This is a genomic window from Enterobacter sp. RHBSTW-01064 (genome assembly GCF_014103035.1).
GTDB classification, from domain to species: Bacteria; Pseudomonadota; Gammaproteobacteria; order Enterobacterales; family Enterobacteriaceae; genus Enterobacter; species Enterobacter mori.
The window spans coordinates 57,672-173,014 of the sequence record NZ_JABXOU010000001.1; the positions used below are offsets into that span (position 1 = coordinate 57,672).

Genomic DNA, 115,343 nt, shown 5'->3' on the forward strand with positions numbered 1-115,343 from the left:
GCTGGAATTAGATGCACTGTGATAGGCGTAATAATAGGCCATACGCTCAACCTCCTTTTGGTTTCATAATGAAGGGTATCGGCATAATGACAAAATTCTTAACGTGCAATCGTGTGACATTCGATTATACTTTCGACACACATTAACCCACTGAATATATAAGGAGGCTAATTATGCTGTATCGTGAAATTTTCAATGTTTCACATACATTTGGTGATCGCACCAGCTCAAGCGTTATCGGTATCGTGCTGCGATAACTTCTGCTTGAGCGAAGACACCAACCCCTGAAATCCCTTCTCTCGGGCTTACTGAGTTATCGTCAGCGATGTTTGACGAGGCATAAACATGCCTGTAACTCTTGGGTAAGCAACAATGAGCACTTTACTCACTGCACAATCTTTACGCGTTGATACGGCGTTTGGCACGCTCTTCGACTCACTCTCCTTTACGCTGAAAAAAGGCGACCGCATTGGCCTGCTGGGCGACAACGGCTGCGGAAAAAGTACGCTGCTGAAGGTGCTGGACGGCACAGATTCCCCTGCTGCCGGAACGGTAGCGCTGGCCGGGCACTGCCTGATGGCACGCGTGGAGCAACATCTCCCGGACGCCATTTTCCCGCTGACCATGCTGGATGCCGTACTCGCACAGCTGCCTTTAGCGGAACGCGACAGCCTGCGCTGGAAATCCGAAACGCTGCTGGCAAGCATGGGCTTCACGCCGCAGGATATGATGCTGCAATCCGCAACGCTCAGCGGCGGGCAGCATACGCGTCTGCTGCTGGCACGAGCGTTGATCCACGATCCGGATCTGCTCCTGCTGGACGAACCGAGCAACCACCTCGATTTACCGACCCTGCTGTGGCTGGAACAATTCCTGCAGAACTGGCCTGGGAGCTTCGTGCTGGTCTCGCACGACAGACAGCTGCTGGATGCCGTCACCAACGGCAGCTGGATCCTGCGCGATAAGATGCTGCACTACTTTGCCCTTCCCTGCACGGCGGCACGCAAGGCGCTTGAAGCAAAAGATGAAAGCGACGCGCAGCGCCACAAGGCGGAGCAAAAGGAGATCGACCGCGTCACCGCCAGCGCGAAGCGGCTGGCGACCTGGGGAAAGGTCTACGACAACGAAGACCTTGCCCGCAAAGCCAAACAGATGGAAAAACAGGTCGAGCGGCTCAGGGAGAGCCAGACGGCGCTTACGGCGGGCAGTCAGTGGACGTTAACCCTGCGCGGCGACGCGCTGCGGGCAGACCGGTTACTGGAGCTGGAAAACCTCAGTGTCCCGCCTGCGCCCGGGCTACCGCCGCTGTTTAACATCGACATGGCGCGGCTGAAAAGCGGCGATCGCGTGGCGATTGTCGGTCGTAACGGCTGCGGCAAATCGTCGCTGATGAGGCTTATCTGGCAACAGTTTGCCGATAAGCCCGCAGACAGCGGGTTGAAAATCCATCCGCGCGTGTCGCCAGGCTATTACGACCAGACGCTTAATCAACTGTCGGACTCTGCCACGCTGCTTGACGCGCTGGAGCCGTTCGCACCGGATCCGCAGAACCGCAAAATGGCGCTGATAAGCGCGGGTTTCCCGTGGGCGCGTCACGGACAAACCGTCAGCACGCTCAGCGGCGGCGAGCGCTCTCGCCTGCTGTTCGTTGGCCTGACGCTTGCCCGCTATAGCCTGCTGATGCTGGATGAGCCGACCAACCACCTTGATATGGAAGGCAAAGCGGCGCTGGCAGAAACCCTTCAGCAGTTCGAAGGCGGCGTGCTGCTGGTCAGCCATGACCGTCAGTTAATCAGCCAAAGCTGCAACCGTTTCTGGCTGATTGAAGAGGGAACGCTGAGCGAATGGCACGATGCCGAAGCGGTGTTTGAGCGGATGCGTGAAAGCGCGGGTCTGGTGACACCCACCGCGCCCGTCATCACCACTGAGAAAGTTCAACCCTCGCCGTATGACGATCTGCTCGAACGGCTGGTCGCGCTGGAAACGCTGCTGGAAGACGATCTGGCGCGCAAGCCGAAGCATCAAAAGCCGCAGCTGCAGGCGCAATGGCGTAAAGAGATTGAGGAGATAGAAGCACAGCTGTAAGTCTGCGCCCGGCGAGCACCTCGCCGGGCCAGCATTTTCCCCCCTTAATTATTAGAGGAACGCCGTATTCTTAATCTGAAATCGGCTTAAATGATGACATTATGTTGCCATTGCCTTGCATTACAGCGCCAAACCACTAATCCTTAAGGAGTATTACACCTGCTATGCAGATACTCATCATGAACAAGGAGATACACATGAAGGCTGCTGTTGTCACACAGGACCACCAGGTCAACGTTACCGAAAAAACCTTACGCCCGCTAAAGCACGGGGAAGCCCTGCTGACGATGGAGTGCTGTGGCGTATGCCATACCGACCTCCACGTGAAGAACGGCGATTTCGGCGATAAAACCGGGGTTATCCTGGGCCATGAAGGGATTGGCATCGTGAAGGAAATCGGCCTCGGTGTGAAATCACTGAAAGTTGGCGATCGTGCCAGCGTGGCGTGGTTTTTCGAAGGCTGCGGCCACTGCGAATATTGTAATACCGGCAACGAAACCCTGTGCCGCGACGTGAAAAACGCCGGTTACTCCGTTGACGGCGGCATGGCGGAAGAGTGCATCGTCACCGCTGACTACGCCGTAAAAGTGCCGGATGGTCTGGGATCCGCTGAAGCCAGCAGCATCACCTGTGCAGGTGTCACCACCTACAAAGCGGTGAAAGTGTCTGGAATCAAACCGGGCCAGTGGATTGCAATTTATGGTCTGGGCGGGCTGGGCAACCTCGCGCTGCAGTACGCCAAAAACGTCTTTAACGCCAAAGTCATCGCCCTTGACGTTAACGACGAACAACTGAAGCTGGCGGCCAGCATGGGTGCAGATTTGACCATCAACTCCCGCAGCGAAGATGCCGCGAAAATTGTGCAAGAGAAAACGGGCGGCGCACATGCCGCAGTCGTCACTGCCGTCGCAAAAGCCGCATTCAACTCAGCCGTTGATGCCGTGCGTGCCGGTGGCCGCGTGGTTGCGGTTGGCCTGCCGCCGGAAGCGATGAGCCTCGACATTCCGCGTCTGGTGCTGGACGGCATTCAGGTGGTCGGTTCGCTGGTCGGCACCCGTCAGGATCTGCAGGAAGCTTTCCAGTTCGCCGCTGAGGGTAAGGTTGTGCCGAAAGTGACGATGCGTCCGCTTGAGGACATCAACGCCATCTTTAAAGAGATGGAACAGGGCCAGATCCGCGGCCGTATGGTGATCGACCTGCGTTCATAACCGATCATCTTTCATCACCGCTCCTCTCCGGGGCGGTTTTTTTATAGCCATTTTCCGGCAATCCTTATCTTAATTCCTTTGTTCCCTTGTTTTCCCCCGCGCCCGATGATGAATCCGACGCTAACAAGAAGATAACAAAGGAATTCACCATGCAAACCCCATTTCGTCTGCCGCTGCTGACGGCGCTGATTCTGGCGACAACAACAGCCTGGGCAGCAGAAGCGCCCGTCAAAGGCGGCACGCTGATCTATCTGGAGCAACAGGCGCACACTAACCTCTACCCGCCCGCCGGCGGCTTCTACCCGAACGGCGGCATCCTGAACCAAATCACCGACAAGCTGACGTGGCAGAACCCGAAAACGCTGCAGGTGGAACCTTGGGTGGCAGAAAGCTGGACCACCAACGCCGATAAAACCGAATACACCTTTAAACTTCGTCCCGGCATCACCTTCTCCGACGGCACGCCGCTGGACGCCAGCGCCGTGGCGAAAAATTTTGATACCTACGGTTTAGGCAATAAGGCGCAGCGCCTGCCGGTGTCTGAAGTTATCAATAACTACGATCGTAGCGAAGTCATCGACCCGCTGACCGTGAAGTTCTACTTCAAAAAACCATCGCCGGGGTTCCTGCAGGGCACTGCCACCATTGGCTCTGGGCTGGTCTCACTCAGCACGCTGAAGCGCAACTTCGAAGAGCTGGGGGATGCCCGCCATATCGTTGGCTCCGGGCCGTTTGTGGTTAAAGACGAAAAGCTCGGACGCGAAGTGACGCTGGAAGTCCGCAAAGACTACCAGTGGGGACCGAAAAGTCTGGCGCAACAGGGGCCTGCGAATCTCGACGGCATCAAGTTTATCGTCACCCAGGAGGACAGCGTGCGCGTCGGCGCTCTGCTGGCGGGTCAGGCCGACTTTATTCGCCAGGTACAAGCGTATGACGAAAAGCAGGCGACCGATCAGGGCTATAAAATCTACGCAGCGCCTACGCGCGGGGTGAACGACAGCATCAGCTTCCGCCCGGATAACCCGCTGGTTTCCGATATCCGCGTGCGCCAGGCGCTGCTGCATGCCACCAACGCCAAACAGGTGGTTGAGACCCTCTTTTCGCCTAACTATCCACAGGCCAAATCGGTCATTGCCGATTCCGCCGCTGGCTTTGTCGATCTCAGCGAAAAATTGACCTTTGACCCGGCTAAAGCCAACCGGCTGCTGGACGAGGCGGGCTGGAAAGCGGGAAGCGACGGGATCCGCACCAAAGACGGTCAACGTCTGGCATTGACGGTATATGAATCCCTGCCTCAGCCGCAAAACAAAGAGGTGCTGCAGCTGGTTGCCCAGCAGTGGCGACAGGTGGGCGTGGCGCTGAGCGTCAAAGCCGGTGATGCAGGCAGCCGCACGCTGGATAACCTCGACCCGCTGAAAACCCCGCTGACCGTCTCCGAAGTGGGCCGCGCCGATCCGGACGTGGTGAAAAGCATGTTCTACCCTGCTAACCGCGACGCGCTGCTGCAAAAAGGCGGCTCCAGCGACAAGGTCAAAAACTTCCGTGACGACAAGCTGAATGAACTGCTGGTGAACATTTCGGCTGAGGTCGATCCGCAAAAACGCCTGCAGCTGACGGGAGACGCCCAGCGCTATCTGCTGGACAACGCCTACGTCATTCCGATTTTCGAGGAGCCGCAGGTCTTTGCCGGTGCGCCGTGGTTAAAAGGTGTGAATTTTGAAGCGGTTGGTCGCCCGTCGTTCTACGGCGCGTGGATTGAGAAACACTGAGGAGATGACGATGCGCCACGCACTTCTTCAACGTCTTGGGCACGGCCTGCTGGTATTGTGGGCTGCCTTTACCCTCGCGTTCGTGTTGCTCCAGGTGCTGCCGGGTGACGCGGTGCTGATCAAATTTCAGAACCCGGATCTGGGACTAAGCCCGGCACAAATCGAGGAAATGCGCGTGGCGTACGGCGCGGACAGCCCGCTGTGGCAGCAATATTTTCATACGCTGCTTGCAATGCTGCACGGTGATTTCGGCTACTCCTTGCAGGCTGGCGTACCGGTTAGCGAGCTGATTGCCAGCAACCTGCCGGACACCCTGAGCCTCGCTCTGCCCGCGTTTGTGCTCGCGGTCCTGCTGGCGTTTGCGCTGGCCTTTGCCTCCCGCCTGCCGGGTCTGCGCTGGCTGAGTAATGCCCTTCAGTCTCTGCCGGTCCTGTTTATCTCCTTACCCACGTTCTGGCTGGGGATTGCCCTCATCCAGCTCTTTTCTTTTCAGCTGCGGCTGATCCCGGTGATTAACCCGACGCCGCTGCAGGGGCTGATCCTGCCGATCGTCACCGTCGCTATCCCGATCTCCGCCCCGCTGGCGCAGATTCTGATGCGCAGTCTCGACCAGGTGGCGGCGCAGCCGTTTGTCGCCGTCGCCCGGGCCAAAGGGCTGAGCGAAACCGCCGTCCTGTGGCGTCACGTCACCGGTAACGCCCTGCTGCCGGTCCTGAACATTGCCGGGCTGCTGCTGGGCGAGCTGATTGCCGGGGCGCTGATCACCGAAACGGTTTTTGGCCGCAGCGGGCTGGGACAGCTGACCCAGCAGGCGGTGAATAACCAGGATATCGCCGTGCTTCAGGCCGTGGTGATGATTTCTGCGCTCGGTTTTGTGCTGATTAACCTGCTGGTGGATCTGCTGATGCCGCTCTTCGATCCACGCCTGCAAACCGTTACCGGAGGTGCCTCATGAGTCTGGTCGATTACGCTGCCGCCGCGCGCAAACGCGTCCCGACGTGGCAAGGGCTGCAGTGGCAGCCGGGACTCTGGCTGGCCTGGGCGGTCATTATCGCCGCCGCGCTCGCCGCCGTTGCGCCGGGTCTGTTTACCCACTACAGCCCGATTGAAGGGATTGCCGGGGCGCAGCGTCTGGCTCCGCAGGCCGATCACTGGCTGGGTACCGATCAGCTTGGCCGCGACGTGTACGCTCGCATTGTTTACGGCGCGTCGCATTCGCTGAGCGCCGCGCTGGCCGCCGTCACCATGGGGCTGCTGGTCGGCACCGGGCTGGGCGTGGTAGCCGGGGCGTTCGCCGGGCGCGTCGAATCTCTGCTGATGCGTTTTGTTGACGTATTGCTGTCAATTCCGTCCCTGCTGCTTTCCCTGACCGTGATCATCCTGCTCGGTTTTGGCACCGTCAACGCCGCCATCGCCGTGGGCGTCGCCTCGATTGCCAGCTTTGCCCGCCTGGCGCGCGGTGAAGTCGTGCGCATCCGTCACACGGATTACGTCGAAGCGGCGTACGGCAGCGGCGGAACGTTCTTCGCCGTGCTGTGGCGACACATTCTGCCCAACTCGTTAACCGCCGTCCTCGCCTTCGCCACGCTGCAGTTTGGTCAGGCTATCCTGGCGCTGTCCACGCTGAGCTTCCTCGGTTATGGCACTCCGCCCCCCATTCCGGAATGGGGTTTACTGATTGCCGAAGGCCGTAACTATCTCTCAACCGCCTGGTGGTTAACCACTTTCCCCGGTGTGGTGGTCATCGCCGTGGAGCTGGCCACCAACCGTATCAGCCAGCAGTTTAGCCGAGGTCGCTCATGACCGTTCTCTCAGTGGAAAATTTGACGATTAGCTACCGCACCGCTCGCCGGTGGCAAGAGGTGGTGCATAACGTCAGCTTTACCCTCAAACGGGGGGAAATGCTGGCGTTTGTGGGCGAGTCAGGATCCGGTAAAACGAGCACTGTACAGGCCATAATGGGGTTGCTGGCCGACAACGCCCGGCGTGATGCGGGCAAAATCATCCTCAACGGCGAGGAGATAAGCCAGTGGTCAGCTAAACGTCTCGATACCCTTCGTGGTGCGCGGATTAGCCTCGTCCCGCAGGATCCGGGTAATTCCCTCAACCCGGTGAAAACCATCGGTGCGCAGGTGGGTGAAATAATTGAACTACACCAAAAAGTGACCCACGCCCAGCGTGATGAACAGGTACTCGCCCTGCTGACTAAAGTGGGGTTGAGCCACCCCGAACAGCGCATGAAACAGTATCCTCATCAGCTCTCCGGCGGTATGAAACAGCGCGTGTTGATTGCCATCGCCATTGCCCTGCGACCGGACGTGATCGTTGCCGACGAGCCGACCAGCGCGCTGGATGTGACGGTGCAAAAGCGCATTCTGGATCTGCTGGACGCCCTTCGCCGGGAGTCCGGTACCGCCGTACTGTTTGTAACGCATGACCTGGCGCTGGCCGCACAGCGCGCCGACAGGCTGCTGGTGTTCCGCCACGGTGAAGTGCAGGAGCACGGCGCGACCGTTGATATCGTCCGCGCCCCGCAGCATGCCTATACCCGCCAGCTGTTAAGCGATTTACAGGGGCAGCGCCTGACTATCGCGCCGGTCTCGGGACGTCCGCTGGCCTCGCCTGCCATTCGCGCGCTGTCCATCAGCAAGCAGTTCTCGTTGGGTAAAGGGCATCAGCTGCAGGCGCTGGACGACGTCAGTTTTGACGTCACGCGCGGCAGCACGCACGCGTTAGTCGGCGAATCGGGATCGGGAAAAACCACCCTTGCCCGCATTTTGCTCGGGTTTGAGCAGGCGGACAGCGGGCGGGTGATTATCGATGATATTGATGCCACTACGCTCAGCAGGGAGGCACGTCGACAGCTGCGTCAGAAGATCCAGTTCGTCTACCAGAACCCGTTTGCCTCGCTCGACCCGCATCAGACGCTGTTTGAGATTATTGAAGAGCCGTTGAAAAATTTCGCCCGTCTCAGTAAAGCGGAGCGTAGGACCCGCGTGGAGACGGTTGCGCAGCGGGTGGCTCTGCCGCTTGACGTGCTGGGGCGTACGGCGCGGGAACTCTCCGGTGGCCAGCGCCAGCGCGTGGCCATTGCCCGGGCGCTGATCCTGGAGCCGACCCTTATCGTTCTGGATGAAGCTACTTCCGCGCTGGACGTTACCGTGCAGGCGCAAATTCTGGCGCTTCTCCAGCAGCTGCAGCAACAGCTTGGGCTGACCTATCTCTTTATCACACACGATCTGGCAACGGTTCGCCGCATAGCCCACACCGTCACCGTGCTGCAGGGCGGTAAAGTCATCGAGCATGGCGCCGTTGAGACGTTGTTCAACGCCCCGCAGAACGACTATACCCGCGAACTGATCGACGCTATTCCCCATTTTTCACCCGCTACGGAGGAGTTCGCATGACGCGAAAACGCCTGGGCTTTTTCACTCGCCTGCTTGACGACGCCACGCCAAAGGAGCGATATCGACTGGCAACCGAACAGATCCGCCACGCCGAACGCCACGGTTTTGACAGCGCCTGGATTGCGCAGCATCACTTTCATGAAAACGAAGGCGGGCTGCCGTCGCCGCTGCTGTTTTTGGCACACGTTGCCGCGCATACCGAAATCATCCGCCTGGGTACGGCCATCATTACCCTGCCGATGGAAAACCCGCTCCGCGTCGCAGAAGATGCCGCCGTGCTCGATTTACTCGCCAATGGACGTCTTGAAGTCGGTTTTGGTTCCGGCGGCACGCCGACCTCTTTTCTGCCCTTTGGCCTGATGTTTGAAGAACGCGGCGCGGTCTTCGCTGACCATTTGCACGCGATCCAAAGCGCGTGGCGCGGGGATTCACTGACCCATCCGGATAACCACCTTTATCCGCCTGCGCCACAGCTGGCCGACCGTATCTGGATTGCCACGTTCTCCGTCGACGGTGCCGTGCGCGCCGCGCGGGCCGGTCATGGGCTGATGCTGTCTCGTACCCAGCCTCGCCCCGCTGAACAGTTAGATTTGACGCTCGACCAAATCCAAAACCCAATTGTTGACGCCTATCTTGACGCGCTACCCGCCGGAATCGCGCCACGGATCCTGGCCTCACGTACGGCGTTCGTTGCCGACAGCGATGACTATGCGCTGAAGGTGGCGACACCGGGCTTAACCCGACAGGCGCAACAGCATCGCGCGGCGGGGCATAGGGTAATAGGTGACACTGTCACGGATTATCGCAGACAGTTCGATGCGCATATCGGGTCGCCGGAAACGGTACTGAACTCGCTTAAAGCGGACGGCATCCTGGCGCGCGCCACGGATATCTCATTCCAGGTGCATTCGGTAGAACCTTCGCACCGGGACACCCTACGATCGATTGAATTGATTGCAGAACACATCGCCCCCCACATTGTTTGAGGAGACACGTATGGCTTTAAGTCAGGATATTCTCGCCGAACTGGCGGAAATCGTGCCCGGTTCGCCGCTGTCAGAGGCGCGGGCCACGCGGGACGCCGCCACGCGCCACGCTCAGGGCAGTTATGAGATTTTATTCAGCCAGCAGGATGCAGCATTTGCGCTGGATGAACGCTTTGCCGTGGCGGCAAAGGTCGCAAAATGGCACAACGCAGAGGCGCTGGCGGCGCACTATGCCGGATTTGGGCTGGCCGATCCGACCTCCGGGCGCCTGACCGCTGCGCTGAACTTTGCCCGTCTGCTCACCTTCTCTCCTGTCGACGCCACACCCGGCGCATTACAGGCGCTTGTAAAGGCGGGATGGAGCAAAGACGGCATTGTCACCCTTGCTCAGCTGATTGCCTTCGTCAGTTTCCAGAGCCGACTCATTGCCGGGCTGCGTTTACTGAATGATAAACCCATTGCGGCCAGCGATACGCCCGTCGTTGCGGGGGCATGGCACACCAACGCAGCCACTGCCACGGGTAAAGCGGCCCCCGTCGCGTTCACCCAGCAAGAGCTGGGCTGGGAGCCATGGATTGCCGCTAAACCTCTGGCAGAATTTAACGATGATGAAGTGACCATTCTCGCCAAATTTGGCCATACGGAATCTGACTATTTCCGCCTGCTGGGTCGCAACCTGCCGGTTCTGGAACAGCGCACGTTAACGGATAAAGGGATTTTTTACACGCCGGGAGGATTACCGCGTGCTGAACGCGAACTGGCCGCGACGGTAGCCAGTAAAATCAACGGCTGCATTTACTGCGCATCTGTCCATGCGCGCAAAGCGAGCCAGCTGTCAAAGGACGACGGCGCGGTGGAAACCCTTCTGGCCGTCAGGCCGGGACGCGCCCTGAGCGAGGGGCAGTCTGCGCGCTGGCAGGTGGAAATCAACTATGCGGCGGCGCTGTCGGTCACGCCACCGGCCGCCACGCCGGGCCATCTGGCTGAGCTGGAAAAACAGAAACTGGATACGCTTGAACAGCTCGATCTGCTGCAATCCGCCGCGTTCTTTGCCTGGGCCAACCGTCTGATGTTGACCCTGGGCGAGCCCTGGCTTCCCTGAAAAAATCAGGCCAGCGCCCGCGCGTTGGCCTGACGCTTTTTGGCGCAGAGATGGCCATACATCAACAGCGAGGTCATCGCAGCGAAGGACAACAACGCCGCCGGTAACGTGACATAGCTCCAGCTAAAGCCGAGCGTAATCATCATCCCACCAAAGTATGCCCCTACAGCGCTACCCAGATTAAAGGCCATCTGTCCGCCCGCCGCCCCGAGCATTTCCCCCCCTTTCGCATTCTGCAGCAGAAGAATTTGCAGCGGTGCGGAAAGTGCAAACAGGCCTGCACAGCAGACGAAGCCCATCAACAGCGAGGCCGTTTTCAGTTCGCCAAAGGCGAAAAGCAGCAACAGTGAGGCGACAATGACCATGTCGGTGGTGGCCGCAATGCGCAACGGGCTAAACCGCCCCGAGAGTTTACCGCTCAGCAGATTGCCCAACACCATGCCGAGCCCCATCAGCATCATTATGACGGTCATCATGCCTTCGGAGAAACCCGATACATTGACCATAAACGGCTTAACGAAGCTGAACCACGCGAAGACGCCGGCGTTGCCAAACATGGTGGCGGCGAAAATCAGCCAGGGCTCCGGTTTCTTCAGAAAGTGGAACTGCGCGGTCAATTTGATCTCTGATTTATCGTGCAGAGTTGGCACCCACAGCAACACGGAGAGGATCACCAGCACATCAAAGGCAGCAATCAGGAAAAAGGTATAGCGCCAGCTGTACTCATGCCCAAGCCACGTCCCGAGCGGTACGCCGACAAGATTGGCTACGGTCATTCCGGCGATCATACCGGCCACCGCGACCGTGACTTTTCCCGGCGGCGCAATTTTGGAGAGGATTATCGCCCCTACGCCGAAAATCGCGCCGTGAGGGAATCCGGAAATTAAGCGGCCTGTCGCCAGCCCGACGTAAGAATGTGAAAGGCTGAATAGGGCATTCCCAATGACGCACATCGCCACTAAGAACAGTAATGTTGATTTCAGAGAGAACCGGCTGGAAAACAGCGCCACAATCGGTGCGCCTATCACCACGCCGAAGGCGTAAAAGGAGATCATGTTCCCGGCAGAGGGAATCGAAATCCCGGTGTCCTTCGCCAGTTCCGTCAACACGCCCATCACGCCGAATTCGGCCATTCCCAGACCAAACGTACCAAGCGCCAACGAAAAAATTGTTTTTTTCATACCACGACCACGGGTTAACTATTCGCGACGAGCATTATCAAACAATCTGGTATGGTGAGCCAGTTCAAATCAGTTGGCTGACAGGTTAATCCATTCATTCAGGTGAGACTGTGAATACCGTTAGCCTAAAACAACGATGCCAAGTCGCTCCATCAACTGGGAAACCTGATAGCTGTCCAGTTTGACGCCCTGCAAATCAATACCCCGCACGTCCAGATCACCCAGTTCTGAATTGGTCAGATCGCAGTGGGTAAAATTGGCCGCTCGCCAGTCAAAGGATGAGAACTCGCCCCCAGACAGATCCGAGCCGCTAAAGGTGGCGCCAAGTATCTGCGCGCCGTTCCAGCGGTTTTCCCACAGCTCGCATTTTTCCAGAACCACCTTCGAAAAATTGGCATAGCTCAGGTTGCTTTTTGTGATGTAAGCACAGCAAAACCAGGTACGGGTGGTGATCATGTTCATAAAACTGGCCCCGCGGAAATCGGCCCCTTGCGCCCTGCATTCACGGATTTCGATGCCTAATGCATTTGAATGCCTGAAATCCGCCATCGATAAATCGCAGCTTTTGAAAATAGCATCTTTAAGTTGCGCCCGATTAAAGTTACCGCCCTGCTGGCTTTCCCGGTCATAGAACTGACAGCCGATAAACTCCGAGCTGGTTAAATCCGTACCGGAAAAGTCGCAGTTACGAAAGATTGCATTCTCTATTTTCTCGCCGGTAAAACGGTTACGACATATTTTTTCGCCTTCAAAAATCAATGCCATGGCACCACCCTGTTTATTTATACAGTCCTTCTCACCATTCTAACCCGTTACCTGATGAAGGGAAACACGCTTATCAGACACGTATGTCAAAAATTCCCGCGAAGGTTGCCGGCCAGCATTACACTTCAAAGTGTTAGTTCCTTCCAGGCACATCACCCGATTCGGAGATGAGGATTATCATGGGAAACGCAAAACAGAATAAAACGAAAGCAGTGACCGTGACCAAAGCCAGCGTAGACAGGGAGGTTAAACCCGCGCTGAAGACCAAAGAGTATGAACAAGAGCTTCGTCGCCTTCACGTGGAACTGGTTAAACTCCAGCAGTGGGTCGTCGCCAAAGGATTAAAGGTCTGTATTGTGTTTGAAGGACGCGACGGCGCCGGTAAAGGCGGCACCATCAAAGCCATCACCGAGCGCGTCAGCCCGCGCGTCTTCCGCGTTGTCGCGTTGCCCGCCCCCACCGATAAAGAGAAAAGCCAGCTCTACTTCCAGCGTTACGTGCCGCATCTGCCCTCTGCCGGTGAAATCGTCATCTTTGACCGCAGCTGGTATAACCGCGCGGGCGTCGAGCGCGTGATGGGGTTCTGTACCGAGGAGCAGGTGGAGAAATTTTTGGACGGCACGCCGGTGATGGAAAAAGCGATGGTGGATGCCGGAATTATCCTGCTGAAATACTGGCTGGAAGTCACACCAAAAGAGCAGGAGCGCCGTCTGCGCGATCGCATTAACGATGGTCGTAAGATCTGGAAGCTGTCCCCGATGGACATTAAATCTTTCAACCTTTGGGACGAATACACTCTCGCCCGCGACGCGATGTTTAAAGCCACCGACACCGCCTGGGCACCGTGGTTTGTGGCGCGTTCAGAAGATAAAAAGCGCGTGCGGCTAAATATTATTTCGCACCTGCTTAAACAGATCCCCTATAAAGACATTCACGTCGAAAAGGTCGACTTGCCGAAGCGTAAAATTGGCAAGATAAAACCCACGAAATACCCGTTCCGGTATGTTGAAGAGCGGTTCTGATATTACTGGAAGACGGCTCGCAGAATGGAGATTACCAGGTTAAACAGTATTGTTTTTTGTTGGCTGCGGTTGATAATGACCGCACCAACAAAGGAGATACCGATGAAATCAAAGCGAGTGGAAAATCGTACTGTAAAAGAACATCTTACGGATGTCTTACCGTGTCCGCCGTTGTCAGCTGAAGATCGCGTGCTTGAGAGCCAGCAGGACAAGGGGTTCATAAAAGCCATGAATGAATTGACCGCAAAAGCTGGGTTACTATCTGATGACCCTTATTTTGGAGGGCTTTGATGTGCTTCCAGTTTGATGTTTATCGAAATCCCTCAGAAAGGACACGTGAATATCAGCCTTATTTTATGATTATTCAGCATGATTTTTATGAGGATTTATCACCGAGGCTTATTATGCCATTGAGCTATCATAATCACCTGAAAGGCTATTTTAATGCTGTGACCCCGCTGGTAAATATTGATTTTCAGACATTTTTTCTGAATACAGCAGCAATAACATATGTGGATAAGAAAAAACTAAGTAATAAAAATTATGTATGTAATTTGAGCAGTGCAAGAAGCAATGTAATTGCAGGGATTGATGCACTGATTATCAATACATAACCCCTGCGCAAGCGCCGCCGGGCAAAGCCGACGGCGCAGGTCTTACTTCATCCCTTCCGTACTCTCTTTTTTCGCTTCCAGACGTTCCACATCACGATACCAGCGCGGGTGGTGCTTCTGCGCCCAGCGGCGGCTCACCTTCCCTTCAATCATCCCTTTAATCGATCCTTTCACCCAGAACGCCATATACATATGGATCAGGATGGCATGGATCAGAATGATGGCCGACGTGGCGTGGATGAGCAGCGCATAGCGAATCACCTGAATCGGGAAATACTGCGCAAAATAAGGACGCCAGATAATCACCCCGGTCACCAGCAGCACAAAAATCATGCTCATGATGGTCCAGAACATCATCTTCTGCCCGGCGTTGTATTTGCCCACCTTTGCGACTTTATGCTCGTTGCCTTTCAGGACTTCAACAATCCCTTTCACCCATGGGATGTCCTGCTTATCCGGGATGTTGTGATGAACAAAACGCACGAACATAAACATCAGCACCACGAAGATCAGCACGCCAAAGAATGGGTGCAGAATTCGCCCCATCTGCGGCGTACCGAAGGTTTCGGTCAGCCACTGCAGTGTCGGGAAGAAGAACGAGATCCCGGATACCGCCACCAGGAAGAAGCAGATCACCACCGTCCAGTGACAGGCGCGGTCGATAAACTTCGTGCGCACAATCATTTTCGACTTACTCATGGTGTTCCTCCTCTTCGTCATCATCCACCTCTTTGTTTGGCCCGATCCCAATGTAGTGATAAATCAGCCCGGCAAAAGTGGCGATAAAGCCCGCCGCCGAGAGCGGTTTGAGAGCCCCTTTCCACAGGTTGATCGAGGTATCGATCGCCGGATCTTTCGGCAGATTGTGGTACAGCTCCGGCTGGTCGTTATGGTGCAGCACATACATCACGTGCGTACCGCCCACGCCCTGCGGGTTATAAACGCCTGCATTCTCGTACCCGCGCGCTTTCAACTTGTCCACCCGCTCCTGCGCCACGTCCAGCATCTCTTTCTTGGTGCCGAAGTGGATAGCGCCGGTGGGACAGGTCTTGACGCAGGCAGGCTCCTGCCCGACGCTGACGCGATCCACGCACAGGGTGCATTTGTATACCCGGTTATCCTCTTTATTGAGGCGCGGGATATTAAACGGACAGCCCGCAATGCAATACCCGCAGCCGATGCAGTTGTCCTGCTGGAAGTCGACGATCCCGTTGGCGTACTGAATAATCGCACCGGCAGACGGGCACGCCTTCAGGCAGCCCGGATCTTCACAGTGCATACAGCCGTCTTTGCGGATTAGCCATTCAAGCCTGCCGTTATGGTCGGTTTCGCTAAAACGCATCACCGTCCATGATTTGGCGCTCAGATCCGCCGGATTGTCGTAGACGCCAACGCAGTGCCCAACCTCATCGCGGATATCGTTCCACTCCGAACAGGCCACCTGGCAGGCTTTACAGCCCACGCAGGAGGAGACATCGATAAGCTTTGCGACCTCTGCCTTATAATCCCGCGCACGAGGCGCGGGCGTTATCGGGTTGGTCGCGGAGCGTTTGATAATGTCTTGTGTTTCCATCGCCATTGAATCGCTCCTTACGCTTTCTCGATGTTGACCAGAAACGCCTTGTACTCCGGCGTTTGCGAGTTGGAATCGCCGACGTTAGGCGTCAGGGTGTTGGCGATGTAGCCTTTCTGCGCCACGCCCTCAAAGCCCCAGTGCAGCGGAATACCCACGGTTTCAACCTGCTGACCGTGCACGTTCAGCGACTGCAGGCGGCGAGTAACCACGGCAACGGCACGAATAAAGCCGCGCTTGCTGCTGACCGTGACGCGATCGCCGTTGGCTATGCCTTTCGCCTTCGCCAGCGTTTCGCTGATCTCCACAAACTGTTCCGGCTGCGCGATAGCGTTAAGCCGCGCGTGCTTGGTCCAGGTGTGGAAATGCTCGGTCAGGCGGTAGGTCGTTCCTACGTATGGGAATTTGTCCTTTTTGCCCAGGCGCAGCACGTCCTCTTCGTAAATACGCACCACCGGGCTGGAGATCACGTTCGGGTGCAGCGGGTTCGTGCCCAGCGGCGTCTCCATCGGCTCGTAGTGTTCCGGGAACGGCCCTTCTGCCAGCTTGTTGAGGGCAAACAGGCGTCCCAGCCCTTCCGGCTGCATGATAAACGGCCCGGTGTTGCTGCCCGGCGCGGCGGTGTTGTAGTCCGGGATATCGTTCCCCGCCCACTTCGCCCCGTTCCACTGGATCAGCATACGTTTCGGATCCCACGGCTTGCCGTTTACGTCCGCAGACGCGCGGTTGTACAGCACGCGACGGTTCAGTGGCCACGCCCATGCCCAGCCCAGCGTATTGCCCAGCCCGGACGGGTCGGCGTTATCGCGGTTGGCCATCTGGTTACCCTGCTCCGTCCAGCTGCCGGTGTAGATCCAGCAGGACGACGCCGTCGTGCCGTCATCGCGCAGCAGCGCGAAGCTGTTCAGCAGTTGACCTTTCTTCGCCACCAGGTTGCCGCTCGCGTCATAGAGATCCGCCAGCGCCACGCCGTTGTTCTCTTTGGCGACTTCCTCTGACTCAGGATGGTCAGGCTGCTTGTAGTCCCAGCCCATCTTCAGCAGCGGCTCCGCGCCTTTGCCACCTTCAGTGCGGTACATTTCGCGCAGGCGATGGTAAATCCCGGCGAGGATCTCACCGTCATTACGCGCTTCTCCCGGCGCATCCTGACCTTTCCAGTGCCACTGCAGCCAGCGGCCGGAGTTGGCAATAGAACCATCCTCTTCTGCAAAGCAGGTAGACGGCAGGCGGAACACTTCGGTCTGAATCGACGCCGGATCGACATCGTTTGATTCCCCGTGGTTCTGCCAGAAGGTGGAGGTCTCGGTCACCAGCGGATCGATAACCACCATGTACTTCAGCTTGCTCAGGCTGCGAACGACTTTGTTTTTGTCCGGGAAGGAGGCCACCGGGTTGAAGCCCTGGCAGATATAACCCGTGACGTTGCCCTTATCCATCATGTTGAAATACTTGATGACGTCGTAGGCCTGGTCCCACTTCGGCAGCCACTCAAAGCCCCAGTCGTTCTCCTTCTGCGCCGCTTCACCGTAGAAGGATTTCATCAGGCTGACGTAGAACTTCGGATAGTTGCTCCAGTAGTTCACCTGATCCGGCAGCGTCGCCTTAGGCGTATTCGCCGCCAGATAGGTCTGCAGATCGGCCTGCTTCTCAGACGGTAGCGTCAGGTAGCCTGGCAGGCTGGTCGACAGCAGGCCGAGGTCGGTCAGGCCCTGGATGTTGGAGTGACCGCGCAGCGCGTTCACGCCGCCACCGGCCATACCCATGTTGCCGAGCAGGAGCTGGATCATCGCCATGGTGCGGATGTTCTGCGCGCCGACCGTGTGCTGCGTCCAGCCCAGCGCGTACAGGAACGTGGTCGTTCTGTTTGCGGCACTGGTTGAGGCCAGCACTTCACACACTTTCAGGAAGTCGGCTTTCGGCGTGCCGCAGATGTTCTCCACGACGTCAGGCGTATAGCGGGATACATGCTCTTTCAGCAGGTTCCACACGCAGCGCGGGTGCGTCAGCGTTTCATCACGCATCGCGTAGCCGTTTTCATCGAACTGATAGTTCCAGGACGATTTATCGTACTGGCGTTTTTCGGCGTCATAGCCGCTAAACAGCCCGTCATCAAAGGCAAAATCATCCCGCACCAGCAGGTTCGCGTTGGTGTAGTGCTTAACGTATTCCGCGTTAATTTTGTTATTTTCGATCAGGTACAACAGCACGCCGGACAGGAACGTGATGTCCGTACCGGAGCGGATCGGCGCATAGATATCGGCCACCGATGCCGTACGCGTAAAGCGCGGATCGACGACGATCAGCGTCGCATCGTTGTTGTTTTTTGCTTCCATCGCCCAGCGGAAACCCACAGGGTGTGCTTCAGCGGCGTTACCGCCCATCACCACCACGACGTTAGCGTTTTTGATATCAACCCAGTGGTTGGTCATCGCACCGCGACCAAATGTTGGAGCAAGACTTGCTACCGTTGGTCCGTGTCAGACGCGCGCCTGGTTGTCTACCGCCAGCATGCCGAGAGAACGCACAAATTTTTGCGTCAGCATGCCGGTTTCATTACTCGCCGCAGATGCGCACAGCATCCCGGTGGAAAGCCAGCGATTAACCGTTACGCCCTGCTCGTTCTTTTCAATAAAGTTGGCATCGCGGTCGGCTTTCATTAATTTGGCGATTCGGGAGAAGGCCTCATCCCAGGAGATTCGCTGCCACTTGTCCGAACCCGGCGCGCGGTATTCCGGGTAGCGCAGGCGGTTTTCACTGTGAACGTAGTCCAGCAGCCCCGCCCCTTTCGGGCAAAGTGCGCCGCGGCTCACCGGATGATCCGGATCCCCTTCAATATGATAAATCGCTTCTCTGGCGTTCTTCGCGCCATCGCCCAGGCTATACATTAAAAGCCCACAACCTACGGAGCAGTATGTGCAGGTGTTACGGATCTCTTTCGCGCGCAGCAGCTTATAGTTGCGTGCCTGAGCCAGCGCCATTTTGGGAGCAAATCCCAGCATCGCGGCTGTTGTTCCGGCCATACCGCCCGCGCAGATTTTGAAAAATTGTCTGCGGCTGACGTCCATTGTTGTCCTCGTTATCTGATAAGACTTCGTGGCGCAAACTAACAGCTATGCCCCTGTTTTTTTTGCGTCAAATCAAGGTCATCTCCCTTCACCCCCTAAATAGTCACCTTCGGTACGGTCAAATACCCCTTTTTGATTAACGGCTTAAGATAATAATTCGCGACAGCGTCAGGATGAATGCGCTACATTTTCCCTCTGATTTTTATTGCAATGGCAACGACATGGACAGAAAAAGAGCAACGCTGATTGGGCTGGCGGCGATACTGTTATGGAGCACCATGGTCGGCCTTATTCGCAGCGTGAGCGAAGGGCTGGGGCCGGTAGGCGGCGCGGCGATGATATACACCCTCAGCGGATTACTGTGTCTGTTAACAGTAGGATTTCCTGATATCAGACGGTTTTCGCCCCGGTATCTTATTGCTGGCAGCGTTTTATTTGTCAGCTACGAAATATGCCTGGCGCTGTCGTTAGGCTATGCCGCCACGCGATCTCAGGCTATAGAAGTAGGCATGGTCAATTATCTCTGGCCAAGCCTGACGATTGTATTTGCGATTGTGTTCAACGGGCAGAAATCAAACGTGTGGGTGATCCCCGGGCTCGCGATCTCATTGCTCGGCGTCTGCTGGGTATTGGGCGGTGAACAGGGGTTACACGTTGATGAAATCATCCGCAATATCGTCTCCAGCCCGCTGAGTTATGCTCTGGCATTTGCCGGTGCCTTTATCTGGGCGGCCTACTGCACCGTCACCGCCAAATTTGCAAGAGGACAAAACGGGATCACCCTTTTCGTTTTGCTAACGGCGCTGAGTCTGTGGGTGAAATATGCGCTTAGCGATCAGCCGGAAATGGTGTTCAGCATCCCGGTGGTAGTGAAGCTCGTCATGTGCGGCATCGCGCTGGGATTTGGCTATGCCGCATGGAATATTGGCATTCTCCACGGCAACGTCACCGTCCTGGCGGCGGTCTCCTATTTCACCCCGGTATTATCCGCCGCCCTGGCGGCCGTGCTGTTAAGCTCCCCGCTGTCGTTCTCTTTCTGGCAAGGTGCGCTGATGGTCTGCGCCGGTTCGCTCCTTTGCTGGTATGCGACACGCAAATAATTCCCCCGTGCCGGGAATATTTTCATCCCGGCAACATAATTAACATTAATTTAAAATGTGAGCCTGCTCAGAATATTTATCAGAATGAGAGTGAGCGGTTTAAATTCTGTTTATATTAGGCTCGTGGCGTAACCTCACCTCTTCTCATATTGACATAAACTGACAACGCAATGTGATTAGTTCGCTGCGTATATTAACGAACTATATAGCACAGAATGCAATAATACATTTTTGGATATGTCAGGCACCCCTTTATAAATTCGATGCAATAAAACCTTCATGTAACTGTTTTCATTGAACTTAACATTATCACCTCACACTTAAAAGATCGTTAATCACGAATATTACCCTCCTGTACTACAACATATATAAACTATTTACTGCGCAATATTCATGGCGCGTAAATAGTCATTTTATGTGTGAATAGTAATCAAATTCGCGGGTTTCACGGCAATTATTCCGATCAGGATCACACTAATTGAAATTATCTTTAATATTTTGAAACTTATTATTGAAAGCAGGCTACAAGATTTTTAAAAATAGTCTGCCATTGACGAACCGCCTCGTTTAGAAATCGTTCAAATTGGCTCAGGAAATACCTAAGAAAATTATAAGGAATGTTTAAGATGAAACTTAAATTAGTTGCAGTGGCAGTCACTTCTATGCTGGCAGCAGGCGTTGTAAACGCGGCTGAAGTTTTTAACAAAGACGGTAACAAACTGGATCTGTACGGCAAAGTAACAGGTCTGCACTATTTCTCTGATGACGCTGACAACGACGGCGACAAAACTTACGTTCGTCTGGGTTTTAAAGGCGAAACGCAGATTAACGACCAGCTGGCCGGTTACGGTCAGTGGGAATATGAGTTCAAGGGCAACCGCTCTGAAGCACAGGGCTCTGACGGTAACAAAACCCGTCTGGCATTTGCCGGTCTGAAATTCAACGAATTCGGCTCTTTCGACTATGGTCGTAACTACGGTGTTGCTTACGACATCGGCGCGTGGACTGACGTTCTGCCAGAATTCGGTGGCGATACCTGGACCCAGACCGACGGCTTCATGACTGGCCGTACCACTGGTGTTGCAACCTACCGTAACACCGACTTCTTCGGTCTGGTTGATGGCCTGAACTTTGCGGCACAGTACCAGGGTAAAAACGACCGTGACGATATCACCGAATCCAACGGTGACGGCTGGGGTCTGTCTTCCAGCTATGAGTTCGACGGCTTCGCGGCAGGTGCGACCTATGCGAAATCCGACCGTACTGACCGTCAGGTTCGCGCAGCAAGCAATCTGAACGCCGGTGGCGAAAACGCAGAAGTCTGGGCAGCGGGCCTGAAGTACGATGCGAACAACATCTACCTGGCAACCACCTACTCTGAAACCCGTAACATGACCGCGTTCGGTAACGGTCACGTGGCGAACAAAGCGCAGAACTTCGAAGTGGTTGCACAGTACCAGTTCGACTTCGGCCTGCGTCCATCCATCGCTTACCTGAAATCCAAAGGTAAGGACATCGGTTCTTATGGCGATCAGGATCTGGTTGAATACATTGATGTTGGCGCGAGCTACTACTTCAACAAAAACATGTCTACCTACGTTGATTACAAAATCAACCTGCTGGACGACAACACGTTCACCAAAGATGCCAAAGTGTCTACCGACAACATCGTGGCTGTGGGTCTGACCTACCAGTTCTAAGATGTGTCAGTACGAAAAGGCCAGCCATTGTCGCTGGCCTTTTTTATTCCAGGCTCTGTTCACTGCCCGCCGCCCGGCGTAGCCAGTTTTGCAGCAGTTTCCCGTCTTCGGTCATGTCCGAGTCAGTGCGTACGCAGAGGTAGTAATCCCGCCCGTCGTCGATCGGCAAATCAAAGATCTTTACAAGTTCCCCGCTCTCAAGATACGGAGCAATGAGCGGCTCGCGCATCAGGGCACATCCCAGCCCGGCCTGTACGCCAGCCAGCGTCAGCAAGCCATCCTCAAACATCGGTCCACTGCGGCGCACGGGACGCTTCACCCCCTGCTGCATGAACCATTGCGGCCAGGTCGAGCGCTCCTCGTCATGCAGCAGCGGCATTTGCAGCAGCTGTTCGGGCGTATCGATATGGCCGTGAATACGCAAAAACGCGCGGCTGCACACCGGCACCATCTGGCCGGAGATCAGTTTTTCGCTCTGATAGCCAGCCCACAGACCGTTACCAAAGCGAATCGACATATCGGATGCGTCGCTCAGGTAGTTACGGTGGTTGGCGTAGACGACGTTGATCTCCGTCTGCGGGTTGGCGCGCATAAAGGTCGGCAGACGTGGAATAAACCACCCCATACCAAACAGCGGGATCAGGCTGATGGTCACCTGACGCGTTTGCGCCTGTTCCACCAGGTGCTCCGTCGCCTGCCGAAGCACGTTGAACGCGGCGCGAATCGAGCGGTAGTAATCCCGCCCCTGCTGGCTCAGGATCAGCCTTCGTCCCTGTCGCTCCGTGAGTGGCATCTGCAGATAGGCCTCCAGCACCTTAAGCTGATGGCTCACGGCGGAGGGGGAGATATCCAGCTCCTGCGCGGCCAGGGTCACGCTTCCCAGCCTGGCAATGGCCTCAAATGCCCTCACGGCCCGAAGCGGCGGATCGTTTGCCAGACGGCTTTCGGCATAGGCTGACACGGCGGTCAACTGTTCTGTTTTATTCATATATTGATTTCTTTAGGCTTTTCACCCTGCTAATGGGTTTTGATATTTTCATTTAAATCATAAAGATAAAACAATACCGGTTTATCATAAGAAATAATATATGTGTATTTTACAATTTTATTCATTTATTGGATGGTAGCCGCTGAAAGAGCCACTTGTCGGGTACGCACGTTGGATACACTGATACAACAACTGATCAACGGCGTGATGCTGGGAAGCATCTACGCGCTGATCGCGCTGGGCTATACCATGGTGTATGGCATTTTGCGCATTATTAACTTCGCCCACGGCGATATTCTGATGGTCGGCGCGCTAACCACGCTTTCCGCCATTAACGTTCTGAACAACACCTTCCCGCATCTGCCGCTGCTGCTGCAGTTGGGCTTTGCGCTGCTGGTTGCCATGGCGGTCTGTGCTCTGCTGGCGATGGCTGTGGAACGCTTTGCCTACCGACGCCTGCGCAACGCGCCGCGTCTGGCACCGCTGATCTCCGGGATTGGCGTCTCGGTGCTGCTGCAAACCGTGGCGATGATTATCTGGACGCGCAATCCGCTGATGTTCCCGCAGATCCTGCCGATGGAGCCGATCGCCGTCACGTCCGGCAGCGAAGCCCATCCCCCTGCGATTGTTACCGTCACCGGCATCGTAACCGTGGCGCTGGCGCTGACCGTCATGGTCGGACTCTGGCTGTTGGTCGAATACAGCCGCCTGGGGCGCGGCATGCGCGCCGTGGCGGAAAATCCGCGCGTCGCCATGCTGATGGGCGTGAACCCGAACGCGATAATTACCCTCACGTTTGCCATCGGTGGCATCTTTGCCGCGCTGGCAGGCGTGATGATGGCGAGCAACTATGGTAACGCCAGCTTCTCCATGGGCTTTCTGCCCGGGATTAAAGCGTTCACCGCCGCCGTGCTGGGCGGGATCGGCAATATTCGCGGCGCAATGATTGGCGGGATCCTGCTCGGCATCATTGAAGCACTCGGCGCGGGCTACCTGGGTGAACTGACCCACGGCGTGTTCGGCAGCAATTATCAGGATGTCTTTGCCTTCATCGTGCTGATTCTGGTGCTGGTCTTCCGTCCGGCAGGCCTGCTCGGCGAACGCGTGGCAAACAGAGCGTAAGGAACACTATGACAACCGTACAACTCCAAACGCCGACGGCGACGCGCACGTTCTGGTCCGGCATAACGCTGTTCTGCCTCGCGCTGCTGATTGCGCCCGTGGTCGCCAGCCAGATTGGCGGCAACTACTGGGTGCGGGTTATCGACTTTGCCCTGCTTTACATCATGCTGGCGCTGGGGCTTAACATCGTGGTCGGCTACACGGGCCTGCTGGACATGGGCTTTATCGCTTTTTACGCGGTCGGTGCCTATCTGGCCGCGCTGCTTGCCTCCCCGCACCTGTCAGAGGTATTCCCGATCCTCACCGTCTGGTTCCCGGAGGGGCTGCACACCTCCTGGCTGCTGATTATTCCCATAGCGGCTCTGGTTGCCGCGGTGTGCGGCATTATGCTTGGCGCACCAACGCTGAAGCTGCGCGGGGATTACCTGGCGATAGTGACCCTCGGCTTTGGCGAAATCATCCGCATCCTGATGCGTAACCTCGACCGTCCGGTGAACATCACCAACGGCGCAAAGGGCATTACCGGCGTCGATACCCTGAACCTGTTCGGCCTGAAGTTCAGCGGCGTATATCACTGGTTTGGCTTCAAAGTGCCCGCCCTGTGGCTGTGGTACTACCTGCTGATGCTGGTGATTGTGGCGATTGTGTTTGTCTGCCTGCGCCTGCAGCATTCGCGCATTGGTCGCGCCTGGCACGCCATTCGTGAAGATGAAGACGTGGCCCGCGCGATGGGCATCAACGTGCGCAACTACAAGCTGCTGGCCTTTGCCATGGGCGCCTCGTTTGGCGGCGTGGCGGGTGCCCTGTTCGGCGCGTTTCAGGGCTTTGTCTCACCGGAGTCGTTTACCTTGCAGGAATCCATTGCCGTGCTGGCGATGGTCGTGCTGGGCGGTATGGGGCATATACCCGGCGTTATCCTCGGCGCGGTGCTCCTGACGGCCCTGCCGGAGCTGCTGCGCAGCCAGGCCGCGCCCGTTCAGCAGGCGCTGTTTGGCACGGTGCTGGTCGACCCGGAAATTTTACGCCAGCTGTTCTACGGTCTGGCGCTGGTGCTGGTGATGCTGGTTCGTCCTTCAGGCATCTGGCCGGTGCGCCACAAGGAGGTGAAAGCATGAGCCTGTTAACTGTACGCAATATGTCCAAGCGCTTCGGCGGGCTGACCGCCGTGGATGACGTTTCGCTCACCGTGAATAAAGGCGAAATCTACGGCCTGATTGGCCCTAACGGCGCGGGCAAAACCACCTGCTTCAACCTGATTACCGGGCTGTATCCGGCGGACAGCGGTGAGTTCACCATTGCCGATAAGCCCTATTACCCGAAACAGATTGAAAAAGTCACCGCCGCCGGGATCGCCCGCACGTTTCAGAACGTCAGGCTGTTTAACGAGATGTCGGTACTGGAAAACGTCATGGTGGGTCGCCACGTGCGCACCCGCAACGGTTTATGGGCGGCGCTGAGCCGCAACGGGCGCGCCCGTAAAGAAGAAGCCGAAACGCGCGAGCAGGCGTGGCACTGGCTGGAATACACCGGCATTGCAAAGTTTGCCCACTATCGCGCCTGCGACCTGGCCTACGGGCATCAGCGACGTCTCGAAATTGCCCGGGCGCTGGCAACGGATCCGCTCCTGCTGGCGCTGGACGAACCCGCCGCCGGGATGAACGCGGCGGAAAAAGTGGCGCTCGGTGAACTGCTGACGCGTATTCGTGACGACGGCAGAACCCTGCTGATGATCGAACACGACGTCAAGCTGGTGATGGGCATCTGCGATCGCCTGACGGTGCTTGATTACGGCAAAACGCTCGCCAGCGGCACGCCGGAGAGCGTGCGGCGCGACCCGGCAGTGATTGCCGCCTGGCTTGGAGGCAACGCCCATGTCTGAATTACTGAAGGTTGAACGTCTGGACGTGCATTACGGCGGTATTCAGGCCGTACGCGATGTCTCTTTTACTCTGCGCGAGGGCGAACAGGCTACGCTCATCGGCGCGAACGGCGCAGGAAAAAGCTCCACCGTCCGCGCCATCACCGGGCTGGAAAACTTTAGCGGCAGTATTGAATTCAACGGTAAAACGGTACGTAAGCACAGGCCCGAATCCCTGCTCCGGGACGGGTTAGTCATGGTCCCGGAAGGACGTGGGATCTTCGCCCGAATGACGGTACTGGAAAACCTGCAGATGGGTGCCTGGCTCAGGCGTGACACTGTCACCGTCAGGCAAGAGATGAATGACATTTTCGAGCGCTTCCCGCGACTTGGGGAGCGCCAGCATCAGCTTGCTGGCCTGCTTTCCGGCGGTGAGCAACAGCTTCTGGCGCTTAACCGCGCCCTGCTCAGCCGCCCGCGCCTGCTGATCCTCGACGAACCCTCAATGGGCCTTGCCCCGAAGATGGTTGAGAACATTTTTGCCGTTATCGGCGGCCTGCGCGAACGCGGCGTCGCCCTCCTTCTGATCGAGCAAAACGCCAGGCTCGCGCTTGAAGTGACCGACAGCGCGTGGGTGATGGACAGCGGCAGCATCGTCCATCATGGCGAGTCGAAAGCGCTGCTCAATGACGACCAGATTGCACAGATTTACCTGGGCGAAATGCCCGTTTAACCACACCAGCCAACATCAGGGAAATATAATGAAAACAGTAAAAATCAGTGCGCTCAGCGCCGCTATTCTCCTCAGCGGTTTTGCCTCGACGGCCGCGTGGGCCGCTGGCAGCGAAACCGTGACCATCGGCCTGGCGGGCCCGCTCACCGGCCCGTCTGCCCGTATCGGTAAAGATCTCGAAAACGGTGCGCAGCTGGCCATTGACGACATCAACAAGCAGCACCCGACCATCGGCGGCAAAGCGGTGACCTTCAAGCTGCAGTCCGAAGACGATCAGTCTGACCCGCGCACCGCCGTTGCCGTGGCGCAACGTCTGGTGGACAGCGGCGTGGCGGGCGTAGTTGGCCACTGGAATACCGGCACCAGCATTCCGGCCGCGCGCGTTTATCACGATGCGGGCATCGCACAGGTGGCCCCGGTAGCGACCGGGCACGCCTATACCAAACAGGGCTTTGACACCAGCTTCCGCGTAATGGGCCATGACGATGACGGCGGACAGTTTGCCGGTCAGTACGCGGTCAATACGCTGAAAGCCAAACGCATTGCGGTGATCGACGACCGTACCGCCTTTGGTCAGGGTCTGGCGGACGAATTTATCAAATCGCTGGACGCTCAGGGCGTGAAGATTGTCGACCGTCAGTACGTCGATGATAAAACCGTGGACTTCAGCGCCGTGCTGACCGCCATTCGCAGCAAAAACGCCGATCTGATCTTCTTTGGCGGCGTCGACAGCCAGGCTGCACCGCTGGCGCGCCGTATCAAACAGCTGGGCATGAACGCCACGCTGATGGGCGCTGGCGGCTTTGTCAGCCAGACGTTCCTCCAGCTGGCGCAGAAGGAAGGCGAAGGCGTTGTCGCCCTCGAACCGGGCCTGCCGGTTGAGCAAATGCCAGGCGGTAAGGCGTTTGAGCAGGCCTACCAGGCGCGCTACCACACGCATATTGAACTGCACGCCCCGTTCGCCTATGACGCCACCCGCGTGCTGGTTGCGTCCATGGAAAAAGCCGACTCCGTCGATCCGACCGAGTATCTGCCTGCCCTGCGCGCCATCAGCTATTCGGGCGTGACCGGACAGATCGCGTTTGATAAAGAAGGCAACCTGAAATCACCGTCGTTCACGGTCTACAAAGTCGTTGACGGCAAGTGGCAGCCGCAGACCGTGCTGGGCGGCGCGAAAGACAAGTAACCGCAGTGAGGCAATGTGATGAGTGATAATAATGAGCTGGGCATTCTCGCCCGCCGCAAAATTGAAGCAGAAATTATTAAGCCAATCTATGAAATCCTGGTGCGGGAGATAGGGAAAACCCGCGCGCAGGCGGTCATTGGCGAGGCCATTGAGCAGGCCGCGATTGACGCAGGCAAAGCGTTTGCCAGCAAAGAGCCCGACGGTGCGGACGTAAAGAGCTTTATCGCCCTGCAGTACCTGTGGGAGAAAGATAATGCCCTTGAGGTTAAGGTGATCGACGCCGACGACCAGCAGTACAACTACAACGTGACCCGCTGCCGCTACGCCGAGATGTACCACGAGATGGGGCTGGGTGAAATCGGTCACCTGCTTTCCTGTGCGCGCGATGAGAAATTTATTGTGGGCTACGCGCCGGACGTGGAGCTGACGCGCACCACCACCATCATGCAGGGCGGCTCATGCTGTGACTTCCGCTACCGCAGTAAAAAGGACACGGCATGATTCGGGTCAACGCTGAGCGTCTGTGGACAACGCTGGAGATGATGGCGCAGATCGGCGGCACGCCCGCCGGTGGCGTTACCCGTCTGGCCCTGAGCGAGGAGGATCGCATCGCGCGTAACCTGCTGCGCGACTGGGCGCTGGAGGCGGGCCTCACCTGCGACGTCGACAGCATGGGCAATATGTTTATTCGCCGCGCGGGTACAAACCCAGCGCTTGCGCCGGTGATGACCGGCTCGCACGTCGATTCGCAACCCCTCGGCGGCAACTACGATGGTATCTACGGCGTGCTGGCCGGGCTTGAGCTGCTGCGGACGCTGAACGATAACAACGTACAAACCGAGCGCGACATTGTGCTGGTGAACTGGACCAACGAGGAAGGCGCGCGCTTTGCCCCGGCGATGCTCGCATCAGGCGTTTGGGCAGGCCAGCTTTCCGAAGATTTTGCCTACGCCCGGATGGACAGCAAGCGGGTAACGGTACGCGAGGCGCTTGAGGCGATCGGTTATCGCGGCGAAATCCCGGCCCGCGCTTTTCCGGTTCACGCCTGCTATGAACTGCACATTGAGCAGGGACCGATTCTGGAAGATGAATCCATCGATATCGGTCTGGTGCGTGCGGCCATGGGACAGCGCTGGTTTACGATCGCACTGGAGGGTTTCGCCGCGCATGCGGGCACCACGCCCATGCACAGCCGACGCGATGCGTTAACCGCGTTTGCCGAGCTGGCGCTGAAGGTGGAAGAGATTGGCTATCGGCATGCGCCGGACGGTCGCGCAACGATCGGCATGGCCGAGATCACGCCGAACTCGCGCAACGTGGTGCCGTCTCGCGTCGTGTGTAGCGTGGAGTTCCGCCATCCGGAGCAGGATGCGCTGGAAGCGATGGAGGTGGCGCTGCATCAGGCTGCGGAAAGCCTGGCCGCCCGCGGCGTGACGGCTAACGTCGAGCGCATTTTTGACTACGCGCCGATTGCGTTTAACGCGGCGTGTCTGGCCCGCACGGAACGCGCCGTGGCGGCGCTGGGCTACTCGTCTAAACCGATGGTTTCGGGTGCCGGGCATGACACCTGTTATGTCAGCAAAATCGCCCCGGCCAGCATGATCTTTATCCCCTGCGAGAAAGGCATCAGCCATAACGAAGCGGAAAGGATCCTGCCGGAGTGGTCAGAGAAAGGGGCAAATGTGCTGTTGCACAGCGTGTTGGCCGCTGCGCAGGAAACCTAAGCCATTACCGTGGCCTGATGCCCTCGAACCCCCAGTAATTTTAAACAGAAGCAATAACGTTGTTTCAGAACGACTGAGGCTTTCAGCGATGCCCTGGTCCGGCTGTAAATCGCTGAGGCGTTTCCTGCAGGCCGGGGCGAGGCGCAGGGATGCGCCGAGAGGGCGGGCTTTACAGGGACGTTGCCTCCGCCCGTCCCCGATAAGCCGGAAGGAATAAGCCGAGGGCACCGCGAAGCGGCGATTTACCGCCGGGAGCCCGGGTCGCCAGGTTGGTGGCGATTGAGCCACCCTGGCACGTTCACCGGTCATGCCGTTGCAGAGTAGCAAGGAACATAAAGTGAACGGAATGACCACCAGAGCCGTATGTCCCCCTCACCCCAGCCCTCTCCCTCAAGGGAGAGGGGGGCGTCCGTGCAGGAATTATTTTGTGGGGAACCTTCAGCCCACAGGGAGAGGGGACAAACCTGGCGGGTTTTACGGCTTCGGCACCTTCGCCAGGCTAAACCAAATCCCTGTCGCCAGCATCAGCAGCATCGCTCCCGCGCTGCCGAGCGCTACGCTGTGGGAGGTGATAAACGCCGTTTTCGCCGCCTCAATCACCGACTCCGCCAGTGACGGTGCCAGATCCTGCGCCACCTTCACCGCTTCACCGATAGATGACGAGGCTTTATCTGCAAGCGACGGGTTCAGCCCCTGCGGCAGCTCAATCGACGCCGAGAAGCTGCGGGTCAACAGCAGGCCGAAAATCGCGATCCCCAGCCCCGCGCCCAGCTCGTAGGACATGGTTTCAATCGCCCCTGCGGCAGCCGCTTTCTCTTTTGGCGCAGCGGCCATAATCGCAGAGGTCGAGGCCAGCAGCGCGCTGGCCGCGCTAAAGCCGAGCAGAACCATCAGGGCAGACGCCAGAAGCTGCTGAGTGCTGAAATCCAGCATCGACAGGCCGATAAAACTGACCGCGCTCAGCCCCATCCCCCCTGCAGCCATAAGACGCAGACCGAGACGTCCCACCAGTACACCCGCTATCGGGCCGCTAAACCCGCTGGCCACCATCAGCGGCAGCATAAACATGCCCGCTTCAAACGGCGTAAAGCCATGAACAAACTGCAGCTCCTGGGCCATCAGCAGTTCAAACCCCACCAGCGCGATCATCGCCGTCATCGCCATCACCACGCCGCTTAAAATGATGCGGTGGCAAAACAGGCGCATGTCGATCATCGGCACGCGGGCGCGCAGTTGAATGCGCACGAAAATAAACAGCATCACCGCGCCAGTCAGCAGCGTACAGGCCACCAGCCACGGCGACAGCACGCCTTTCAACGCGGTTTTAGCGCTGTAGACCAGCAGTAAAATCGCCACGATCAGCATGATCGCATGGCTAATGTTCAACGGCTGCTCAGGCCGCCCCTGCTGCCGGGGAACAAAGCGCGCCGCAAGCGTGACAACAATAAGCACGATTGGCACGTTGATCAAAAACACTGAACCCCAGTAGAAGTGTTCCAGCAACATACCGCCAATCAGCGGACCAAACGCCGCCCCGCCGGATCCCACGGCCGCCCAGACGCCGAGCGCGATGTTGCGATCCTTCGCGTCGACAAACAGCGTGCGGATCCCGGCAAGCGTGGCCGGAATTATCATCGCTGCGCCTATTGCCAGCGAGGCGCGCGCCGCAATCAGCCAGCCCGCAGAAGGCGCAAACGCCGCCGCCAGCGACGACAGGCCAAACAGCGTGCTGCCAATCATGAGCAATCGTTTAAAACCAATGCGGTCACCCAGCGCCCCCATCGGCAGTACCATTCCCGCCATCACCAGCGAGTAAATGTCGATGATCCACAGCAATTCATTGCCGCTCGCGCCCAGCGTCATGCTCAATGTTGGCGCCGCCACGTGCAGCACCGTCGCGTCGATCGCCACCGGGATATACACCAGCACGATAATCACTAACGCTAACCACTGACGAAACATAAATTTCCTTTTCTTTTAAAACATGGACACATGTCCAGGATGCGATCCTACGTAAAGTTGAACGCATGTCCAGCTTTTTGTTACACTCGTTTCGCCCCCATTGAGAGTGAGAAAAACATGCGTTATCTGAGCAAGGACGAGCGGCGTGAAGCCATCCTACAGGCCGCCATGCGCGTGGCCCTCGCCGAAGGACTGGCGGCCATGACTGTGCGCCGTATTGCCGCTGAAGCCAGCGTGGCGACAGGACAGGTTCACCACCACTTTACCTCCGGGGGAGAGCTAAAGTCGCTGGCCTTTGTTCGCCTGATCCGCGAGCTGCTGGATGCCGACGCGTTGGACGAAAACGCCAGCTGGCGCGAGCGGCTGCATGCCATGCTCGGCAGCGATGACGGCAGGTTTGAACCCTACATTCGTCTGTGGCGTGAAGCCCAAATTCTGGCCATTCGGGATGCCGAAATAAAAGGCGCTTACGTACTGACAATGGAGATGTGGCACCAGGAGACCGTTGCCATTATTCGTGCCGGGGCGAACGCCAGCGAATTTACGCTGACTGATCGTGCAGAAAATATTGCCTGGCGTTTGATAGGGCTGGTGTGCGGGCTGGACGGCATTTACATATTAAATATGCCGGAGATGGACGACGCGGCCTTTAATAAGCATCTCGATAAACTCATTACGCTGGAATTGTTTTAATACCCCTTACGGAGTATTAATTCTCGTGCATTTTACAATTAGTAACACATTAAGCGACCCCTTAATCCCATTCTAATCTCAGGGGTTCGCTTTTTTATCTATCCTTTCAGATGTATCCCAAAACATCCAATAAACCCTAGTCCCCACTCTCATTTATCTTTTTGTTTTCACTTCGTTTTTCTCTCCATTATGGCAAGCAAGAGGGCGATATGTCACCACAAAGTGAAAAGAGTAACCCGCATCTTTTAAGTAACTGGAAACCTGAAAACGCGCAATTTTGGGAGAATAAAGGCAAACATATCGCGCAAAGAAATCTGTGGATCTCGGTGGCATGTTTACTGCTGGCCTTTTGCGTATGGATGCTGTTTAGCGCTATCGCGGTCAATCTCAATAAAGTCGGATTTAATTTCACCACCGATCAACTTTTTATGCTAACGGCATTACCTTCTCTCTCCGGCGCGATATTGCGCGTCCCCTATTCGTTTATGGTACCCATATTTGGCGGACGATACTGGACGGTATTGAGTACCGTCATCCTGATTATTCCCTGCGTCTGGCTGGGAATTGCCATTCAGACCACCGCGACGCCTTACTGGGTCTTTATCGTGATTGCCCTGCTCTGCGGCTTTGCTGGTGCCAACTTTGCCTCCAGCATGGGCAACATCAGCTTCTTCTTCCCCAAGGCAAAACAGGGCAGCGCGCTCGGCATTAACGGCGGGCTCGGCAACCTGGGCGTCAGCGTGATGCAGCTGGTCGCACCCTTGGTGATATTTCTGCCGATGTTCACTTTCCTCGGCGTGCACGGCGTGCCGCAGGAAGATGGCTCGACGATATGGCTGGCCAATGCAGCATGGATCTGGGCGCCGCTGCTGCTGCTGGCAACCCTTGCGGCTTTTTTTGGCATGAACGATATTGCCAGCTCTAAGGCTTCTATTGCCAGCCAGCTCCCGGTGCTGAAGCGCTTTCACCTCTGGCTGCTGAGCCTGCTCTATCTGGCGACCTTCGGCTCGTTTATCGGCTTCTCGGCGGGTTTTGCCATGCTGTCAAAAACTCAGTTTCCGGACGTCAACATCCTGCACCTCGCCTTCTTTGGCCCACTTATCGGTGCGCTGGCCCGTTCAGCGGGCGGGATGATCTCTGACAAACTGGGCGGCGTGCGGGTCACGCTGATTAACTTCGTCTTTATGGCCGTCTTTAGCGCCCTGATCTTCCTGACGCTGCCCGGCTCCGGCTCCGGCAGCTTTGTCGCGTTCTATCTGGTCTTTATGGGACTGTTCCTCACCGCCGGACTGGGCAGCGGATCCACCTTCCAGATGATCGCGATTATTTTCCGCCAAATCACTCTCGACCGCGTCAAAAAGCAGGGCGGCACGGACGAGCAGGCGCAGCACGAAGCGGTGACGGAGACCGCCGCCGCGCTGGGCTTTATCTCCGCTATCGGCGCCGTTGGCGGGTTCTTCATTCCCAAAGCCTTTGGCACCTCGCTGGCGATGACCGGATCGCCGGTCGGCGCCATGAAGGTGTTCCTCGTGTTTTACATCGTCTGCGTGCTTGTTACCTGGCTGGTGTATGGCCGCAAATCCGCAAAAAAAGAATAACTACACGTCCGAAGCAGGAGAAATGTCATGAGCAAACTGTTGGATCGCTTTCGTTATTTCAAAACAAAGGGGGACAGCTTCGCCAACGGGCACGGGCAGGTATACCACACCAACCGCGACTGGGAGGACAGCTACCGTCAGCGCTGGCAGTTCGACAAGATTGTGCGCTCCACCCACGGCGTAAACTGTACCGGCTCCTGCAGCTGGAAGATTTACGTCAAAAACGGCCTGGTGACCTGGGAAACCCAGCAGACCGACTATCCGCGCACCCACCCTGACCTGCCCAACCACGAGCCGCGCGGCTGTCCGCGCGGGGCGAGCTACTCCTGGTATCTCTACAGCGCCAACCGCCTCAAATACCCGCTGGTGCGCCGCAAGTTAATTGAGCTCTGGCGCGAGGCGCTGGCGCAGCATGCCGATCCGGTGCTGGCCTGGGACGCCATCCAGAGCGATCCGCAAAAGGCGCAGAGCTACCGGCAGGCGCGCGGACACGGCGGATTTATCCGCTCGAACTGGAAAGAGCTAAACCAGCTGATCGCCGCCGCCAACGTCTGGACCATCAAAAACTACGGCCCGGACCGCGTGGCGGGTTTCTCCCCTATCCCGGCGATGTCGATGGTCTCCTACGCCGCCGGCACGCGCTATCTTTCCCTGCTGGGCGGCACCTGCCTGAGCTTCTATGACTGGTACTGCGATCTTCCCCCCGCCTCTCCCATGACCTGGGGCGAACAGACCGACGTGCCGGAGTCCGCCGACTGGTATAACTCCAGCTATATCATCGCCTGGGGGTCGAACGTGCCGCAGACCCGCACGCCAGATGCCCACTTCTTCACCGAGGTGCGCTACAAAGGCACCAAAACCGTCGCCATCACGCCGGACTTCTCGGAGGTCGCGAAGCTGAGCGACCAGTGGCTGGCCCCCAAACAGGGCACCGACAGCGCCCTCGCCATGGCGATGGGCCACGTGATCCTCAAAGAGTTCCACCTCGATAACCCCAGCGACTACTTCCTCAACTATTGTCGCCGCTATACCGACATGCCGATGCTGGTGCTGCTCGACGAGCAGGAAGACGGTCGCGTGGTGCCGGGACGCATGCTGCGCGCCTCGGACCTTGTCGACGGGCTGGGTGAAGCCAATAACCCTGAATGGAAGACCGTCGCCTTTGACATTGCCGGGAACCTGGTGGTGCCTAACGGATCGATTGGTTTCCGCTGGGGAGAAAAAGGCAAATGGAACCTGGAGCCGCAGGCTGCGGGCCACGAAACCGAACTGACGCTTTCTTTGCTCGTTACCCACGACAGCGTTGCCGACGTCGCCTTCCCCTACTTTGGCGGCAACGAAAACCCGCATTTCCGCAGCGTGAAGCAGGAGCCGGTGCTGACGCGCCGCGTGCCGAGCAAAACCCTGACGCTCGCCGACGGCAGCGAGAAACGGGTGGTCAGCGTTTACGATCTGGTGCTGGCTAACTACGGTCTCGATCGCGGTCTGGAAGACAACAACGCAGCAGCACACTACGGTGAAATCAAAGCCTACACCCCGGCCTGGGGCGAGCAGATTACCGGCGTACCCGCTTATCTGATAGAAAAAATCGCCCGCGAGTTTGCCGATACGGCGCACAAAACGCACGGTCGCTCAATGATCATTCTGGGTGCCGGGGTGAACCACTGGTACCACATGGACATGAACTACCGGGGGATGATCAACATGCTGGTCTTCTGCGGCTGCGTCGGGCAGAGCGGCGGCGGCTGGTCACACTATGTCGGCCAGGAGAAGCTGCGCCCACAAACCGGCTGGCTGCCGCTGGCCTTCGCGCTGGACTGGAACCGTCCGCCGCGCCAGATGAACAGCACGTCATTCTTTTACAACCACGCCAGCCAGTGGCGCTACGAGAAGCTGACCGCGCAGGAGCTGCTCTCTCCGCTGGCGGACGCCTCGAAATTCACCGGCCACCTGATCGACTTCAACGTCCGCGCGGAGCGTATGGGCTGGCTGCCGTCGGCCCCGCAGCTCAACCTTAACCCGCTGCACATTAAAGCCCGCGCGGAGGCGGCGGGCATGACGCCGCAGGAGTACACCGTACAGGGGCTCAAATCCGGTGACGTGCGTTTCGCCTGTGAGCAGCCCGACAACGGTAAGAACCATCCCCGCAACCTGTTCGTCTGGCGCTCTAACCTGCTCGGCTCGTCCGGGAAAGGCCACGAGTACATGCTGAAATACCTGCTCGGCACCGAGAGCGGCATTCAGGGCGAGGATCTCGGCTCTACCGATGACGTGAAGCCCGAAGAGGTGGAGTGGCAGACCGCCGCCATCGAGGGCAAGCTCGACCTGCTGGTCACGCTTGACTTCCGCATGTCCAGCACCTGTCTGTTCTCGGACATCGTTCTACCCACCGCCACCTGGTATGAAAAAGACGACATGAATACTTCGGATATGCATCCGTTTATTCATCCGCTCTCGGCCGCCGTCGACCCGGCGTGGGAGTCCCGCAGCGACTGGGAGATCTACAAAGGCATCGCCAAAGTCTTCTCCGAGGTCTGCGTCGGGCATCTGGGCACCGAAACCGACGTGGTGCTGCAGCCGTTACAGCACGACTCCCCGGCGGAGCTGTCGCAGCCGTTTGATATTCAGGACTGGCGCAAAGGCGAATGCGATCTGATCCCAGGCAAAACCGCGCCGAACATTGCGGTCGTCGAGCGTAACTACCCGGAAACCTACGAACGCTTCACCTCTCTCGGTCCGCTAATGGATAAGCTCGGCAACGGCGGAAAAGGCATATCGTGGAACACGCAGAACGAGGTCGATTTCCTCGGCAAACTGAACTACGTCAAGCTCGACGGCCCGGCGAAAGGCCGCCCGCGCATTGAAACCGCTATTGACGCCTCCGAGGTGATCCTCGCTCTGGCACCGGAAACCAACGGTCAGGTGGCGGTGAAAGCCTGGGAAGCGCTCGGCGAACTGACCGGGCGCGATCACACCCATCTGGCGCTGAACAAAGAAGACGAGAAGATCCGCTTCCGCGATATCCAGGCGCAGCCGCGCAAAATCATCTCCAGCCCGACCTGGTCCGGACTTGAGAGCGAGCATGTCTCCTACAATGCGGGCTACACCAATGTGCACGAGCTGATCCCGTGGCGTACCCTTTCCGGTCGTCAGCAGCTTTATCAGGACCACGCGTGGATGCGCGCCTTCGGAGAGAGTCTGGTGGCCTACCGTCCGCCGATTGATACCCGAAGCGTTACCCATATGCGCGAGATCCCGCCGAACGGCTTCCCGGAAAAAGCGCTGAACTTCCTGACGCCGCACCAGAAATGGGGAATCCACTCCACCTACAGCGAAAACCTGCTGATGCAAACCCTGTCGCGCGGCGGGCCGATTGTCTGGATCAGCGAAACCGACGCCCGCGAACTGGGCATTGAGGACAACGACTGGATCGAAGCCTTCAACGCCAACGGCGCCCTCACCGCCCGCGCGGTGGTCAGTCAGCGCGTGCCGCCGGGCATGACCATGATGTATCACGCCCAGGAGCGCATCCTGAACATTCCGGGTTCAGAGGTGACCGGACGGCGCGGCGGGATCCACAACTCGGTGACCCGCGTTTGCCCTAAACCGACGCACATGATCGGCGGTTACGCGCAGCTGGCGTACAGCTTCAACTATTACGGCACCGTCGGCTCCAACCGCGACGAGTTCATCATGATCCGCAAAATGAAAAACATTAACTGGCTGGATGGCGAAGGTCGGGATCAGGTACAGGAGGCGAAAAAATGAAAATACGCTCACAGGTTGGCATGGTTCTGAACCTCGATAAATGCATTGGCTGCCACACCTGCTCGGTCACCTGTAAGAACGTCTGGACCGGGCGTGAAGGCATGGAATATGCGTGGTTCAACAACGTCGAAACCAAACCGGGGATCGGCTACCCGAAAAACTGGGAAGATCAGGAGGAGTGGCAAGGCGGCTGGATCCGCGGCATTACCGGCAAGCTAACGCCGCGCCTCGGCGGCAAAATGGGCGTGTTGTCGAAGATTTTCGCTAACCCCGTCCTGCCGCAGATTGACGATTATTACGAGCCCTTTACCTTTGACTATCAGGATCTCCACCGCGCCCCGGAGGGCGATCACCTCCCTACCGCCCGTCCGCGCTCGCTGATTGACGGCAAGCGGATGGACAAAATCGTCTGGGGGCCCAACTGGGAAGAGCTGCTGGGCGGCGAGTTCGAAAAACGCGCCCGCGACCGCAACTTCCAGAAGATCCAGAAAGAGATGTACGGCCAGTTTGAAAACACCTTCATGATGTACCTGCCGCGCCTGTGCGAGCACTGCCTGAACCCCAGCTGTGCCGCGACCTGCCCGAGCGGCGCGATTTACAAGCGTGAAGAGGACGGCATCGTGCTGATCGACCAGGACAAATGCCGCGGCTGGCGTCTGTGCATCAGCGGCTGTCCGTACAAGAAAATCTACTTCAACTGGAAAAGCGGCAAATCAGAAAAATGCATCTTCTGCTATCCGCGCATTGAATCCGGCCAGCCGACCGTCTGCTCGGAAACCTGCGTCGGGCGCATCCGCTACCTCGGCGTGCTGCTGTATGACGCGGACCGCATTGAAGAGGCGGCCAGCACCGAGCATGAAACCGATCTGTACGAGCGCCAGTGCGACGTGTTCTTGAACCCGAACGACCCGGCGGTGATTGAAGAAGCGCTGAAACAGGGTATTCCGCAGAACGTGATTGACGCAGCCCAGCGTTCACCGGTCTACAAAATGGCGATGGACTGGAAGCTGGCCCTGCCGCTACATCCGGAGTACCGCACCCTGCCGATGGTCTGGTACGTGCCGCCGCTGTCGCCGATTCAGTCCTACGCGGACGCCGGTGGCCTGCCGCAGAGCGACGGCGTCCTGCCTGCCGTAGAGAGCCTGCGCATTCCGGTGCAGTATCTGGCAAACATGCTCAGCGCGGGCGATACCGGGCCGGTGCTGCGCGCCCTGAAACGCATGATGGCGATGCGCCACTACAAGCGTTCCCAGACCGTGGAAGGCGTGACCGATACCCGCGCCATTGAAGAAGTGGGCCTGACCGAAGCGCAGGTTGAAGAGATGTATCGTTATCTGGCCATTGCCAATTACGAAGATCGCTTCGTGATCCCGACCAGCCACCGCGAAATGGCGCGCGACGCTTTCCCGGAGAAAAACGGCTGCGGCTTCACCTTTGGCGACGGCTGCCACGGCTCCGACACCAAATTCAACCTCTTCAACAGCAGCCGCATTGACGCGATTAACATCACCGAGGTGCGCGAACATGGGGAGGGAGAATAATGCAGATCCTCAAGATCATCGCGCTGCTGATCGAATATCCCGATGAAACCCTGTGGGATAGCCGTGATGAAGCGTTTTCGTTGATTGAGCAGGACGCGCCCGCGCTGCTGCCGTTTACCCGGCAGCATCTGAACGCCCCGCTGCTGGATAAACAGGCCGAGTGGTGCGAGGTTTTTGAGCGCGGTCGCGCAACTTCGCTGCTCCTGTTCGAGCACGTTCACGCGGAGTCCCGCGATCGCGGTCAGGCGATGGTCGACCTGATGAGCCAGTACGAGAAAGCCGGGCTACAGCTCGACTGTCGTGAGCTGCCGGACTATCTGCCGCTCTACCTGGAATACCTCAGCATCGTCACCGACGATGAAGCGCGCGAAGGATTACAAAACGTCGCGCCGATCCTGGCGCTGATTGGTGGACGTCTGAAGCAGCGCGGCGTGGCGCATTACCAGCTGTTTGATGCCCTGCTGGCGCTGGCGGAAACGCGGCTTTCCAGCGACAGCGTGGCGACACAGGTGTCCAGTGAAAAACGGGATGATTCCCGCCAGGCGCTGGACGCCGTCTGGGAAGAGGAACAGGTCAAGTTTATCGAAGACAACGCCACATCGTGCGACAGCTCGCCGATGCAGCAATATCAACGACGCTTTAGCCAGGACGTCGCGCCGCAGTACGTGGACGTCAGCGCCGGAGGCCCAAAATGACACATTACCTGAACGTGTTTTTCTATGACATTTACCCCTACATCTGCGCCACCGTCTTTTTCCTCGGCAGTTGGTTGCGCTACGACTACGGGCAGTACACCTGGCGCGCCTCGTCGAGCCAGATGCTCAGCAAACGCGGCATGAACTGGGGCTCGAACCTGTTTCATATCGGGATCCTGGGAATTTTCTTCGGACACCTGTTCGGCATGTTAACCCCGCACTGGATGTACGCCTGGTTTTTACCCGTCGCGGTTAAACAGCAGCTGGCCATGATGGCGGGTGGGGTTTGTGGCGTATTGACGCTGATTGGCGGTTCTATGCTGCTTTACCGCCGCCTGTTCAATCAGCGCGTGCGCGCCACGTCCACCACGCCGGATATCATCATCATGAGTATTTTGCTGATCCAGTGCATTCTGGGCCTGACCACCATCCCCTTCTCCGCACAGTATCCTGACGGGAGTGAGATGATGAAGCTGGTCGGCTGGGCGCAGGGGATCGTGACCTTTAAGGGAGGCTCATCAGAAATGCTGAGCGGCGTGGCGCCGATCTTCCGCGTTCATCTGGTGCTGGGGATGACGATCTTCCTGATCTTCCCGTTCACCCGTCTGGTGCACGTATGGAGCGCGCCGTTTGAGTATTTTACCCGTCGGTATCAGGTGGTGAGATCGCGTCGTTGATTTTGTCGGGTCGCGGCTACGCCTTACCCGACCTACGTTCAGCTTCCTCCTGGCCCGGTAAGGTGTAGCCGCCACCGGGCTATTTTCCGGCCTGAGGATGCGTATCAAAGCCCGCCATCACGGCCGACAGCTCAGCCAGTGAAAATCCGTGTTTTGTATCGTCAACGCCCAGTCCAAAGCGTTCCTGCATCAGTCGGTAAAGCGCTTCAGCGTCCGGCAAATGGATCTGCTCCTCCACATGGCCATTTTGCCAGTGGGTAAAGTTGAAGTTAGTTAGCGTCAGCTTGCCGCCATCCGGCAGATGACGACACATCAGCAGATGGTGACGGAAATGCGACTGCGGCCAGTGCGCCGACCAGAAATTCCCCATCACGTAATCACTGAAATACTGCGTCGTCAGGTCAAAATGATACATCGACTGCCAGTGCTCGTGGTGGCGGAACTGCAGCACCCAGTCGTTACCCTCACTCAGCAGACGATACAGCCCGTGCGGCGTCTCTTGTTCTTCATTGGCAATCAAACGAATCGGCGCCGTCAACGTCTGGCCGCCAAACCCTACGTCGGCAATCCAACGTTCACCGTTAAGCTCCACCAGCAGCAGGCGATGCGTGCGCGGCGGCATTTGCGACGGATTTGCCAGAACGACGCGCCCCAGCACGCTGCGTACCGTAAACCCGACCTCACGCAATACGCGTTCGAACAGGCCGTTTTGCTCAAAGCAATAGCCTCCGCGGCGAGCGGAGACCAGCTTGTCGACCAGATTCTGATCCTCAAGGTGGATCTCTCGCGGCAGAACGACATCAATATTTTCAAAAGGGATCGCACAGTTGTGGTGTAAATGCAGCGCGCGCAGCGTGTCGATATCAACAGCGGTTGGTTGCGTCCAGCCGATGCGAGCGAAATAGGCGGTCAGAAATGGGGACATTAATCAGTTTCCTTTGATTGCGATGTTTTGTTTATAAACTAATTTTATGCGCCCACTTTGATTTACGTGCTTTTTCGTCATACTCATCAAAGTAAATAAGGAGCCTCTATGAATCACTTTCGCCCTGTTGAATTACGTCATGCCAGCCGTCTGCTGAACCACGGTCCGACTGTGCTTATCACCAGTCGGGATGAAAGCCTCGACAGACGCAACGTGATGGCCGCCGCATGGTCAATGCCCGTTGAGTTTGAACCGCCGCGCATCGCGATCGTCGTGGATAAAAGTACCTGGTCACGTGAGCTGATTGAGCGCAGCGGGAAATTTGGCATCGTCATCCCCGGCGTGGCAGCGGCCAACTGGACATACGCGGTCGGTAGCGTCAGCGGGCGCGATGAAGACAAATTCAACTGCTATGGGATCCCGGTCGTTAACGGTCCTGAACTTGGCCTGCCGGTTATTGAAGAGAAATGTCTGGCGTGGATGGAGTGCCGGTTATTACCTGTAACTTCTGCGGCAGAAAAATATGACACCCTGTTTGGTGAAGTGGTTTCAGCGGCAGCCGACGAACGCGCGTTTGTCGCCGGACGCTGGCAGTTTGACGGGGATAAGCTGAATACCCTACATCATCTTGGTGCCGGGACGTTTGTGGCGAGTGGGAAGATAGTGAAAGCGTTGGATTGATTTCGCAAATCATATCTTACTGAAATATAAATATTTTCCATGGCATTTTATGTTTACCACGGCGAAGTCAAACGGAGGATATTTCTGCAGTTGTTGCATTAGCAATGCTCACACTAAGGAAATATCTATGTCATGGAATAAAAGGGAAGCCAAAACAGCCTCTATCCTGGGCCAACATATCGAAAGCTCCAACCCAAAATAACTATTTACAGGCACAACTAATATGAAAAAAGCCTTATTTATTTTACTTCTGGGCTCCTGCTCAGCGTTGGCGCACCAGAACGATCCCGTTCAACAGGCTGTTAATTTCAATAAATGGTATGTTAATCAAATTAGCAAGGATGCCTTTCCAATAACTGACAGCCGCGAGATCGATAAATTTGTCACTACATCCACAATGAAAAAACTGCGTCATGCTCAGGATCCTAACTACGCTGATGATGACTTTTATGACGCGGATATTTTTTTAAAAGCGCAGGATATTGGCGATGACTGGCCCAGCAATGTAGCCGCAATTGCAGGTGACACAGATCCTGTATGCGTAAATGTATATATCGCATTTGGAAAAAAGCAGGAGCACATCGTCATTGACTGCATGGTCAAAGAAAATGGAGCCTGGAAAGTACAGTCAGTCTCCAGGGTAGAATTTTCAAGAAACGTTACTGCTACAAAATGACTCAATCGATGAAAAGCCAGTGTGCTGATATTTAGAGATCTCTTAGGTCGTAAAAGCACATGGTAGTCTGACGACTACCATGTGACATGACCTAACTACTTCGCACGCCGTGAAATAATCTCATCCGCAACATTCCGCGGGGCTTCCGCAAAATGATGGAACTCCATCGTGTACGTCGCGCGCCCCTGGGACATCGAACGCAGTGTGGTGGCATAGCCAAACATCTCTGCCAGCGGCACGTCAGCACGAATAATCTGGCTGCCGTACTGCTCTGCCATCCCCTGCACCATGCCGCGACGGGAAGAGAGATCGCCCATGATGTTACCGGCGTACTCTTCCGGTGTTTCCACCTCCACGTGCATCACGGGCTCCAGGATGACCGGATCCGCTTTACGCGCGCCCTCTTTGAAGCCCAGGATCGCCGCCATGCGGAAGGCCATCTCCGAGGAGTCGACGTCGTGATACGAACCAAACGTCAGGGTGGCTTTCACATCCACAACCGGATATCCCGCCAGCACCCCAGAGTTCATGGCCTCACGCAGTCCTTTCTCAACGGAAGGAATATACTCGCGCGGCACCACGCCGCCCTTGGTGGCATCTTCAAATTTGAAGCCGCTGCCCGGCTCTAACGGTTCAAGGCTGAGCACCACATGGCCGTACTGCCCTTTACCGCCGGACTGACGGACAAATTTGCCTTCGATGTCCTTCACCGCTTTACGCAGGGTTTCACGGTACGTTACCTGTGGACGACCAATATTTGCCTCCACGCCAAACTCACGCTTCATGCGGTCGACGATGATTTCCAGATGAAGCTCGCCCATCCCGGAGATAATCGTCTGGCCAGACTCCTCGTCGGTGTGGAGACGGAACGACGGATCTTCCGCCGCCAGACGCTGCAGCGCGATACCCATTTTCTCCTGGTCGGCCTTGGTTTTCGGCTCGATCGCCAGAGAAATTACCGGGTCCGGGAACTCCATACGTTCAAGCGTAATGACCGCATTAGGGTCGGTCAGCGTGTCACCGGTCGTGACATCTTTCAGACCCACGCAGGCCGCGATATCGCCCGCGCGCAGTTCGTCCACCTCGTGGCGATCGTTGGCATGCATCAGCACGATACGCCCGATGCGCTCTTTCTTCCCTTTTACCGGGTTATACACCGCGTCGCCTTTGCGCAGCACGCCGGAGTACACGCGGATAAACGTCAACTGCCCGACGTACGGGTCGCTCATCAGTTTGAATGCCAGCGCCGAGAACGGTTCGTCATCACTCGGATGACGTTCCGCGTGCTGCCCTTTTTCATCCACGCCATCAATGGCGGGGACGTCCAGCGGCGACGGCATCAGTTCGATCACGGCATCCAGCATGCGCTGCACGCCTTTGTTTTTGAAGGCGCTGCCACACAGCATCGGCTGGATTTCACCGGCAATGGTGCGAATACGCAACCCCTTGATGATTTCAGCTTCATCAAGATTGCCCGTTTCCAGGTACTTATCCATCAGCTCATCGCTTGCTTCCGCCGCCGCAGAGACCATTTTTTCGCGCCACTCTTGCGCGGTACCGAGCAGATCGTCAGGGACCGGCGCATAGCTAAACGCCATGCCCTGAGTGGCATCGTCCCACAGAATGGTGCGCATCTTGATGAGATCCACCACGCCGCTGAAATGGTCTTCTGCGCCAACCGGGATCACAATCGGCACCGGATTGGCCTTCAGGCGTTCCTGCATCATCCGCACGACGCGGAAGAAATCGGCGCCCGGACGATCCATTTTGTTGACGAACGCAATGCGTGGAACCTTGTATTTGTTCGCCTGACGCCAGACGGTTTCCGACTGCGGCTGCACGCCGCCCACGGAGTCATACACCATCACGGCACCGTCGAGTACGCGCATGGAACGTTCCACCTCTATGGTGAAATCCACGTGCCCCGGAGTGTCGATGATGTTGATCCGGTGCGGCTCAAACCCCCGGTCCATACCCGGCCAGAAGCAGCTGACCGCCGCGGAGGTAATGGTGATACCGCGCTCTTGCTCCTGCGCCATCCAGTCGGTGGTTGCCGCGCCATCGTGTACTTCACCCAGCTTGTGGCTCATCCCGGTATAAAACAGGATGCGCTCAGTGGTGGTTGTTTTACCGGCATCGATATGCGCGGAGATACCGATGTTGCGATAACGTTCGAGGGGGATGGGTCGGGGCATGATATTTCCTTAAGTCTTCAAGACTGTAGTGTGACGACCGGGATGGTCGTATATTCGTTCGTTTGCTATAATAGTCCTATTGTACGAGTATTATCGAACTATTTTTTAACGATTGACCTATTGTTGATATAGCTCAATCTGACATTTCACGCAGGAAAACCATGATCCCAAACCACCCCGAACCTGAACAAATACTCCTGGAAAACGTGCTGTTCGCCCTCGGTAACCCGTTGCGCCTCTCGATAATTCGCAGGCTGGCCGACGGCAGTGAACTGAGTTGCAATGCGCTACGCCCGGAGGATGTAGTGAAATCCACCATGACGCACCACTGGCGCGTACTGCGCGACAGCGGCGTTATCTGGCAGCGCCCGCAGGGGCGGGAAAATATGATTTCATTGCGAAGAGAGGATCTGGATGCCCGCTTTCCGGGACTGATGGAGATACTTTTACAGGCGAAATCATAAGAACATGTTGGGTTTCCCCTGAAAAATGCCCCGTATAGATTTAAGGGGCATCACGTCAGCTAAGGGATTTATCTCACGTGCATACGATACTCAATCATCCCGCTTTTTTTCGCAATCCAGTCGTACAAACGTTGCCCGCGATAATTAGCTTCATGCGTATGCCAGTAAAGATGGGCGGCATGATGTTTCCTTGCTTCTTTCTGAACATATTCTATTAACTGTTTGCCAACGTGTTTGCCTCTGATGGTCTCACAGACATATAAATCTTCGAGGTAGCAGTAATCGCTCTCAGCCCAGGTCGAACGGTGAAAAAGATAATGCGCAAAACCCACTACGTCTCCATCACATCGCGCCACCACGCAGAATAGCGGTTCTACGGGGCTGAAAAATCGTTGCCAGGTTCGTTGAGTGACGGCCCCTGAGAGGTCGACATTATAAAATTCCTGGTATTTACCCCACAGTGGCATCCAGCTTTCAAAATCACGTTCTTTAACTGCCTCAACCGTCACGCTCATATTGTTCATATTGCCTCTTTCCTTATCCGTATTTGTTTCAGGAAGAGTGTATTTGCTGAATGGCACGTTTTTCCCCGCCAATTTTTGCCATAAAGGCAGACCAATTTTTCATCCTGCTGTCCGCAATATTGCTTTAGAATCAAGAGACACAGAGGAAAAGTGGACAACGTAATGTTTAAGCACGCGCAGCTTGAAACGGTTAAAGCATGGATCATCGATCCTGCAAACGGTTCGCTACCGCTTCACGATAGGATCCAGAGAGCGATACGGACACTGATACTGGAAGGGATCTTATCTAAAGGTAAGGCCCTTCCTGCTTCACGTGCGCTGGCTATCTCACTGAGTGTTTCCCGGGATACGATTGAAGCAGCCTATTCCAGCCTGCATGCGGAAGGTTTTATTGAGCGGCAAACAGGCCGAGGAAGCTTTGTCTCTTCCAGCGCGCGGTTTTTAAAACCTCGCTCTCGACTGCGCCAGCCAACCGCTGAAACACGAAAAGCAAAACTCAGCGCCCGTGGAAAAGTCATCTATGAAAGCGGCGGGATCCGCGAATTTTCCTCACCCCGCCCGCTGGCACCCGGTATTCCTGAAACCCGCATGTTTCCCATTCCAACCTGGGAACGTCTTCAGCGGCAGGTCCTGAAGGAGTTTCAGCACCAGGCGTTAGAGCAAAGTCCACCACAGGGTATGGAGCGCCTGCGGCGAGCAATCGCGGAATATGTCAATCTTGAGCGCGGGACACGGGCGAGTGCAGAACAGGTCATCATTCTGACAAGTTCTCAGCAGGCGCTTGCGCTCTGTTCCCACGTGCTGATGGACACCGGGGACTGCATTGTCATTGAAGATCCCACCTATCAGGGGGCACACAAAGCGTTCAACGCTGCAGGACTTCGCTGTATTCCGGTTCCTCTTGATGAAAAAGGCATCTCGGTTGACGGTCTTAATTCGCTGACCGAGCCTGCCAGAGCTATCTACCTTACGCCGTCTCATCAGTACCCTACCGGGGTGACGCTCTCTCTTGACCGACGGCTGGCTGTCATTGACTGGGCAAATCGTCACTCGGCCTGGATCATTGAGGATGACTATGACAGTGAGTTTCACTACGAAGGAAAGCCAATGGCCTGTCTTCAGGGGCTGGATGCTTACCATCGGACAATTTATATCGGCACGTTCACTAAGTCCCTGTTCCCTGGGTTACGTATTGCTTACATGATCGTTCCCTCAGAGCTGACAGAGCCTCTTACCATGGCCAGGACATTAATGGATGGCCATACAGCCTCAATAACCCAATTGACGCTGGCTAAATTTTTGGAAGGTGGGCATTTTGGTGCCTACATTCGCAAGATGCGGAGCGTTTATGTTACTCGTCGCGACAAACTGGCTAGCCTGATGGAAGAGTATCTTTCTGATTATGTTGCGTGCATAGCGCCAGCGGGTGGAATGCAGATGCCTTGTCTCCTGAAGCACGGTATATCTGAGAAAGAGATTGCCGCCGCCGCTCGCCGTGCGGGCGTTGATATATTAGGGCTTACCGGTTTATATGCAGGCCCCCCCGGCTCCACCGGTTTTTTGATGGGGTTTGCTGCCTACACGGAGAGGGAAATAGAAGACGCTGTAAAAAAACTGGCCGCAATTTTCCGTCATGTTTGATGCCGTCGACCGGTCAGCGGCGAATACTCATTCCGGGCGAGCAAGGCTATAAACAGGGATCCGTCGGCTGGTCTTTGTCAGCGTATCGAAGACCTCGGTTTCCGACGTCACAATTCTCACGCCCATTTTCCTTAACCTCTGCACATCCGCCGCGATGCGCTGAATGCCAAACCAGAAAAGCCCGTCGAGCGCCGTCACGGACAGCCCGTTTTCCAGCGCCAGCTTGAGGCGTTCGCGGGGCGCTTTCACCTGCTGGGCGATTTGCCGGTAAGGGACTTCATTGCATCCTGTCGCGTCACTGCGCTGGATCCGCGTTTTCAGCTGATAGGTAAACTCGTCAGGTATTCCGTTGAGATCCTTTTTAAGGCTATAGACGCAGCCAAAGCGCTTGCCGTTAAACAGAACATTTTTCTGACTAAGCTGCAGCTCGTTTCTGACGCCGTCTATCAGCTGTGGCGCACGGGTGAGGAGAAGCCTGAAGGGAAGCTCGAAGCTGGTCACATAATCCACATTTAGCAGCGCGAGGCGCAAGCGCTCCTCAGCACCGGATTTTTGCTCACGACACTCTTCCAGCACCTCTGCCCACTGGCGCGTCAGGCGTTCCGGCTCGGCGGCTTCGGTAAGGAGATATTTTTCAATCTGGTAATCGACTCGGGTGGTCATAGTGGTGTATCCGGTCGCTGTGGATGGGGTAATTCTATCCAGCGCGGCGACTTTTATAAAGGACTGAACCGCAACGGCATTCACAAAATGCCGTTGCGATTCAGTCTCCTGATATTTCGGATCAGTGCGCCATTATCCAGCCCATCAGCAGCGTGGCGAAAATCACCGTCGATGCGCCGCCGATACGGGTAGCGATCTGCGCGAACGGCATCAACGACATGCGGTTAGAGGCGGATAAAATCGCCACGTCCCCTGTCCCACCCAGCCCGCTGTGGCAGCAGGTGACGATAGCCGCTTCCACGGGATACATATTCAGACGCGACGCAATAAAATAGCCGCTCAACGCCATTGCAATCACGATCGATCCGCACACCACAACGTAGCCCACCGAGAAGACCGCCACCACGCTCTCCAGCGGCACGTACAGCATGCCCAGACCAATCATTAGCGGCCAGACCAGCGCTGCCGAGACAAACTTATAGCAACTGTGCGCCCCCTGTTCCATGGAACCGGGGATCACCCTGAAATACTTACACAGCACGGCGATGAGGATCATCAGCACCGGACCAGGGATGTGCACCAGTTTTTCAAACAGACCACCGACGATGAAAAATGCGCACACCATGAGCAGCCCGCCCCCCATCAGGTGGAAATCCGTCTGCTGAACGCTTTGCGCCCCCGCAAACAGATTCTGATCGTCCTTGCTGCGGGTTAGCATGCCGTTTCCCGAAAGTGCAGGACGTTTCGTTCCCAGACGCGCCAGCGTACCCGCACAGATGATGGCGAAGATATTACCGACGACGGCGGCAGGGGCCAGCTGTGCGACGTAAACGTCAGGCGCTTGTCCGAGTATGGCCGAATACGCCAGCGACAGTGGCAAAATTCCCTCACCAATCCCACCGCCAATAATCGGCACGATGATGAAGAAAAAGGTGTGGTAAGGCGTATAGCCAAACAGCGAGCCGACGATTAACCCGCTCATTACCGCCATCAGCGTCCCGACAACCAAGGGTACAAACATGCGGATCATCCCCTGGATAAGCAGCACCCGGTTCATCCCCAGAATGCTTCCCACCACCAGACAGGCAATGACGAAATAGAGCAGATTCGCCTCTTTCATCAGCAGGTGTACGGTATCCAGCGTCTGTTTTTCGAACACGCCAAAATAGACCAGGATGGATGGCACCATCAGGCAGAGAATGGCCGGACCACCGATGTCCTTCAACAGGGGGATCTGACGACCGATTTTGGCAAAGGCGAAACCGAGCGTCATGATCACCGCCAGTCCACCGATCATATTTTTCGGCAGCAGCCCCGCCCATGCGGACGTCGCCACGATGGTCGCAATGCCCACAAACAACATCAGTGGGACTGCGCCCACTTCGGCATTACTCAACCCTAACGTAAAACGCGAGGAGACCGGAGAAGTCGATACAGGATTATCTTTCATATAATCACCAGATTAGTAGGTTCGGATATAAAAACAGGAGTAAAAACCGATAACTCCCGTGTTCAAAAATATTCTTTATATTTAATAATTTTAAATCACCATTGATAAAATGGTTCAGCATGAAATTAGCACGAGCATTCAGCCAGAAATGTGAAGGCCGCAATGATTTCTTTTTATAAACTTAATTCATCTTTTTGTAAGTAAAGTTATTAATCACCACCCGTATTTTGAAATTAATAAAACCAGAAAGAGTGTGACCCTTATCACCACCGCCCTGATGTTTAACCGCTAGATTAGCGCTAAATAAAACATAAACGCGCTTAAGAACAGACCTGCTTCGCAAATCTTATTTAATCCGTTTTAACTATTTCAGGAGTCAACCATGTCTCGCAAAGAAGTGCTGTACACGCCCTATAACGGCGCTGTACTGCTGGAAAACCCATTACTGAATAAAGGCCTCGCGTTCATTAAAGAGGAACGTGATAATTTTAATCTGCACGGCTTATTACCGCATAATGTTGAAACCATTGAAGAGCAGACCGAACGCGCATGGGTACAATTCTGTCATTTCAAAAGTGATATTTCCCGTCACGTTTATCTGCGTAATATTCAGGACACCAATGAGACCCTGTTTTACAATCTGTTGCGGAAACATATGAAGGAGACGCTGCCGATCATATATACCCCAACGGTCGGTGAAGCCTGCGAACATTTCTCTACCATCTATCGTCGGGCGCGCGGGCTTTTTATTTCATGGCCGAATCGCCATCGCATCGATGAAATGCTGCAAAGTTTCTCGCGTAATGATATTCGCGTGATCGTGGTGACTGACGGAGAGCGTATTTTGGGCCTTGGCGACCAGGGGATCGGCGGAATGGGCATTCCGATTGGTAAATTGTCATTGTATACCGCGTGCGGTGGTATTCATCCGGCCTCAACGTTACCGATTATGCTGGATGTCGGCACCAATAATCAGCAACATCTGGACGACCCGCTGTATATGGGCTGGCGTCATCCACGCATCAGCGACGAGCAATACGCTGAATTTATGGATATGTTTATCAGTACCGTCAACGCCCGCTGGCCAACTGTTTTACTGCAGTTCGAAGATTTTGCGCAAAAAAATGCGACCCGATTACTCCAGCGTTACCGCGACCAGCTGTGCTGCTTCAATGACGATATTCAGGGAACCGCTGCCGTCACGGCCGGCACGCTGATTGCTGCCGCCCATGCAGCCGGAACCCGCATTCGCGATCAGCGCGTGGTCTTCCTCGGCAGCGGCTCTGCCGGATGCGGTATAGCCGAAAAAATCGTGGCGCTGATGGTCGACGACGGGCTAACCGAGGCCGAGGCTCGCAGCCGGATCTTTATGGTCGATCGTTTTGGCTTACTGACCGACGATATGACCAACCTGCTCGATTTCCAGAAAAACCTGCTTACGGCGCGGGAAGCCATTCGCGACTGGCAGGTGGAATCGTGCAATATTTCGCTGATGGAGGTGGTCAGAAATGCCCATCCAACCGTGATGATTGGCGTATCCGGTCAGCCGGGGCTGTTCAGCGAAGCGATAGTTAAAGAGATGCACCGCCACTGCCCGCGCCCTATTATTATGCCCCTCTCTAATCCAACATCACGCGCAGAGGCGCAACCTCAGGATCTGATCGAATGGACGCAGGGTAGCGCTCTGGTTGCGACGGGTAGCCCCTTCTCGCCGGTATTCTGGCAGAACGACCAGTACGACATTGCCCAGTGTAACAATGCCTACATTTTCCCCGGTCTGGGGCTGGGGATATTGGCCAGCAACGCGCGGCGGGTTACCGAAGAGATGTTGATGGTGGCGAGCCGTAGCCTGGCGGCGCAATCGCCGCTGGTCACCACTGAAAAAGGTGGATTACTCCCTCCCGTCGACCGCATTGATACCGTGTCGCGCAATATCGCGTTTGCGGTCGCCCGGGCAGCGATTGAGCAAGGCGTTGCGGCGGCAATGGATGACGAGACCTTACTGGCGCAAATCGAAAAAACCTGGTGGCAGGCGGACTATGCGCCGTACCGCAGGTCGGCGCTGTAGTTTCAACGCCGGGTAGCGTTCCCGCCTGCCCGGCAAACCTTACATCGAATACCCAGGCTTCTTGATCAGCTCGTCCAGTTTCGGTCCGATCTCGGTATCCCAGACCTGCGCTTTCCAGTCGGCTTCCTGAACTTCATTCAGCGCCACCGAAATGGAGCGGTCTTTGCTGTTCAGATGGCGCGTAATCACCTCGGCGATATCCGCCGCCAGAGCGTTTTTTTGTTCATCATTCAGATCGCGGGGAAAACATTTGATATCAACGTGTGGCATGTGCAGGCTTCCTGTTGTGGGTGAGCGTTCCACGTTATCAGATAATCTCGTTTGCCTTTAACACCTTGTGCAGTTCCGGCAGCGCACACACCGAATCTGCGATCGCGGTGATCTTTGGCGTGTTGGCCGCAAACCATTCGTGCCGTGGCCCCCAGGTGCGCGCGACCGCAATATAGACGTCGAGCAGCGTCAGCCGCTCCCCCAGCGCAAAAGGAGACGCGTTAAGTTGGCTATCGAACCACAGATAGAGTGATTTCCGGTACTCAATGCAGTTTTTCTGCAGCTGCTCCGGCACGTCGGGCACCCAGCGTTCCGGATAATCGGCATAGGTAAAGGTGGGATAAACGTTCGCCACAAACCAGATGAGCAAACGCTGAAACTGCTGGCGCTCGGCCTGGCCGACGGGCGGGGCAAGATCCGGGCAACGGTCAAGCACCATCAGGGCAATCGCCGCGGTTTCCGTCATGATGGCACCATTTTCAAGCTCAAGCGTCGGCACCTGACACAGCGGGTTGAGTTTTTGCAGCAGCTCACGCTGCGGGCCGGGCTGGTCAAACCCGTCCACGTTGATAAACTGATAAGGGATATCTGCCAGGGTTAGCATCACTTCGCTGATTGCCGAGCCCCAGCCGGGTACGCCATAGAGTTTAATCATGTTGCCCCCTCAGGGATGAAAACCCTAAGTGTAGAGCACCATTAATAGGTTATCCCAGGCGGGTTGACCTCTGATTGCGCCACCGCTTCGCCCTGTTCACCCCAGCGCGCCAGCACCTTCTGGTACTCCCCGCGCTTAATCGCACCGTCCAGCGCGGCCTGCAGCGCGTACACCAGCTCATTGCCCTTTTTCGTAGTGGTGGCTACAAACGCCTTCTTCGGCCCTAACCCAACGACGCGCGTTTTTCCGGTGAGCGCCGCTTTGTAGGCCGAGACTGACTGAGGCCCGAAGAACACGTCAGCCCTGCCGGACTGAATATAGAGATTGCCGGAGGCATCGTCCTGGAGATAGACCGGCAGCGCAGGCGTCCGCCCCGCCTTTTTGTTCTCTTCGTTCCAGCCCAGCAGTATGCGCTCCTGATTGGTACCCGAGCCGACAATCACCTTTTTCCCTGCCAGATCTTCCGCGCTTTTGATTGACTGGATCGCGCTGGTGGATTTCACCGAAAACGACAGCGAATCGACGCGGTAGGTGGCGAAATCAAACTTCTCTTTGCGCTGTTCGGTCACCGCAATGTTCACCAGCGCCACGTCGTAGCGCCCGGAGCTGATCCCCAGCGGCCAGTCTTCCCACGCCGTCGGCACCAGCTTCAGCTTTAGCCCCAGACTGCCCGCCAGCAGGCGAGCGATATCCGGGTCGCTGCCAATGCGCGTGCGGTTATCGCTTGCCAGCAGCGCCAGCGGCGGCGAATTGAGGGCTGAAATGGCCACCGTCAGCGTACCCGGTTCAACGAATTTGTAGTTCGCGGGGATCTTCGCCACCGCCTGCGGATCGCGCGTTACCGGCAGCGGCTGCTCGTTGGCTTTCACATCAATGCTGGCGTGGCTCACCGTCGTGAAGACCAGCCCCGCCAGAAGTCCATATTTCATCTGCGCTCCTTACAGCACTTTAGACAGAAACTGGCGCGTTCGCGCATGCGACGGACGGTTCAACACCTCGTCGCTACTGCCCTGCTCAACAATTTTCCCGTCAACCATAAACACCACCTGATCCGCGACTTCACGGGCAAAACCGATCTCGTGGGTGACGACCACCAGCGTGGTGCCGGATCGGGCGAGCTTTTTGATCACGTCCAGCACTTCGCCAACCAGTTCAGGGTCGAGCGCCGAGGTGGGCTCATCAAACAGCATCACGCGGGGGCGCAGCGCCAGCGCGCGGGCAATGGCGATACGCTGCTGCTGTCCGCCGGAAAGATGGCGCGACCAGGCATCGGCTTTATCCCGCAGCCCAACCACGTCCAGCAGGCTGTACGCCCTTTCCAGCGCCTCTTTTTTGCTGAGCTTTTTGTGGGCGATGGGCGCTTCAATCAGGTTTTCCAGCACCGTCAGATGCGGGAAGAGATTAAAGTTCTGGAACACGTAACCTACGTTGACGCGCTGTTTGAGGATCTCCTTCTCCTTCAGCTCGTAAAGCTTGTCGCCATGACGGCGATAGCCGATGTAATCCCCGTCAATCTGGATAAATCCTTCGTCAACGCGCTCCAGGTGGTTAATGGTGCGCAGCAGGGTTGATTTGCCGGAGCCGGACGGCCCAAGGATGACCGTCACGGACCCGGGCGGGATCTCAAGCGAAACGTTGTCGAGTGCCTTATGGCGGCCAAAAAACTTGCTGACGCCGGTAATCGAAATATGTCCTTCAGGAGAGGCTTGCATGAACGGGCTCCTGTGCTGGCGTGGAGGTAACGGAACGGACGCGGCGAGTGGCGCGGTTCTGATTGACGGCGGAGCGGCGTTCGCTGCGTGCCAGAGCGCGCTCAACAACATACTGAATGGCGGACAAGACGGTGGTAATGACCAGATACCAGGCAGCACCGACCATCAGCAGCGGGATCACCTCCTGCGTGCGGTTGTAGATCATCTGAATGGTATAGAACAGTTCCGGCATCGCCAGGACGTACACCATCGCCGTACCTTTGGCGAGACTGATGATTTCATTGAATCCCGACGGCAAGATGGTGCGCAGCGCCTGAGGCAGAATGATCCGCACCGTACGGCGCCAGGCCGGGAGACCCAGCGCGGCGGCCGCTTCATACTGACCGTGATCGACCCCAAGGAAGCCCCCGCGAATAATTTCGGCGGTATAGGCGCTCTGCACCAGCGTCAGCCCCACCACGGCGGTAGAGAACTGCCCCAGCACGTTGATGGTGTCGAAGCTGCCCCATGTGATACCGGTGAACGGCACGCCCAGAGAGAGCGTGTCGTAGAGATAGGAGAAGTTGTAGAGAATGATCAGCACCACAATCAGCGGCAGCGACCGAAACAGCCAGATATAGCCCCACGCCAGGCTGTTCAGCAGCCATGACGAGGACAGTCTCGCCAGCGCCAGCAGGCCGCCCAACACCACGCTCAGCGCGGTGCCGATCAGGGTCAGCAGCAGGGTCTGCCCTACGCCTTCGAGGATCACCGGGTCAAAGAACCAGCGGGCGAATACCGCCCACTCCCAGCGCGGGTTAAAGGCCACCGACTGAATCACGACGGCCAGGACAAACAGCGCCACCGCGGCGCCGACGGCCCGCAGCGGATATCGCGCCGGGACCACCTTAATGGTTTCAACGTTGCTCATCGTGGTTCCTCATGCGGTTTTACTGAACGCTTCGCGTACCAGCGTTTTAGTGAAGCGCAGCCGACCGTCAAACGGCGGCTGGCTGTACTCTTCCGGATCCCGGTTCAGATCGAACTGCGCCTGGTAGCCCTGGCTGAGATAGAGCCTGACCGCTTCCGGCTGGCGAAAACCGGTTGTCAGGTAGATTTGGCTATAGCCTGCCAGTACCGCCCGGCGCTCAAGCTCCTGCACCACGCGCCCGGCAAGCCCCTGTTGACGCAGGGTTTTGTCCGTCCAGATGCGTTTGATTTCCGCGGTGCGTTCGTCGAAAGGTTTGTACGCGCCGGTGGCGATAATCTTTCCGTCTCGCTCCAGTACGATAAACAGCCCCTGCGGCGCTAAATACCACTCGGTGAGTTCCACCTCCGCGTCTTTAGAGAAGTAGTCGCCGTAACGGGCGGCATATTCACCGAACAGCCCCTCAATGATGGGCTGGAGCTCGGCATCCTCCGGGGAAACGTCACGAAATCGTTCGCTCATGCAGCCTCCTTAATCGCCCAGGCCAGCCGGGTTCACTTCGGACTGAGGAATGCGCTCAACCCCTTCCCCCCAGCGGTTCAGCACTTTGTCGTAATCGCCGTTTTTGATCACGCCGTTCAGCGCGGTTTGCACTGGCTCAACCAGCCCGCTGCCTTTTTTCAGCGTCACGGCAATGTGCGCCGCCTTTGGCCAGCCGCCGTCGACGCTGCCCACCAGTTTAGTTTTCCCGTTCAGCGCCGCTTTCCACGCGCCAATCACGTTCGGACCAAAATAGGCGTCCGCGCGCCCGGACTGCAGCGCCAGCGTTTGTGCCGCATCGTCTTTGGTGTAGATCGGGGTAAAGGGCTTCAGCCCCTTCTTCAGGTTTTCGGCATTCCATGCCAGCAGGATGGCCTCCTGGTTGGTGCCGGAGCCAACGATAATCCGCAGCCCGGCGATGTCCTCCGCCTTCTCAAGCGACGCGATCGGGCTGGTTGATTTCACGTAGAACCCAAGGGAATCTTTTCGGTAGGTGGCAAAATCAAATTTCTCTTTGCGCTCTTTGGTCACGGTGATATTGCTGATGGCCGCATCGTATTTCCCGGAGGCCACGCCCAGCGGCCAGTCTTCCCAGGAGGTCGGCACCACGTTCAGCTCCAGTCCCAGGCTGTCAGCGACCAGACGGGCGACGTCCACTTCACTCCCCAGCAGCGTTTTGTTGTCATCGGAAAACACCGTCAGCGGCGGTTGATTGAGGCCCGCCACCGCAACGGTAAATTTCCCCGGCACGGCGAAGCGGTAATCTTTCGGCAGCTGTGCCACCGCATCGTTGTTTTTGGCGGTATTAACCGGCGTTTTATTGGCCTCGATGCTCACGCCGGTGCCGTTAATCTTCACATTCTCTGCCCAGACGGCAGGGGTAAAAGCCAGCGCAAGCGCCAGAATAAGCGATGTTTTCTGCATAGCGGGGTTCTCTTTTATTGTTGTGTGAATTGGTTTTTAGGTTCGTCTAAGCCAAGACTTTCGCGCAGCGTGGTGCCGGGATAGTCGGTCCGAAACAGTCCGCGCGCCTGTAAAACGGGCACCACCTGGTCAACAAAGCGCGGGAAGGTGTCCGGCGTACCGCCCTGAATGATGAATCCGTCCGCCGCATGGCCTTCGAACCAGGCCTGAAGCCCGTCAGCTACCTCTTCCGGCGTGCCGGAAAAGCGCGGGCGCGGTGATGCAGCTTCAAGGGCCACCTGACGCAGGGTTAAGTTACGCTGTGCAGCATTACGCTTAATTTCATCGGTGGTGCTGCGGAAGCTGTTTTTGCCTAAGTCGCCGATATCCGGGAACGGCTCGTCGAGCGGATACTGGCTGAAGTCGTGATGTTCGAAGTAGCGTCCGAGGTAATTGAGGGCATCGTTAATCGACACCAGCGCCGCCGTGGTTTGATACTGGTTTTCCACGTCATCGGCGTCTTTACCCACAATGACGCTGACGCCCTGGAATATATGCAAATCAGACGCGCGGCGTCCGTTAATTTCCAGCTGCTGCTTCACGTCGCGATAAAAGGCTTTCGCTTCGTCGAAGGTTTCATGATGCGTAAAAATGGCGTCGGCATGTTTCGCCGCCAGTTTTTTCCCGTCGTCCGACGCGCCCGCCTGAAAGACAATCGGTCGCCCTTGTGGCGTTCGACCAATATTCAGCGGACCGGCGACCTGGAAGAAATCACCGTGGTGGTCCAGGGTATGCAATTTTGCCGAATCAAAGAATTGGCCACTCTCTTTATTGCGCACAAAGGCGTCGCCCTCCCAGGAATCCCACAGCCCTTTCACGACGTCGAGATACTCGTCCGCAATGCGATAGCGCAGCGCATGCTCGGGATGCTTTTCACGGGAAAAATTCTTCGCTGAGCCTTCCAGCGGCGAGGTCACTACGTTCCAGCCCGCGCGTCCGTTACTCAGGTGATCGAGGCTGGCAAACTGACGTGCCACGGTAAAAGGCTCGCTGTAGGAGGTGGATAAGGTTCCCACCAGGCCAAGGCGTGAGGTAATACTCGCCAGCGCGGATAATACCGTTAGCGGTTCAAAGCGATTTAAAAAATGCGGGATCGATTTCTCGTTAATATAGAGACCGTCGGCCACGAATAAGAAATCGAGTTTGCCCGCCTCCGCTTTTAGCGCCGTCTCTTTAACAAAATCAAAATTGATGCTGGCATCCGCGATTGCCGCAGGATGACGCCAGGCTGACATATTTCCGGATGCACCATGCAAAATGGTCCCCAGCCGCAGTTGACGATGTGCAGACATATTCACCTCAAATAAATTAAACGTGTTGCAGGGCTTTTTCCGCAAGCTGTGCAAAATAGCGGGCAGCGGGTTCAATGAGGGCCTCATCCGGATTAAAGGACGGGTGGTGTAAACCAAACGGGCTGTTGCTGCCAATGCTGACAAACGCGCCAGGAATAGACTGCAGATAGACCGCAAAATCCTCCCCGCCCATGTGCAGCTCCGCGTGCTGGGTTTCGTACCCTGACTCTCTGGCAACAGAGGTGGCGAAATCGGCCCAACGTTCGTCGTTCACCAGCGCGGTCGGTCCGGCATACCAGGTGATGTCGATCTGCGCACTGAAGGCGCTGGCAAACCCGGCGGCGATTTCCCCGACGCGGGCCTTCACGTTTTGCTGCACTTCCGTGCGATGGGTGCGCAGCGTGCCTTCCAGCTCCACGCTTTCCGGCAGGACGTTCCAGGTGTTGCCTCCGGCAATGCGCGTTACGCTCAACACCACCGAATCCAGCGTGTTAACGTTGCGGCTGGCAACGCTTTGCAGCGCCGTCACCAGCTGGCTCGCCAGCACAATGGCATCGTTGCCTTCGTGTGGACGTGCGGCGTGCGCACCCTTGCCGGTAATGCGGATCACGAAGCGGTCAACGTTGGCATAAAACGGCCCGCCGCGAGTGGCAAACTCGCCTACCGGCAGCCCCGGCTCGTTATGCATACCGAAGATGGCGCTAACGTCACGCAGGGCACCGGCCCGCACCATGCTTTTTGCGCCGCCAAAGTTTTCTTCCGCAGGCTGGAACAGGATCCGCACCCGCCCGTCGAGCGACGCTTCACGCTCTTTCAGCTTCAGCGCCGCGCCGAGGATCACGCTGGTGTGGATGTCGTGTCCGCAGGCATGCATCACCCCCGCACGCTGCGAGCTAAACGGCACGCCGCTGCGCTCCTCTATCGGCAGCGCATCAATGTCTGCGCGCAGCGCAATCAGCTTATTACCCGTCCCGATTTCCGCCACCAGCCCGGTTGTCAGGTCATACGGCAGCGGCGTAATGCCAGCATTCGTCAGCCACTGGCGCAGGCGTGCAGTCGTTTCGACCTCCTGTCCGGAGAGTTCCGGATTCTGGTGCAGCTCACGACGCCAGGCAATCAGTTGTTCGCCAAAACTCATACGGTGACCTCCTTGTTGAGACGCGCTTCGCCAAGCAGACGCAGCGACGCGACGCGCGTTGTCCCCTCCGCAACCGGCGTGTCGATGATAAATTCGTCAATGCCCCACTGCTCGTGCAGGGTGTTCAGTTGTTCAAGCACCGAGTCAGCCGTGCCCGCCAGCAGGGACTGCGCCCGGCGGGCAATACGCACCGGCTCGCTGCCGGCCTGACGCGCAAAGGCGTAGGCCTGTTCTTCGCTGGCGACGGTCACGCGCTGGCCGTTTGCCAGCTCAACGCCCCATACTTCGACCTTCTGCGCCAGCGCGTCGGCCTGCTCCTGCGACTCCGCCACAATGGCCTGCACTGCAACAATCACATCGCGGGTGCTGTTCTGACGCCAGGTTGACACCACCTCTCGCAGCAGTTCCGGATCGCCGTTCAGATGAGCGGCAAAAACAAAGTGCCAGTCAAGTGATGCGGCGAGCAGCGCGCTTTCAGTACTGGCTCCCAGCAGGAACCCCTGCGCAGGCACCGACGGCAGCGGCGTGGCGCGAACGGCCTCCTCCGCCGACTGATTTTCAGGGCGGATCCAGCCGTCCAGCTGCGTCAGCTGTTCAGCAAAGCTGCCTTTTTCCTGCGGATGTAAACCGAGCTGCAGTGCGCGGGTAGAGAGCGGGAGACCGCCGGGGGCTTTCCCGACGCCCAGATCCACGCGGCCCGGTGCCAGCGCGGCCAGAAGATTAAAGTTTTCTGCGACCTTATAGGGGCTGTAGTGCTGAAGCATGACGCCGCCCGACCCCACGCGAATGCGCGTTGTTTGCCCGAGGATCCAGGCAATCAGCAGTTCCGGCGAGGGGCTGGCGAGCTGAGGGGTGTTGTGGTGTTCGGCAATCCAGAAGCGGTGATAACCCAGCGTTTCCGCCTGCTGCGCCAGTGTTAAGGTACGTGCCAGCGCATCGGCGGCGGTTTCGTGTTCTGCGACGGGGCTTTTATCCAGAATGCTGATTCGCCATGACATGTTGCGTTCTCGTTTGACTTAACATGTCGTCATTATTAAAGGCGCGATTAACCTCTGAGAAACAATTAATTTACATTTAGTTTGCCGGAAATCAGATATGTAAACCCTGCTAACGGTGTGATTTAAGCGATGAAATCAGCGCCTCCGCCTCCTGCCGACGGGTGATGCGGACAAAACGAATGTGGGCATATTGCGGATTTTGCATATCGGCTTCGTAGCGTTCGCGATTGCTGCGCCAGGTTTTGAGGGTCCATATGATGATGGACTCCCGACTAAAAAACGAGCGGCGGAAGCTTTCACGGTTTCCGGTGCCGGGCCACAGTTCCTGCTGGTGCCATGCACGTTTAAACGCACGCGTCACCGCCTGCCAGAGCGTGAGGAGGAACCCGCAGTCCACCCACACCACCAGATCTACCTCGCGCCACTTCACGGGACGAGTGCGGTTGTAGTTACCGTCGAGCACCCAGCCGGGCGTGGCGGCCAGCGTCTCCGCCAGCGTTTTCAGCAGCACCTCGTCGGGCGTTCCCTGCCAGTCAGGACGCCAGTACAGCCTGTCCATCTCAATGTACGGGAGTGACAATTCCGTTGCGATGCGCCGGGCAAGCGTGCTTTTACCACTCCCGCTGGTGCCGATAATATTGATTTTCACCGTTCCGCCTGACTATGCTGAAAAAAAGGATCGCATCATATCCCTTTCTTTTTGTCACCGAAACGCTCAATGGCTAATCATTCGGGTACTGCACGTCACTCACTTTCTCCAGCCACTCAACCGGACTGCCGTTTACCGCTTCGGCGATGGCAATATGAGTCATCGCCGTTTGCGCACACGCGCCGTGCCAGTGCTTGACGCCCGGCGGGATCCACGCGATGTCGCCCTGGTTAAGCGGCTCCGCCACTTTACCCCACTCCTGCAGCCAGCCGCGCCCCTGGGTGACAATCAGCGTTTGCCCAAGCGGATGAGTGTGCCAGGCGGTACGCGCGCCCGGCTCGAAGGTCACCGTGGCCCCGCCTACTTTTGCCGGTTCTGTCGCCTGGAACGGTGCATCAATGCGCACGGTGCCGGTGAACCAGGCGTCTGGCCCCTTAACTGACGGTAATGAACCGCTGCGGATAATTTTCATCATGTACTCCTCGTTGACTGTTGCGTTAACAGTAGCGCAAAGCCATCCGCAGCATTAGAGTGCATAATCAGAACGGAAACATGAACTGAATTCATAAATGAGGGCTAGCCGCCATGTTAAAAGACAATTTCAACGATCTGCTCTCGTTTATGGTCGTCACTCGCGAGCGCAGCTTTACACGAGCCGCGGCACAGCTGGGCGTCTCGCAGTCGGCACTGAGCCATGCAATGCGCAATCTTGAAGCCCGACTCGGCGTTCGCCTGTTGACCCGAACCACCCGTAGCGTGGCTCCTACCGAGGCCGGCGAGCAGCTTTTTATCCGCTTACATCCCCACCTGATGGAGATCGAACAGGAGCTAACGGCGCTGCGCGATACGCGCGACAGGCCTGCGGGGAATATCCGTATTACCGCGGGTGAACATGCCATGGAGAGCGTACTTTGGCCGGTGTTAAAACCCTTTATGGCGCAATACCCGGATATTAACGTTGAAGTGACGGTGGATAACGGCCTGACCGATATTGTTGATGGGCGTTTCGACGCGGGCGTGCGCCTGGGTGAACAGGTGGCGAAAGATATGGTGGCGGTGAGGATCGCGCCGGACATGCGCATGGCCGTCGTCGCGTCCGAAGATTATCTGGAGCGCTTTGGCGTGCCGGAAACCCCGGAGCAGCTTGCGACGCACCGCTGCATCAATATGCGCCTGCCCACTCTTGGGGGATTATATGCCTGGGAATTTGAACGCGACGGGCGCGGTTTTAGCGTGCGAGTTGAAGGACAGCTTACGTTGAACAGCCTGCCGCAGCGTATCGATGCCGCCGAGAATGGTTTCGGTTTGGCCTACGTGCCGGAAACGTCGATCAGTAAGGCCGTGTCAGAAAGACGGTTAGTTCAGGTCCTCGATGCCTGGTGTCCGACCTTTGAAGGATATCACCTTTATTATCCCAGTCGTCGCCAGCATGCGCACGCTTTCAAGCTGCTGCTGGATGCCCTGCGTCAGCCTTCAGCGATACCTACAGGTAATTATTAAGCAAACCTGATGATTAAAGCACCGCTTCAACGCGCGTTTTGTCTAAAAACTCGCCACGTTTCAGCGCGTTGTGATCCCCGTCTGCTCTGACCACACGATTTCCTTCGACGTGCATCACTTTCGGCACGGTTATATTTTGCGTCGCTTATCAATTGCGGGTAGGATGCCACGCCATGTTTCGCCTTATCCATACACAGAATGACTGGAAAGGCAGCATGTGTTTGCGCAGAAGCAATCGTTTGTATTGCGTTCTGCCAGGCAGGACTATCACGATAATGGTTCAGACAGGCAAACAGGTAACTCAATGAAAACAAGCAATAAAAGCGCAGCCGATCATCACGCTGCGAAACGTCGCTGGTTGAACTCCCACGAAGAGGGCTACCACAAAGCGATGGGCAACCGTCAGGTTCAAATGATCGCCATCGGCGGCGCTATCGGTACAGGTCTGTTTTTAGGTGCTGGCGCACGTCTGCAAATGGCGGGCCCTGCACTTGCACTGGTCTATCTGGTGTGCGGGATCTTCTCGTTCTTCATCCTTCGTGCCCTGGGCGAACTGGTACTGCACCGCCCGTCCAGCGGCAGTTTTGTCTCCTACGCTCGCGAGTTCCTCGGTGAAAAAGCCGCCTACGTGGCAGGCTGGATGTACTTCGTCAACTGGGCGATGACCGGTATCGTCGACATCACCGCCGTTGCGCTGTACATGCACTACTGGGGCGCGTTTGGCGATGTGCCGCAGTGGGTCTTTGCGCTCGGCGCGCTGGCGATTGTCGGCACCATGAACATGATCGGCGTGAAGTGGTTCGCCGAGATGGAGTTCTGGTTTGCGCTGGTAAAAGTGCTGGCCATCGTGGTGTTCCTGGTGGTCGGTACGGTGTTCCTCGGCAGCGGTAAACCGCTGGACGGCAATGCCACCGGCTTCCACCTGATAACCGATAACGGCGGCTTCTTCCCCCACGGCCTGCTGCCTGCGCTGGTGCTGGTTCAGGGCGTGGTGTTTGCTTTTGCTTCCATTGAGCTCGTCGGTACCGCGGCGGGTGAATGTAAAGACCCGCAGACGATGGTGCCAAAAGCCATCAACAGCGTGATCTGGCGTATCGGCCTGTTCTACGTCGGCTCCGTGGTGCTGCTGGTTCTGCTGCTGCCGTGGAACGCCTATCAGGCAGGTCAGAGCCCGTTCGTGACCTTCTTCTCTAAGCTGGGTGTCCCTTATGTGGGCAGCATCATGAACATCGTGGTACTGACCGCCGCGCTCTCCAGCCTGAACTCTGGCCTGTATTCCACTGGCCGTATTCTGCGCTCCATGTCGATGGGCGGTTCAGCGCCGAAGTTCATGTCGAAGATGAGCAAGCAGCAGGTTCCTTATGCGGGGATTCTGGCGACGCTGGTGGTTTACGTCTTTGGCGTGTTCCTGAACTATCTGGTGCCGTCCCGCGTATTTGAGATCGTTCTGAACGTGGCCGCGCTGGGCATTATCGCCTCCTGGGCCTTTATTGTGGTCTGCCAGATGCGTCTGCGCAAAGCGATCAAAGAAGGCAAAGCGGCTGATGTGAGCTTCAAGATGCCGGGCGCACCGGTGACCTCCTGGCTCACCCTGCTGTTCCTGTTCAGCGTGCTGGTGCTGATGGCGTTTGACTACCCGAACGGTACTTACACCATCGCGACGATCCCACTGCTGGCGGTTCTGCTGATTGCTGGCTGGTTCGGCGTGCGTAAGCGCGTTCACGAGATCCACAGCACCGCGCCGGTTCATCACGACGATGAAAAGCACGACGCACCGCTGGTAGAAGAAACCTCGCGTTAATAAAAAAGCCGGGTGGCGGCTTCGCCTTACCCGGCCTACATATCAAGAATTTGTAGGCCCGGTAAGCGCAGCGCCACCGGGCAATTCCCCCATCAGAGTGCAATACGAATCACGTCGTCAGGCTGGGTTGCTTCCTGCTGACGGGTCGATTTCTGTTTCACCGTCACATACAGCGTTTTACCATCGGCAGAGAGTGCCAGGCTGTTCGGGTAAACCGGCGTATCGAACGTTTTGGTCACCTTGTAGGTTTTCGCGTCAATCACGCTCACCTTGCCCGCTTCTCGGTGCGTCACGTAGACTTCATTGCGCGTTGGGTTAAACAGGACGGCCAGTGATTCAGGCGCGGCGATCTTCTCCATCACGCTGCCGTCTTTCAGGCTCACCACCAGCACTTCCGGCTGTTTTGAATCGGTCAAGAACGCGCGCTGACCGGCGATGTCCAGACTCAGGTTAAGGTAGAAATGCTCTTTACCGTCGTCCTGCACTTTTTTACGGCTGATGATTTTGTGGGTGTCCGTGTCAATCGTCAGCAGTTCGCCGTCCGCATTCGTGGTGTAGAGACGTTTCGCCTGCGCATCCAGCGCCAGGCCGGTGCTGTAGGTGCCGGTATTCGCGATAGTGTCCTTCAGCTTCAGGGTTGCGCCGTCCACGACCCAAATCACGCTCTCTTTGCCTACCCCGGTGATGTAAACGGTGTTGCTCGCGTCGTCCGCCACCAGCTGGCGCGGCTGCAACGGTTTGACCGTTTCGCTGCGTTTACGATCGTCGAGTACCAGACGCCCTTTCACGTCCCCCGTTTTGGCATCAATGGCCGTCACCGCACCGTTGATGGTGTTACCCAACCACAGCGTCTGGGTGGCGTTATTGAAGGTTGCCCCGAACGGTTTGAGATCGCTATGGATCGCTTGCGTCACGTCCAGCGTGACCGGGTCAAGGCGGTAAACGACGCCGCCTTTATCGGTCTTACGGCTTTGTGATGTCGCCACCCACAGCGCGTTCTCCTGCTGGCTCAACGCCATCTCATAAGCCCCTTTGCCGACCGCTTTACGCAGCATCTCTTCTGCAGCATGAGCCTGGAACGTACCGGCGAATAATAATGAGCCTAACAGCAGAGAACCGCGCAGGCGCGGCGAGCACAGATGACGTAAAGACATAACAATTCCTTTTTTTGAAGAATAAGTGTACTGCTGACATCGCTTCCAACCGGCAGCGTCATCGCGCCACCTTTATGATAATGAGAATAGTAATCATTAATTCTATAAATGTGGAGTTTTTCTTCCCTTCTCTCCTTTCATTAACGCAATGTGCGGTTATAGTTTTCAAAACATTTACAAAAGATTTAACATGTATGCACATGTTCCATTTGGTTCGTTTCTTCACCTTAACTGGTTTACTTCATGAAAATCATCACCGCCCGTAAGGCAACTCTCCCGCTGCTGCTGGTTCCTGTTATCCTGGCGCCCCTTGAGGCGATAGGCGCGGACGAGCAGACCATGATCGTCAGCGCCACGCCGCAGACCGTCTCTGAACTGGATACACCCGCCGCGGTCAGCGTGGTCAATGGCGACGATATGCGTCAGGCAGCGCCACGGATTAACTTGTCTGAATCTCTCGGTAGCGTGCCGGGGCTGCAAATTCAGAATCGCCAGAACTATGCGCAGGATCTGCAGATTTCAATGCGTGGCTTTGGCGCCCGCTCTACCTTCGGCGTGCGCGGCATTCGCATGTACGTGGACGGTATTCCCGCGACCATGCCGGACGGACAGGGTCAGACCTCGAACATCGATCTCACCAGCGTGGATAGCGTGGAAGTGCTGCGCGGCCCCTTCTCTGCCCTTTACGGCAACGCCTCTGGTGGCGTCATTAACATTAATACGCAGACCGGCCAGCAGCCGCCGACCATTGAGGCCAGCAGCTATTACGGCAGTTACGGCACCTGGCGCTACGGCATGAAAGCCACCGGTGCGATGGGCGACGGTACGCATGCGGGCGATGTGGATTACACCGTTTCGACCACCCGCTTCACCACCCATGGCTATCGCGACCACAGCGGCGCGCGTAAGAACCTCGCCAACGCGAAGCTGGGCGTGCGTATTGATGACGTAAGCAAGCTGACGCTGATTTTCAACAGCGTGGACATGAAAGCCAACGATCCGGGCGGTCTTGATTATCAGGAGTGGCGTGACAACCCGCGTCAGTCACCGCGCGGCGACCAGTACAACACCCGCAAAACTATCAAGCAGACCCAGGCCGGGCTGCGCTATGACCGTCAGCTGAGCGAGCAGGACGATCTCAGCGTGATGATGTACGCCGGTGAGCGTGAAATGACGCAGTATCAGTCCATTCCGTATCAGCCACAGTTGAGGCCAACCCATTCCGGTGGCGTGATTGACATGCAGCGTCACTATCAGGGCGTAGATACCCGCTGGACGCACCGGGGCGAGCTGCTGGTTCCTGTCACCTTTACTACCGGGCTGAACTACGAAAATCTGAGTGAAGATCGTCGCGGGTACGAGAACTTTGTCATGAACAACGGCGTGCCGGATTACGGTGTAAAAGGCGATAAGCGTCGTGACGAACGTAACCTGATGTGGAACCTTGATCCTTACCTGCAAACCAGCTGGCAGTTAACGCAAAAACTCTCTGTCGATGCGGGTGTCCGTTACAGCTCCGTCTGGTTTGATTCCAACGACCACTACGTTACGCCCGGCAACGGCGATGACAGCGGCGATGCGAGCTACCATAAATGGCTCCCGGCGGGCTCGGTGAAATACGCCGTGACCGACGCGTGGAATCTCTATGCCGCCGCAGGACGTGGATTTGAAACGCCGACCATTAATGAACTCTCCTATCGTCCTGATAACCAGGGTGGGCTGAACATTGGCCTGAAGCCGTCCACCAACAACACCTATGAAGTGGGCAGCAAAACCCGTATCGGCAATGGCCTGCTGACGGCAGCGCTGTTCCGCACCGATACGGATGACGAGATTGTGGTGGATTCCAGCTCCGGAGGCCGAACCAGCTATAAAAATGCCGGTAAAACCCGTCGTCAGGGGGTGGAAGTTTCCCTCGACCAGCAGTTTGCGGAAAACTGGAAGCTGAAAATGGCGTGGACCTACCTTGATGCCACCTACCGTACCAACGTATGCGGGGATGATAACTGCAACGGCAACCGTATGCCGGGTATTGCCCGCAACATGGGCTTCGCATCGTTTGGCTGGCAGCCAGAAGAAGGCTGGTATGCTGGGACAGACGTGCGCTACATGAGCGACATCATGGCCGACGACGAAAACACGGCCAAAGCGCCGTCTTATACGGTTGTCGGACTCAATACCGGGTATAAATTCAACTACGGTAACTGGGGAATGGATCTCTTTGGTCGCGTCGATAACCTGTTCGATAAAGAGTACGCGGGCTCGGTGATTGTCAACGAGTCCAACGGGCGTTATTACGAACCTGCTCCGGGCCGCAACTACGGCGTAGGACTGTCGGTCTCTTATCGCTTCGAGTAAGGATACGCGACGACCCTCTTCTCTTTTTTATATTTTAACTCCTGTTGGCTAATTGCCAGCAGGAGTTATTCATCAAAAGAATAAATAGAGGTGATTAATAGTCGCGCGCTAAAATAATCTCTCAGTTGAAATATTGTCGCTGTAGCAAATCGTTTGCTTCATCAATCAGCTTATCTATTGCTTTCTTACTCCCTTCAACATCCCTTCTTTCCAGGGCTGCAAGTAAATCTGCGTAATGATAGGTTGACGCCCTGATATCATTCAGCTCCCGGTGGAGATAGTTAATGCAGGGACCAATGCGCACCCACAACTGCTCGATGAGCGCGCTGAGCGTTGGCATCTCCGCGTACTGATACAGCGTAAAGCGGAAAACACGGTTTGCGTATAACGCCTGCTGGACGTTGCCGTTAGACATGGCGTCATGAAAGGCCCCAGACAGCTTGTGCAGCGTTTCCAGCTTGCTCTCGGTCATGTGCTGACAGGCTGCCGCTACCGCCATTGGCTCCAGCTGTTTTCTGATGGCATTTATCTCGTTATAGCGATCTAACGTTACCTCCGGCACCAGGAAGGCCTGCGCCGGCGTGGCATGCAGCGCCCCCGCCGATACCAGACGTAAAAGTGCCTCGCGAACCGGGGTGATACTGGTGCCTAATTTATCGGCGATCTCTTTCGTAATCAGTCGAGCGCCAGGTTTAAGTGAGCCTGTAATTAACGCCCCTTTTAAACTGATCTCAACTTGCATGGTTAGACTGACTCTTTGCGCTTTTTCTAAATGATCCAAATCAAGCATGTTCAATTCCTGTAGCTAATACTTAACGCTATTTTTAAGCGTCGCTTTTTATAACGACGCTGGTTCGATATATCCTGTATCGTCATGCCTGGTGGTGGGAAGTGCGTATAAACGCAAAAAAAAATACATACAATCTGTTTTTATCGCGCTCTGGCCTTCTATGCTGATGACGCTGGCGCGGTGCCGATATAATTAAAGACAATATATCGTATCTTCACAAATAAATATGGCGGGTTTCCCGCCATATTTTCGTTTATTTATTGTCCGCCGCAACGCGAATCACGACTTTGCCGAAGTTTTTGCCTTCAAGCAGCCCAATCAACGCCTCGGGTGCGTTTTCGAGTCCGTCAGTAACCTGTTCGCGATAGTGGATTTTACCTTCCTGTACCCAACGCCCCATCTCGTCCTGGAACTCTTTAATACGGTGTCCGTAGTCCTGGCCGATGATAAAGCCCTGCATGCGAATGCGTTTCTTCAGCAGGGTTGCCATCAACAGCGGCAAACGATCCGGGCCGTCCGGCAGGCGGGTTGCGTTGTAGCCGCTGACCAGCCCACATACCGGCACGCGCGCGGCGGTATTCAGTAGCGGCAGTACGGCATCAAAGACTTTCCCGCCAACGTTTTCATAATAAACATCTATTCCCTGCGGGCAGGCTGTTGCCAGCTGCGCGTCAAAATCCGCAGCATGGTGATCCAGGCACTGGTCGAATCCCAATACCTCGACAGCATGGCGGCATTTTTCAGCACCACCTGCGATACCGATAACCCGGCAGCCTTTAATCTTGCCAATTTGCCCAACCGTTGCCCCAACCGGCCCGGTCGCCGCAGCCACCACCAGCGTTTCACCGGCTTTTGGCTGACCGATATCCAGCAGGCCCATATAGGCGGTAAAGCCCGGCATCCCGAGCACACCAAGCGCCCATGAAGGGTGCGAAGGGTTTTCTCCCAGCTTGACCAGGCCGCTGCCGTCCGAGAGTTCATACTCCTGCCAGCCGCTATAGCCCAGCACCCATTCACCCGGTTTGAAATCCGGGTGGTTCGACTGCTCAACCCGGCTTACCGTACCGCCCACCATTACCGCGCCAATCTCAACGGGCGGCGAATAGGAAGGCGCATCGCTCATGCGACCGCGCATATACGGGTCCAGCGAGAGCCACACTGTGCGTAATAGCACCTGTCCCTCTGCCAGAGCGGGCAGCGGCTGTTCTTCTAAACGGAAGTTATTCACCACTGGCGCGCCGTGTGGGCGCGAGGCCAAAAGCCAGCGACGGTTTCGCGTGGAAGATTGACTCATAAATCACTCCTTTCTCGTGCAAATGTCTCTTGAGACTCGTCCCTTATCTGGCATGATGCTTTGACATTACGAGCCAGACTGATTGAGGCGGACAACCAGATAAATGCAGGCTTCATCGGTCTCATTAATAAACCGACAGTCATTGGGCGGCCCCAGTTCGAGACAATCTCCGGCCTTCATTTCATGCCGGGTATCCCCTTCCTGAAACACCAGCTCGCCAGACTGCAGCCAGATCAGCTGACGTGCCAGCGCGTAAGACGATGCGGGCATCGGCACATCGCTGCCGGGGGGAAGTTCCACCTGCACGAGATCGATAGGCAAATCGGTGCGCGGCGACACATGACGCCGCACGTAATGCGTTTGCGGATCGCGCCAGACCGGTTGATTCGCCAGGCGCAGGAGTTTGCCCTCCTGCATTTCCGCACGCGCGATTAACGTGGACATGCTAATGCCAAAAGCACCCGATAACCGGGCGAGCAGCGTCGCCGTAGGGCTACTGTCCCCACGCTCTATCTTATGGATCATCGCGCGCGATACGCCTGCCCGTTCGGCCAGCTCGCTCAGGGACCAGCCTCGCGACTCGCGTTCGATACGAATACGCGCGCTAATCCGTTGATTCATATTGTCTGTCATAGTATTCATCACGTCATACTATAGTGTATGAACAGTATTTCAATGGCAGTTTTTATAACAAAAAAATAGGGTTTATACCGTAGCCGTAAGACGGCACTTTTGTGTACTATTGTGACATCAGTGTACCACTATAGTGAACAACTCAGCCTGAGGGTTAATCATGATCGTTCGTCATGCCAGTAAAGAAGATTGCGCCGCTATCGGTGAAATATACAACCACGCGGTCCTGCATACGGCCGCCATCTGGAACGATAAAACGGTGGATACCGATAACCGAATCGCGTGGTTTGAAGCGCGCACGCTGGTGGGTTATCCCGTACTGGTCAGCGAAGACGATGGCGTGGTAACGGGATATGCCTCCTTCGGCGACTGGCGGGCGTTCGACGGTTTTCGCCACACCGTTGAGCACTCCGTCTACGTTCACCCGGACCACCAGGGTAAAGGCATCGGGCGGTTGTTGATGAAGGCATTGATTATTGAAGCGCGAAAAATTGGCAAACACGTCATGGTGGCGGGGATCGAAGCGCAAAACCATACCTCCATTCATCTTCATGAGACGCTGGGGTTTGTCACCACGGGACAGATGCCGCAGGTGGGGACCAAGTTTGGTCGCTGGCTGGATTTAACCTTCATGCAGCTGCAGCTTGACGATCGCAGCGAACCGGATGCACTCCCATGAATCAATCGCTCACGCTGGCGTTCCTGGTTGCTGCAGGTATTGGGCTGGTGGTGCAGAACACGCTGATGGTGCGCATAACCCAAAGCTCGTCCACCATCCTCATCGCCATGCTGTTGAACTCGCTGGTTGGCATTGTACTGTTTGTCAGCATTTTGTTGATTAAGCAGGGGTTCACCGGCTTTCATGAACTGGCGTCAACGGTTCGCTGGTGGACATTGATCCCGGGCCTGCTGGGCTCGTTTTTTGTCTTTGCCAGCATTAGCGGGTATCAGAATGTGGGGGCGGCAACCACCATTGCGGTGCTGGTGGCAAGCCAGCTGATTGGTGGGCTGGTGCTGGACGTGCTGAGAAGCCACGGCATTCCACTGCGCGCGCTGATCGGCCCGGTGTGCGGCGCGGTGATGCTGGTGGTGGGCGCCTGGCTGGTGGCCCGACGCCAGTTTTGAACGTTACAGTATGGTGCCGCCTTTAGTTAGCTGTTCCTCACGCGCATCCATCTCTTCTTTGTGCTGCTTACCGTGGTGTGAAATCGCGGTGCGCAGTCGCTGCTGCTGGGTATAGCGGTCTTCCCGGCTCAGCTCTGCATCATCGCTGAGTTCAATCAGCAGTTCGTTCATGTGGGTAATCACGCTCTCTTCGATGGCGGCATCCACACGGGCTGTTACGTCGTTTAAATGTGACATTGTCACTCCTTGTTATGTGCCCGGTGGCGCTACGCTTACCGGGCCTACGGGTGCCAAATGTAGGCCCGGTAAGGCGTAGCCGCCACCCGGCGATAAAACGCTTAGTTCAGCTTCGCTTTGGAGAAATCGCTGCCCATCAGGCTCACGCTGTAACCCGTCACGTTGCTTCGGGTCGCGTAGAAGGTTTTGCCGTTCGCGAGGGCAATCCACGGCGCCTGCTGGTAGAAAATCTCCTGCGCCTGGCCGTAGAGTTTCGCACGTTCGGCCGGGTTGCTGGTCAGCTTCGCTTTATTCACCAGAGCGTCATAACCCTTGTCGCACCAGCGTGCGGCGTTGGATCCGGTTTGGATGCTGTCACAGCCCAGCAGCACGTCGGCGAAGTTATCCGGGTCGCCGTTGTCGGACATCCAGCCAAACAGCGCGGAGTCGTGCTCGCCCTTACGCATGCCGGAGAGATACTCGCCCCACTCGTAAGAGACAATTTTCGCCTTCACGCCCACTTTCGCCCAGTCGGCCTGAATCATCTCAGCGATACGACGCGAGTTCGGATTATACGGACGCTGAACCGGCATTGACCACAGGGTCACTTCTGCGCCCTTCTCCAGTCCGGCCTGTTTCAGCAATGCTTTCGCTTTTTCAGGATCGTAGCTGTAATCCTTCAGATCTTTGTTGAAGCCCAGCATATTTGGCGGAATCGGCGATTTTGCCACCGTACCCGAACCCATAAACACCGCGTTCACGATCGCCTTTTTGTCGGTCGCATAGTTCAGCGCCTGACGCACCAGCACGTTATCGAACGGTTTTTTCTCGGTGTTGAACGCCAGATAGCCGACGTTAAGCGCGTCGATTGAATGCAGCGTCAGGTCTTTGTTTTTCTTAATGACGTCAAACTGAACCGGCGACGGCGCAGGGATAATCTGGCATTCGTTGGTCTGCAGTTTCGCCAGACGGGTTTCTACGTTTGGCGTGATAGAGAAGATCAGGTGTTTGGTCGGGACCGCGCCCTCCCAGTAGTTCGGGTTTGCGACGTAGCGGATAAGCGAGTCCACCTTATACTGCTGAAGCACGTAAGGCCCGGTGCCAATTGGCCACGTATCGACGTTCTCAGGCGTGCCCTTTTTCAGCATTGCATCGGCATATTCGGCGGACAGGATAGAGGCAAAATCCATCCCCCAGTCGGCCAGAAACGCGGCGTTCGGTTCGCTAAGCGTAAACTGGACGTGGTAATCATCGACCTTTTTCACGTCCTGAATCAGCTTATCCAGCCCCACGTCGTTAAAGTATTCGTAATTGCCCTGCGAGACGTTGTGATACGGGTGCTTAGGGTCTTTCTGACGCAAGACCGAGAAAATAACGTCATCCGCGTTAAAGTCACGGGTCGGCTTGAAGAATTTATTACTGTTAAACTTCACCCCTTTGCGCAGGGTGAACGTATAGGTCTTGCCGTCCGGCGAAATGGTCCATGACTCCGCCAGCGACGGAACCGGGGTGTTCTTCACCGGGTCAAAATTGATCAGGCGGTTATACAGTACCTGAGAGCTGGCGACAAAAGACGGACCCGAACTGGCGATTTGCGGGTTAAACGACTCGGGTGAAGCCTCGGAGCAGTAAATAATGGTATCGGTGTTTGCCGCCCATGCGGCCCCTGCCGGTAAAAGCGTGCTCAACGCGAGAGCAAGCAGTGTTTTCCCTGTAGACATGGTTATAACCCTTTCAGCTTTATTATTGTGAACAGTAATAACAGCACAGCTGTTTTGACCTGACAAATAACGAAACACTATCAGGTTATTCTAAAGCAGAGTTTATTGCTGCTTTTCCAGTCAAGAAAAAAGGCGATTTGCCTTAAGTGCCATTATTCGTCAAGCACAACCGTCGCGATCAATGCCGCAAGAAATCGGCCCTTTTGGCGTCTCCTCAGCCGTTTGTTTGCGTCCCGGTTTCGTTAAAGTAACGGTGTGAAGAAGTCTATGGGACCAAATCGTGGCAAAAACACTTTTACGCAGCGGTAATCTGGATGATTTTCAGGCCGTTGGCGGCGGCGGACAGGCCGTTTATGAATCAGCGTTGCAAATCCGTGAAGCGCTTCGGCTGCGCAAACAGCAGTCTATTGTCGACTGCCTGGCCATTCCTCAGGTGAACGATGGCGGCGATCGCGTTGACTGGTATTCCCCCGTTGACGGAACGGTATCCAGCTGGAAAGCCGCAGAGGAAGATGAACGTTACCGCGCCCTGCGCTACCTGGAAAACACCCTGGCCAGCGTGGAATCGCTGAGTAAAAAGTGTCTGCAGTCACCGAAAACCGCGCAACAGCTGTTTGGTTCCCTGCTGTCAAAAACCTTCCAGTTCCCCGGCGAAAACTTCCTCTATCTGGTCGATGGCAAACCGGTGATCTGCTTCTGGGGCTTTGTGAACCTTAACGAGAACGCCCGTGACGACGTGCTTGATTGCCTGAGGGAATCGCTGATCCCGGAACCTGCGCCCGTAGTCATTGACGATCCCGAGCCAGAGCCCGAGCCCACGCCGGTGATTACCTTTGAACAAGCCGATGAGCCGCTCGTGACGCCCGCGACCAGCGTGCGCATCACCGAGGATGCGCTGTACGAACCAGAACCGCCTCGCGTGATTGTGCCGACTGTAGCAGAAGAACCGGCCCCCGAAATCGTGCCGAAAAAGCGCCGCGTCCCCCTGTGGTCATTGCCCGTCGCAGCGGTGATTGTTGCGGCAATCGCGACCCCATTACTCTGGCCAAAACAGGCACCCTCTGCTGAACCTGTCGCCGTACCGGCAGCGCCTGTTGCCATTGCGCCAACACCCATTAAGCCGGTAGAACAGCTTGCCATGAACCTGCCTCTGCACCAGGCCGAAGTGCTGGAGCCGAAGGTACAAGCGCCCGTCGCAAAACCAGAGCCTGTCGTGATTGCCGCGATCCCGAAAGATGCCATGGTGATGGAGGCCAATCAGGTCAAAGCAGGCTCGACACGGTTCCTGAACGGAACCTGGCGCGCCCTTCTCGACGTGAAAGATCCGGTCACCGGCAAGCCGCCGTCACTGCGCTACCAAATACAGAATAATAAAGGCACCGCGCGCGTGGTTCACGGCGACAACATCGTTTGCCGCGTCGAGGTGTTCTCCGGGCTGCACAGCAACGGTGAGTTACTGATTAAAACGCGCGGCAACGCCCGCTGCACGGACGGCTCACGCTATCCCATGCCTGAAGTCGCCTGCAAAGCAGGCACCAGCGATGTGGCGGAATGTAGCGCACGTTATGATGCCAACACCGTCGTTCCACTGACGTTCAAGAAAGCAGGTGCGTGATCCTATGCTGGTAACTCTTTGCGACTATAAACAGAGCGTCACGCTCATTGCTAACAGCGGCGTACAGTTCCTTGATTTTGGCCTGACCCCGCAGGACACCGCCAGCAATGGTCGTTTCGTGCGTAAAACGGCAAATGGCCCGCTGCTGCGCCTTGATTTCGACCTGGTGAACGGCCGTTACACGCTCCCGGCGAGCGGCGGCAGCCAGCCGGAGGTGGTGAAGCCGGAAAGCACCATTCCACTGCATCAGTCTCTGACGGTACTGGACGGTGTCTGGCTCCCGCTACCGTTCCTGCGCTTTAATCCTCCGCGCACCTTCGTTGATGGCCCGGACAACTGGGCTCGCGTGCAGGTGCGTAAACTGGATACCCCGGATGCGGCAGGCAATACGCATCGCGTGACCCTCGCGCTCGACAGCCAGATTGCAGAACACGCCACTTCCGCGCTGTCGCCTGTCGAAAACGACATTCTGAACGGCACCCGTTTCGCCCTCGCCTGGCGCGATGAGGAAGTGGAGAACTTCCTCGATCAGACCTGGATTGACGGCTGGCTGCGCGAAGCCTTTACCCAGTTTGCGGACGGCGTTGAAAAACGCTCTGAGCGCGAGTTGTACCAGGCAATGCGCAGCTTTGAATATCAGGCGCACTGGCTCAATCTCCTGTCGATGCTCGGCGAGCAGTTGACCGTGCCTGAAGTGAAATTTGTCACCCACACGCTCAGCACCCCTGCCATTCCGGTCGACCTGATCCTCGATGTGGGCAACACCCACACCTGTGGCGTCATTATTGAAGATCATGGCGATGCGAACGATGGGCTGCGCCAGACCGCCGAGCTGCAGGTCCGCTCGCTAAGCGAACCGCAGTTCCTGAATGAGCCGCTCTTCACCAGCCGCCTGGAGTTCTCCGAAGCGCGTTTCGGCAAGCAGCACTTCTCCGTGGAAAGCGGCCGTGAAGATGCCTTCGTCTGGCCGTCAATCGTGCGCGTGGGAGACGAAGCGCGCAAACTGGCGATGCAGCGCCTGGGTACAGAAGGTAACAGCGGTATCTCCAGCCCGCGTCGCTACCTGTGGGACGAAACTCCGGTGGTTCAGGACTGGCGCTTCAGCCAGATGAACAGCAAAACCCAGCGTGAACCGCTGGCGACCGCGTTCCCGCTGATGAACCTGATGAACGATGACGGTGAGCCGCTCTTCACCCTGCCTCAGGATGAACGTCTGCCGGTATTTTCCCCGCAGTACAGCCGCAGCACGTTAATGACCCATATGCTCTGTGAGCTGCTGGCACAGGCGCTGGGGCAGATCAACAGCGTCGCCACACGCCTGCGCCTGGGCTTCCCGGCGTCTCCGCGTCAGCTGCGCACGCTCATTCTTACCCTGCCCTCGGCCATGCCGAAACAGGAGCGTGAGATTTTCCGTCGTCGCATGTTTGAAGCCATTGCTATCGTCTGGAAAGCGATGGGCTGGCACCCGCAGGATGAAGATTTTGCCAGCCGCAAACAGCAGGAAAAAAGCGTGGTGCCGGTACCTGAAATTCAGATGGAATGGGACGAAGCCAGCTGCGGCCAGCTGGTCTGGCTGTATAACGAAGCCATCTCCCATTTCGGCGGCCAGACAGAAGCGTTCTTCGCTTCCCTCGCCCGTCCGGATCGTGAGCCTGAACCGGGCGTTCAACCCGGGCGTTCGCTGCGCGTGGCCTCCATTGATATTGGCGGCGGTACGACGGATATGGCGATTACGCACTATCAGCTAGACGACGGTTCCGGTAACAACGTCAAAATTACCCCGCAGCTACTGTTCCGCGAAGGGTTTAAGGTCGCCGGTGACGACACGCTGCTGGACGTGATCCAGCGCTATGTGCTGCCTGCGCTGCAAACCCAGCTGCAGAAATCCGGGATTGCGGACGCTTCCCTGCTGATGGCGTCGCTGTTTGGCGATTCCGGACGCATTGACACGCAGGCCGTGCTGCGCCAGCAAACGGCGCTTCAGCTGTTTATGCCGATTGGACATGCGATCCTCGCCGCGTGGGAATCCAGCGACATTGACGATCCGCTGGCCGGACTGCATGCCACCTTCGGCGATCTCCTTGCGCAAAAACCGACGCGCAACGTCCTGAACTATCTGCAGCAGGCGATCGACCATGCGCTGCCCGCGGGGTCAGAAGCGTTCGATCTCTTTGCCGTTCCGCTGCACGTTAATTTCCGCGAGATGCAGGATGCGATGCTGGCCGGACAGTTCACGCTGGCGTCTCCCCTTCATGCGGTGTGCGAGGCCATTTCCCATTACAGCTGCGATATTTTGCTGATCACGGGCCGCCCGGGCTGCCTGCCGGGTGTCCAGGCGCTCATTCGCCACCTGCAGCCGGTGCCGGTCAACCGCATCGTCTGGCTGGATAAGTATCAGGTGCATGAATGGTATCCATTCAGCCAGCAGGGGCGTATCGGCAATCCTAAATCTACTGCCGCCGTCGGCGCGATGCTGTGCAGCCTGGCGCTGGATCTTCGCCTGCCGCGTTTTAACTTCAAGGCAGCCGACATTGGCGCATACTCGACGGTTCGCTACCTGGGCGTGCTGGATAACACCATCAATACCCTGCGCGAAGAGAACGTCTGGTACCAGGATATCGATCTCGATAAGCCGGGCGCGAAGCTGGATGCCCGTCTCCATTTCCCGCTACGCGGGAACGTCACGCTCGGCTTCCGTCAGCTTGCAAACGCCCGCTGGCCAGCGACGCCGCTGTATACCCTGAGCATTAACTCTGCTGAACTGGCAAAAGCCATTGCAGGCGACGGCGTGCTGAACGTTCGCCTGAAGCTGCGCGGCGGCAGCAAGCACGAAGGGCCGGAGTCCTTCGAGCTCAGCGACGCCTGGCTACAGGACGGCACGCCGGTTCCCCCGGACGCACTGACCTTTAAACTGAATACCCTGGCCGATCGCCGACACAGCGGCAGCCACTACTGGATTGACAGCGGGAGCGTATACCTGAAATGACTGTGACGACTGCCACCACTCAGGCCTTAATCGGGTGGATTAACGACACGCGCCTGCACGCTCCCATGCTGGATAACGATGCTGATGCCCTGCTGTCACGGGTCACGTCCGCCCAGGCGCGTGAGCAGGCCATTGACCGTGCCCTCCTGAGCCAGAGCAGCATCGGGCTGTACGGCCATTCCCAGGCGGCGAAATCGCATTTACTCACGTCATTGTGCGGCAGCGGTAATGGTCGTCTGAACGTGTCACCCGGCCAGCGCACGTTCGACTATTTTTCGCATATCAATCCAGGCCATGCGGCAACGAATATGGCCATTCGCTTCACCCGCGAACAGCGGGATATTGCCGATGAGGCGTTTCCGCTGCGTCTGCGACTGGTGACCGAAGCCGAACTGGTCCAGCTGTTTATTGCTCGCATCACCCTGCACCCGCAGATCCGCCCGGTGGATAAATCCGTGATTGAAACGCGGCTGGAGAAGTGGCGCGCCTTGCGTCAACCGCAGGGCGTTCCGGGGATCACCGCACAGGAAGTGGGTGCAATCGCCCGTTTCTGGCAGAACACCGTTCCCGGCTGGAAACAGCACATAGACGATGCCCTGTGGCACCAGTTCGCACTGCTGATCCCCTCGCTCGATCTCAGCACGCGCGCCAGCGTCTGGTCACTGCTGTGGGGAGAACAACAGGAGTTAACCCAACAGTGGCTTAAGCTCGCCCACGTTCTGCATCAAACCAGCCATGCCACGCTGCTTGCGGCCCCCCTTAGTCTGCTGGTGGATAATTTTGGTTTGCCGAGTGAAGGTTTCCTGACTCACGGGGCGTTAACCGCGCCGGAGGCGCAGGAAGCGCTGCTGCACCCGATCGGCGACGGTGACGTGCTAAATGCCATCAGCATTCCCGTTGATATCCTCGCCTTCCTTACCCGTGAGCTGGTACTGCCGGTAGAGGGATGCGTCATTGATAATGTTGATATTATTGACATTCCTGCGCTGTCTGACGACGGAGCTTCGTTGATGACGCAGGCCAAATGCCTGTGGCTGCTGGAACATTATCGTCAACAGCTACAGCCCGATGTACTGGTCATCTGTAACGCCACCGCACATCATCAGCAGACGGCAAAAGCTGCGCGAACCCTTCAGAACTGGGTCAAAGAGACGCAGCCTGCGGAAGAATCCGCTCTCCCGGGTCTCGTGTGGGCAATTACGCCGCACGACGCGCGTTTTACGACGAAACAGAATCTGGATGAAGCCGTCCAGCACCTGCTGGGCCAGCCGGGTCTGCGCTGGGGTACGCTGCAGGCGCTGGACAGCCACAGCATGCAGCGCATGATTGAGTGGCTTTCTCAGGCCACGCTGCCGTCTCAGCGTCACAAGCGGCTCCATAAGCTAAAAACGCTTTTACAGCTGGATCTGGCGGCACTCATGCAACCTTACCTTGCCCCCGTCACACAGGGTGCAGGGGAAAGACGTTCTCAGGCCGAAAATATGGTGAGAATGCTGCAAAGCAGCGCCGCACGCCACGGTGAACTGCTTGAAGGGCTTTTACCGCCGCTCAAAGCCTTTGAAACGCTGCTGGCAGTACAGCAGCCGCGCGAGGAGCAGGTCAACGGGTTGTTCACCGACGTGATTGACCTGTTCGCGGAAAATACGCAGGAAAGCACCGGTACCGTTCAGACCAAAGATAAAGCACGCCTCGCGCACAAGGTGTGGATTAACCATCTGCGTCAATGGAGCCGCAACGATGCCGCCGCCGCCCGGTTAGGCCTTGAACCGGCGGTTTTACAGCAGGTTGCCGATGTACTCGTCGTCGCCAGTTATCGTCTGGATTTACCTCAGCAACTGCAGCGGATCGTTGAGACGGATAAAAGTAGCGCCGCGCAACTGCATGCGGTGATGGGCAATTTCATTGGCTGGCTGGGTTACGATAAAATGCCGGTTACCGGGCGTCCTGCAAGCCGCATCCGTAAAGGCAAGGCAATCTTTGTTACGCCCATCGTGAGCAGTGCCACCCCGCGTCTCGCGCGTCTGGGCGAGCAACCCGTCCATGCCGCAACGGCATATGTGTACGACTGGCTGGTTGCACTTTATAGCCGCGCGATAGAGAACATTGATTACCAGCATCCACATGATGTCCAGCCTGGCGCGCGTCAGGCCTTATACGCATTATTGCGCTGAACGCTGATTAACAATGTAGCCGCTTTTCTTGCCGGGTGGCGCTGCGCTTACCCGGCCTACATCCTGATATTTTGGCCCGCAGCAGTGCGGGCCATTATCACACCACCATACAACCGGCTAGCGTCTGCGCCAGCGCAGAGGGATTTTCCCACGACATTGAGTGCCCCGCCGCAGGGATGATTTTCACCTCAACGCCCTTCTGCTTCAGATTCTCCACGTCGTCATCAGGCAGCGACTGCTCGCCGAAAATCAACGTAACCGGACAGGCAAGCGACAGGAATTGCGTTGCCCAGTCAGGTTCAACACCGTGCACGAGGCTCGACGCGCCCCGCCAGACGGCATAAGGAGCATTGCTTTTCAGGCAACCCGCCCACGCCGTCGTTTCCGCGCTCAGCATGGCGTCATAACCCTGCGTCAGAAACTGTTGCTCGGTTTGTGCGGCAATTGACCGGCTGAACATTCCCCCACCCGCATGAAAATTGGGTTCTGAGACCATCAGTCCCTTCACGCGCGTTGCCAGCAGCCCCGCCGTTTCGATAGCAATGCTGCCGCCCATGCTGTGGCCGTATAACCAGAAGGCATCCAGTTTAAGGTGATCAATCAGTTCCGCCACAACGTACGCCTGGTCGGTAGTTTTATAGCTGTAGTGCTCAGACTTATCGCTGTAGCCGCTGCCGGGCAAATCGATGAGAATCGCTCTGCGCGCGCCAAACAGCGGGTCATGAACGACACGGGGATATTCATAGGAAGAGGCGCAGCCCAGCCCGTGAATGAACACCACGGGATCGCCGGTACCGGGCAAGTCATGCCAGCGCACGGTGCAACCGGCCTGCTGCGAGTAAAAACTGTTCATAAGCACTCCTTTTACGATGCACTGTGTATTTATACAGTTATCGTATCTGGAATGCCATGTTCATCGTTTAAAAATGGAAGCGTGCTTCAGAAAAGCGAGATCAGCAGCGCAACGGGAAAGCTCATTGGCCACGTTGAGCCCACCAGAAAAGCGCTGAGCAGGCGGATACGTTTGCGGTCTTTGGAGAGGAACCAGGTAATTAATGCGCAGAGAGAAGCCATGATTGCGTAAAAAACCAACATCTTTTGATACAACGTCATTCTGTATTCCAGAGCCGAAAAAATAACCGCACGCAATATGCGTCATATGTTGATACAGATCAAGTTTTTTCGTTACAGAATAACCACTTAAAATTTATGGATAATAACAACTGAGTATCTTGCGTAACAAACAGGGAGAGCAGGCAATACTCCTTACCTATAACACGCATCTTAAATGCACTTTTTGACAAATCCTCTGTTTTTGAAAGGCGTCTAATAAAGGCAGACATTCATGGGAGGCAAAATGCTACGCATTCCGCAGAGTTGTATTCATACCCGTTCCACCCCTTTCTGGAATCGAGACACCGCCCCTGCCGGGATCTTTCAGCGTCATCTCGACACGGGTACCCGTCCGGGCGTTTATCCGCGCCTTTCCGTTATGCAAGGCGCCGTACGCTACTTAGGCTACGCCGATGAACTGACGCCCGAGCCTGACAGCACATTGATTATCAAGGCCGGGCACTTCGGTGTTTTTCCGCCGGAGAAATGGCATCACATCGAGGTCATGTCCGATGACACGCTGTTCAACATCGATTTTTTCGTCGAACCCGAGGTACTGAGGTCGCTTTAAGTGGCTTTTAGTTAATAGGAAATCATTATGCTACGTATTCCTGAGAATTTTGTGCATACCCGCTCCACGCCCTTCTGGGATAAAGACACCGCGCCAAAAGCCCTTTTCACCCATCATAATACGAAAGCCAGCGTCTACGGCCGTTTGTCCGTGATGCAGGGCGCGGTGCGCTATTTTGGCTTCCCGGATGCAGACGCAACAGAACCGGATTTGGAACAGGTGATCGAGGCTGGTTCGTTTGGCATCTCACCGCCGGAAAAATGGCATCGCATTGAGCTGTTGACCGACGATACCTATTTCAATATCGACTTTTTTGCCGATCCTGACGTTACGCTTCAGGGCGCAGGTATCGGGAAAGTTGTTAATACATATAAGGAGTAACGTCGTGAGTAAAGCAACGTACACCGTGACCGTGACCAACAACAGCAACGGCGTCTCGGTGGATTATGAAACTGACGCACCAATGGAGTTGCTTATCCCCGACGTCGCCGCAGACGTGGTGAAAGATTTGGTGAATACCGTCCGCGCTTACGATACGGAAAATGAGCACGAGGTATGTGGCTGGTAAATAAAACGCCCGGCGATACTGGCCGCCGGGCATGGTTTTTAGTGTTTTATCATCACATGCCGGACAACCGTATAATCCTCAAGCCCGTAGACCGACATATCTTTGCCGTAGCCGGATAATTTCATGCCGCCGTGCGGCATTTCACTCACCAGCATAAAATGGGTATTCACCCAGGTGCAGCCATACTGCAGGCGCGCGCTCAGGCGATGGGCGCGGCCCACGTCTTTGGTCCAGACCGACGACGCCAGGCCATATTGCGAATCGTTGGCCCAGGCAAGTACCTGCGCTTCGTCGTCAAATTCCGTCACGCTGACCACCGGACCAAACACCTCGCGTTGAACAATTGCATCTTCTTGCTTCGCCCCGGCCAGCAGGGTTGGCTGGAAGTAGTAGCCCGCCCCGTCGTGTTTACTCCCGCCGGTCACCACGCGGATATGGCTCAGCGCTTTTGCCTCGTCAACCGCGTTGCACACGCGTGACAGGTGTGCGGCAGAGCTGAGCGGGCCAAGTTCTGTCGACTCGTCCTCCGGCGCCCCCATTTTCAGGCTGGCGACGGCGGCCCCAAGCTTCTCAACCAGCGCGGCGTAAATGCCCTTCTGAGCATAGATACGGCAGGCGGCGGTGCAATCTTGTCCGGCGTTGTAGAAACCGAACGTGCGCACGCCTTCCACCACGGCGTCCAGATCGGCATCGTCAAAAACAATCACCGGTGCTTTACCGCCCAGCTCCATATGGGTGCGCTTAATTGAGGAAGCCGTATGGCTGATAATATGCTCTCCCGTGGCAATCGACCCGGTGAGTGAGACCATGCGAACTTTTTCATGCCCGGTGAGCGGGTCGCCGACGGTTTTACCGCGCCCAAAGAGAACGTTAAGTACGCCTGCCGGGAAGATGTCTCTGGCCAGCTCGGCCAACTTTAAGGCCGTCAACGGGGTGATTTCAGAAGGTTTAATCACCACGCAGTTGCCTGCCGCCAGCGCGGGGGCCAGCTTCCAGGCAGCCATCATCAGCGGGTAGTTCCACGGCGCAATGGACGCGACGACGCCGACCGGATCGCGGCGGATCATTGATGTATGCCCTTCAAGATACTCGCCGGCGGCCAGTCCATTCAGGCAGCGCGCCGCGCCCGCAAAGAAGCGAAACACATCGACCACCGCCGGGATTTCGTCCCCCAGCGCGCAGTGCAGAGGCTTTCCACAATTTAGGGATTCGAGCCGGGCGAACGCTTCAGCATGCGCTTCAATGGCATCAGCCAGCTTCAGCAAACACTCGGCGCGGGTTTTAGGCGTCGTTTGCCCCCACTCCGTAAACGCGCGATCCGCAGCCTGAACGGCCGCATCGACCTGCGCCGCTGACGCTTCAGCAATATCCAGCAGTACGTCGCCGGTGGCAGGGTTGTAGACCGGCTGCGTTTCCCCTTCACCGGCCACCAGTTCACCATTAATCAGCAGTAGTTTTTGCATAGCATTGTCCTGTTGAAATCAATGTTATTTCCCGCTTTCGGCACCGTTTTCGCCGTCGCGGGTTAGCCACCAGGCTCCCAGAATGGGGATGGTTGTGACCAGCATCACCAGCAGTGCAACAACGTTGGTGACCGGTACGTCACGCGGACGACCGAGCTGGTTGAGCAACCACAGCGGTAACGTGCGCTCGTGTCCCGCCGTAAATGTCGTCACGATAATTTCGTCAAACGACAGCGCAAACGCCAGCATCCCTCCGGCCAGCAGCGCCGAGCCCAGGTTAGGCAGCACCACATAGCGAAAGGTTTGCCAGCCGTCTGCACCTAAATCCATCGACGCTTCCACCAGACTCCAGGACGTGCGCCGGAACCGGGCAATCACGTTGTTGAAAACCACCACCACGCAGAAGGTGGCGTGTCCTACAACGATGGTGAAAAATCCCGGCTCAAGGTTGATGGTTTTGAATGCCGTCAGCAGCGCCAGGCCGGTGATAATCCCCGGCAGGGCAATCGGCAACAGCAGCAGCAGAGAGATCGCATTTTTACCAAAGAACTCGCTGCGCCACAGTGCCGCTGCAGCAAGCGTGCCAAGCACGAGTGCAATGCCGGTTGATAAGCTGGCGATTTTAAGTGACAACGTCACTGATTCAAGAATATCTCCACGCCCTGCCGCCACGCTGAACCACTTGAGCGTTAGCCCCTGCGGCGGGAAGCTGAAAGCCGCGTCCTCGGTATTGAACGCATAGATCGCGATAATCAGCAGCGGGAAGTGGAGGAAGATGACCCCGCCCCACGCGGCCACTTTCAGGAACAACGGTGCGCGATCAGAGTGCATCGAATGCTCCCAGGCGTTTCACGAACGCCAGATAAAGCGAGATCAGCACAATCGGAACCAGCGTGAATGCGGCAGCCATGGGCATATTCCCAATGGCCCCCTGCTGGGCGTAGACCATGTTTCCGATGAAATATCCCGGCGGCCCCACCAGCTGCGGCACGATAAAATCCCCGAGCGTCAGCGAGAAGGTAAATATTGATCCTGCCGCAATCCCCGGAATAGCCAGCGGCAGAACCACGTAGCGGAAGGTTTGGCGCGGACGCGCGCCCAGATCGGCAGACGCCTGTAGCAGAGAAGCGGGTAACCTCTCCAGCGCCGCCTGCACGGGTAGGATCATAAACGGCAGCCAGATATAGACGAAGACCAGAAAGCGGCCCAGCCCTGATGTCGACAATGTGTTACCGCCAATCGCCGGAAGCGTAAGCAGAGAAATCAGGAGCGGCTCAAGCCCCAAATGGCTGAGAAACCACTGTGCCACCCCATCTTTCGCCAGCAGCAGCGTCCAGGCGTAAGCCTTAACGATATAACTCGCCCACATGGGTAGCATCACCGCGATGTAGAAAAAGGCTTTCCACTTACCGCGGGTATAACGCGCCATATACCACGCCATCGGAAACGCGAGGATCGCGCTGGCGACAGTGACCGCAAGAGCCATCACCAGCGTGCGCAAGATGATGTCGTAGTTTGCCGGGTTGAAAAGTGCCTGAACGTTCGCAAAGGTGAGATCGGGCGTCACCGACATGGTGAAGTCGTCGAACGTATAGAAACCCTGCCACAGCAGCGTCAGAAGCGAACCCAAATAGACGATGCCAAACCACATCAGCGGCGCGAGAAAGAGCAGGAACAGGCCGAGCGACGGTTTACGCCAGAACAAGGCGGTAATACGGCTTAACCTACCGTGCGGCGCGGGCGTGGGTGAAACGCTCATGTCCATTTCACCTCTCCTCATGAAGCAACACCATGGCCTCGCGTGACCACGAGGCCAGCACCTGCTGTCCGGGCGAAATCCCTGCCGGGAGCGCGCCTCCGGTAAGGTTCGCCTGGCTGACCAGCAGTTTCGCACCGTCAGCCAGACGCAGCTCGAAGCGCGTGGCCGCGCCCTGATACTGTACCGCCTGTACCACGCCCTGCACCTGAACGTCACCGCCCCCATTGAGACGAATATGTTCCGGGCGCAGCGAATACATCCCCTCCATCCCACAGACCTGGCGGGCCAATGCGGTATCAAAAACGTTAGCGGTGCCAACAAAACTGGCGACAAACGGCGTGCGAGGACGCATGTAAAGTTCGCGCGGGGTATCAACCTGCTCGATACGCCCGTTGTTGAAGACGGCCACCCGATCCGACATGGACAGGGCTTCTCCCTGATCGTGGGTGACGAAAATAAAGGTAATGCCCAGCTCCTGCTGAAGCTTTTTCAGCTCGAACTGCATTTGTTCGCGCAGTTTAAGATCGAGCGCGCCTAGCGGTTCGTCCAGCAGCAGCACGCGGGGTTCGTTCACCAGCGCGCGGGCAATCGCCACGCGCTGACGCTGGCCGCCGGAGAGCTGTGAAGGCTTACGCGCGACGGCAAAGCTCAGGCCGACCTTCTCCAGCGCCTGACCGGCCAGCGCGTAGCGTTTTTTCTTGTCGACACCTTTAACCATCAGCCCGTACGCTACGTTGTCGAGGATCGACATGTGCGGAAACAGCGCGTAGTCCTGAAAGACGGTGTTGACGTCGCGCTCCCAGGGCGGCAATTCGCTGGCTTCTTTGCCGAAGATTTTTATCGCGCCGCCGCTCAGCTGTTCAAAACCGGCAATCAGGCGCAGGCAGGTCGTTTTGCCGGAGCCCGACGGCCCCAGCATGGAGAAAAACTCCCCGTCACGAATGCCAATAGTCACCCCATCCACCGCTCGTACGTCGCCGTACAGACGGGAAACGTCATTAAACTCTACTGCGTACGTCATGTTCTGCTCCCGGACGTTCAACGACCGCCCATGATGGCAATGTAATCCTGCGTCCAGCGGCTGTAAGGGACAAATTTCCCCCCTTCCGCAATCGGCGTTTTCCAGAACATGATTTTTTCGAACTCGTTATAACCGTTGGTTTCGCAGCCTTTATCACCGAGCAGCGCGCTGGCCTTACAGCCTTCCGCGACCACCGGCAGCGAGCCAAACCAGGCCGCCAGATCGCCCTGCACTTTTGGCGTCAGCGACCAGTTCATCCATTTGTAGGCGCACATTGGGTGTTTTGCCTGCGCGTGCAGCATGGTGGTGTCCGCCCAGCCGGTCACCCCTTCTTTCGGGAAGACGGTGGCAATGGGCTGGTTCTCTGCCTTCAGGGCATTCGCCTGATATGGCCAGGCGCTGGAGGCCACCACGCCTTCATTTTTAAAGTCGCTCATCTGAACGGTGGTGTCATGCCAGTAGCGGTGGATAAGCGCGTGCTGATCGCGCAGCACCTTGAGCACGGCGGCGTACTGTTCTTCGGTGAGCTGGTACGGGTCTTTAATACCTAATTGCGGTTGAGTGGCTTTGACAAACAGCGCGGCATCAGCGATATAAATCGGGCCGTCGTACGCCTGCACGCGTCCCTGGTTGGTTTTACCGTCAGGCAAATTCTGTTTGGTGAATACCACGCTCCAGCTGTCCGGCGGCGTCGGGAAAGTTTTGGTGTTGTACATCAGCAGGTTTGGCCCCCACTGATACGGCGTGCCGTAGACTTTGCCGTCAACGTTAAACCATTCCCCTTTCACAATCCGTGCGTCGAGGGTTTTCCAGTTGGGGATGAGATCGGGGTTAATCGGCTGAACGCGTTTCCCCATGATCAGGCGCAGCGAGGCGTCACCGGAGGCCGTGACCAGGTCATATCCCCCTTTCGCCATCAGGCTGACCATCTCGTCGGATGTGGCCGCCGTTTTGACGTTGACGGTACACCCGGTCTCTTTTTCAAACTGGGTCACCCAGTCATAATTTTTATCCGTCTGACCGCGTTCGATGTACCCCGGCCAGGCAATAATATCCAGTCGTCCTTCCCCGTTACCGATGGCCTTCGGCGGCTCGGCGGCTTGCGCGGTCATGATTGTCATGCCAAGCGCATACAGGCTGCTGCGGGCAAAATTTTTGCTCATTAGATTTACTCCAGTCGCAATGAAATTTAGCGGCAGCCTTGCCGTAAAAATATCTCCTTAATTAAACGTAGACCGCGCAAATGCGCCGCACCTTTCGGCTAAAGGAAATTTCATCAAGGTGTGACCGAGGGCGCATTCCCCGTTAACTGGATTATAGACAAGGAGTTAGCAGAGGAAGGGAGTATGCAGATTTCCTATGATGCGGCGCTGAAGGATATTCGCAGCGCCGTCATAAAGATAAGGAAGGATTATTTAAAAGCCGACTACGCGATTTATTCCAGCATCTCGCTAATTAATTTTCCCAACTGAATAACAGCCTGTTCTTCCCGTTCACCCCACGCCCAGGAGGTATTAAACCGGAAAAACGGTGTCCAGCTGTCTGACGTTGAAAACATCTTACCTGGCGCGATGCTGATGTGGTGGACTAACGCTTTCTCGCTCAGCAGCCCGGCATCCAGCTGCGCCGGAAGCTCCAGCCATAAAAAATAGCCGCTGTCGTTGTGATGGATTTTGACGCCAGCAGGCATATGGCGCAAAAGCGACTGCCACCCCTGCTGTTTGCGCTCGGCCAGCGTGCGTCGCAGGCGGCGAAGATGGGCGTCATACCGTTTTGTCGCCAGATAATCCACCAGCGCCAGCTGCATGGGTGAGCTGGTGGATAAGGTGCTCATGAGCTGCAGTTGCTGAATGCGGCGCGCATGCTTTCCCGCCGCGACCCATCCGATGCGAAAACCGGCCACCAGACATTTTGAAAATGAGGAGCAGTGCAGCGTCATGTCCTGCCTGTCCCAGGCCTTGGCCGGAAGCGGTTTTTCACGGCCAAAATAGAGTTCGCTGTAGACGTCGTCCTCAATCAGGGTGACGTTATGCTTCGTTAGCAGCGCCACCAGCAGCGCCTTTTTCTCCGCACTCAGCGTGAAGCCAAGCGGGTTTTGACTGTTGGTCATTAGCCAGCAGGCTTTTACCGGATAATCATTCAGGGCCTGTTCAAGGGCATTCAGGTCGATCCCCTCGCGCACGTCGGTCGCTATCGATAGCGCCTTCAGCTTCAGGCGTTCAAGCGCCTGGAGAGCACCATAAAAACAGGGATTTTCAACGATCACCCAGTCACCGGGTTCGGTGACGGCCTGCAGGCTAAGGTTCAGCGCCTCAAGCGCGCCTGCGGTAATGACAATCTCTTCAGGTGAGATGTTCATCCCCTGCTGCGCGTAGCGGCGGGCAATGGCGTGGCGTAGATCGACGTTACCCGGCGGCAGGTTTTCAATCACGCTCATCGCGGTGGCGGTTTTACTGACGTTCGCCAGCGAGCGGTTAAGCTGCTGAAGCGGAAAGAGGCGCGGATCGGGAAATGCGGAAGCAAACGGGACGACGGAGGGATCGCGGCTGGCCTGCAGCACGTCGAAGATATAGGTGTTGATGTCGACCACTTCATCGCGCATCACCTGAGCCGGAGGAGCAGGCTGTTGCGCAGTCGGGCGCGAGGCAACGTAATAGCCCGATTGCGGTCTGGCGACAATGCGCCCCTGGCTTTCCAGCATCTGATACGCGTGGCCCACGGTCATGAAACTCATGCCGCTGCTCGCCACCTGCTCTCGCAGCGAAGGCAGCTTATCGCCCGGCAGCCATACGCCAAGCTCAATCTGCGAGATAATTTGTTGCGCCAGACGCTGGTATTTTTTCATCAGATTCTCCTTATTGCCGACAGTGTATATCAGCAGGAGAAAAAGAGAAGATTTTGCTAACTGTTATGGAAAGCGTTGTTAATTACTTGCGGTACTCAGTGATATGGCTCTGGGCAGAACGTGCTGCGGCCAGGTGATCGAGCGTAACCATCGACGATTTGCAAAAAATGCATTTCGCGCCGTGAGGATTTTTCTCAGACACATCAAAAACTGAAGTACGGTACTGCGAGCCATGACAGCATGGGCAGCGAAAATGGATATAAGAAGTCATAGGATTCTCCTGTAAACGTAAAAACGTAAATTACTCATGAGCCGATCAGGCAATAATGGTTTTAAACAAAACTAATCGGAAAGTAGATAAAGACCCAAGAGAGGCTGCGGAGAGGCACAACGTGATGAGAACTGCTTTATAAAACTACGTCAGATATTTATTTGGACTCAAAACCAGAAGACCATTAACGCACGACGCAGACGACAAGGCAAGCGGTTTAATGCGTAAAATTCATAAAAAAATGGTTTTTATTCCGTCTTTGCACATTACGGATTCAAATATTGGGGTGGGCACCTCCTACACACCACAGCATAACCACATGAAATATAGATATTTTATATAACATCTTTTGCCTACCTCTCTCCCAAGCCAGGGCGTATTAAAAATAGGGTAAAGAACCTGATAGTTATCCTCATCACGTAGGAATTTCGTTCTAACTTTGCATGAAGGAACTAAGAATGAGTTGGAATAAAGACGTTGCTCTTTCACATCTTCGGTCACGCGCTCTCGGCCACTCGCATCACGAATGTGCGACATTTACGCGGGAAGCTATAGAAGCTGGCGGTATACGGCTGGAGAGAACACGAAACGCAAAAGACTATGGACCCTCTTTACTTCGCGCGGGGTTTCGTGAAGTTCCCTCGGGTTCTGTGTTGCGAAGTGGTGATGTCGCAGTGATCCAGCCTTACCCGGGAGGAAGCGCCAGCGGCCACATGACTATGTATGATGGAACACAATGGATTTCCGATTTCCGCCAGAGCAGTATGTATCCGGGGCCGGGTTATCGTGCTTCTCACCCGGCTTACAAAATCTACAGGATGAACTGATGCGAATCGCAATTGTATTATGCGCATGCTGGCTTTCTGCTTGCTCTGTTAAGCACGATAGTGGCGTGACGACCCGGGTGCGTTCATTCTATTCACTCTATCTCATGTCTTTGACCAGTAGCGAAAGAGAATTCTCGAACGCTGATCTGCGGGAGTATGTCTCTGCCGATACGCTCTCGAGAATTGAGCAAATAGAATCAATACCCGAGCAAGATTTGCTGGAGTCAGATTACTTCACTTACGCACAAGATTATGATCCAGCATGGGTACCGGCGCTAACCGTCGGCCCCGCTACGACTTTCATGGGGGGTGAAGTTTTGCCCGTGTGGATTGGCGTAGAAAATGGAGGAAAAATAGAACTTGAGGTATTTGCCCGCCGGGAATCGGGCACATGGAAAATATACAGAGTCCGTGATGTCACCGATAACTACGAGCATCCGATATTTAATGCTGGAGCAATTGCCCGGGCGAGGTTGGCTGCTGAAAGTGGGCGTTAAGCACATCAGGTTATACGCAAGGCAAACTGTTATGGGTAATTAAGCCAGGTCTGTTTCTGCAACCCAGCGCTGGCGCGGCTTAGAATGGCATCGACATAATTACATCGCGGAGTTTTGCATGTTTGGTTTGGATGCTTTTCACCTTGCGCGGATACAGTTTGCCTTTACCGTATCCTTTCACATTATTTTCCCGGCAATCACCATCGGCCTGGCAAGCTATCTTGCTGTACTCGAAGGGCTGTGGCTCAAAACAAAAAATCCCGTCTGGCGCTCGCTGTACCATTTCTGGTCGAAGATCTTCGCCGTTAACTTTGGTATGGGCGTGGTCTCCGGGCTGGTCATGGCCTACCAGTTTGGCACTAACTGGAGTGGATTTTCACAGTTTGCGGGCAGTATTACCGGCCCGCTGCTGACCTATGAAGTGCTCACCGCTTTCTTCCTTGAGGCCGGTTTCCTTGGCGTGATGCTGTTTGGCTGGAACAAAGTCGGTCCGGGTCTGCACTTCTTTGCAACCTGTATGGTGGCGCTGGGGACGATTATATCGACCTTCTGGATCCTCTCCTCCAACAGCTGGATGCAGACCCCGCAAGGCTATGAGATCGTCAACGGTCAGGTCGTACCGGTAGACTGGTTTGCCGTGGTATTTAACCCCTCTTTCCCGTACCGCCTGCTGCATATGTCGATAGCCGCCTTCCTCAGTAGCGCGCTGTTTGTTGGTGCATCTGCCGCCTGGCACCTGCTGCGCGGTAACAGGACGCCTGCCATTCGCGCCATGTTCTCCATGGCATTATGGATGACCCTGATTGTGGCCCCCATACAGGCGATGGTGGGTGATATGCACGGGCTGAACACCTTAAAGTACCAGCCCGCCAAAATTGCCGCCATTGAAGGCCACTGGGAAAACCCGCCGGGTGAACCCACGCCGCTGCTGCTGTTCGGCTGGCCGGACATGGAGCAGGAGCGCACCCGCTTTGGGCTGGAGATCCCGGCGCTGGGCAGCCTGATCCTGACCCACAGTCTGGAAAAACAGGTTCCCGCGCTCAAGGAGTTTCCGAAAGAAGACCGGCCTAACGCCACCATCGTCTTCTGGTCGTTCCGCATTATGGCAGGCCTGGGCATGTTGATGCTGCTGCTGGGAGTGGCTGCGGTCTGGCTGCGCTACAAAAAACGGCTGTATACCTCTCGTCCCTTCCTGTGGTTTGCCCTGTTTATGGGGCCATCCGGATTGATTGCCATCCTTGCCGGATGGGTTACCACGGAAGTGGGCCGCCAGCCGTGGGTGGTCTATGGACTGCAGCGCACGAAAGATGCGGTTTCCGCGCACGGCGATCTGCATATGAGCGTCAGCCTGCTGGCCTTCTTCGTGGTTTATACCTCGGTGTTTGGCGTGGGTTATAGCTATATGGTACGCCTGATCAAAAAAGGTCCTCAGCCTCATGAGTCATTTGCCACTGAAGCTGATGGTCGACCCGCTCGTCCCCTTTCCGCCGTTATCACTGAACGTAAGGAGAAACCATAATGGGAATCGATCTCTCCCTTATCTGGTTTGTGATCATCGTATTCGCCACGTTAATGTACATCGTGATGGATGGATTTGATCTGGGAATTGGCATCCTGTTCCCCGCGACGCAGAACGGCGACGATCGCGATGTGATGGTCAACAGCGTAGCGCCGGTGTGGGACGGGAACGAAACCTGGCTGGTGCTTGGCGGCGCGGCCTTGTTTGGTGCCTTCCCGTTGGCTTACGCGGTCATCATCGACGCGCTGACCATTCCGCTGACATTAATGCTGATCGGACTTATTTTCCGGGGCGTGGCGTTTGAGTTTCGCTTCAAAGCCACACCGGCACACCGTCCGTTCTGGGATAAAGCCTTTATTGGTGGCTCGATACTGGCAACGTTCACCCAGGGCGTGACGGTCGGCGCTGTGATTAACGGTTTCTCCGTTACCGGACGCGCGTACAGCGGCGGACCCTTTGACTGGTTCACTGCCTTTAACCTGTTCTGTGGCGCAGGTCTGGTCATAGCCTATGCCCTGTTAGGCTCCACATGGCTGGTGATGAAAAGCGAAAATGCCCTGCAACAGCGGATGCGTGAGGTTTCAAAAACGCTGTTAATCGTCCTTCTGCTATTCATTGCGGCAATCAGTATCTGGACACCTTTGGCGCAACCGGCTGTCGCCGCGCGCTGGTTTACTCTGCCGAATCTGTTTTATCTGCTGCCCGTCCCTGTGCTGGTGGCGATCCTGAGCCTGTGGCAGTGGCGAAGCCTGAAGGATCCTGATAGCCATAATCTGCCGTTTGTGCTGACGCTGGGGTTGATTTTCCTCGGATTCAGCGGTCTTGGGATCAGCATCTGGCCGCACATCATCCCGCCGTCTATTACCTTATGGCAGGCCGCCGCACCACCGCAGAGTCAGGGCTTTATGTTAGTGGGCGCACTGTTGATCATTCCCATCATTCTGGTCTACACCTTCTGGAGCTACTACGTATTTCGCGGAAAAGTTCAGCATGGGGAGGGTTATCACTGATGCAACAACCTGTCTGGAAACGTCTGATGTGGCTGGCCATCATCTGGGGCGGTAGCGTCCTGGCGCTGGCCGCCGTAAGTATGTTCTTCCGCATGCTGATGACGGCGGCGGGATTTAAATCTCACTAACACCTCGTGCCGGGCACCGCGCTGTTGCCCGGCCTCTTCTCGCACTTTCAGATAAACCCCATTAACTCGCACGGGCGTATGGTTACACTTGGAATAGATTCACAGCATTGATATTTAGAGAAGAAAAATGAAAAAGCTCGTTGCAGTAACTTTTCTGAGCCTGGCCCTGGCGGGCTGCGTTAACCCGGGTAAAGCGTCCGTTCAGCCGGAGCAGCTTCAAAACCACCGTTTTGTGCTGGAAAACGTCGATGGTAAAGCCATCACCAAAACGGCAACGCAGCCTGAAATAAGCTTTAGCGCGCTGTCAGATATCAGCCTGATTAAAAACATCACTGTCTCAGGCGTGATGTGTAACAGCTATAACGGACAGGGGAAATTGTCCGAAGGCGCGCTGACCGTCAAAACGCTGGCGATGACCCGGAAACTGTGCACTGACCCACAGCTTAACGAACTGGATCAGGCCATCGGCGACATGCTGCGCAAGGGCGCACAGGTCGACCTGACTGAAGACCAGTTAACGCTGGCGACAGCCGAAAAAACGCTGATGTTTAAACGCGTTGAGTAATCAGTAGTTACCGCAAGATCCCGCGGCAAGCGACTGTTCACTGCAGCGCTTGCCATTTGGCAACGCGCACATACCAATCGCAGACCCATCGAGCTGGCGAGCAACCGATAACGAACCCCCAATCATCGCGCAGTTGGCCTGGCCGGAGCTTGACATCGCGGCTCTCATACCTGGCGTAACGTGCGCCGCCGTTGCCTGCTGAACAGGTTCACTACTACATGCCGACAACAATAACGCGGCACACCCTACCCAAAACGCTGAACGCATGTTCTCTCCCCCATGAATAATGACAAACCTATGCATAATAGGCACGCGGCGCCGCATCGTCGAGAGTGGATGTGCGTATTTATGCGCTCCGGAAACAATTTCTCGCAATTTTTCCGGCAAAAGTTTGATCTACTCATTGATGCCGGGAATATCGAGGACACAAAAGCGAAAATCGCAAAACCTGAGCTTTGCTAAAATAAAAGAATAATTATCAGGGCTTGTTGCCGTTATACAGGCCCCTCTTTTTGCGCAATGTAAGGGTGTCGTCTTATGCAAACTATTGACGGTAATGGTGCAGTCGCGTCAGTTGCGTTCCGTACCAGCGAAGTTATCGCCATCTACCCGATTACGCCAAGTTCCACGATGGCTGAACAGGCGGATGCCTGGGCCGGAAACGGGGTAAAAAACGTCTGGGGGGATGTCCCACGCGTGGTTGAAATGCAGTCCGAAGCGGGCGCAATTGCCGCGGTGCACGGTGCGCTTCAGACAGGCGCCTTGTCCACGTCGTTTACCTCCTCTCAGGGATTGCTGCTGATGATCCCGACGTTATACAAATTAGCCGGACAGTTGACGCCATTTGTGCTGCATGTCGCTGCCCGTACGGTCGCGACTCACGCCCTCTCCATCTTTGGCGATCACTCAGACGTGATGGCGGTCCGTCAGACGGGCTGCGCCATGCTGTGCGCCAGCAGCGTCCAGGAGGCACAGGACTTCGCGCTGATTTCGCATATCGCGACGCTGAAAAGCCGCGTGCCGTTTATTCATTTCTTTGATGGGTTCCGCACATCTCACGAAATCAACAAAATCGTTCCGCTGGCTGACGATACGATCCTCAATCTTCTGCCACAGGCTGAGATCGATGCGCACCGTGCTCGCGCCCTCAATCCGGAACATCCTGTGATTCGCGGAACCTCTGCAAACCCGGATACCTATTTCCAGTCTCGCGAAGCGACCAACCCGTGGTACGACGAGGTTTACGACCATGTTGAACAGGCGATGAATGCGTTCGCCACCGCCACCGGACGGGAGTACAAACCGTTCGAATATTATGGCCATCCGCAGGCGGAACGCGTGATCGTGCTGATGGGCTCAGCCATCGGCACTTGTGAAGAAGTGGTGGATGAACTGCTGACGCGCGGCGAAAAGGTCGGCGTGCTGAAAGTGCGGCTTTATCGTCCGTTCTCAGCTAAACATTTGCTCTCAGCGCTTCCGGAAAGCGCGCGATCCGTTGCCGTTCTTGACCGTACCAAAGAACCGGGTGCGCACGCGGAACCGCTCTATCTGGACGTGATGACGGCCCTGGCGGAAGCGTTTAATAGCGGCGAACGCGAAATGCTGCCGCGCGTTATTGGCGGGCGCTATGGCTTGTCATCCAAAGAGTTTGGCCCGGACTGCGTGCTGGCAGTCTTTAACGAGCTGAATGCAGCGAAGCCAAAACCGCGTTTTACGGTCGGCATTTATGATGATGTGACTAACCTGTCCCTGTCGTTGCCGGAAAACACCCTGCCCTCGACCGCCAAACTCGAGGCGCTGTTCTATGGTCTGGGCAGCGACGGTAGTGTCTCAGCCACCAAAAACAACATCAAAATCATCGGCAATTCGACGCCGTGGTATGCCCAGGGGTATTTCGTCTATGACTCCAAAAAAGCGGGCGGGCTGACCGTTTCCCACCTGCGCGTCAGCGAACACCCTATTCGCTCGGCTTACCTTATTTCTCAGGCAGATTTTGTAGGCTGCCACCAGCTGCAGTTTATCGACAAATACCAGATGGCGGAGCGCCTGAAACCTGGCGGTATTTTCCTGATTAACACTCCGTACAGCGTTGATGAAGTCTGGGCGCGGCTGCCGCAGGAAGTGCAGGCGGTGCTGAACCAGAAAAAAGCCCGCCTCTTTGTGATTAACGCCGCCAAAATTGCCCGCGAATGTGGCCTGGCGGCACGTATCAACACCGTGATGCAGATGGCCTTCTTCCATCTGACCAACATCCTGCCGGGCGACAGTGCGCTGATGGAGCTGCAGGGTGCGGTAGCCAAAAGCTACAGCAGTAAAGGCCAGGAGCTCGTCGAGCGCAACTGGCAGGCGCTGGCGCTGGCGCGCGAATCGCTGTTTGAGGTACCGCTGCAGCAGGTGAACGCAGCCAGCCCGAACCGTCCTCCGGTGGTGTCCGACGCGGCGCCGGATTTCGTGAAAACCGTAACGGCGGCGATGCTGGCCGGCCTGGGCGACGCCCTGCCCGTCTCGGCGCTGCCGCCGGACGGCACCTGGCCAATGGGCACCACCCGTTGGGAAAAACGCAACATCGCCGAAGCGATCCCGATCTGGAAAGAAGAACTGTGTACCCAGTGCAACCACTGCGTGGCGGCCTGCCCTCACTCGGCCATCCGTGCCAAGGTGGTTTCTTCTGAAGAGATGGAAACCGCGCCGGCCAGCCTGCACTCGCTGGATGTGAAATCACGCGACATGCGCGGACAGAAATACGTTCTGCAGGTCGCACCTGAAGACTGTACCGGCTGTAACCTGTGCGTCGAAGTGTGCCCGGCGAAAGATCGTCAAAACCCGGACATCAAAGCCATCAATATGATGTCGCGTCTGGAACATGTTGAAGAGGAGAAAGTGAATTATGACTTCTTCCTGAACCTGCCGGAAATCGATCGCAGCAAGCTGGAACGTATTGATATTCGCACCTCACAGCTGATTACTCCGCTGTTCGAATACTCGGGTGCCTGCTCTGGCTGCGGAGAAACACCGTATATCAAACTGCTTACGCAGCTTTACGGCGACAGAATGCTGATCGCTAACGCCACCGGCTGTTCGTCTATTTACGGTGGAAACCTCCCTTCCACGCCATACACTACTGACGCTAACGGTCGCGGCCCGGCATGGGCAAACTCGCTGTTTGAAGATAACGCCGAGTTTGGTCTTGGCTTCCGTCTGACCGTCGATCAGCACCGCGCGCGCGTGATGCGTCTGCTGGAGCAGTTTGCCGATAAAATCCCTGCAGAACTGAATGATGCACTTCACTCGGAAGCCACGCCGGACGTGCGGCGCGAGCAGGTCGCTGAACTGCGCAACGCGCTGCAGGGCGTTGAGGGTGCGGAACAGTTGTTGACGGATGCTGATGCGCTGGTTGAGAAATCTATCTGGCTGATCGGGGGCGACGGCTGGGCCTACGATATTGGCTTCGGCGGGCTTGACCATGTACTGAGTCTGACTGAAAACGTTAATATTCTGGTGCTCGATACGCAGTGTTATTCCAACACGGGCGGTCAGGCGTCTAAAGCGACACCGTTAGGCGCCGTCACCAAATTTGGTGAGCACGGTAAACGCAAAGCGCGTAAAGATCTCGGCGTCAGCATGATGATGTACGGCCACGTTTATGTCGCGCAGATTTCACTGGGTGCGCAGCTTAATCAGACCGTGAAAGCGATTCAGGAAGCGGAAGCCTACCCTGGCCCATCGCTGATCATTGCCTACAGCCCTTGCGAGGAGCACGGCTACGATCTGGCTCTCAGCCACGATCAGATGCGTCAACTCACAGCAACCGGCTTCTGGCCGTTGTATCGGTTCGACCCACGCCGTGCTGATGAAGGCAAACTGCCGCTGGCGCTGGATTCACGTCCGCCATCTGACGCTCTTGCCGAGACGCTTATGCAGGAGCAGCGCTTCCGCCGCCTCAACGCGCAACAGCCTGAAGTAGCAGAACAGCTCTGGAAAGATGCCGCCGCGGATCTGCAAAAACGCTATGACTTCCTGGCACAGATGGCAGGGAAGGCGGATAAATCAACCAGCGAATAACTCTACCCGCCCGGCTCGTCCGGGCATTTATTTGTCATAAAAAAAGCCCGATGTATTCACACCGGGCTAATCCAGAGAATCAGAGAAGACTATTTAGTTAACTAAATAATATTCACATCAATTATGGATGAAGAAATCTTAAAGGCATATAACGACGACGATCTTACCTTTTCTCCCGCGCAATTAATAATTTTAGTTTTGTATATTTTCGGTTAATACATTCATGAAATCTATCAAGATTTCAACGGTATTATTTAGTTGAGTATTTACTTAAAATGTAACAAATATAATTACGACTCCTCATTGGGAGTGATTTAGCATGAGACATCTTTCCTGTGTGGAAAGTTCATCTGGTAATTAAATAAAAATGATTGCAAAGGAATATCACTATGCAAAGAAAAGTACTGGCCCTCATGATTCCTGCGCTGTTAATGGCAGGCGCAGCACATGCAGCAGAAATTTATAATAAAGACGGCAACAAATTAGATCTGTACGGAAAAGTAGATGGTCTCCACTACTTCTCTGACGATGCGTCAAAAGATGGCGATCAAACCTATATGCGTCTGGGCTTCAAAGGCGAAACCCAAATCAACAACCTGATGACCGGCTACGCGCAGTGGGAATACAACGTTCAGGCTAACAACACCGAAGGGTCTGATAACCAGTCCTGGACGCGTCTGGCGTTCGCGGGTGTGAAAGTGGGTGATTACGGTTCATTTGATTATGGCCGTAACTACGGTGTGCTGTACGACGTGGAAGGCTGGACAGATATGCTGCCAGAATTCGGTGGCGACTCATACACCTACGCCGATAACTTTATGACCGGCCGTGCAAACGGCGTGGCAACCTACCGTAATACCGACTTTTACGGCCTGGTGCAGGGTCTGAACTTTGCGCTGCAATACCAGGGCAAAAACGAATCCGGCAATAACAATCAGGAAGGGACCAACAACGGTCGTGATACGCGCCATGAGAACGGCGACGGTTTCGGTATTTCTACCACCTATGATTTCGGCATGGGCATCAGTGCAGGTGCGGCTTACGCCTCTTCTGACCGTACCAACGATCAGGTGACACGTACGACCGCAGGCGGCGATAAAGCAGATGCATGGACTGCTGGCCTGAAATACGATGCCAATAATATCTACCTGGCGGCAATGTATTCCGAAACCCGCAATATGACACCATACGGTGATAACGAAGGTAATGTGGCTAACAAAACGCAGAACTTTGAAGTCACCGCGCAATATCAGTTCGACTTTGGTCTGCGTCCGGCGATTTCTTACCTGCAGTCCAAAGGTAAAGATCTGGGCAACGGTCAGGGCGATCAGGACCTGGTTAAATATGCTGACGTAGGTGCCACCTACTATTTCAACAAAAACATGTCCACCTATGTTGATTATAAAATCAACCTGCTGGACGAAGACGACAGCTTCTACAAAAATAACGGCATCAGCACTGACGATGTTGTTGCATTAGGCCTGGTTTACCAGTTCTAATCCTACGAGCCCGCAGCTATCTGCGGGCTCAAAACATCGCTATAAGCCTTTTCTGACCAGCTCAGCGGCTTTGACGAATACCTCGTCTTCAACGCCATCGCCCTTCTGTCTGCCGAGTCTGACCAGTTCGTCAACGATACTTTCACGGTTGATCGGCTTCTGCGCTGAAACCAGCCCAATAACGGCGGCCCCAATCGCCAACCCAACCAATCCTGTTTGTTCTTCTTTGTTCTTCATGATCGCGCTCCCTTGTACAACAGAAAAGCGTAGCAGGAATACAGTAAAAAGCGTGTTTGTTACGCCAACCGACGCTCATAACGCAGAGAAGTGATAAACCGCCGCCATCGCTGCGATGCTCAGGATGACACTTAGCATAAAGTAGGTTTTAAAGGGCTGCTTTTGCGTTTTATGGCGAAACAGTTGTTGACCCAGAATGGCGCCAGGCCAACCGCCTGTCACCCCAAACGCCAGCAAAGTGGCTTCCGGGACTCTGCGCATGCCCTTTCGCGCCGCTATTTTATCCGCGCCATATATCGCCATCGTCAGCACATTGATGAGCACGAACCACATGACAAGAGGATTCGAAGTAAAAAAGCTGCCAGTCGCAGCGGAAAACAGAAGCAGATAACAAAAACGATTGAGCGTCATAGCAGTGACCACGGGAATGTTGAGCGTATTCAGATGCCGCATTATACGCGATAACGTGAATGTATCAGGTTGATGCTATTATTCCGTAAAACATGCTGGCATTCGTCGCAACAATCCGTACCATACACGGCACACTTTCGCATGCTGGTTTTTCACTGCAGGCGCTAACCCGTCTTTTTTACCCGTCAGACGAGGCACAAAATTGCTCAAAGGGTAATCGTCATCGTTATACCCTACCGGTGCCCGACTTAAGATTCGAGTAACAAATAAATGCAACAAAATCAAGAAATTAACAAAAAAGAACAATACAACCTGAACAAGCTGCAAAAGCGTTTGCGCCGTAACGTGGGCGAAGCCATTGCGGACTTCAACATGATTGAAGAAGGCGACCGCATCATGGTTTGTCTGTCAGGGGGTAAAGACAGCTACACCATGCTGGAGATCTTGCGTAATCTTCAGCAAAGCGCACCGGTGAATTTTTCCCTGGTGGCGGTCAATCTCGACCAGAAACAGCCAGGCTTCCCTGAGCACATTTTGCCAGAGTATCTTGAAAATCTGGGTGTTGAGTACAAAATCGTCGAAGAAAACACCTACGGCATTGTTAAAGAGAAGATCCCGGAAGGGAAAACGACCTGCTCGCTGTGCTCTCGCTTACGCCGCGGGATCCTCTACCGTACCGCGACGGAGCTGGGTGCGACCAAAATTGCGCTCGGACATCACCGCGACGATATCCTGCAAACGCTGTTCCTGAACATGTTCTACGGCGGCAAGATGAAAGGCATGCCGCCTAAGCTAATGAGCGATGACGGCAAGCACATTGTGATCCGCCCCCTCGCCTACTGCCGTGAAAAAGACATTGAGCGTTTTTCACAGGCTAAAGGTTTCCCGATCATTCCATGTAATCTCTGCGGCTCGCAGCCGAACCTACAGCGTCAGGTGATTGGTGACATGCTGCGCGACTGGGACAAACGTTATCCGGGTCGGATCGAAACCATGTTCAGCGCGATGCAGAACGTCGTCCCTTCCCATCTCGCGGATGTAGAGTTATTCGACTTCAAAGGCATAAACCACGAATCAGAAGTGGTTAACGGTGGCGATCTGGCGTTTGACCGGGAAGAGATCCCAATGCAGCCTGCGGGCTGGCAGCCGGAAGAAGATGACAGTCAGTTAGAAGAACTGCGTTTGAATGTGCTGGAAGTGAAATAAAACGAAGCGTCTCAGAGAGATATCTGAGACGCTTTTTTCCGTTACTTCAGCAGACGAACGCGGCAGGCTTTGCCTTTAATTTTACCGTTTTGCAGCTGCTTCCAGGCTTTATGCGCCACCGACTGGCGAACCGCCACGTAAACGTGTGCCGGATGAACCGCAATCTTTCCGATATCCGCCCCGTCCAGACCGATATCTCCAGTCAGCGCCCCTAACACATCACCCGGACGCATCTTGGCTTTTTTGCCGCCGTCGATACACAGCGTCGCCATTTCAGCATCCAGCGGGACAATGCTGATATTGCCCGGGGCATTCACCCAGTTCAGTTTAATCTGCAGCATTTCAGAAAGGATATTGGCGCGCTGCGCCTCTTCCGGCGCACAGAAGCTGATGGCGAGACCGCTGTTGCCCGCACGCGCTGTACGACCAATACGATGGACGTGTACCTCGGGATCCCAGGCCAGTTCAAAGTTAACTACCAGCTCGAGCGATTTAATGTCCAGACCGCGGGCGGCAACGTCGGTCGCGACCAAAACGCGCGCACTGCCGTTAGCAAAACGCACCAGCGTCTGATCGCGGTCGCGCTGCTCCAAATCCCCATGTAGCGACAGTGCGCTTTGACCAGCGGCATTCAGGGCATCGCAGACCGACTGACAATCCTTTTTAGTGTTGCAAAACACCACGCAGGACAAAGGCTGATGCTGGCTCAGCAGCTTTTGCAGCAGCGAGATTTTGCCATGCTGCGACGTTTCAAAGAACTGCTGTTCGATGGCGGGCAGAGCGTCAACGCTATCAATTTCAATGGTCAACGGATTCTTCTGCACACGACCACTGATTGCCGCGATGGCTTCAGGCCAGGTCGCGGAGAACAACAGCGTCTGACGATCCTGCGGCGCAAAGCGGATCACCTCATCAATGGCATCGCTAAAGCCCATGTCGAGCATACGATCGGCTTCATCCATCACCAGCGTCTGCAGGGCATCAAGCGAAACCGTCCCTTTTTGCAGGTGATCGAGCAGGCGTCCCGGCGTGGCAACAATAATGTGCGGCGCATGCTGCAGAGAATCACGCTGTGCGCCAAAAGGTTGCCCGCCACAGAGGGTTAGAATTTTGGTGTTCGGCAGAAAACGTGCCAGACGGCGCAACTCTCCGGCGACCTGGTCCGCCAGTTCGCGGGTCGGACACAGAATCAGCGACTGCGTCTGGAATAACGCCGCATCAATATGCTGCAGCAGCCCGAGACCAAATGCAGCCGTTTTCCCACTGCCGGTTTTTGCCTGCACGCGTACGTCACGGCCTTCCAGGATGGCCGGCAGCGCAGCCGCCTGTACAGGGGTCATAGTGAGGTATCCCAACTCGTTAAGGTTATCGAGTTGGGCAGCAGGCAGAACGTTCAGGGTAGAAAAAGCGGTCACAGTATTCTCTCGTGGTCATCTTCGCAGTCAGATGGCGCGTATCCTCGCAGATATCAGGGTTGGATGCGACATTTTAATCGGTTCTTCATCAGGCGGCGGGTCCGGCATAGGCTGAGGACGCGGGATGGGATCGGGCATCGGCGTTGGGTCGGTAGGTACCGGATCGGACTGTCGTGTATTCATGAATTGCAGCGCGAGTAGCATGCTCATCTCTTCCTCCAGTTTTTTGTTGACCCTTTTAGGGTAGTCGCTGGGGAACGGCAGGCAAAAAAAAGCCGACTATTAAGTCGGCGTCGTACGAATCAATTGTGCTATGCAGTAATTCAAAAAAAGGAAGTAAGACAATATGGAGCGCAACGCCCATCGCTTGACGTTGCATTCACCTGCGGGAGTAATATTGCACCTTGCGGGGTCGATGTTTATTGACTTCGCTCAATTAAAATGTCGTTTTGAAGCAATCTACTGACCGAAAAAGTGCAAATTTACAACCATTTACTGCGATGCAACCACCATGCAACACCGCCAATCAAAACCACTAACATGACGCAAAAGGTCGTAAAACCATAGTGGTATTCTCCGCCGGGTATTCCGCCAAGATTGACGCCAAACAGCCCCGTCAGAAAAGTGCTGGGCAAAAAGACCATCGCCATGAGCGACATCGTATAAGTTCGTCTCGAGAGTGACTCCTGCATCACTTGGGCTATTTCGTCCGCCATTACCGCCGTTCGGGCAATACAGGAGTCGATCTCGTCCAGTCCTCGTCCGAGCCTGTCAGCAATGTCCTGCATTCTTCTACGCTGGTCATCGTTCATCCAGCTCAGCCGCTCGCTGGCCAGTCGCGCGTACACATCGCGCTGTGGCGTCATGTAGCGACGCATGACGATCAGCTGTTTGCGCAAAAGCGCCAGAAAACCGCGTGGGGGGATCTGCTGATCGAGCAGATTGTCCTCCAGATCGATAATCTTATCGTGCAGCTCTTCGATAAACTCGCTGGCATGATCGGTCAGGGCATCGCAGACGTCCACCAGCCAGCTGCCGCAATCCGTCGGGCCCGTGCCCTCTTTCAGATCGTTAACCACGTCATCCAGCGCCAGCACCTTACGCTGCCGGGTGGAGACAATCATCCGCTCATCCATATAGAGGCGCATTGCAACCAGTTGGTCGGGACGTTCATCCGTGCTGCCATTAATGCAGCGCAGCGTAATTAATGTCCCCTCGCCCATTCTGCTGACGCGTGGCCTGAGGCTCTCTCCTGCGAGCGCATCACGCACGTTATTGGGTAAGAGCGGCGTCGATGCCAGCCACTGGGCACTGTCTGGATGGGTATAGTTCAAATGCAGCCAGCAGGGATGTTCACTATCAATATCATCGCTGTCTTCCAGCGGCCTCGCACCACCACGGCCATCGAACACCCACGCAAAAACTGCGTCAGGCACGTTAATTTCGGACCCTTTAATGCTCTCCACAGCGCCTCCCGCTTTTCATCTTTACGGTGTCAGTCTAGCTTTCGTCCAGGCTTAAGCAATAGATATGTTCAGCATCGCGCTGAATGCGCTCAGGAATTGTACTTTTCGCATCAAAGAAAAAGCCTGGCAAGCCAGGCTTTTTATCAGAGGGAGGGGATCGGGGATCGTTGACGTCGCGCTGAGGGCTCATCCGCGAGATGTCGCTGGTCAAGCCGGAAATTACGCGTGCGGGTTTGCAGTTCAATCACCTGGTTACGCAGCACATCGGAGGATCCGTTGAGCTCCTCCACCATGGCGACATTGCTCTGCGTCACGCGTTCCAGTTCAGACAGCGCCTGCGTTATCTGCGAAATCCCCTTTTCCTGCTCTGACGTGGAGGCAGAAATATCGTCCATTAACCGGCTGACGTTATTCGAGCCCGCCACGATATCCTGCATATTTCTCTCCGCTTGCGAGACAACGTTAACGCCCTGCGTCACGTTATTGCTGGTCACGTCAATCAGCAACTTGATGTTTTTCGCCGCTTCGGCGCTTCGGTGTGCGAGATTACGAACTTCACCCGCCACCACGGAAAATCCTTTGCCATGATCGCCCGCGCGCGCAGCCTCTACCGCCGCGTTAAGCGCCAGAATATTGGTCTGGAAAGCGATACCATCGATAAGGGAAATAATTTCCGTCATTTGCAGGGCACATTCGGTTATAGACTGCATGTTGTTAGCAACCTGCCCCATTAATTGTCCACCTTTTTGTGCCTGTAACGTCGCGGCATTCGCTTGCTCACTGGCTAAACGGGTATTGTCTGCATTGTTTCGGGTACTCGCTGCCATTTGTTCCATGCTGGCCGCCGTCTGGATCAATGACGCTGACTGCTGTTCGGTCTTTACCGACAGCTCTGCACTGCGGGACGAGAGTTGCTCCGCAAGCGTCATGGCCGTTTGTGAAGAGGATCTGATCTCGCTGACCAGCGTTGCGATGTTACTGGACAAGCTATTAATCCCTGGAATCAAACGTCCGGCGCAGTTGTTGCCAAATTCAGGGATAGAGACGCCAAGATTGCCCGACGTCACTTCTTCAATACTTTTTTTCACAGTATTGATCGGCGTCACAAGATATTTTGTCATGTACGCCCAAAGTAAAAGCAGTGCAATGAGTTGTGCAGTATTCACGGCAATAAAAAGTGACACGCCATTAGCAAACAATGCAATCACTCCGTTATTAACCAAAAAGAGACATAAAAGGAAATAGACAATAAAAGTTCTGACACTAATATTTCTTAGCATACATTTTCCTACGACTTTATATTTTTATCGGCATTAAAATTTATAGCATTGCACGATAGCTTTGTCCTCACGATCTGCGCGAGTTTGTTGTTTCGCAGTTTGATTAGCATAATTTCACTTAAGAGAGAACAAAAGCGGGTTTTAGAGGAAATGCAATGCTCGCCATGCTGCCACTCTGGTTTATGCCACCCGTACGCGATACTCTGTTCTTACGCCACGCGATAGATATTCATACGTATTTAAGAGGCATTGCATTAAAAACGGGATACTGTTTAGTCGCACTTAAAAGAGTAATTTGCTTAATATATTTTATATTCTTTATTAATTGATAACTCCGTAACTTTTGGCGTGGGATGACATAATGCTCAACGTATCGTGGGACCCTGTTTTAATAGCCATTTCTTATTTGGTGGCGTTCATCGCCTCATTTGTGGCTTTAGACAGCGCGGGTAAAATCCCTCTTGCCGCCCGTAAGGCTGCACTGTTCTGGCGTGTGGCCGGTGGCGTAACCTTAGGTATCGGGATCTGGTCCATGCATTTCATCGGCATGCTGTCGATGAAAATGCCGATGATCATGAGCTACCACCTCTGGCTCACCGTCGGCTCACTGGGTATTGCCGTCGTTGCTTCTACGCTTGCCATTAATATCGCCGTTTCCGCAAAATCGCTTTCCCCTTTTCGACTGATACTCGCCACGCTGATCCTCAGCGCGGGTGTCGTTTCCATGCACTATGTCGGCATGGCCGCATTAATGCTGAAGGGCAGCATTATCTGGGACCGACGCATTGTCCTCTTATCGGTGCTGATTGCCGTCATCGCGTCCGGCGCGGCACTGTGGCTAGCCTTCCATTTACGAGAAAAGCGTAAAGGCGTGTACATCAACCGCCTTGCGGCTGCGCTAGTGATGGCTGCAGCCATTTGCGCCATGCATTACACCGGAATGAACGCCGCGCATTTCCACGAAATGGAAAACACATTACCGGGCGGTATCAGTGAACTGGGATTATCAATTTGGGTATCCGTCACCACATTATGTTTGCTCGGTGTGATGTTGATTATCTCGCTGATGGATTCACACAGGCGGACTAACAGGCTGACGGATAATTTGCGCCAGCTCAACAGACAGCTGGAGTTGCAGGCACGTTTTGATGCGCTTACCGGGCTTGCCAATCGTCACCAGATGGACGCGCGAATGCAGGACTGCCTGCACAGCGCACTGCTGAGCAAAAAGCCGTTTGCGGTGATATTTTTCGATATTGACCATTTCAAACGGATTAATGATATCTGGGGTCATCACATTGGCGATGAACTGCTGATAAACGTGGCTCATCGCGTGACTGCACGGTTAACACGCGAAATGACGCTGGCACGCCTGGGTGGTGATGCTTTCATTTTGCTGGTCCCAGAATGCGATGACGACAAGCTGAACGCGCTGCTTTCACCCCTGCTGGACGATATCCGCCGTCCACTTTCCCTTTGCGGGCATACGTTAACCATCACGCTCAGCGCAGGAGTAAGCCTCTATCCTCAACACGGTGAAACCCTGCATGAGCTAAAGCTTAAGGCCGATGCGGCGATGCATAACGTGAAAAAGCAAGGTCGTAACGGCTGGGCCATTTATCGCGCAGAGATGTCGACGACGGTTCCGGCTGAACCTGCCTTTTTGCAGGAGTTATCCCTGGCGCTGGAACGCGATCAGTTTGAAATGTGGTATCAGCCAACCTGGCTGGCAGAAGAGAACACCATTCACGGGTTTGAGGCACTGCTACGCTGGCGTCACCCGGAACAAGGTGTTTTACTGCCCAGTCTCTTTTTACCGTCGCTGGAACAAACCGGGTTGATCATTCCCGTTGGTAACTGGGCGATTGAAGCGGCCTGTAAACAACTGAGTTTCTGGACTGAACAAGGGTTCAGCCAATGGACATTGTCATTCAACCTGTCGCCGATGCAATTTGAGCAGCAGGATATCTTTCAGGTTATCTCGTCCATGCTGCAAAAATATAACCTGGCCCCCTCCCGGTTGATCCTTGAAGTGACGGAAAGCACGGCGCTAAAAAACCTCGATCGCAGCATTGAATTGCTCACCGCGTTCAACCAGGCAGGGATTACCGTTTCGATAGATGATTTTGGTACGGGTTATTCGAATCTTCTCATGCTCAGCGTCTTACCGGCGAAAGAGCTAAAAATCGACAAAAGTTTTGTCAGTTCAATGCTTGAAAATGAGAAAAGCAGAAAGCTTGTGGAAACGATCATTACCATCGCCCGGACTCTGGAGATGAATGTCGTTGCAGAAGGAATTGAAACCGAAGCGCAGCGGGCAATGCTGGTGAGTCTGGGGTGTGATTATCTCCAGGGTTTCCTGTACTCCCGACCTTTACCTGCAGAACAGGTTCCGTGGCTGCTGCTGCAAAAAACGTCTGAAAGACAGATTATACCAATCGGTAAAATTCAGGCGGAATCCCCTTTTATTTCACAAAAAAACCACGCCTGATGTGATGAAGTAAGGTATGTTTCAAAGGAGCCCACGCGAGTCAATTCCGGCGTGATCGTCAGGTATACCGTGCCGATGTACAGGAATTCCCTATGTCGCAATATTGCTTCGATGCGCTGAATGTTATTAAAAACCCGGTGTGGCTGATTTCACCCGTCGCGGAAAATATTCTATTTGCCAATACTGCGGCGACTAAACTTATGGGTGATAAAACGCTGACCGAGATGCGCACTGGGATCTATTCCGCTAATGCGCAAACCGCTCTCTCAATGTATGTTCCCGAACTTAAAAGCGAACTGGATATCGTCGAAATACTCACCGTCTGGCGAGACAATCAAGAGAGTACGCTGAGCTGTCGTCTGACGCTTACGCATCTGGCACCTTATGGTGATGTGATCGTGTTTGAGGGGATTTCGCAGCAGGCGCCTTCCGGCCTGAAAGCTAGCCGTTCGGCAACCTATCAGCGAAAAAAACAGGGATTCTACGCGCGCTTTTTTCTTACTAACAGCGCACCAATGTTGTTAATCGATACGGCACGAGATGGCCACATTGTTGACGCCAACCTGGCTGCGCTTAATTTTTATGGCTACACCCATGAGGAAATGTGCCGTAAACATACCTGGGAAATCAACACGCTTGGGCGCGACATCTTGCCAATTATGACGGAGATCGCCAGCCTGCCCGGAGGACATAAACCGCTAAATTTTGTCCACCGACTGGCGGATGGTTCGACCCGACACGTACAGACCTACGCCGGACCCATTGAGATCTACGGCGATAAGCTGATGTTGTGCATTATTCACGATATCACTGAACAAAAGCGGCTCGAGCAGGAGCTGGAACATGCAGCCCTGCGAGATTCAATGACCGGCCTGCTTAATCGCCGACAGTTTTACAACATCACAGAGCAAACCACACTTTCTCACCTCCCAGCACAGCAGCAGTTTAGCCTGATGCTGGTAGATACTGACCATTTCAAAAACATCAATGACCTCTTCGGACATCTTAAGGGTGACGAGGTACTCATTTCGCTTTCGCGCACGCTGGAAGCCTGCAGCCGTCCCGATGACTACGTTTTCCGCTGGGGTGGCGAAGAGTTCGTGCTCCTGCTGCCGCGAACCACGCTTGAAACCGCGATGCAGATAGCGGAAACCATTCGCGCCGCGGTAGCGCATATTACGATCCCTGGATTGCCCCGCTTCACCGTCAGCATCGGCGTTGCACGACACAACCAGGGCGAAAGCATTGATGACCTCTTCAAACGTGTCGATGATGCGCTCTACCGCGCCAAGAATGACGGTCGCAACAAAGTGCTGGCCGCATGAAGCTGGAGTTGTGAAGCAAGCCCCGTTAGAATCCCAGCCTGGGCTGAAACAGACTTCAGGTGGGTAATCGCTTAGATGGGAAAAACAGAAATACTCCTCACCTTAATTATTCTTTGCCTTATTATATTGGGTTTGTGGTTTATTTTTAGTGGTGAGATTTGGGTGCTGGTCGCCTATTTTGAAAATAGCCTTTATCCCACCATTGAAGCGCCGTAAGGCTCGTTTAAAGCCTTGCGCCAGTGATGTCTTACATTACAGTGCTCAATGTGCCGGGTACCCGACTGGAATATTCAGGCCAGACAGTCCACTGCCAGGAAAAAATGATTTTCCGTCATAATGGCATTCTCTTTTACGCCCTGCTGTTCACGCCGGATAAACCAGCTTTCCTTCGGTGCCATGCTCAGGCAAAACACCTGGTTGATGCCGGGCGCATCAACCCGCATTATCACACAGCCCCTCTCCGCGCTACGACAGAGTTGCTCCGGCATAATACTCACGCTGCGATCTCCGTTCACCAGCCGGATGGTGGTGATGTCATACCGGCATATGCCGCTGCTAAGGCTGTAACCAAGAGTACTCAGGTCATGAATATGCTTTGTCGACACAATGACCTCAATTCCACTTCCCTCAAACCACACACAAATCTGCTGTGCCAGCGCATCCATCCGCTGACGGAATGCCCTGATTTCACCCTCCGCTGATTCGTGATCGGGCGGGATACTGTCATTTTTCTGCTGTACTCTTTTGAAAAACCGGTCTCTGGCTGACACGTTGTCGTCCCTGTTAACATTTCGCACACTGTTGAGCCAGATTCAGCGTGGGAAACGCTGACCGGCCATTATCTTTTTTTCTTAACCGCTCCATCGCCTTCTTTGCCTATTCCACTGTTTTTTGTTTCAGCGCAGCATAGCGGGTAATCAGCTGTTGAAGATGCTGTTCCGTCTGGCTCCTCAGCGCTGCAGGCCAGGGTTGATTTTGCGGTAATGTGGACAGCTGACGCAGCTGCTCCTCGATCGGCAAAGCGCGGTTGAACGACTGCGACATGGCAAACACGGCCGATTTCAGCTCGCTAACCGTCATGTACTTGCCCCTCTGTTCATCAAGGGCATTCAGCCGCTTCGCCAGCTGCTCTAGCTGCGTCATTCCCTGATGCCAACCATTAAGACTGTCCTCAGGAAGTGCCGCGATCGCGATCTGTCGCTGCCACTGCTGCACCAGCGGTTTCGCCTGTTCTGGCCAAAGCATCAGCGCCTGCTTCAGAAGTTCATCACCATAACTGATGGCCCAGTCCGGTTTTAACTGCACAAGCCGCGTGAGCTGCTGCTGTGTCTGCCTGATGCCCGTATCAGGCGAAGGAGAGGATTGACGGAAAAACCGGATTTGTTCATCCGAAAGCGCTGCGGGTAACGGGGCAAGCGTTGCCGCGAACTGCATCTGTGCTGGGTCAGGCTTATGCATTATCTGCCATCCCAGGACCGTCGAGCCAGACAGTACCAGCATGCTCAGCATTCCGGCAATAAACGGCTTCCAGGGTTTTACGGGCGCTGGAGATTCCGTCTCCATTTGCACATGCGGCTGAGGGTCAGGTTCAATAACGTACACCCGCTTCACTCGCTCTGCCTGCGCAAGGGACACGGCCTCACCCGGGGGGCTCACGCCAGCGTTTTCGCTGTTTTCCAGCCGGACCGCTGCGTTATGGATCAGTATGCGCAGGTCATCAAGCTGGCTGGTATGCTTTAACTCCAAACGCTGTAACACGTCACCCAGCGCATTCAAATATGCCTCTGCCTGGTACAGGTGGCGGAGGTCGGCATAGCTCAGCGTCAGGGTACGCATCACCTGCTGTAGCCGCTTACTGAGGGAACTGATAATTTCTATCCGGGCATGCATCGGCTGAGGCCACATGTTCCCCCACTGACGTGAGAGAAGTGCATCCAGAATCGCCAGTCCTTCATTCATGCCGTACAAACCGGACAGATGCGTGAGCGCAAGCGTATACCAGGCGGCGGTCTGCAGCTCCACCCCATTGTGTTCAAAGAGCGAAAGGCAGAGCGTTTCCGCGTGCGGCCAGTTTACGTCCGGACGTGCCGGATGCGTCAGCTTGCTCATTTCATCGCGCAGGGATACATAATCGGCAAGCGTGCGCGGGTCACCGCCGGGTTTAAGGTGACGCTCAGGGTATGTTGTCATGTTGGTTTCAGCCAGAATAAAAACTAGATTGCGGAGCGGGCATCCAGATACTGCTGCTGTTTGAGGTGGCGAATGAGCACGCGCCCTTCGGGCATAAACTCGGTGCCGTACCGTACCAGGCCGATGCCTTTGAGTTCGGCGTCAATGGCATAGCGCAGCTCGCCGGGGACGTTCTGCTCCAGGAGTACAACGTTTATCTTTTTCAGGCGTGGCTCATACTTGAGCAGGACGGCAGACAATGTGCCCATAAGCTCATGGGCCGTGCCCGGCATGCCCTGCAGGATTTTCGTCATATCGGGCAGCCCGTAATCAGGCAGATGTGCCAGCGTGCCGGCACGACAGTTTAGGACGCGCTGCATGTTATCAAGTACTGAAAGGATGATCTGATTTTGCTCACTAACCTGATTAAGCTCGAGACCACCGGTAAAATTTCCGGTTAGCATTTCATACAGCGAAGGTGTGTTATGTCTCTGGGGCATCACTCGTCCTTAAACGGTTGCAGCGTCAGGTGGTTCTCGCCTGCTTCCAAAATGCGCGGATTATCCGGATTCAGATCGCTGCGCTTGATAACCTGCCTCCATGTGTCGTTGGTCATGTCCGGATGGCGGAATAATCCCACTACCGCGACAAACTGCGCCTCTTCTTCCATCGGCATATCAAGGCTAGCGTCACCGTCCGGCTTCACCACGACATTACGGCTGGTCAGCATGTCGTCTTTCAGAATGCTTGCATCATCCTGAAGCAGTTGCTGGTAAACCGTCTTATCAAAGGTTTTGCGATCTTTGAGCTGGTAAACCCGAATCACGACAGGTTCAGATAGCGAGTTATTTTCGCGGGCGTCGGTGTTCAGCGCCTTACGCGCCGTGAAATCCAGATGTAGCTCCTTAATCTTTTTGTAGAACACGGTGTTAAAGGCCGATTTTGTGCTGTCTGTGATGCTTTGTGTCACCCCACAGCCTTCCAGGCTGAATGCCAGCAGTGGTAACAGCCAGCGCGCGGTTTTAGTTAAATTTGTACGTAACACGTCGGTTTCCTTGTGGTGGTATTGCTGGCTGCAGGCCAGTGTAATAGCCCAGTTCTGTCGTAAAGGTCTGTGGGATATCATCCGCAGGTTCCCCCACATTAGCTCCCAGCACGCCATTCATCCCGAGCCAGAAAGGGCCTTCGCCGAGCGGCGGAGCAGCCAGTAACCGGGTCAGTGTGGTCAGGGTGAGCTTTGCCTTAAAGCGCCAGCCGAGATAAACCCGCAGCATGACCAGGAAATCCTGATACAGCAGACCATCCGGTTTCCAGCCCTGAGCCTCCTGTTCGTTATCGGTGGACAGGGCAATCAGCAGCTGGCTGCAGGCATCCATCGCTTCATCGCCCAGCGGCGTGTTGCCATCCAGCAGAAAATCGTCATCATCGTAAAAACCCAGTGGCTGACTGATTTCTACCGGACGCAGGCAGTACGGGCTGACCTTCACGGTGGTATCCGGTGCCAGCAGGCTCACCAGAGCCTGCATCCCTTCCTGGGTTTTCCCCGGTTGCTGCAGCACACCCAGCAGCGCCAGAAAGCGGGACACCGGTGTGGCAATGTGGTTCGCGGTACCGGGAATACCCAGCCCCACCAGGCCCAGCAGCGACTGCGAAATGCTGTCGGTCCCGCCAGGCTCAAACGTGGCCGGGTAAGAGTATTTTCGCCAGATGCGATAGAACTGCGTCAGGATGCGGTGGCTGAAGATATCGAGAAAGCCCTGCAGCGCGTCATGCTCTTCCCGGCGCTGGGTGATGTCGTCAAGATAGGCAGTTGGCAGTGGTGAATCGACGCCGTACATCCCCATAAACGTGGCGCGGATGAGCGGTGGTTTACTGTCATCCTCTTCGTCATACTCAACGGCTTTCAGTTCGCTTGCCGGAAAACCCATCCCGGGGTGCGGCACAAAGCGCACCGGGTCGTCACCAGGATGACTCGTTGAGCCCATCAGCGGCCGGTCCGGATTCAGTTTCTCCAGCAACTGGCAGAAACGGTAAAAGTTTATCCGGTTAAGGTCAGCCTCCAGCCGCGGGGTCAGCCGGGAATACGGCGGTTGTGCTTCTCTTCCCATTCCAGGCGCTCTCCGGTCGGTTGCAGGATGATAATCAGGCGGTTAAACAGATAAATGTCGGTGTAGAGCGCAAAGAAACGACTCAGCATCTCGCCAAACAAGCAGATGTCGCCGCGCCCGGCAAAGCCATGGCTATCGAGCGTCACCTCAATCTGCACACCGCGCACCAGGTAACCCTGCTCAAAGCGTTCGGTCTCACAGTGCTTTACGTCAATGATGGCTTCCAGGCGACGGCGGTTCATCTCGCCGTCGGTCCACTCGTACAGCGCCAGGGTGCCGCGCAGCACGTCGGCGCTATCCATCATTGACAAGAACCCGCTGCCGAGGTGGCTCAGCACACGCCAGTGAAAACGGTCCTGTGCGGGCGGATAGCAAGGTAGCGTCGGCGCACACAGGTTACGCACGGCGATGCTGGCCGAGGTGGTTTTCATCACTGTATCAAGCACGGTGCTCTGCAATGCACGCCGTGGTAACTGGCCATTGGTGCCAGTGAGCGTCAACGACAGGCTTTCATCCTCCGGTACGGTATGGTTATCAAACGCTTCGCCGCCAAGAATAAGCCAGGTGTCATGCAGCCCTGAAGGGCCACGGCGCACGCGGGTGTGGTAGTAATATTCCGGGGCTTCATGACGCATCATTCCGCCTTTATGGCGAAAGCTCGAAAACGGCACGTACGTATGCTGATTTGATGACATCACCGAATCCACGGTGTATATCTCGGTATGGCCATCCTGCACGCGCATCGGACGCAGCATGTATTCGGTCTGTAGGGAATTAAGCGTCAGCGGGTCAGATTCCAGCGGAAACAGGTTAATCACCGGCACGCAGTTCAGGCGGAGATGCTTTTCGGTAAAGCTGAAGTCATGTTCCCAGCGCTCCGCCAGCACCACATCGATTTCAAACCACGGGAGCTCAGCCGGAAAGAACACGGTCTCCAGCCCGCGCAGGCCGGTGAACATAAATTTCTCGCGAAAGGTGAAGTACTCCAGCAGCAACTGGTAACCGCTGAAACTGCTGTCCCCCTTCGGCCACAGCCTGTCATCATCGCCAAATCCCAGTGCGGTGAAATACCCGTCCAGCGGTCTTCTGTCCGTGTCACCCGGCATGCGCAGCCACAGACGCGCAGTGTTCATGGTAAAGGCTTCATGCATAGCGCAGGCCAGCGGTGCGTCAGCGTTGAAATAGAACGGGAGCTGGCTGAGATCGATACTGCCCCAGTCGGCGAGATGGCTGCAGTTAAACCGCAGGCTGATGACCGAACGCCCGTCAGAGTCGGTCGACAGGCGAGCGTGCTCGAGTGACAGCGGCTGTAGGGTGATCTCTTTAGTTGTGGTGTAGCGGCAACACGTGCCCTTTTCACCGATCGGCCTTGAGTTCACCTCAAAGCCTTTGACGATACGCATCTGCTCTTTCATCTCACGCCAGTCGGGGGTGAACTCCACCACCGACATTGACGGAATGGTGCGCAGGTAATGCGGCCACAGCAGGCTGACCAGCCCTTCGGTCAGTTCAGGCAGGTCGTCATCGAGCTTTTCGCGCAGCCGGCCCATCAGGAATGCAAAGCCCTCAAAAAGTCGCTCTACGTAAGGGTCGCGCGCGCCCGCTTTATCGAGGTTGAGC

Annotated in this window: 105 protein-coding genes and 2 pseudogenes (2 of these 107 cut by a window edge); 55 read left to right on the forward strand and 52 right to left on the reverse strand. The window is 55.8% G+C overall.

What is annotated here, in order from left to right; translation table 11 throughout:
• A protein-coding gene (locus HV355_RS24060; protein WP_148400733.1) for an HNH endonuclease signature motif containing protein crosses the window boundary here: on the reverse strand, positions 1 to 42 show its beginning. Its footprint begins 786 nt before the window's first position; 42 of the gene's 828 nt are visible here — the first part of the coding sequence; the start codon lies at positions 40 to 42; its stop codon lies off the left edge, out of view.
• A gap of 330 nt (positions 43 to 372) precedes the next feature.
• Between HV355_RS24060 and HV355_RS00260 the strand changes: the two genes are divergently transcribed.
• The 8 genes from HV355_RS00260 (at position 373) to HV355_RS00295 (ending at position 10,557) form a co-directional block, all read left to right on the forward strand.
• The gene (locus tag HV355_RS00260) at positions 373 to 2,085 is read left to right on the forward strand and encodes an ABC-F family ATP-binding cassette domain-containing protein (RefSeq protein ID WP_182400636.1); all 1,713 of its coding nucleotides are present in this window, start codon (positions 373 to 375) and stop codon (positions 2,083 to 2,085) included.
• Between the two features lie 197 nt (positions 2,086 to 2,282).
• Positions 2,283 to 3,293 carry an alcohol dehydrogenase AdhP gene (adhP, locus tag HV355_RS00265; protein ID WP_182400637.1) on the forward strand — a complete coding sequence of 337 codons (1,011 nt, stop codon included), beginning with the start codon at positions 2,283 to 2,285 and terminating at the stop codon, positions 3,291 to 3,293.
• Positions 3,294 to 3,442: 149 nt separating this feature from the next.
• Entirely contained in the window at positions 3,443 to 5,062 is a 1,620-nt protein-coding gene (locus HV355_RS00270; RefSeq protein ID WP_182400638.1) for a TIGR04028 family ABC transporter substrate-binding protein, read from the forward strand.
• A gap of 10 nt (positions 5,063 to 5,072) precedes the next feature.
• A complete protein-coding gene (locus HV355_RS00275; protein WP_182400639.1) occupies positions 5,073 to 6,017 on the forward strand; it encodes an ABC transporter permease in 945 nt (314 codons plus the stop codon).
• On the forward strand, positions 6,014 to 6,865 hold the full coding sequence (locus HV355_RS00280) for an ABC transporter permease (RefSeq protein ID WP_182400640.1): 852 nt from the start codon (positions 6,014 to 6,016) through the stop codon (positions 6,863 to 6,865). The genes HV355_RS00275 and HV355_RS00280 overlap by 4 nt, the downstream gene beginning before the upstream one ends.
• Positions 6,862 to 8,469, forward strand: coding sequence for an ABC transporter ATP-binding protein (locus tag HV355_RS00285; protein ID WP_182400641.1), 1,608 nt, complete (start codon positions 6,862 to 6,864; stop codon positions 8,467 to 8,469). The genes HV355_RS00280 and HV355_RS00285 overlap by 4 nt, the downstream gene beginning before the upstream one ends.
• The gene (locus tag HV355_RS00290) at positions 8,466 to 9,455 is read left to right on the forward strand and encodes a putative FMN-dependent luciferase-like monooxygenase (RefSeq protein WP_182400642.1); all 990 of its coding nucleotides are present in this window, start codon (positions 8,466 to 8,468) and stop codon (positions 9,453 to 9,455) included. Before HV355_RS00285 ends, HV355_RS00290 begins: the two co-directional genes overlap by 4 nt.
• A 10-nt stretch (positions 9,456 to 9,465) precedes the next feature.
• On the forward strand, positions 9,466 to 10,557 hold the full coding sequence (locus HV355_RS00295) for an alkylhydroperoxidase domain protein (RefSeq protein WP_182400643.1): 1,092 nt from the start codon (positions 9,466 to 9,468) through the stop codon (positions 10,555 to 10,557).
• Positions 10,558 to 10,562: 5 nt separating this feature from the next.
• Here the strand turns inward: HV355_RS00295 and araJ are convergent, their stop codons facing one another.
• A complete protein-coding gene (araJ, locus tag HV355_RS00300; RefSeq protein ID WP_108417405.1) occupies positions 10,563 to 11,738 on the reverse strand; it encodes an MFS transporter AraJ in 1,176 nt (391 codons plus the stop codon).
• 120 nt (positions 11,739 to 11,858) lie between these two features.
• Positions 11,859 to 12,503 carry a QnrE family quinolone resistance pentapeptide repeat protein gene (locus HV355_RS00305; protein ID WP_182400644.1) on the reverse strand — a complete coding sequence of 215 codons (645 nt, stop codon included), beginning with the start codon at positions 12,501 to 12,503 and terminating at the stop codon, positions 11,859 to 11,861.
• Positions 12,504 to 12,682: 179 nt separating this feature from the next.
• Here HV355_RS00305 and ppk2 point away from each other — a divergent pair, with 179 nt between their 5' ends.
• The 3 genes from ppk2 (at position 12,683) to HV355_RS00320 (ending at position 14,139) form a co-directional block, all read left to right on the forward strand.
• Positions 12,683 to 13,525, forward strand: coding sequence for a polyphosphate kinase 2 (ppk2, locus tag HV355_RS00310; protein ID WP_234419579.1), 843 nt, complete (start codon positions 12,683 to 12,685; stop codon positions 13,523 to 13,525).
• A gap of 102 nt (positions 13,526 to 13,627) precedes the next feature.
• A complete protein-coding gene (locus HV355_RS00315; protein WP_108417404.1) occupies positions 13,628 to 13,816 on the forward strand; it encodes a hypothetical protein in 189 nt (62 codons plus the stop codon).
• Positions 13,816 to 14,139 (forward strand): CcdB family protein, encoded by a 324-nt coding sequence (locus HV355_RS00320; protein WP_182400645.1) that lies wholly within the window; start codon positions 13,816 to 13,818, stop codon positions 14,137 to 14,139. Before HV355_RS00315 ends, HV355_RS00320 begins: the two co-directional genes overlap by 1 nt.
• A gap of 42 nt (positions 14,140 to 14,181) precedes the next feature.
• On the opposite strand, the gene fdnI is transcribed toward HV355_RS00320, so the two are convergent.
• The 3 genes from fdnI to fdnG are packed head-to-tail and all read right to left on the reverse strand — an operon-like array spanning position 14,182 to position 18,777.
• On the reverse strand, positions 14,182 to 14,838 hold the full coding sequence (gene fdnI, locus HV355_RS00325) for a formate dehydrogenase-N subunit gamma (RefSeq protein ID WP_108417402.1): 657 nt from the start codon (positions 14,836 to 14,838) through the stop codon (positions 14,182 to 14,184).
• Positions 14,831 to 15,718, reverse strand: coding sequence for a formate dehydrogenase subunit beta (gene fdxH, locus HV355_RS00330; protein ID WP_108417401.1), 888 nt, complete (start codon positions 15,716 to 15,718; stop codon positions 14,831 to 14,833). The genes fdnI and fdxH overlap by 8 nt, the downstream gene beginning before the upstream one ends.
• Before the next feature lie 11 nt (positions 15,719 to 15,729).
• Positions 15,730 to 18,777 carry a formate dehydrogenase-N subunit alpha gene (fdnG, locus tag HV355_RS00335; protein ID WP_182400646.1) on the reverse strand — a complete coding sequence of 1,016 codons (3,048 nt, stop codon included), beginning with the start codon at positions 18,775 to 18,777 and terminating at the stop codon, positions 15,730 to 15,732.
• A 221-nt stretch (positions 18,778 to 18,998) separates the two neighbouring features.
• Between fdnG and yddG the strand changes: the two genes are divergently transcribed.
• Positions 18,999 to 19,877 carry an aromatic amino acid DMT transporter YddG gene (gene yddG, locus HV355_RS00340; protein ID WP_182400647.1) on the forward strand — a complete coding sequence of 293 codons (879 nt, stop codon included), beginning with the start codon at positions 18,999 to 19,001 and terminating at the stop codon, positions 19,875 to 19,877.
• A gap of 626 nt (positions 19,878 to 20,503) precedes the next feature.
• On the forward strand, positions 20,504 to 21,577 hold the full coding sequence (gene ompC, locus HV355_RS00345; protein WP_108417399.1) for a porin OmpC: 1,074 nt from the start codon (positions 20,504 to 20,506) through the stop codon (positions 21,575 to 21,577).
• A 43-nt stretch (positions 21,578 to 21,620) separates the two neighbouring features.
• On the opposite strand, the gene HV355_RS00350 is transcribed toward ompC (HV355_RS00345), so the two are convergent.
• Positions 21,621 to 22,565, reverse strand: coding sequence for a LysR substrate-binding domain-containing protein (locus tag HV355_RS00350; protein ID WP_182400648.1), 945 nt, complete (start codon positions 22,563 to 22,565; stop codon positions 21,621 to 21,623).
• 171 nt (positions 22,566 to 22,736) lie between these two features.
• Between HV355_RS00350 and HV355_RS00355 the strand changes: the two genes are divergently transcribed.
• Genes HV355_RS00355 through HV355_RS00385 form a run of 7 tightly spaced genes read left to right on the forward strand, consistent with a single transcriptional unit; the run spans position 22,737 to position 29,188 of the window.
• A complete protein-coding gene (locus HV355_RS00355; RefSeq protein ID WP_126816283.1) occupies positions 22,737 to 23,687 on the forward strand; it encodes a branched-chain amino acid ABC transporter permease in 951 nt (316 codons plus the stop codon).
• A gap of 8 nt (positions 23,688 to 23,695) precedes the next feature.
• Positions 23,696 to 24,802 (forward strand): ABC transporter ATP-binding protein, encoded by a 1,107-nt coding sequence (locus HV355_RS00360; RefSeq protein WP_182400649.1) that lies wholly within the window; start codon positions 23,696 to 23,698, stop codon positions 24,800 to 24,802.
• Entirely contained in the window at positions 24,799 to 25,566 is a 768-nt protein-coding gene (locus HV355_RS00365) for an ABC transporter ATP-binding protein (RefSeq protein WP_046889616.1), read from the forward strand. The genes HV355_RS00360 and HV355_RS00365 overlap by 4 nt, the downstream gene beginning before the upstream one ends.
• The gene (locus HV355_RS00370) at positions 25,559 to 26,278 is read left to right on the forward strand and encodes an ABC transporter ATP-binding protein (RefSeq protein WP_120158209.1); all 720 of its coding nucleotides are present in this window, start codon (positions 25,559 to 25,561) and stop codon (positions 26,276 to 26,278) included. Before HV355_RS00365 ends, HV355_RS00370 begins: the two co-directional genes overlap by 8 nt.
• A 28-nt stretch (positions 26,279 to 26,306) precedes the next feature.
• Positions 26,307 to 27,464 carry a branched-chain amino acid ABC transporter substrate-binding protein gene (locus HV355_RS00375; RefSeq protein ID WP_120158210.1) on the forward strand — a complete coding sequence of 386 codons (1,158 nt, stop codon included), beginning with the start codon at positions 26,307 to 26,309 and terminating at the stop codon, positions 27,462 to 27,464.
• Between the two features lie 18 nt (positions 27,465 to 27,482).
• A complete protein-coding gene (locus tag HV355_RS00380; protein ID WP_046889613.1) occupies positions 27,483 to 27,965 on the forward strand; it encodes an L-2-amino-thiazoline-4-carboxylic acid hydrolase in 483 nt (160 codons plus the stop codon).
• The gene (locus HV355_RS00385; RefSeq protein WP_182400650.1) at positions 27,962 to 29,188 is read left to right on the forward strand and encodes a Zn-dependent hydrolase; all 1,227 of its coding nucleotides are present in this window, start codon (positions 27,962 to 27,964) and stop codon (positions 29,186 to 29,188) included. The genes HV355_RS00380 and HV355_RS00385 overlap by 4 nt, the downstream gene beginning before the upstream one ends.
• Before the next feature lie 474 nt (positions 29,189 to 29,662).
• Here HV355_RS00385 and HV355_RS00390 read toward each other — a convergent pair whose 3' ends face one another.
• Positions 29,663 to 31,150, reverse strand: coding sequence for an MFS transporter (locus tag HV355_RS00390; RefSeq protein ID WP_182400651.1), 1,488 nt, complete (start codon positions 31,148 to 31,150; stop codon positions 29,663 to 29,665).
• 117 nt (positions 31,151 to 31,267) lie between these two features.
• On the opposite strand from HV355_RS00390, the gene HV355_RS00395 reads away from it, so the two are divergent.
• From HV355_RS00395 to narI, 6 genes are all read left to right on the forward strand, one after another.
• Positions 31,268 to 31,843, forward strand: a complete 576-nt coding sequence (locus HV355_RS00395) for a TetR family transcriptional regulator (protein ID WP_182400652.1) — start codon at positions 31,268 to 31,270, stop codon at positions 31,841 to 31,843.
• A gap of 209 nt (positions 31,844 to 32,052) precedes the next feature.
• Entirely contained in the window at positions 32,053 to 33,441 is a 1,389-nt protein-coding gene (locus tag HV355_RS00400; RefSeq protein ID WP_010431432.1) for a NarK family nitrate/nitrite MFS transporter, read from the forward strand.
• A 27-nt stretch (positions 33,442 to 33,468) separates the two neighbouring features.
• Entirely contained in the window at positions 33,469 to 37,209 is a 3,741-nt protein-coding gene (locus tag HV355_RS00405) for a nitrate reductase subunit alpha (RefSeq protein ID WP_182400653.1), read from the forward strand.
• On the forward strand, positions 37,206 to 38,750 hold the full coding sequence (narH, locus tag HV355_RS00410) for a nitrate reductase subunit beta (RefSeq protein ID WP_089600055.1): 1,545 nt from the start codon (positions 37,206 to 37,208) through the stop codon (positions 38,748 to 38,750). Before HV355_RS00405 ends, narH begins: the two co-directional genes overlap by 4 nt.
• Positions 38,750 to 39,445: a nitrate reductase molybdenum cofactor assembly chaperone gene (gene narW / locus HV355_RS00415; RefSeq protein ID WP_182400654.1), complete on the forward strand. Its 696-nt coding sequence runs from the start codon at positions 38,750 to 38,752 to the stop codon at positions 39,443 to 39,445. The genes narH and narW overlap by 1 nt, the downstream gene beginning before the upstream one ends.
• A complete protein-coding gene (gene narI / locus HV355_RS00420) occupies positions 39,442 to 40,122 on the forward strand; it encodes a respiratory nitrate reductase subunit gamma (RefSeq protein WP_100166583.1) in 681 nt (226 codons plus the stop codon). Before narW ends, narI begins: the two co-directional genes overlap by 4 nt.
• A gap of 79 nt (positions 40,123 to 40,201) precedes the next feature.
• Here the strand turns inward: narI and nhoA are convergent, their stop codons facing one another.
• The gene (gene nhoA, locus HV355_RS00425) at positions 40,202 to 41,047 is read right to left on the reverse strand and encodes an N-hydroxyarylamine O-acetyltransferase (protein WP_182400655.1); all 846 of its coding nucleotides are present in this window, start codon (positions 41,045 to 41,047) and stop codon (positions 40,202 to 40,204) included.
• A 108-nt stretch (positions 41,048 to 41,155) separates the two neighbouring features.
• Here nhoA and HV355_RS00430 point away from each other — a divergent pair, with 108 nt between their 5' ends.
• Both HV355_RS00430 and HV355_RS00435 read left to right on the forward strand, forming a co-directional pair.
• On the forward strand, positions 41,156 to 41,728 hold the full coding sequence (locus HV355_RS00430; RefSeq protein ID WP_010426134.1) for a flavin reductase family protein: 573 nt from the start codon (positions 41,156 to 41,158) through the stop codon (positions 41,726 to 41,728).
• Positions 41,729 to 41,951: 223 nt separating this feature from the next.
• A complete protein-coding gene (locus tag HV355_RS00435; protein WP_182400656.1) occupies positions 41,952 to 42,404 on the forward strand; it encodes a DUF3828 domain-containing protein in 453 nt (150 codons plus the stop codon).
• A gap of 95 nt (positions 42,405 to 42,499) precedes the next feature.
• Here HV355_RS00435 and fusA read toward each other — a convergent pair whose 3' ends face one another.
• Positions 42,500 to 44,599: an elongation factor G gene (gene fusA, locus HV355_RS00440; RefSeq protein WP_120158222.1), complete on the reverse strand. Its 2,100-nt coding sequence runs from the start codon at positions 44,597 to 44,599 to the stop codon at positions 42,500 to 42,502.
• Positions 44,600 to 44,760: 161 nt separating this feature from the next.
• On the opposite strand from fusA, the gene HV355_RS00445 reads away from it, so the two are divergent.
• Complete coding sequence (locus tag HV355_RS00445; RefSeq protein WP_010426140.1) at positions 44,761 to 45,063, forward strand: helix-turn-helix domain-containing protein; 303 nt, start codon at positions 44,761 to 44,763, stop codon at positions 45,061 to 45,063.
• A gap of 68 nt (positions 45,064 to 45,131) precedes the next feature.
• Here HV355_RS00445 and HV355_RS00450 read toward each other — a convergent pair whose 3' ends face one another.
• Positions 45,132 to 45,587 (reverse strand): GNAT family N-acetyltransferase, encoded by a 456-nt coding sequence (locus HV355_RS00450; RefSeq protein ID WP_182401205.1) that lies wholly within the window; start codon positions 45,585 to 45,587, stop codon positions 45,132 to 45,134.
• A gap of 162 nt (positions 45,588 to 45,749) precedes the next feature.
• On the opposite strand from HV355_RS00450, the gene HV355_RS00455 reads away from it, so the two are divergent.
• Positions 45,750 to 47,228: a PLP-dependent aminotransferase family protein gene (locus tag HV355_RS00455; protein WP_182400657.1), complete on the forward strand. Its 1,479-nt coding sequence runs from the start codon at positions 45,750 to 45,752 to the stop codon at positions 47,226 to 47,228.
• 27 nt (positions 47,229 to 47,255) lie between these two features.
• Here HV355_RS00455 and HV355_RS00460 read toward each other — a convergent pair whose 3' ends face one another.
• On the reverse strand, positions 47,256 to 47,891 hold the full coding sequence (locus HV355_RS00460; protein WP_108417384.1) for a helix-turn-helix domain-containing protein: 636 nt from the start codon (positions 47,889 to 47,891) through the stop codon (positions 47,256 to 47,258).
• Positions 47,892 to 48,012: 121 nt separating this feature from the next.
• A complete protein-coding gene (locus HV355_RS00465) occupies positions 48,013 to 49,341 on the reverse strand; it encodes a 2-hydroxycarboxylate transporter family protein (protein ID WP_108417383.1) in 1,329 nt (442 codons plus the stop codon).
• 382 nt (positions 49,342 to 49,723) lie between these two features.
• Between HV355_RS00465 and HV355_RS00470 the strand changes: the two genes are divergently transcribed.
• Positions 49,724 to 51,409 (forward strand): NAD-dependent malic enzyme, encoded by a 1,686-nt coding sequence (locus HV355_RS00470; RefSeq protein WP_120158225.1) that lies wholly within the window; start codon positions 49,724 to 49,726, stop codon positions 51,407 to 51,409.
• A 39-nt stretch (positions 51,410 to 51,448) separates the two neighbouring features.
• On the opposite strand, the gene pptA is transcribed toward HV355_RS00470, so the two are convergent.
• From pptA to HV355_RS00530, 11 genes and pseudogenes are all read right to left on the reverse strand, one after another.
• Positions 51,449 to 51,679 carry a tautomerase PptA gene (gene pptA, locus HV355_RS00475; protein ID WP_010426149.1) on the reverse strand — a complete coding sequence of 77 codons (231 nt, stop codon included), beginning with the start codon at positions 51,677 to 51,679 and terminating at the stop codon, positions 51,449 to 51,451.
• A 37-nt stretch (positions 51,680 to 51,716) separates the two neighbouring features.
• Complete coding sequence (locus HV355_RS00480; protein WP_182400658.1) at positions 51,717 to 52,334, reverse strand: glutathione S-transferase family protein; 618 nt, start codon at positions 52,332 to 52,334, stop codon at positions 51,717 to 51,719.
• Positions 52,335 to 52,375: 41 nt separating this feature from the next.
• A complete protein-coding gene (locus HV355_RS00485) occupies positions 52,376 to 53,263 on the reverse strand; it encodes an ABC transporter substrate-binding protein (protein WP_182400659.1) in 888 nt (295 codons plus the stop codon).
• Positions 53,264 to 53,272: 9 nt separating this feature from the next.
• Positions 53,273 to 54,046, reverse strand: coding sequence for an amino acid ABC transporter ATP-binding protein (locus HV355_RS00490; RefSeq protein WP_182400660.1), 774 nt, complete (start codon positions 54,044 to 54,046; stop codon positions 53,273 to 53,275).
• Positions 54,030 to 54,956 carry an amino acid ABC transporter permease gene (locus HV355_RS00495; RefSeq protein ID WP_010431472.1) on the reverse strand — a complete coding sequence of 309 codons (927 nt, stop codon included), beginning with the start codon at positions 54,954 to 54,956 and terminating at the stop codon, positions 54,030 to 54,032. The genes HV355_RS00490 and HV355_RS00495 overlap by 17 nt, the downstream gene beginning before the upstream one ends.
• 9 nt (positions 54,957 to 54,965) lie before the next feature.
• Entirely contained in the window at positions 54,966 to 55,475 is a 510-nt protein-coding gene (locus HV355_RS00500; RefSeq protein ID WP_032656866.1) for a GNAT family N-acetyltransferase, read from the reverse strand.
• Positions 55,476 to 55,484: 9 nt separating this feature from the next.
• Positions 55,485 to 57,748, reverse strand: a pseudogene (locus HV355_RS24065) (NtaA/DmoA family FMN-dependent monooxygenase).
• A 16-nt stretch (positions 57,749 to 57,764) separates the two neighbouring features.
• Positions 57,765 to 58,886: an amidohydrolase gene (locus tag HV355_RS00515; protein ID WP_010431480.1), complete on the reverse strand. Its 1,122-nt coding sequence runs from the start codon at positions 58,884 to 58,886 to the stop codon at positions 57,765 to 57,767.
• On the reverse strand, positions 58,883 to 59,884 hold the full coding sequence (locus tag HV355_RS00520; protein WP_182400662.1) for an LLM class flavin-dependent oxidoreductase: 1,002 nt from the start codon (positions 59,882 to 59,884) through the stop codon (positions 58,883 to 58,885). Before HV355_RS00520 ends, HV355_RS00515 begins: the two co-directional genes overlap by 4 nt.
• Positions 59,885 to 59,993: 109 nt before the next feature.
• Entirely contained in the window at positions 59,994 to 60,533 is a 540-nt protein-coding gene (locus HV355_RS00525) for an AAA family ATPase (RefSeq protein WP_120158230.1), read from the reverse strand.
• 73 nt (positions 60,534 to 60,606) lie between these two features.
• Positions 60,607 to 61,005 carry a cupin domain-containing protein gene (locus HV355_RS00530; RefSeq protein WP_182401207.1) on the reverse strand — a complete coding sequence of 133 codons (399 nt, stop codon included), beginning with the start codon at positions 61,003 to 61,005 and terminating at the stop codon, positions 60,607 to 60,609.
• Positions 61,006 to 61,118: 113 nt separating this feature from the next.
• On the opposite strand from HV355_RS00530, the gene HV355_RS00535 reads away from it, so the two are divergent.
• Positions 61,119 to 62,033 (forward strand): LysR family transcriptional regulator, encoded by a 915-nt coding sequence (locus HV355_RS00535; protein ID WP_182400663.1) that lies wholly within the window; start codon positions 61,119 to 61,121, stop codon positions 62,031 to 62,033.
• A gap of 304 nt (positions 62,034 to 62,337) precedes the next feature.
• A complete protein-coding gene (gene ansP / locus HV355_RS00540) occupies positions 62,338 to 63,834 on the forward strand; it encodes an L-asparagine permease (RefSeq protein WP_010431489.1) in 1,497 nt (498 codons plus the stop codon).
• A gap of 92 nt (positions 63,835 to 63,926) precedes the next feature.
• Here ansP and HV355_RS00545 read toward each other — a convergent pair whose 3' ends face one another.
• Positions 63,927 to 64,988, reverse strand: a complete 1,062-nt coding sequence (locus HV355_RS00545) for a YncE family protein (RefSeq protein ID WP_182400664.1) — start codon at positions 64,986 to 64,988, stop codon at positions 63,927 to 63,929.
• A 243-nt stretch (positions 64,989 to 65,231) separates the two neighbouring features.
• On the opposite strand from HV355_RS00545, the gene pqqU reads away from it, so the two are divergent.
• Positions 65,232 to 67,346, forward strand: coding sequence for a TonB-dependent receptor PqqU (gene pqqU, locus HV355_RS00550; protein WP_108417374.1), 2,115 nt, complete (start codon positions 65,232 to 65,234; stop codon positions 67,344 to 67,346).
• Between the two features lie 121 nt (positions 67,347 to 67,467).
• Here the strand turns inward: pqqU and HV355_RS00555 are convergent, their stop codons facing one another.
• The 3 genes from HV355_RS00555 to HV355_RS00565 form a co-directional block, all read right to left on the reverse strand.
• On the reverse strand, positions 67,468 to 68,136 hold the full coding sequence (locus HV355_RS00555) for a GntR family transcriptional regulator (RefSeq protein WP_108417373.1): 669 nt from the start codon (positions 68,134 to 68,136) through the stop codon (positions 67,468 to 67,470).
• A gap of 253 nt (positions 68,137 to 68,389) precedes the next feature.
• Positions 68,390 to 69,430, reverse strand: a complete 1,041-nt coding sequence (locus HV355_RS00560) for an NADP-dependent oxidoreductase (RefSeq protein WP_108417372.1) — start codon at positions 69,428 to 69,430, stop codon at positions 68,390 to 68,392.
• 66 nt (positions 69,431 to 69,496) lie between these two features.
• On the reverse strand, positions 69,497 to 70,072 hold the full coding sequence (locus HV355_RS00565) for a helix-turn-helix domain-containing protein (RefSeq protein WP_089600100.1): 576 nt from the start codon (positions 70,070 to 70,072) through the stop codon (positions 69,497 to 69,499).
• A gap of 151 nt (positions 70,073 to 70,223) precedes the next feature.
• On the opposite strand from HV355_RS00565, the gene HV355_RS00570 reads away from it, so the two are divergent.
• Both HV355_RS00570 and HV355_RS00575 read left to right on the forward strand, forming a co-directional pair.
• Positions 70,224 to 70,742, forward strand: a complete 519-nt coding sequence (locus HV355_RS00570) for a GNAT family N-acetyltransferase (RefSeq protein ID WP_182400665.1) — start codon at positions 70,224 to 70,226, stop codon at positions 70,740 to 70,742.
• Complete coding sequence (locus HV355_RS00575; RefSeq protein WP_010431505.1) at positions 70,739 to 71,188, forward strand: DMT family transporter; 450 nt, start codon at positions 70,739 to 70,741, stop codon at positions 71,186 to 71,188. Before HV355_RS00570 ends, HV355_RS00575 begins: the two co-directional genes overlap by 4 nt.
• 3 nt (positions 71,189 to 71,191) lie before the next feature.
• Here the strand turns inward: HV355_RS00575 and HV355_RS00580 are convergent, their stop codons facing one another.
• Both HV355_RS00580 and HV355_RS00585 read right to left on the reverse strand, forming a co-directional pair.
• Complete coding sequence (locus HV355_RS00580) at positions 71,192 to 71,425, reverse strand: YdcY family protein (protein ID WP_182400666.1); 234 nt, start codon at positions 71,423 to 71,425, stop codon at positions 71,192 to 71,194.
• Positions 71,426 to 71,526: 101 nt separating this feature from the next.
• Positions 71,527 to 73,125, reverse strand: coding sequence for an ABC transporter substrate-binding protein (locus HV355_RS00585; protein ID WP_182400667.1), 1,599 nt, complete (start codon positions 73,123 to 73,125; stop codon positions 71,527 to 71,529).
• 280 nt (positions 73,126 to 73,405) lie between these two features.
• On the opposite strand from HV355_RS00585, the gene HV355_RS00590 reads away from it, so the two are divergent.
• The 3 genes from HV355_RS00590 to HV355_RS00600 are packed head-to-tail and all read left to right on the forward strand — an operon-like array spanning position 73,406 to position 79,897.
• A complete protein-coding gene (locus tag HV355_RS00590) occupies positions 73,406 to 74,740 on the forward strand; it encodes an SrfA family protein (protein ID WP_182400668.1) in 1,335 nt (444 codons plus the stop codon).
• 4 nt (positions 74,741 to 74,744) lie between these two features.
• On the forward strand, positions 74,745 to 77,726 hold the full coding sequence (locus tag HV355_RS00595; protein ID WP_089600105.1) for a virulence factor SrfB: 2,982 nt from the start codon (positions 74,745 to 74,747) through the stop codon (positions 77,724 to 77,726).
• On the forward strand, positions 77,723 to 79,897 hold the full coding sequence (locus HV355_RS00600; protein ID WP_182400669.1) for a virulence factor SrfC family protein: 2,175 nt from the start codon (positions 77,723 to 77,725) through the stop codon (positions 79,895 to 79,897). Before HV355_RS00595 ends, HV355_RS00600 begins: the two co-directional genes overlap by 4 nt.
• 97 nt (positions 79,898 to 79,994) lie before the next feature.
• Here HV355_RS00600 and HV355_RS00605 read toward each other — a convergent pair whose 3' ends face one another.
• Both HV355_RS00605 and HV355_RS00610 read right to left on the reverse strand, forming a co-directional pair.
• Positions 79,995 to 80,750: an alpha/beta hydrolase gene (locus tag HV355_RS00605; protein ID WP_182400670.1), complete on the reverse strand. Its 756-nt coding sequence runs from the start codon at positions 80,748 to 80,750 to the stop codon at positions 79,995 to 79,997.
• Between the two features lie 86 nt (positions 80,751 to 80,836).
• Positions 80,837 to 81,010: a GhoT/OrtT family toxin gene (locus HV355_RS00610; RefSeq protein WP_042716204.1), complete on the reverse strand. Its 174-nt coding sequence runs from the start codon at positions 81,008 to 81,010 to the stop codon at positions 80,837 to 80,839.
• Positions 81,011 to 81,254: 244 nt separating this feature from the next.
• Between HV355_RS00610 and HV355_RS00615 the strand changes: the two genes are divergently transcribed.
• Genes HV355_RS00615 through HV355_RS00625 form a run of 3 tightly spaced genes read left to right on the forward strand, consistent with a single transcriptional unit; the run spans position 81,255 to position 82,149 of the window.
• Positions 81,255 to 81,581, forward strand: a complete 327-nt coding sequence (locus tag HV355_RS00615) for a DUF1971 domain-containing protein (protein ID WP_108417515.1) — start codon at positions 81,255 to 81,257, stop codon at positions 81,579 to 81,581.
• 27 nt (positions 81,582 to 81,608) lie between these two features.
• Positions 81,609 to 81,962: a DUF1971 domain-containing protein gene (locus tag HV355_RS00620; RefSeq protein WP_108417365.1), complete on the forward strand. Its 354-nt coding sequence runs from the start codon at positions 81,609 to 81,611 to the stop codon at positions 81,960 to 81,962.
• Between the two features lie 4 nt (positions 81,963 to 81,966).
• Positions 81,967 to 82,149, forward strand: coding sequence for a DUF1869 domain-containing protein (locus HV355_RS00625; protein ID WP_010431529.1), 183 nt, complete (start codon positions 81,967 to 81,969; stop codon positions 82,147 to 82,149).
• Positions 82,150 to 82,187: 38 nt separating this feature from the next.
• On the opposite strand, the gene patD is transcribed toward HV355_RS00625, so the two are convergent.
• The 7 genes from patD to HV355_RS00660 all read right to left on the reverse strand — a co-directional run bounded on the left by patD (position 82,188) and on the right by HV355_RS00660 (position 89,508).
• Positions 82,188 to 83,612, reverse strand: coding sequence for an aminobutyraldehyde dehydrogenase (gene patD, locus HV355_RS00630; protein ID WP_182400671.1), 1,425 nt, complete (start codon positions 83,610 to 83,612; stop codon positions 82,188 to 82,190).
• 24 nt (positions 83,613 to 83,636) lie between these two features.
• Entirely contained in the window at positions 83,637 to 84,443 is an 807-nt protein-coding gene (locus HV355_RS00635) for an ABC transporter permease (protein ID WP_042716209.1), read from the reverse strand.
• Positions 84,433 to 85,377: an ABC transporter permease gene (locus tag HV355_RS00640; RefSeq protein ID WP_182400672.1), complete on the reverse strand. Its 945-nt coding sequence runs from the start codon at positions 85,375 to 85,377 to the stop codon at positions 84,433 to 84,435. Before HV355_RS00640 ends, HV355_RS00635 begins: the two co-directional genes overlap by 11 nt.
• 1 nt (position 85,378) lies before the next feature.
• Complete coding sequence (locus HV355_RS00645) at positions 85,379 to 86,392, reverse strand: ABC transporter ATP-binding protein (protein WP_182400673.1); 1,014 nt, start codon at positions 86,390 to 86,392, stop codon at positions 85,379 to 85,381.
• Between the two features lie 17 nt (positions 86,393 to 86,409).
• Positions 86,410 to 87,555: a putative ABC transporter substrate-binding protein YdcS gene (gene ydcS, locus HV355_RS00650; protein ID WP_182400674.1), complete on the reverse strand. Its 1,146-nt coding sequence runs from the start codon at positions 87,553 to 87,555 to the stop codon at positions 86,410 to 86,412.
• Between the two features lie 272 nt (positions 87,556 to 87,827).
• On the reverse strand, positions 87,828 to 89,237 hold the full coding sequence (locus tag HV355_RS00655; RefSeq protein ID WP_010431538.1) for a PLP-dependent aminotransferase family protein: 1,410 nt from the start codon (positions 89,235 to 89,237) through the stop codon (positions 87,828 to 87,830).
• Between the two features lie 82 nt (positions 89,238 to 89,319).
• Positions 89,320 to 89,508 carry a hypothetical protein gene (locus tag HV355_RS00660; RefSeq protein ID WP_052302284.1) on the reverse strand — a complete coding sequence of 63 codons (189 nt, stop codon included), beginning with the start codon at positions 89,506 to 89,508 and terminating at the stop codon, positions 89,320 to 89,322.
• Positions 89,509 to 89,966: 458 nt separating this feature from the next.
• Between HV355_RS00660 and HV355_RS00665 the strand changes: the two genes are divergently transcribed.
• The 6 genes from HV355_RS00665 to hslJ all read left to right on the forward strand — a co-directional run bounded on the left by HV355_RS00665 (position 89,967) and on the right by hslJ (position 94,054).
• A complete protein-coding gene (locus tag HV355_RS00665) occupies positions 89,967 to 90,335 on the forward strand; it encodes an NlpC/P60 family protein (RefSeq protein WP_108417362.1) in 369 nt (122 codons plus the stop codon).
• On the forward strand, positions 90,335 to 90,832 hold the full coding sequence (locus HV355_RS00670; RefSeq protein ID WP_108417361.1) for a YbjP/YqhG family protein: 498 nt from the start codon (positions 90,335 to 90,337) through the stop codon (positions 90,830 to 90,832). Before HV355_RS00665 ends, HV355_RS00670 begins: the two co-directional genes overlap by 1 nt.
• A 118-nt stretch (positions 90,833 to 90,950) precedes the next feature.
• Complete coding sequence (locus HV355_RS00675) at positions 90,951 to 92,351, forward strand: cytochrome ubiquinol oxidase subunit I (RefSeq protein WP_120158247.1); 1,401 nt, start codon at positions 90,951 to 90,953, stop codon at positions 92,349 to 92,351.
• On the forward strand, positions 92,351 to 93,361 hold the full coding sequence (gene cydB / locus HV355_RS00680) for a cytochrome d ubiquinol oxidase subunit II (protein WP_120158248.1): 1,011 nt from the start codon (positions 92,351 to 92,353) through the stop codon (positions 93,359 to 93,361). The genes HV355_RS00675 and cydB overlap by 1 nt, the downstream gene beginning before the upstream one ends.
• Positions 93,361 to 93,489, forward strand: a complete 129-nt coding sequence (locus HV355_RS00685; RefSeq protein WP_032666970.1) for a DUF2474 domain-containing protein — start codon at positions 93,361 to 93,363, stop codon at positions 93,487 to 93,489. Before cydB ends, HV355_RS00685 begins: the two co-directional genes overlap by 1 nt.
• Before the next feature lie 127 nt (positions 93,490 to 93,616).
• Positions 93,617 to 94,054: a heat shock protein HslJ gene (gene hslJ, locus HV355_RS00690; RefSeq protein WP_010431549.1), complete on the forward strand. Its 438-nt coding sequence runs from the start codon at positions 93,617 to 93,619 to the stop codon at positions 94,052 to 94,054.
• On the opposite strand, the gene HV355_RS00695 is transcribed toward hslJ, so the two are convergent.
• A complete protein-coding gene (locus HV355_RS00695) occupies positions 94,055 to 94,321 on the reverse strand; it encodes a DUF333 domain-containing protein (RefSeq protein WP_174339628.1) in 267 nt (88 codons plus the stop codon).
• Between the two features lie 270 nt (positions 94,322 to 94,591).
• Between HV355_RS00695 and nifJ the strand changes: the two genes are divergently transcribed.
• Together nifJ and ompC (HV355_RS00705) are read left to right on the forward strand one after the other, a co-directional pair.
• Positions 94,592 to 98,116 (forward strand): pyruvate:ferredoxin (flavodoxin) oxidoreductase, encoded by a 3,525-nt coding sequence (nifJ, locus tag HV355_RS00700; RefSeq protein ID WP_182400675.1) that lies wholly within the window; start codon positions 94,592 to 94,594, stop codon positions 98,114 to 98,116.
• A 389-nt stretch (positions 98,117 to 98,505) separates the two neighbouring features.
• Positions 98,506 to 99,615 (forward strand): porin OmpC, encoded by a 1,110-nt coding sequence (gene ompC, locus HV355_RS00705; RefSeq protein WP_148400778.1) that lies wholly within the window; start codon positions 98,506 to 98,508, stop codon positions 99,613 to 99,615.
• A 39-nt stretch (positions 99,616 to 99,654) separates the two neighbouring features.
• Here the strand turns inward: ompC (HV355_RS00705) and HV355_RS00710 are convergent, their stop codons facing one another.
• The gene (locus tag HV355_RS00710) at positions 99,655 to 99,852 is read right to left on the reverse strand and encodes a hypothetical protein (RefSeq protein WP_010431559.1); all 198 of its coding nucleotides are present in this window, start codon (positions 99,850 to 99,852) and stop codon (positions 99,655 to 99,657) included.
• 75 nt (positions 99,853 to 99,927) lie between these two features.
• Complete coding sequence (locus HV355_RS00715; RefSeq protein ID WP_182400676.1) at positions 99,928 to 100,263, reverse strand: DUF1294 domain-containing protein; 336 nt, start codon at positions 100,261 to 100,263, stop codon at positions 99,928 to 99,930.
• Positions 100,264 to 100,348: 85 nt separating this feature from the next.
• Here HV355_RS00715 and HV355_RS24070 point away from each other — a divergent pair.
• Together HV355_RS24070 and ttcA are read left to right on the forward strand one after the other, a co-directional pair.
• Positions 100,349 to 100,444, forward strand: a pseudogene (locus HV355_RS24070) (hypothetical protein); the annotation flags it as partial.
• A gap of 89 nt (positions 100,445 to 100,533) precedes the next feature.
• Entirely contained in the window at positions 100,534 to 101,469 is a 936-nt protein-coding gene (gene ttcA, locus HV355_RS00720; protein WP_126816245.1) for a tRNA 2-thiocytidine(32) synthetase TtcA, read from the forward strand.
• Positions 101,470 to 101,510: 41 nt separating this feature from the next.
• Here ttcA and dbpA read toward each other — a convergent pair whose 3' ends face one another.
• From dbpA to HV355_RS00740, 4 genes are all read right to left on the reverse strand, one after another.
• Positions 101,511 to 102,884, reverse strand: coding sequence for an ATP-dependent RNA helicase DbpA (gene dbpA, locus HV355_RS00725; protein ID WP_182400677.1), 1,374 nt, complete (start codon positions 102,882 to 102,884; stop codon positions 101,511 to 101,513).
• A 27-nt stretch (positions 102,885 to 102,911) separates the two neighbouring features.
• Entirely contained in the window at positions 102,912 to 103,067 is a 156-nt protein-coding gene (locus HV355_RS00730) for a hypothetical protein (RefSeq protein ID WP_269475491.1), read from the reverse strand.
• 299 nt (positions 103,068 to 103,366) lie between these two features.
• Positions 103,367 to 104,350, reverse strand: coding sequence for a zinc transporter ZntB (gene zntB / locus HV355_RS00735; RefSeq protein ID WP_108417755.1), 984 nt, complete (start codon positions 104,348 to 104,350; stop codon positions 103,367 to 103,369).
• Positions 104,351 to 104,493: 143 nt separating this feature from the next.
• Positions 104,494 to 105,471, reverse strand: coding sequence for a methyl-accepting chemotaxis protein (locus tag HV355_RS00740; protein ID WP_249420808.1), 978 nt, complete (start codon positions 105,469 to 105,471; stop codon positions 104,494 to 104,496).
• 520 nt (positions 105,472 to 105,991) lie between these two features.
• Between HV355_RS00740 and HV355_RS00745 the strand changes: the two genes are divergently transcribed.
• The 3 genes from HV355_RS00745 to HV355_RS00755 all read left to right on the forward strand — a co-directional run bounded on the left by HV355_RS00745 (position 105,992) and on the right by HV355_RS00755 (position 109,662).
• Positions 105,992 to 108,121: a bifunctional diguanylate cyclase/phosphodiesterase gene (locus HV355_RS00745; protein ID WP_182400679.1), complete on the forward strand. Its 2,130-nt coding sequence runs from the start codon at positions 105,992 to 105,994 to the stop codon at positions 108,119 to 108,121.
• Between the two features lie 92 nt (positions 108,122 to 108,213).
• Positions 108,214 to 109,446: a sensor domain-containing diguanylate cyclase gene (locus HV355_RS00750; RefSeq protein WP_182400680.1), complete on the forward strand. Its 1,233-nt coding sequence runs from the start codon at positions 108,214 to 108,216 to the stop codon at positions 109,444 to 109,446.
• A 75-nt stretch (positions 109,447 to 109,521) separates the two neighbouring features.
• Positions 109,522 to 109,662, forward strand: a complete 141-nt coding sequence (locus HV355_RS00755; RefSeq protein WP_010431575.1) for an Ecr family regulatory small membrane protein — start codon at positions 109,522 to 109,524, stop codon at positions 109,660 to 109,662.
• A 74-nt stretch (positions 109,663 to 109,736) separates the two neighbouring features.
• Here HV355_RS00755 and HV355_RS00760 read toward each other — a convergent pair whose 3' ends face one another.
• The 6 genes from HV355_RS00760 to tssF form a co-directional block, all read right to left on the reverse strand.
• Entirely contained in the window at positions 109,737 to 110,216 is a 480-nt protein-coding gene (locus HV355_RS00760) for a hypothetical protein (protein WP_182401209.1), read from the reverse strand.
• A 106-nt stretch (positions 110,217 to 110,322) separates the two neighbouring features.
• The gene (locus HV355_RS00765) at positions 110,323 to 111,636 is read right to left on the reverse strand and encodes a VasL domain-containing protein (RefSeq protein WP_182400681.1); all 1,314 of its coding nucleotides are present in this window, start codon (positions 111,634 to 111,636) and stop codon (positions 110,323 to 110,325) included.
• A gap of 23 nt (positions 111,637 to 111,659) precedes the next feature.
• Positions 111,660 to 112,115, reverse strand: a complete 456-nt coding sequence (tssE, locus tag HV355_RS00770) for a type VI secretion system baseplate subunit TssE (protein ID WP_182400682.1) — start codon at positions 112,113 to 112,115, stop codon at positions 111,660 to 111,662.
• Positions 112,115 to 112,660 (reverse strand): type VI secretion system lipoprotein TssJ, encoded by a 546-nt coding sequence (gene tssJ, locus HV355_RS00775; RefSeq protein WP_182400683.1) that lies wholly within the window; start codon positions 112,658 to 112,660, stop codon positions 112,115 to 112,117. Before tssJ ends, tssE begins: the two co-directional genes overlap by 1 nt.
• Positions 112,638 to 113,723 (reverse strand): type VI secretion system baseplate subunit TssG, encoded by a 1,086-nt coding sequence (tssG, locus tag HV355_RS00780; RefSeq protein WP_182400684.1) that lies wholly within the window; start codon positions 113,721 to 113,723, stop codon positions 112,638 to 112,640. The genes tssJ and tssG overlap by 23 nt, the downstream gene beginning before the upstream one ends.
• On the reverse strand, positions 113,687 to 115,343 hold the 3' portion of the coding sequence (gene tssF / locus HV355_RS00785) for a type VI secretion system baseplate subunit TssF (protein ID WP_182400685.1). It continues 98 nt past the right edge of the window; 1,657 of the gene's 1,755 nt are visible here — the last part of the coding sequence; its start codon lies off the right edge, out of view; its stop codon occupies positions 113,687 to 113,689. The genes tssG and tssF overlap by 37 nt, the downstream gene beginning before the upstream one ends.

Coding starts and splice junctions, on each gene's coding strand:
- HV355_RS00260 (WP_182400636.1), top strand. CDS start 373: ATGAGCACTTTACTCACTGCACAATCTTTACGCGTTGATACGGCGTTT.
- adhP (WP_182400637.1), top strand. CDS start 2,283: ATGAAGGCTGCTGTTGTCACACAGGACCACCAGGTCAACGTTACCGAA.
- HV355_RS00270 (WP_182400638.1), top strand. CDS start 3,443: ATGCAAACCCCATTTCGTCTGCCGCTGCTGACGGCGCTGATTCTGGCG.
- HV355_RS00275 (WP_182400639.1), top strand. CDS start 5,073: ATGCGCCACGCACTTCTTCAACGTCTTGGGCACGGCCTGCTGGTATTG.
- HV355_RS00280 (WP_182400640.1), top strand. CDS start 6,014: ATGAGTCTGGTCGATTACGCTGCCGCCGCGCGCAAACGCGTCCCGACG.
- HV355_RS00285 (WP_182400641.1), top strand. CDS start 6,862: ATGACCGTTCTCTCAGTGGAAAATTTGACGATTAGCTACCGCACCGCT.
- HV355_RS00290 (WP_182400642.1), top strand. CDS start 8,466: ATGACGCGAAAACGCCTGGGCTTTTTCACTCGCCTGCTTGACGACGCC.
- HV355_RS00295 (WP_182400643.1), top strand. CDS start 9,466: ATGGCTTTAAGTCAGGATATTCTCGCCGAACTGGCGGAAATCGTGCCC.
- araJ (WP_108417405.1), bottom strand. CDS start 11,738: ATGAAAAAAACAATTTTTTCGTTGGCGCTTGGTACGTTTGGTCTGGGA.
- HV355_RS00305 (WP_182400644.1), bottom strand. CDS start 12,503: ATGGCATTGATTTTTGAAGGCGAAAAAATATGTCGTAACCGTTTTACC.
- ppk2 (WP_234419579.1), top strand. CDS start 12,683: ATGGGAAACGCAAAACAGAATAAAACGAAAGCAGTGACCGTGACCAAA.
- HV355_RS00315 (WP_108417404.1), top strand. CDS start 13,628: ATGAAATCAAAGCGAGTGGAAAATCGTACTGTAAAAGAACATCTTACG.
- HV355_RS00320 (WP_182400645.1), top strand. CDS start 13,816: ATGTGCTTCCAGTTTGATGTTTATCGAAATCCCTCAGAAAGGACACGT.
- fdnI (WP_108417402.1), bottom strand. CDS start 14,838: ATGAGTAAGTCGAAAATGATTGTGCGCACGAAGTTTATCGACCGCGCC.
- fdxH (WP_108417401.1), bottom strand. CDS start 15,718: ATGGCGATGGAAACACAAGACATTATCAAACGCTCCGCGACCAACCCG.
- yddG (WP_182400647.1), top strand. CDS start 18,999: ATGGACAGAAAAAGAGCAACGCTGATTGGGCTGGCGGCGATACTGTTA.
- ompC (WP_108417399.1), top strand. CDS start 20,504: ATGAAACTTAAATTAGTTGCAGTGGCAGTCACTTCTATGCTGGCAGCA.
- HV355_RS00350 (WP_182400648.1), bottom strand. CDS start 22,565: ATGAATAAAACAGAACAGTTGACCGCCGTGTCAGCCTATGCCGAAAGC.
- HV355_RS00360 (WP_182400649.1), top strand. CDS start 23,696: ATGACAACCGTACAACTCCAAACGCCGACGGCGACGCGCACGTTCTGG.
- HV355_RS00365 (WP_046889616.1), top strand. CDS start 24,799: ATGAGCCTGTTAACTGTACGCAATATGTCCAAGCGCTTCGGCGGGCTG.
- HV355_RS00370 (WP_120158209.1), top strand. CDS start 25,559: ATGTCTGAATTACTGAAGGTTGAACGTCTGGACGTGCATTACGGCGGT.
- HV355_RS00375 (WP_120158210.1), top strand. CDS start 26,307: ATGAAAACAGTAAAAATCAGTGCGCTCAGCGCCGCTATTCTCCTCAGC.
- HV355_RS00380 (WP_046889613.1), top strand. CDS start 27,483: ATGAGTGATAATAATGAGCTGGGCATTCTCGCCCGCCGCAAAATTGAA.
- HV355_RS00385 (WP_182400650.1), top strand. CDS start 27,962: ATGATTCGGGTCAACGCTGAGCGTCTGTGGACAACGCTGGAGATGATG.
- HV355_RS00390 (WP_182400651.1), bottom strand. CDS start 31,150: ATGTTTCGTCAGTGGTTAGCGTTAGTGATTATCGTGCTGGTGTATATC.
- HV355_RS00395 (WP_182400652.1), top strand. CDS start 31,268: ATGCGTTATCTGAGCAAGGACGAGCGGCGTGAAGCCATCCTACAGGCC.
- HV355_RS00400 (WP_010431432.1), top strand. CDS start 32,053: ATGTCACCACAAAGTGAAAAGAGTAACCCGCATCTTTTAAGTAACTGG.
- HV355_RS00405 (WP_182400653.1), top strand. CDS start 33,469: ATGAGCAAACTGTTGGATCGCTTTCGTTATTTCAAAACAAAGGGGGAC.
- narH (WP_089600055.1), top strand. CDS start 37,206: ATGAAAATACGCTCACAGGTTGGCATGGTTCTGAACCTCGATAAATGC.
- narW (WP_182400654.1), top strand. CDS start 38,750: ATGCAGATCCTCAAGATCATCGCGCTGCTGATCGAATATCCCGATGAA.
- narI (WP_100166583.1), top strand. CDS start 39,442: ATGACACATTACCTGAACGTGTTTTTCTATGACATTTACCCCTACATC.
- nhoA (WP_182400655.1), bottom strand. CDS start 41,047: ATGTCCCCATTTCTGACCGCCTATTTCGCTCGCATCGGCTGGACGCAA.
- HV355_RS00430 (WP_010426134.1), top strand. CDS start 41,156: ATGAATCACTTTCGCCCTGTTGAATTACGTCATGCCAGCCGTCTGCTG.
- HV355_RS00435 (WP_182400656.1), top strand. CDS start 41,952: ATGAAAAAAGCCTTATTTATTTTACTTCTGGGCTCCTGCTCAGCGTTG.
- fusA (WP_120158222.1), bottom strand. CDS start 44,599: ATGCCCCGACCCATCCCCCTCGAACGTTATCGCAACATCGGTATCTCC.
- HV355_RS00445 (WP_010426140.1), top strand. CDS start 44,761: ATGATCCCAAACCACCCCGAACCTGAACAAATACTCCTGGAAAACGTG.
- HV355_RS00450 (WP_182401205.1), bottom strand. CDS start 45,587: ATGAACAATATGAGCGTGACGGTTGAGGCAGTTAAAGAACGTGATTTT.
- HV355_RS00455 (WP_182400657.1), top strand. CDS start 45,750: ATGTTTAAGCACGCGCAGCTTGAAACGGTTAAAGCATGGATCATCGAT.
- HV355_RS00460 (WP_108417384.1), bottom strand. CDS start 47,891: ATGACCACCCGAGTCGATTACCAGATTGAAAAATATCTCCTTACCGAA.
- HV355_RS00465 (WP_108417383.1), bottom strand. CDS start 49,341: ATGAAAGATAATCCTGTATCGACTTCTCCGGTCTCCTCGCGTTTTACG.
- HV355_RS00470 (WP_120158225.1), top strand. CDS start 49,724: ATGTCTCGCAAAGAAGTGCTGTACACGCCCTATAACGGCGCTGTACTG.
- pptA (WP_010426149.1), bottom strand. CDS start 51,679: ATGCCACACGTTGATATCAAATGTTTTCCCCGCGATCTGAATGATGAA.
- HV355_RS00480 (WP_182400658.1), bottom strand. CDS start 52,334: ATGATTAAACTCTATGGCGTACCCGGCTGGGGCTCGGCAATCAGCGAA.
- HV355_RS00485 (WP_182400659.1), bottom strand. CDS start 53,263: ATGAAATATGGACTTCTGGCGGGGCTGGTCTTCACGACGGTGAGCCAC.
- HV355_RS00490 (WP_182400660.1), bottom strand. CDS start 54,046: ATGCAAGCCTCTCCTGAAGGACATATTTCGATTACCGGCGTCAGCAAG.
- HV355_RS00495 (WP_010431472.1), bottom strand. CDS start 54,956: ATGAGCAACGTTGAAACCATTAAGGTGGTCCCGGCGCGATATCCGCTG.
- HV355_RS00500 (WP_032656866.1), bottom strand. CDS start 55,475: ATGAGCGAACGATTTCGTGACGTTTCCCCGGAGGATGCCGAGCTCCAG.
- HV355_RS00515 (WP_010431480.1), bottom strand. CDS start 58,886: ATGAGTTTTGGCGAACAACTGATTGCCTGGCGTCGTGAGCTGCACCAG.
- HV355_RS00520 (WP_182400662.1), bottom strand. CDS start 59,884: ATGTCATGGCGAATCAGCATTCTGGATAAAAGCCCCGTCGCAGAACAC.
- HV355_RS00530 (WP_182401207.1), bottom strand. CDS start 61,005: ATGAAAATTATCCGCAGCGGTTCATTACCGTCAGTTAAGGGGCCAGAC.
- HV355_RS00535 (WP_182400663.1), top strand. CDS start 61,119: ATGTTAAAAGACAATTTCAACGATCTGCTCTCGTTTATGGTCGTCACT.
- ansP (WP_010431489.1), top strand. CDS start 62,338: ATGAAAACAAGCAATAAAAGCGCAGCCGATCATCACGCTGCGAAACGT.
- HV355_RS00545 (WP_182400664.1), bottom strand. CDS start 64,988: ATGTCTTTACGTCATCTGTGCTCGCCGCGCCTGCGCGGTTCTCTGCTG.
- pqqU (WP_108417374.1), top strand. CDS start 65,232: ATGAAAATCATCACCGCCCGTAAGGCAACTCTCCCGCTGCTGCTGGTT.
- HV355_RS00555 (WP_108417373.1), bottom strand. CDS start 68,136: ATGCTTGATTTGGATCATTTAGAAAAAGCGCAAAGAGTCAGTCTAACC.
- HV355_RS00560 (WP_108417372.1), bottom strand. CDS start 69,430: ATGAGTCAATCTTCCACGCGAAACCGTCGCTGGCTTTTGGCCTCGCGC.
- HV355_RS00565 (WP_089600100.1), bottom strand. CDS start 70,072: ATGAATACTATGACAGACAATATGAATCAACGGATTAGCGCGCGTATT.
- HV355_RS00570 (WP_182400665.1), top strand. CDS start 70,224: ATGATCGTTCGTCATGCCAGTAAAGAAGATTGCGCCGCTATCGGTGAA.
- HV355_RS00575 (WP_010431505.1), top strand. CDS start 70,739: ATGAATCAATCGCTCACGCTGGCGTTCCTGGTTGCTGCAGGTATTGGG.
- HV355_RS00580 (WP_182400666.1), bottom strand. CDS start 71,425: ATGTCACATTTAAACGACGTAACAGCCCGTGTGGATGCCGCCATCGAA.
- HV355_RS00585 (WP_182400667.1), bottom strand. CDS start 73,125: ATGTCTACAGGGAAAACACTGCTTGCTCTCGCGTTGAGCACGCTTTTA.
- HV355_RS00595 (WP_089600105.1), top strand. CDS start 74,745: ATGCTGGTAACTCTTTGCGACTATAAACAGAGCGTCACGCTCATTGCT.
- HV355_RS00600 (WP_182400669.1), top strand. CDS start 77,723: ATGACTGTGACGACTGCCACCACTCAGGCCTTAATCGGGTGGATTAAC.
- HV355_RS00605 (WP_182400670.1), bottom strand. CDS start 80,750: ATGAACAGTTTTTACTCGCAGCAGGCCGGTTGCACCGTGCGCTGGCAT.
- HV355_RS00610 (WP_042716204.1), bottom strand. CDS start 81,010: ATGACGTTGTATCAAAAGATGTTGGTTTTTTACGCAATCATGGCTTCT.
- HV355_RS00615 (WP_108417515.1), top strand. CDS start 81,255: ATGCTACGCATTCCGCAGAGTTGTATTCATACCCGTTCCACCCCTTTC.
- HV355_RS00620 (WP_108417365.1), top strand. CDS start 81,609: ATGCTACGTATTCCTGAGAATTTTGTGCATACCCGCTCCACGCCCTTC.
- patD (WP_182400671.1), bottom strand. CDS start 83,612: ATGCAAAAACTACTGCTGATTAATGGTGAACTGGTGGCCGGTGAAGGG.
- HV355_RS00635 (WP_042716209.1), bottom strand. CDS start 84,443: ATGCACTCTGATCGCGCACCGTTGTTCCTGAAAGTGGCCGCGTGGGGC.
- HV355_RS00640 (WP_182400672.1), bottom strand. CDS start 85,377: ATGGACATGAGCGTTTCACCCACGCCCGCGCCGCACGGTAGGTTAAGC.
- HV355_RS00645 (WP_182400673.1), bottom strand. CDS start 86,392: ATGACGTACGCAGTAGAGTTTAATGACGTTTCCCGTCTGTACGGCGAC.
- ydcS (WP_182400674.1), bottom strand. CDS start 87,555: ATGAGCAAAAATTTTGCCCGCAGCAGCCTGTATGCGCTTGGCATGACA.
- HV355_RS00655 (WP_010431538.1), bottom strand. CDS start 89,237: ATGAAAAAATACCAGCGTCTGGCGCAACAAATTATCTCGCAGATTGAG.
- HV355_RS00660 (WP_052302284.1), bottom strand. CDS start 89,508: ATGACTTCTTATATCCATTTTCGCTGCCCATGCTGTCATGGCTCGCAG.
- HV355_RS00665 (WP_108417362.1), top strand. CDS start 89,967: ATGAGTTGGAATAAAGACGTTGCTCTTTCACATCTTCGGTCACGCGCT.
- HV355_RS00670 (WP_108417361.1), top strand. CDS start 90,335: ATGCGAATCGCAATTGTATTATGCGCATGCTGGCTTTCTGCTTGCTCT.
- HV355_RS00675 (WP_120158247.1), top strand. CDS start 90,951: ATGTTTGGTTTGGATGCTTTTCACCTTGCGCGGATACAGTTTGCCTTT.
- cydB (WP_120158248.1), top strand. CDS start 92,351: ATGGGAATCGATCTCTCCCTTATCTGGTTTGTGATCATCGTATTCGCC.
- HV355_RS00685 (WP_032666970.1), top strand. CDS start 93,361: ATGCAACAACCTGTCTGGAAACGTCTGATGTGGCTGGCCATCATCTGG.
- hslJ (WP_010431549.1), top strand. CDS start 93,617: ATGAAAAAGCTCGTTGCAGTAACTTTTCTGAGCCTGGCCCTGGCGGGC.
- HV355_RS00695 (WP_174339628.1), bottom strand. CDS start 94,321: ATGCGTTCAGCGTTTTGGGTAGGGTGTGCCGCGTTATTGTTGTCGGCA.
- nifJ (WP_182400675.1), top strand. CDS start 94,592: ATGCAAACTATTGACGGTAATGGTGCAGTCGCGTCAGTTGCGTTCCGT.
- ompC (WP_148400778.1), top strand. CDS start 98,506: ATGCAAAGAAAAGTACTGGCCCTCATGATTCCTGCGCTGTTAATGGCA.
- HV355_RS00710 (WP_010431559.1), bottom strand. CDS start 99,852: ATGAAGAACAAAGAAGAACAAACAGGATTGGTTGGGTTGGCGATTGGG.
- HV355_RS00715 (WP_182400676.1), bottom strand. CDS start 100,263: ATGACGCTCAATCGTTTTTGTTATCTGCTTCTGTTTTCCGCTGCGACT.
- ttcA (WP_126816245.1), top strand. CDS start 100,534: ATGCAACAAAATCAAGAAATTAACAAAAAAGAACAATACAACCTGAAC.
- HV355_RS00730 (WP_269475491.1), bottom strand. CDS start 103,067: ATGAATACACGACAGTCCGATCCGGTACCTACCGACCCAACGCCGATG.
- HV355_RS00740 (WP_249420808.1), bottom strand. CDS start 105,471: ATGACAAAATATCTTGTGACGCCGATCAATACTGTGAAAAAAAGTATT.
- HV355_RS00745 (WP_182400679.1), top strand. CDS start 105,992: ATGCTCAACGTATCGTGGGACCCTGTTTTAATAGCCATTTCTTATTTG.
- HV355_RS00750 (WP_182400680.1), top strand. CDS start 108,214: ATGTCGCAATATTGCTTCGATGCGCTGAATGTTATTAAAAACCCGGTG.
- HV355_RS00755 (WP_010431575.1), top strand. CDS start 109,522: ATGGGAAAAACAGAAATACTCCTCACCTTAATTATTCTTTGCCTTATT.
- HV355_RS00765 (WP_182400681.1), bottom strand. CDS start 111,636: ATGACAACATACCCTGAGCGTCACCTTAAACCCGGCGGTGACCCGCGC.
- tssE (WP_182400682.1), bottom strand. CDS start 112,115: ATGCCCCAGAGACATAACACACCTTCGCTGTATGAAATGCTAACCGGA.
- tssG (WP_182400684.1), bottom strand. CDS start 113,723: ATGGGAAGAGAAGCACAACCGCCGTATTCCCGGCTGACCCCGCGGCTG.